The organism is Streptomyces sp. NPDC014006 (assembly GCF_043088925.1).
Classification (GTDB): Bacteria; Actinomycetota; Actinomycetes; order Streptomycetales; family Streptomycetaceae; genus Streptomyces.
Map to the genome: position 1 here is coordinate 337,060 of NZ_JBICAJ010000008.1, position 90,889 is coordinate 427,948.

Consider the following 90,889-nt stretch of genomic DNA (forward strand, 5'->3'; position numbering starts at 1 on the left):
CTGGATCTGGGGCGAGACCTGGGCGGCGTCGTCGGGCATCTCGACGAGGTCGCCGCCGCGGGCGTCGCCGGGCATCTCCATGATCCAGCCGGGCCGGATGAGACTGGCCTCGGACAGCCGGGAGCCGTCGGGCTGGATCCGGTCCTTGTTCAGCTCGTAGATCTCCTTGTACCGGCGGCCGTCACCGAGGTGGCGCTGGGCGATCTCCCACAGGGAGTCGTGGTGGCGGCCCTCCGGCGGCTGGATCCGGTAGTACTTCGTGTCCCCGTGCTTGGCCTGGCTGTCGGCACGCGCGTGTGAGGCCTGCTCGGCGATCGCTGAGGCCGCGTCGGCGGTCTGCTCCTGCGTCTGCGCGAACAGTCCCGGCGTCTGCTGGGCGGCGGCGACGGCCGGCTTCTGGTTCCCCTCCAGGCTGTGCCCCAGCTGCGACAGCCCCGGGGTGAGGCTGGCGGCGGTGGCGCCGACGAGCAGCAGCGCGGCGACGAGCTGCCGCGCGAGCAGCTGGCTCGGCCCGGCACCGGGCACCCGCCCCGGCACACCGACCCCCGACACCGCGGCCTTGACCTCGACGAGCACACACGCGGTGAACTGCGCCCACGCGATCCAGACGACGACGGTGAGGATGTGCAGGAACGTCTGGACGGTGATCTCCTGCTGCAGCCAGTCCAGGCTGGGCACACCGCTGGGCAGCGGCCAGCCGACCTGTGAGGCCAGCGCGAGGGGAACCCCGACGACGAGCGCGACGAGGGCGACAAAGGCGAAGAACGCCTTCACGAAGTCCCCGAAAGAGCGCCGCCGCACCCGCACCGGCTGCGGAGTCCGGTTCCGCGGGCCCGTCGAATTGCCCGAGCTTCCCGTCGAGCTGGAAGTCCTGCGTCGCGCCATGGCGGATGTCCTGGGGTCGAGTGTGGAGGGGTGGTCTGGTGCGTGGGGGGTCTTGCGCGTGAGGGTGGGACGGTCTGGTGCGTGAGGTGGGTGCTTTGAGCCTACAGAGATCTTATGGACTGGGACTGACAGCGCGGAGAGGCCGGGACGGAACCGGAACACACCCGGGGGACTGCCCGGAGGATTGCTCACCGCTTGCCGCAGAAGCCGGAGTTGTCCGCCCCACGGCCCTCACGCCTGCCTCAGCACGGCCAGCGCGAAGGCCAGCCGCCGGTCCAGCCAGACCGCCTTGGGCAGATACGCCCGAACGTGGCCCAACTGCTCGGAGGTCAGGGCCACTTCGTCGTCCGCCCGCCAGGTGACCGGCTTGGGGGTGTGCGGCCGTCCGGCACTGTCGTCCTCCGCGCCGAAACTGAGCAAGGAGTCCACCACGCCCTCCACGACAGCGCCCGCCCCGCGCACCACGTTCACCTTGCCCCGCTCCACCACGTCCCGGGCGCTGCCGCGGGCCCAGTGGTAGCGGGCGACGACATCGGGGTGGCCGGGCTGGCGGAGCCACCAGTTGTGCTGCACGGCCCGTTTGGCGGCGGGGGTGCGGTGCACGAGTCCCAGCTCCTCCCCCTGCGCGCCGGTGACCCGGTAACGGGCTCCGCCCTTCTCCGGCATGAGGACGCACACCGTCACCGCGGGCTGCGTGGCGTCCTGCAGCCGGTACGAGGGTGTCTCGTCCGCGGAGGCGGTGACGAGCGCCGCCGGCGCGTGGTAGCGGATCCCGTCCTGCGTCGAGGGCACGCGCACCGCGAGCGGACCGGTCAGGTCCTTGCGGCGGAGCGATCCGTGCCGTGCCACCGTGCCGACGGTGAACCACTCCGGCCCGTTCCAGGGCACCGGCGCGACCGTCGGTTCAGTCCTGTTACGGCCGAACACTCCACACCTCCCTGACCTCAGACACCGGCCGACCCCGCACCACCCGCAGCCCCATCGCGTCCTGTTGCTCCACGTCGCTGTCGGTGGCCACATGCAGGGGTACGGCGACGACGGCCCAGCCGAAGCCCCACAGCCACCGCCCGACGAGGCGGGCGGGCCCGGCGCGGCCACCGTCCGCAGCCCGCACCACCCGCAGTCCGGCGGCCAGCTTGCCGAGGCTCGCCCGGGTCGCCCAGGTGAGCAGGACGTGGTTGGCGAAGGAGACGGCGAGCGACGCGGCGAGCGCGACTGCCCCGGCCCTCGGCGTCAGGGGCACCGCCGACGGGCCTTCGCCGGTGCGCACGCCGGTGACGACCGCGGCCGCAAGACCGACGGCCACAGCCAGAACGGCGTCGAGGGACACCGCCGTGAGCCGTCGGCCTTCGCCGGGCGTGGTCGTCGCGAGCGGCGTGCTGGTCATCGGCTCACCGGGCGCCCACGGCGCCGCCCAGGGCCGTCAGGAACGCCGTGCGGTCGCGGGTGGCGATGGTCAGGACCTCGCCGCGGCGGGTGGTGAGGACCACGCTGTCCATTCCCATGGGGACGCTCCAACCGCCGCCGACCAGTCGGGCCTGGACCGGTGCGTTGGTGTTCAGCGACGTCGCGTAGCGCTGCGGGGCCGTCGGCACCGTCTGCTGGGACGCCGCGTACACGCCGGCGGGGTCGAGGTCCGCAAGGGCGATGCGCTCCCGGCCGACGCGCAGGGTCTGCGCGCCGATCCGGATGCGGTTGAAGAAGTACTTCGACAGCGGCACGGCGTTGAACGGCACCCAGATCAGCACCAGGAACATCGCCGACAGGCCGAGCCACAGGCCGAAGTCGTCGGGCAGGCTGCCCGCGCCCATGGCGGCGACACCGACCAGGTAGAGCACGGTGGTGATCGCCAGCCAGGTCTTGGGGATCTTCTCTTCGTACAGCATGGTTCCTTCCGGCCCCGCTCGCTCAGCGGTTCACGGACTGGATCTCGCGCACGGTCACGTTCTGCGTGGCACCGAAGGTGCCTTCCGGCAGAGGGCCACCCGGCTCGGTCGTGCTGGTCCAGCTGATCTGCCAGGTGACCGTGGCCTTGAGGGCGTAGGAGCCGTTCGCACCGGTCGAGCGGAGGTAGCGGACACCGCAGGGCGGGCTCTGGTTCGCCTTGCCCTTCGCGTACGGCTCGCCGATGGAGCCGCCGGTGAACGTGCAGTCGCCGGAGGCCGGGAAGGTCTCGGCGTCGCTCGTACCCGGGTCGATGTGCAGGGAGACCGGTTTCGCCGTCGTGGTCGCGGACAGGCCGGTGCCGGGCAGGCTGGCGGTGACGGAGACCTCATGGAAATCGGCCTTGTTCAGCCATATCCAGGTCGGCAGGTTCACCGTGGAGGTCCCGGCCGGGGCCATCTCGACCTTGGTCTCGGGAATGGGCAGCTCATCGTAGGCGTACTCGGCGAGGACCTTCGGGCTGACGGCCAGAGGTTCCGGCGGAGTCGTGCCGTTGGGGACCCAGAAGGGGAGCTTGTTGCAGGCGTTGGCCTCCGGGTCGTCCTTGCGGTTCGGGTTCTTCACCGCCGCCCAGAACATGCCCTTGCCCTGCTGGTCCAGGTTGTAGTCCTTGTAGGGATCGCCGTCCTTGTAGTACCCGTCGAGCATGTCGCCGACCGCCTGGCCGATGCCACCGAAGAAGGGCAGTCCGTCGATGCTCCGGAACGCCTTGACCGTCGACTCGATCTCCTTGGGCGAGAACGAGGGCTCGTACCAGCAAGCGGGCGGGGTCCAGGTGCTGTTGCTGGGCGTGAGGGTCCCCGTCTTGGCGGAGTGGGAACCGCCGCCGTTCACCGTCGTGGTGACCTTCGTCTGTGCCCGGATGACACCGTCCTGCGACGAGCCGCTGGCGCTGCCCTCATGGGTTCCGCCACCGCCGATGCCGCCGCCGGCGAAAGCCTGGGACGGCATCGCGGTCAGCGCGGCCGCCATCGCCGGGACGAACAGCAGCCGAGCCCACGCCTTGCTCCGCATCACATGCACCTCTTCGCCGCTTCCGTGGAGGACACGCTCGTGGTCTGCCAGACACCCTGGGCGCTGCGCTCCAGCCGGGTGTTGTAGAAGACGTAATCGCTGGCCGAGCCCTTCACGGACCGGTCCACCTTGCCCGTCTTGCGGTCCTTGGGAAAGGTCTGCGTACCGTCCTCGCAGTACGTCACCGCAGCGACGCCGTCCGAGAGGATCTTCACCTCGCGGTCGTAGTAGCGCGCCTTGCCCGCGTAGCTGCGGTTCTTGTCGTAGAACGCCTTGATGAAGGACGCGGCCGACAGGAGAGCGCCGTCCTTGGAGTAGAACTTCAGGGCCGGGTGCTCCTTCGCGTCCACAGTGATCGCCTCGGTGATCGAGTTGATCCGCCGCTCGTTGTCCGCCAGGACGGCATCCTTCTTCGGGTCACCCGTCGTCCCCCCTTCGAAGACGTTCTGGATGTCGCTCGGCAGCTTGATCTCCGGCCGCTTGATCCCGTCCGCGCTCGCCGAAGGCGACGGTGACGCGCTCGCCGACGCCCCCGTGTCCGCGCCCGCGATCTTGTCGTTGCCGGCGGAATCCGAGCCGCCGCCGCAGGCGGACAGCAGCAGGACCGCCGTCGTCGTCAGGGCAGCCGCCGCTGCCGTCGTCGTGCGTGTGCGCATCGGGTCGTAACCTCCGAGGGGGGATCGTTCACAAAGGGACAGCAGGGAGGGCACGTCAGCCCACCTCGTTCTCCGCCACCGCCCGGCCGTGGACCACCACGTCGCCGCCGTAGAACATGCCGGTGAAGACCGGGCTGTACGTCAGCTGGACCTCGACCTCGACCTGCCGGGTGTCGGCGGCCACGCAGTGGGTCGCGGCGATGTCCGCGCCGGTCATGTCCATCTCGCGGGCGAATGCCTTCACGCGGGCGTCGCAGTTCTGGTAGTTGATCGGTGCCGGGCCGCCTACGTTGTCGTAGAGGGCTTCCTTGTCGATGTCCTGCGCGGCGTACCGCGCCGCCTGTTCCGCGATGTCGGCCGCCCGCTCCCGCTTGGAGATGGACAGGCCACCGTCGATGACGAACGCCGACAGCGCCAGGAAGACCAGCGCGAAGATGATCACCGCGCCCGCGCCGGAGCCCCGGTCGTCGAGGCGGGAGAGACGCCCCTGCCACCCCTGCTTCACGCCGACCTCCGGAACGGGTCCAGCGGGGAGCTGAAGGACGCCGACAGGGTCGTCGGGACGTCGAGGCCGAGCATCGCCAGGCCCCGCACCTGACAGCTGACCTCGACCGTGAAGATGGTGTCGGGTGCGAAGCCGGGGCTGGTCTGTACGACCGACACCGGGCCGGAGCAGACGTCCGCCAGGTCCGCCTCGGCGGCCTTGCGCGCCTCCGCCATGGCCGTGCCGTGGTCCTTCTGGATGGAACCCGCGCGCGCCGCGTCCCGCGCCGCGCCGTCGAGTGCCCCGCGCCCCTCGACCAGCTGCCCGAAGGCCACCAGCACCAGGATGAAGAGGATCATCACCGGGGCCAGGATCACGACCTCGACCGTGGACAGGCCCCGGTCGTCGCGCCGCAGATGTTCTCTCAGGGAGCGCATCTACCTCTCCCCCTCCCGCACGAACCGCTCCACCGGCCCCGCCGACTGCGCGTGCACGGTGAGGTCCAGCCCCGGGAACACCGTCGGAATGCGTGCCGAGATCTCCACGCCGACCGTGTTCTGTTCCGGCTGGAGCATCTTGACGTCCGGCGACAGCACCAGCTGCGGGCCGAGCTGGCGGATGTAGTCGTCGACCACGTCACGCGCCTTGCCCCGCCACGCGCCCGGCTCCTCGTGCGCCGTCGCACGCGCCTTGCGGGCGCCGGCCTGGGCGGCCGCCTGGGCCACGTGGTCGGCGAAGAAGTACAGCGCGAACTGCACCGTGGCGAAGATCATGAAGAACAGGACGGGGGTGAGCAGCACGAACTCGATCGCCGTCATACCCGAGTCGCCGCGGCCGGCCGTCGCCGTACGCGCGGCCGACACTCTGCGGCGCACCCATCTGCCCACGCCCACGTGCAACCCCGTCACCCCGTTGTGTCCGTACGACCCGTCCTGTCCGTACGACAGATCAGCAGGTCTTGCCCGCGTCCGCACCCTTGATGCAGTCGCCGACCTTGTTGGCGCCCTCGCTCAGCGCGGCGTTGATGATCGCGGCCACCACGCCGACGATCGCCACGACGACCGCGGAGATGATGACCCACTCGACCGCGGAGGCACCGCGGTCCAGCTCGCCGGAGCGGGCGCGCTCGACGCGGCCGCGCAGGAAGGTGACCAGGAAGTCCACGGCGGGGATGCCGGTGGAGAAGTTCCGTCCGTTCATGGTGAGTTGTCCTCTCGAAGTCCTGCCGAAGGCTGGCAAACGGTTGGCTGAAGGCTGTGTGCAGAGGTGAGACGTGTCAGACCTGGAACACCCGCATCGCCGCCGGGAAGATCAGGAACACCAAAAAGCCCGCGCACAGCAGCAGCTGGGCGACGAGCATCGACTGCGACTTCTCGCCCGCGCTGCCCTCGATCTCGGAGAGCTCGCGGTGGCGCATGGTCTCGGCGCGGGAGGCGAGCGACTCGCGGACCTTGGCGCCGTCGTCGGCGACCAGGGCCAGGGAGGCCGAGAGGTCCTTCAGCTCCTCCACGCCCAGTTCCTCACCGAGCGCTCCGAGCGCCTGCCACTGGCTGACACCCGTGATGCGGGCGTCGGCCAGGGCGTGCTTGATGCGCTGGTTGGCCCAGCCGTCGGAGATCTCCGCCGCCGCCATCAGCGCCTCCGGCAGACCCCGGCCGCCGGCCAGGCTCATCGACACCAGGTCGAGATACGCCCCGATGACGCGCCTGAGGTCACGCCGCTTGTCGGCGGCGTCGCGCCGTACCTCCAGATCGGGCAGGAAGAAGAACACCGCGCCGCACATCAGCGCCAGCCACACCGGGATGATCGGGCTGTGGCTGAACCCCAGCGTCCAGACCACCGCGAACAGGAACGGGCCGAAGAACAGGCCCGCCACCCCGAGCAGCGCCTTGGTCGCCAGGAACTTCTCCCAGCTGCGGTCCAGCACCGCCAGGTCCGCGCGCAGCGAGCGCTGCTCCCAGCCCTGCTGAAGGTAGAACTCCGAGACCCGCGCGCCGACTTGGGCCCGCAGCGACCCGAGTCGCCCGGTCGTCTCCTGGGCCCGCGTCTGCGTCTCGTACGCCGAGCCGCGCGCCCGCATCGCGTCGATCCGCGCGACCTGCTGCAGCGCGCTGCGCCTGCTCGGCATCAGGGCGCGGACGAGGGCGTAGACACCCAGGCCGAGGACCACGCCGACCAGGATCGGCATCGTGAGGTTCACCGGCGTACCCCTTCCTCCTGCTGCTGCACGGGCGTGCGGGGACGGACGAACTGCACCGACGACTCGTCGCGCACCAGGAAGCGCTCGGGCGTGTCGATGGTGGACAGCTTGCGCAGCCACCAGAAGCCGAGCGCGAACAGACCGCACACGCAGGCGAGGACGAGCTGGCCGACCGGTGAGCCGTAGGGGGAGACGAAGTCCCGGTTGAAGATGGCCAGGCCCAGGACGAAGGCGACGGACACCGCTACGACGATCTGGACCGAGCGGCGGGTCGAGGAGCGCTGCGCCATCACGCGCTGGCGCATGTCGACCTCCTCGCGGGCCGACTTGGCGAGCGCGCCGAGCACTTGGCGCAGTCCGGGGCCGCGCAGCCGGGCGTTGAGGATGAGGGCCGCGACGATGATGTCGGCGGAGGCGTCGTCGATCTCGTCGGCGAGCAGCTGCAGCGCGTCCGGCAGCGGGGTGCGGGAGCGCAGCCGGTCGACGAGGGCGTCCAGGTGGGGCCGCAGGGCGGGGGCGGCGGCGCGTGCGGACGCCGGGATGGCCTGTTCCAGGCCGACCGCGCCGGCGATGGTGTCGCGCAGCGACTCCGTCCAGGAGGCGAGGGCCTCCACCCGGCGCATGGCGGCACGTTCCTCCGCCGCGCCGCCGAAGAGGCGGTCCCAGAAGAAGACGAGGACGGCCGCGGCGGCGCCGGCCACGACCCAGCGGGTCAGCAGCAGCACGGCCAGGCCGACGATGACGGCGAGCGAACCGCGCTGCCCGGCGAACCGGATCAGCTCGTTCGCGCGCTCGCTCGCTTGTCGCTTCTCGTGCTCTGGCTTCGCGGGCAGACCGCGGATCGCCAGCATGAGCAGCGCCAGTCCGCCGCCGACGGCGACGCCGCAGCCGAGGGCGTACAGGACGGTCGTGGAGAACAGCCCGCCCATCGCGCCGAGCGAACCGAGGGCCATGGTGGTCGTCATGCCGCTCACCCCCACGTTCCGTGCGGCTGGTAGCCGTGTGCGATCAGGTCCTCCAGGCAGGCGATGGGCGCATGCGGTACGACGCGGGCGTCGGGGGCCTCGGCGAACACCTCGCTGGACAGCACGCGCCCGTCGACGCCGTTGACCTCGCGCACGGAGGTGACCATGCGCTGCAGGCGGCCGCCCGACTGGTAGTTGTTGCGCCGCTGGATGAAGACGACGAAGTTCACCGCGCCCGCGATGAGCATCTGGCTGGCCTCGATGGGCAGCCGCTCGTTGGCCTGCAGGGCGTAGGTGGAGATGCGGTTGAACACCTCGTGCGAGCTGTTGGCGTGGATCGTGGACAGCGAGCCGTCGTTGCCCTGCGACATCGCGTTCAGCATGGTGACGATCTCGTCGCCGAGGACCTCGCCGACGATGACCCGGGAGGGGTTCATACGCAGTGAGCGGCGGACGAGTTCTGCCATGGAGATGGCGCCCTGCCCCTCGGAGTTGGGCAGCCGCTCCTCGAACGCGACGACGTTGGGGTGGAGTTCGGGGAAGGTGTCCAGGCCCAGCTCCAGCGCGCGCTCCACGGTGATGAGGCGCTCGTGGGGCGGGATCTCGTTGGCGAGGGCGCGCAGCAGCGTCGTCTTGCCGGCGTTGGTCGCGCCCGCGATCATGATGTTCTTGCGGGCGCGGACCGCACACGCCAGGAAGTGCCCGAGCTCCGGGGTGAGGGTGCCGTTGCCGACCAGGTCGGAGATGAACACCTTGCCCATGCGGGCGCGCCGGATGGACAGCGCGGGCCGCCGGGCGACGTCCATGACGGCCGACAGACGCGAGCCGTCCGGCAGCCGCAGGTCGAGCTGCGGGTTCGCGGAGTCGAAGGGACGCGAGGACAGACCGGAGTACGCGCCGAGCACCTGGATCAGCTCGATGAGTTCCTCGTCGGTCTCGGCGACCGGCTCGCCCTTGGCCTCGCGGCCGTCGGCGTAGCCGATGAACACCTGGTCGCAGCCGTTGATGTCGATGTTCTCGACCTGCGGGTCGTCCAGCAGCGGCTGGAGCCGGCCGACGCCGAACAGCGCGGCGTGCACGGCCGCCGCGTACTGCTCCTCGGTCTCCGCGTCCAGCGGAGTACGGCCCGCGTTGATCTCCGCGCGGGCGTACTCCTCGAGTATCTGGGCGATGACGGCGCGGGCGTACTGCCGCTCGTCCTCACTGGACATCGGTGTGACGCCGCTCGCCTGGTCCAGGCGCCGCTGCTCGGCGATGCGGTCACCGGCGTCCTGCCGGAACCGCTTGACCAACTGGTGGTCGACAGCGGTCATCGCCCGGCCCCCGCGTGCCCGTTCATCTGGCCGTTCGCGGGTACGGACCAGGCGGCGCCGTAACTCTGGTAGAGGTCGGCGGTGACCTTGCGGGCCGAGCGGATCAGCAGCGACTTGTCGAGACGGCCGCGCCGGCGGCCGGCGAGCTGCTCGGCGCCGGCCGGGTCGTCGGCGATGGTGCCGACCACCCGGGCGCCGGTCTGCGCGTGGACGAGCATGTCGTTGACCTGATTGACCAGCTTGCCCGCGTTGCCCGGGTCGGCGACCAGGACGACGCCGATCACCGGGTTCGCCAGGCTCGCGGCACCGCGCGGCCCGCCGTGCAGCTTGGCGGCGAGGGCCGCGGCCCGGTCCCGGACGCGGGCCAGGGACTCGGCCTCGGTCCGGGCAATCAGCAGCACCAGCGCGGCGTGCGGGAACAGTTCGACGGCCGGGGTGTCCCCGCTGATGCGGCCGCAGTCGGCGATGACGTCGGCGGGGGCGTGCGGGGAGTCGGCGAGCGAGGCGAAGGCGTGCCCGAGGGTCGGCCACAGGCCGGTCAGGCCGGCGGCCTGCTCGGCGACACCGAGGCCGACGAGCACCTCCAGGCCGCCACTGAGCGGCTGGACGTGGTCCCACAGCTGGTCGGGGACGAGGCCGCGGCGCGCGGTCGCGGCGATCGACAGCATGCCGAGGTTCGGGTTGAGCGGTCCGCCGTGCGCGGCGGCACTGCGGTAGACGAGGTCACCGCCGGCCGGGTCGGACTCGGCCAGCAGCACGCGCCGCGGCCAGACCGCGGCGAGCGCGACGGCCGCGGTGGTGACGCCGGGGGAACCCTTGTCGGCGGCGAGGGCGATGAGGGCCATGGGTCGGGTGCCGCCTTCTAGTTGCCGGGAACGCGCACGATGGCGACCGCGTTCGCCGAGGCGGCACGCGCCACGGCAGCGGCGTCCGCCTGGTCGACGAGGAGCGTCAGCGAGAGGTTGCCGGTGCTGACGGTGGCGTCGCTGCTGTCCTTGACGTTGTTGACGAGCGCGTTCGGCACGAGCGGGCCGCCGCCGGAGGACGACGAGGAGGAACCGGTGCCGGTCTTGCCGGAGGAGGTGGAGCCGGAGGCGTCGACGTTGTAGACGGCCACGTGGTCGCCGGACTTGATGTCGGAGGGGTACTGGCCCTCCTTCAGCGCGACACCCACGGAGGCCTTGCCGGCGGGAAGCTCGGCCGTGGCGGCGAACATGTCACCGACGACGACCGTGCCCGCGTAGATCGTGGTCTTGGCCTTGAGCTTCTTCAGGGAGTCCAGCTGCGTCCACTTGACGTAGTGGATGCTGTCGTCGTCGGCGACCATCACGGAGGTGGTGTTGTCGCTGCTGACGGACTCACCGGGCTGGATGTCCTTGGTCACCTTGACGACCTCGATCCGGTCGCCGGCGCGCAGCACGAGCATCGTCGCCCCCAGCGCGCCCACCAGGATCAGCAGCACGGCCAGCGCCGCGAGCGCCGGCTTGCGCTCCCGCGGCGGCGTGGGAAGCCGGTTACCGACCGACGGCTGAGCCGGAGCCGCGGAACGTCCCGCGCCCGCCCCCGTACGCTCCTGGATCTTCACGCAACCGCTCCCCGTACACCCAAGCTGTTGTCGGCCAACTGCTTTGAATTCATTGCAATCCGGACATTTCGCCAGAGACCCACGCGATCTACGGAGATCCCACGAGACCTACCGAGATCGACCGAGACCCACCGAGACCGCGCGTTTAACCGGCGCGAGGGCGAGTGTCAAGCGATCGCACGGTATCAGCCGGGCATATGGCTCTCAAGGCGAGCCCAACCCCCTGTAACACAGCAACACCTGCTTGTGCTTCCGCAACCACAGCCGCGTGACCGGCCGATGAACATGAGGCCACGCCCACCCCACCCCCTGTGCGGCCGCGAATCCGCGAGGGAGACAAGCGATCCGACGCCCGCGGCCATGGGCGGCTCTTTGTTACCGGCCGCGCATCATTCCTGCACGGTTCACTCACAGGGGGACGGATCGGGCATGCCATGATCTGATGCCCATGACGAAGAAGCGAGCCGCGCTGACCACCGCCGCCCTCTCCGCCTTCTGCCTGACGGCCCTCACCGCCTGCTCCGGCGGCGACTCGGACGCGCCCGACAAGCCCAGCGCCTCGACCTCGCCGACCCGGCAGGCCGACCCGGCGACGCGGCTGACGCAGCTGATGGTGACGCCGGCCGAGGTCGGCGGCCACCCGGTCAAGGTGGTCAGTGACGACTTCCTCTTCGCCGCATCTCCCAGTGAGGTCACCCTCGACAAGGCCGCCTGCGCGCCCCTGGCGTACGCGATGAACCAACTCCCGTTGGGCAAGCCGCTGGCCAACCTCACGCGGGTCGTCTCGACCGGGAGGACGAACGACGCGGCCACCTACATCACCCTCGCGACGTACGCCCCCGGCGGTTCCGCGTCGCCCCTGACGGACCTGGCCAAGGCGGCCACCACCTGCCACGGTGGCTTCACAGCCAAGGCGAAGAACAGCAGCAGCACCTACACCTCCGTCGCCGCCGAACAGCCCACGGCCCCGGCGGGGGACCAGACGGTCGCCTTCAAGTCCACGATTGCCGTCGGCGGCGTCACCCACACCCTGCATACCGAGGCGGTACGCGCCGGAGACGTCGTGGCGGTGTACTTCTCGGTGAACGGCATGGCCATTGCCAACGGGAGGCCGAGTGACGCAAAGCTGACGCCGGCGGTGGTGAACGCTCAGAACGCCAGAATTCGATGAGCGCGACCGTCGAGAGTTACGAGCTGGACTACCGGCAGACCCCGCCCGCCGTGGTCCGCCGCACCGTCCCGGACGGCGGGGACCGTACGGCCCTGTGGCTGCACCACCTGCCCGGCCCGCCGTCCGGACCGCATCCGCACCGCTCCTCCCGCGAGTTCCAGCTCACCGCCGACAACGGGGCGTCGGTCGCGCGCGTGGTCACCGAACAGCCGCTGGGCTCGCGCCTGACCGGCCGCCCCGGCGTCTACCGGGTAGAGGACTCCTACGGCGCGCCCCTCGCCCGCATCACCGTCCTCCGTCGCCGGGTGGGCCGACTGCGCTGGAAGGTCGAACCAGTCAACGGACCCGTCCTGCAGGGCTACAAGGGCCGCGTGGCGTGGTGGGCCGTGTGGTGACCACTGGGCCTGCCGCTGAGCCTGCTGTTCCTCGTCACGACCCTGCTGGGCGACGGCGACGGCGGCTTCCGCGCACCCCGCCGCGTCACCTGGCGCGACGCCTCGAGGCGGGCACACATCGTGTTCCGCGGATTCTCCGACGAGTACGCGGTCCGGGCACCCGGCTGGGACCCCCGTCTGATCGCCGCCCTCGCGGCCCTGCACCAGTCCTTCGACCCGGCGGACGCGGCGGGCGCCTTGGGCTGGTATGCGGGGTAGGCGGTGACAGGGCTGCGGTGCAGGACGGACACCGAGACGGACGGCACTGTGCGCTGACCGGGCCGGTGGGCCCCGACGCCACGCAAGTCCCGCTTCGTCCCGGTACGCAGGAAACATCGCTCTGGCGAAACCAGCAACCACGCCGATACCGTCTGTGCTCTTGACGGAACATCTGTCTCACGGGGAGTTCACTGTGAAGCGCCGCACTTTGCCCGTTGCTGCCGCGCTCGCCGCGACCGCAGCCATGCTGCTGACGGCCTGCGGCGGCGACGGGAAGTCCAAGGTCAACGACAAGATCGCCGGGGCGGACACCGGTGACGCCTCGGCGTCAGCAACACCGAGCGAGACCGCGGGCGGTCCGGCCGACCGACCGACGTTCACCTTCCCCACGGGGGCCGAGAACCAGTTCGAGAACTGGAAGACCGGCGACCCCGCCAAGGATGCGGTGCTCTCCGACGTGAGCCAGACGGTGAACGCGGTCGACGACGCGATCTTCAAGGGTGACGCGAACTCCGCCGGGGTCGCCTATTACCGTCAGGGCAAGGCGCTTGTCAGTGCGCAGAAGTGGATTCAGGCATGGCTGGACCAGGACCTCACGTGGACGGGGGTCACTCGCTACTACCAGCCGAACGTGAAGGTGGCCGACCAGGACACCGCCGCTGTGGTCTACTGCGCGAACGACAGCAAGGCCTTCAACAAGAATCGCAAGACAGGGAAGGTCGACAGGTCGCCCTCGGGTGAGAGTCCGTACATCACCTACAGCACGCGGCTGAAGAAGAACAGCAAGGGTGTCTGGCAGACGACGGACGTGATCTCGAAGAGGGGGGACAGGACATGCGCGCCCTGACCCGCAGTGCGGTCGTCATAGGTGCGGCGGCGGTCGCCTTCGCCGTACTCACCGGAACCGCCGAAGCCAGCAAGGGCCCCGGTGCCTCCGAGACCGAGATCGACAGCGGTGGCGGCAGATCTGGCAACACCCTCACGTCCAGGATCACGTACTCCGGCTCCACCGCGGGCGGTGGCGGCGGGAGCAGAACCTCGCAGGTCACTCCCGTGGGCAATTGGACCCCGCCCGCCTGCTGGTACGAGCCGCGAAGTGCCGACGAGTTCTCCAAGTACGTGGAGGACATGTACAACGACACCATCAACACGCCCGGCCAGCACAGCTATGCCAAGGCGTCCGTCGGCATGTTCCGGAACGAGTACAAGGACGGCAAGTACAAGAACTACAACCTCGACAAGAAGGACGAGGGCAATTGGTGGGTCGCGGTCGTCGACCAGGACCGGTGGATGGAGCCGGAAGCCCAGCTCTGCGACGAGCAGCCCTTCTGGGTGGAGAACGGCGACACACCGCCCGTCCAGAACGCCGTGAGCCCGAAGGTGCTCGCCGAACTCGCCTACAACCGCATCAAGTTGCCGACTACGAACGTCTCACTGGCGCCGGCAGAGATCACCAAGGTCAACCTCCCCACCTGGGCCTGGCTCGATCAGGCCGCGTTCAAGCCGGTCTCGGTCACCGCGGCCCTCGACGTGGGCGGTCTCCACATCCAGGCGACGACCACCGCCAAGCCGGTCTCACTCAAACTCGAACCCGGAACACCTGACGCGGAGACCTACCCGGCCTCCGGCGAGTGCACCTTCGACGGTGGTTCGATCGGAGAGCCGTACGCCAAGGGGAAGGCGAACAAGACACCGCCCTGCGGCATCAAGTACCTGCGCTCCTCAGGCAACGGCAGCTACCAGCTCCGCGCCACGGTGACCTGGGAGATCACCTGGACGGGCACAGGCAACCCGACGCCGACCCGACTGCCCGACGGAACCTTCGGCAACGCCCAGGCCGTGACGGTGCAGGAAGTGCAGTCGATCAACAGGTAAGGGCACTGACGAACACATGGGCAAGGCGGCCAAGCAGGGCGACCCCTGCTTCACTGCGGTACGAGCGCAGCCTCAAGGGGCGGGATGCCGCCGGCAAGACGGAGACGAAGTACCGGAGCGTCTTCGGCTGTCTGATCTTCCTCGGCTTCGCGGGTGCCATCGCCCTGTTTGCGGTCCTGGATCGCTTCTTGGGCGACGGCACTTACCGGTGGGCCGCCGCCCACTGGCCCGGAGGCGCGTCGTGGGCCCCGGCCTCGCCGTAAGCGCGTGGTACTGCCTCTACACCATGGGCTGGCAGTCCTCGAAAGAGCACATGGCTCGCACCCCCTCAAACGCCCGCCCGGCGGTGAGCTCACCCCCACCCAACGCACCCTCAACCGCGCCCTCGCCCAAGCACGAGCCCCCGTCGAACGCGGCATAGCACGACTGAAGCCCTGGCAGATCTTCCGCAGGGCTCGCATCAGCCCCAACCGCATGACCGTCATCGCCAAAGCCGTCCTCACCCTGGAGAGAGGCAACGCTGAAAACGCTCAGTCGGCCAGCGGGATACGCAGGATCGGTCTGCCGTCGGCTGCCTGAAGTCGACCACACCGCACCGCTCCGCGGACGGCGCCTTCATCCCGGCGGAGCCATCGGGAGGCGGCACGGAAACCGCGCATGCCACGCCGCCTTCGCCTACGGGATACCGGCGTTCTCTCCGACTCCGGTCCCGGACGACCAGGGTGCGGCCGTCTCCGTGGATACGGGCATGACGCACGCGGTCGACGGCGTAGAAGGGCGCAGCGTGGCCGGGTGGCATGCGCCGAGGTATGGGCGGTGCCGGAAGCGGCGACCAGTTGATCGCCTTTCCCGTTCAGGTCGAAGACTTCCTCCGCCTGACCCAAGCCCTTCACATGCCCTTACGGCTCTTCCCTTTGCCCTTCTTGCGTAGTCTGCGCATCCGTTCTCTTTCCTGTGCCCGGCGTCGCTCGGTGCGGGTCGTGTGGACGCGGTACGTCGCCCAGCCCGCCAGTGCCACCGTCGCGACGCACACGGACAGGGCCGGGCCGGAGCCGGGGATGTACTCGCATCCCTCGCGAAACGAGGGGCAGTTGCGGCCGGGAAGGGCCGCCAGCAGGTACATCACCGGGCAGAAGGCGAGCGCGGTGCACACCGACACGCCGATCAGGCGCGCCGACCGCCGCAGTGGCGGTCCGCCCGAAGCCCTCTCGGAAAGCTTCCAGGCGGCAAGGGCGGCAGCCATCACGACCGCGCCGGAGACGATCCCGAAACCGACTGATGTGCCCAGACCGTCGAGCACGTCCGGTGCCGTCGTGCGGGCGAACCACTTCCCTGTCCGCAGGGCCAGGACGATCCCCGCGCCGACGCCGAGCACTGCAGCGGCTGTTGCCGCGACGGCCCCGGCCTTGAGGACTTCACGCATGTCGGTCAGGCCCAGTGCAGCGTTTCCGCGACCATGTCGAACAGCTGCACCATCTGGTCGGCGAGCGGGTCCACGGGCGTGGAGAAGTTCAGCATCAGCCAGCGTGCGGTGGCCGGGATCGGGACGTAGTAGGTGAGAGTCGTCGTGGGCATGGTGTTACCCAACTGGCTCACGGGGTCCGCCGCTTCCCTGCGGCGGACGCGGACGGCCTGGCCGGCAGCCGGGAGCGGGACCACGTCCACTTCGCCGCCCTTGGCATGACCGCCGCCCGCCAGGTGCTCGGCGAGTTCCTCCGCGTCGGAGGTGCGCGGCCACTCGTCCGGCGCCGGGACACTGACCAGCAGGGAGGAGGCGAGCGGCACCGGGCCCACGGTGAGCGTGGAGAGGTACAGCTCGGTTCCGCCGACGCGGTAAGCGTCCTTCGCCCTCCGCTGGAGGTCTTGCATGAACTCCTTCTTGAGGTGCGGCGCGTTGTCCACACCCCGGAAGGTCAGGTCACCGAGCGCCACGATGGAGCGGTCGCGCTCGTCCGGCGGATCGAGCGGGACCTGGAACCAGCCATCCGGCACGATGACGCGGTAGTCCGAGGGGGGCGAGGTGAACTGCTCCGCCGTCTTCATGCGGTCCCTCCGTCGGCCGGAGCGGTGCGGCCCCCGCTGGGGAGCAGATTGATCCGCATGGTCCGCACGGCCTCGTCGGCCAGTTCCGTGATCTCTTCGGTGAGAGCGATTTTCTCCCACGTCACCGTGACGACGATGAGCGTCTCCATCCCGGGCGGGAAGACGGCGTAGCGGACGAATTCCGTCAGCTTCCGGCCGAGCCCCAGCATGCGCTTGACCTTCAGCAGCGACTGCACCCGCACCGCCGGTCCGGCGGGCAGTTCGAGCCGGGTGATCTGCGGTTCCCCGGTGGATTCGCCGTTCGCCCATTGCAGCAGCTGCGGGGTGACCTCCTCGGCACTGGGCCGGGGCACGCCCTCGTCACCGTAACCGTCGACCATGAGGTTGGAGAGCGCCTCACCCGCCTCCGTGTAGTACGCCGCCGCCAGGACCGGGACGTCTTCATTGAGGTCGACTGCCCGCTCGACCATGTCGTCGAAGACCGCGCTCTTCTCGATTTCCAGACCGAGCGGATTGAGGCGATTCACCACCTCCGTGGCCAGCGCCTTGGCCTCCGCCTTGGTGCCGTCCTGAAGCGTCAGGTCGACCCAGCCGGGCTGGAACTCGAAGACACACTCGTAGATCTCGGCCAGCGGGGCGCCCTCGTTCGGTGGGGTCACGTCTCTTTCCTTTCAGCGGGGCGTGGTCGTCGGCCGCTCAGCCGAGGAGCGGGTCGAGGTTTCCGTCCAGGCCCAGCCCGCCCAGCGTAATGCCGGCTCCCACCACCGACATGCGGCTGGCCGTCTTGGAGATCTTGTTCAAGGCATTGGCGTCGAACTGTCCGCCGAGCGCGGCCGTTCCCAATTTGACCGACTTGAGGTCGGAGGCCACTCCCGGATCGGCCATGGAGAACGACTTGGGAAGGCCCTTGAGCAGGCTGCCGCCTCCTCGTCCGCGCAGTTCGTTCCAGGCCTGGTTGTAGTTCCCGCTGCCGGGCTTCAGGGCTTTGAGGTTCTGGCTCCAGGCACCCTTGGAGAAAGGCTCGGTGAAAGGCTCCTTCAGCGACTTCCACACATCGCCCTTGGCCAGCTTGTTGCCCTTTCCGGACAGTCGCCGGAGGTTCTTGTTGGCGCGGGTGACCTGGCGTGCCGTGCGTGCGACGCCTGCCTTGCCCAGCTTGCCGAGCGCTCCCTTGGCGAACTTTCCGGCGATCTTGGAGAAGCCCTTGCCGACGCCCATCATCAAAAAGCCGAGCGCGGCCATTCCCAGGTCCATCCACTCCGCGTTGCCCTGCAGCACCTGGACGAAGGTGGCCACGAAGTTGATGATGGTCGCAATCATGGCGATGGCGCCCAGGACACCGGCCAGCGCTTGTCCGATCACCGGGATCCAGCCGACGATCAGGGACAGGATTCCGCAGACCGTGGCGATCCATGACGTGATGTCCGCGATGTCCTTGACCAATTTGTCCCAGAAGCCGTCCTTCAGGGAGTCGTGGTTGATGATCGCGTCGATGGAGTCCGCGGCGCGTTTGGCCGCTTCGTCGCGGATCTTCTTGGCCTCGTTGATCTTCTGGCGGGCGGCCTCGATCTCGTCCTTGGCGGCGTCCCGCTTTGCCTCCAGGTCCTTGCGGTCCTTGTCGGCGTCCTCTTTCTTGCGCCCCTTGTCGGACAGGCCGTCGATGCTCTTCTGCGCGGCGCCCTTGCGTCCCTCGGCGTCCTGGGCGTCCTTCAGCGCGGCGTCCGCGATCTCTTGGGCGCGGTTGAGGTCGGAGGCGTAGTCGCGGTGCGCGGCGTGCACCTTGTCCGCGTACGTGCCGCCCACTTCGACGACCGCGTTGCCGATGGCCGTCGCCGCGGTGTCGTACCGCTTGAAGGCGGCCTCCAGCTTCTTGACGTTGCCCTTCGCCTTTTCGCGGAACTCCTTGCCCGCCTTGCTGTCCCAGGCGTCGACTTCGCAGACGGCCTTCAGATTCTTGATCTGGCGTTCGAGTTCGTCGGCGGTCTTGCGTAGGGTCTTACCCAACGACGCGATGCGGTCCGGGTCTCCGGGGATCGGATCGCTGTCCGCCACCGGGTGCCAGTCGCGTGGCCTTCCTCCCACGGCTACTTCCCCTTGACCTTCGGACCGACCTTGGGACCCTTGGGATCCTGAGCGCCCCGGATGGCCTCGGCCAACTGGTGGTCGACGTCGTTGTACGCCTTCGCGGCCGCCTTCGCGATCTGCGCCAGCGCGTCCACCTCCCCCGTCAGCTTCTCCCTGCTGATCTCCCAGTTGTCCGCGAAGTCGCTGAACCGATCGGCCAGATGGTCGCTGCCGAAATCGTGGGAGTAGCCACCGAGTTTGTCGATTCCGTCGAACGCCTTCTTGATGCTGCTCAATCCCTTGCCCATACTCTCGATCACGTCGAGATCGAGCCGTTGGTAATCGCTTCCGTCACCCACAACGCCCCCATGATGTCGATCCGCCGGCTCGAGGCCGACCGCACGAAACCAGCGCGGTGCGGCGGGACGAGGGTCCCGCCGCACCGATGGACCGCTCGCCGGTCCGGTCAGCCCTTGGCACCCTGAGACAGCTGGTGGTCCAGGTCCTCGTACGCCTTCTTCGCGTCCGTCAGGAACTTGGACAGGCCGTGCAGACCCTGGATGGTCTTCGCGGCACCCTTGGTGAAGTCCTTGATGGAGTCCTCGTAGGCGCCGGAGGCCTTCTGGGTCGTGAAGCCGTTCTGGACGAGCTCCTCCACACCCTTCTCGATGCCCTTCAGCTCGCCTTCCATGTGGTGCATCGACTTGATGAGATCACCGGCCTTCTTCTCCATCTCGGCGTAAGTAAGATTCGCGTCTCCCTTGCCGGCCATGACGGCTCCCTCCCGTTCTGATACGCCGCAGGGCCATCCCCCGTGGCTGACGTCAAGCGTTCCTCCGGCGCACCGCCGGAGCGTCCGCACGAGCAAAGATCCTACGGGTGGAGCCGGTGCGGCCACAGGCCGGTTGTGCGAGAGGTTCGTGAACCCGTGCGCATCCCGTTGTCGCCCCGAACGTCAAGGCGGTTAAGGTCGCTGCGACTGTGTTGAGCGTTCCGGGGGCGGCTTGGGCCCTGCGAGGAGGACGAACGTGCGCCTGAGTCTGACCGTCGTCGACCCCGTTGTCGGCGCCAGTGCCGACGTGGTGCTCGACGCCGATCCGGAGTCGTCGGTCGGCGACATCGCTCGGGAACTGGCGCGACAGGTCGGCGCGGGGGACGGTGCGCAGATCATCCCCATCGGAGGTCAGCGGTCCCCCGGGGGCGCACCCGCCGCCTTCGTCGACGGTTACCCGCTGGATCCGTCCGCGACCGTCGTCGGCTCACCACTGCGCGAGGGCGTCGTCGTCAGCCTTCACGACCCGGCCGGATGCGTGTTCGGAGAGCCGACCGGTGTCGTGGAGTTCCGCGTCGTCGGCGGCCCGGCAGCCGGCGCCGTGCACCGGCTCGGGGTGGGCCGGTACGACATCGGCAGCGGACCGGCCGCACAGTTGCACGTCGACGACCCCGAACTCGCCGACCGGGCCGCGACCCTGTCGATCTCCATCGACGGCACCTGCACGCTCGCCGTCCACCAGGACAAGGACGAGGCCCGTCTCGACGGTGAGCCGTTCGACGGCGGCGATTGGCCTCGCGGAACCCAACTCGCTGTGGGCAACAGTCTGTTCGAGCTCGTTCTGTACATGCCGCCGGACGCGGCGCTGAAGTGGTCGGACGACGGCATCGGCCTGGACTACAACCGGCCGCCGCGGCTGCGCCCACCGGAGCGCAAGACCCACTTCCGGCTGCCCACGCCGGTCAAGGAGTTCGAGGCGCGGCCACTGCCCTGGCTGATGGCGCTGATGCCGCTGGTGGGGGCCGTCGTCTCCGTCATGGTCTTCAAGCGCTGGTACTACCTGATCATGGCCGTGATGAGCCCGATCATGCTCTTCGCGAACTACTACGTGGACAAGAAGCACGGCCGCAAGTCCCACGCCAAGCAGCTCAAGGAGTACAAGGAGCACAAGGACCGGATCGAGGAGGACGCCCAGGAGGCGCTGCGCACCGAGCGCTCCGACCGCCGCAGCGCCATCCCCGACCCGGCCGCCGTGCTCGCCTGTGGCACCGGGCCACGCACCCGCCTGTGGGAACGCCGCCGCACCGACGCCGACCACCTGCTGGTGCGCGTCGGCACCGGACGTGTCCGCTCGGAGGTCGTGCTCGACGACCCGGAGCAGGACGAGCACAAGCGTCAGGTGAGCTGGTACATCGAGGACGCACCGGTCGCGCTGCCGCTGAAGGACCTCGGCGTCATAGGCATCGCAGGCCCCGGCGACTCCGCGCAGGCCCTCGGACGGTGGGCGGTCGCCCAGTGCGCCGTCCTGCACAGCCCGATGGACGTGCAGTTCTACGTCCTCACCGAGAACGAGGCGCACACCCGCTGGGACTGGGTGCGCTGGCTGCCGCACACCCACCCGGCCGGCGGGCAGGACGTCAACGTGCTCATCGGCACCGACTCGGAGACCGTCGGCGCGCGCGTCGGCGAGCTCACCCAGCTGCTCGACGCCCGGCAGAAGACGCTGAAGGAGTCCGGCAACCGGGGTGACGGACCGGCCTTCTCCGACCCCGACGTCGTCGTCGTCTGGGACGGCTCCCGGCGGCTGCGCTCCCTCCCCGGCGTCGTACGGCTGCTGCGCGAGGGCCCGGCCGTCTCCATCTACGCCATCTGCCTCGACGAGGAGGAACGGTTCCTGCCCGGGGAGTGCCAAGGCGTCGTCGTCGCCGAGCCCCGGCGCACCGGCGACCCGGCCGCCCCGGCGATCCCCGCCACCGGGCAGCCCGCGGCCGGTCAGCCCGCGGCCGGCGGTTTCCCGTCCTTCCAGGCCTGGCACCAGGCCGCCGAGCAGGCCTCCTACCAGGAGCAGGGACAAGCCCCGCAGCTGCGGCTGCGTGTGCAGCAAAGCGGCGCCCGCCGGATGACCGACGTACGGCCGGACTTCGTCTCGGCCGCCTGGTGCGCCCGGTTGTCCCGCTCGCTGTCCCCGCTGCGCGACATCAGCGGCGAGAGCGAGGACTCCGCGCTGCCTTCCGCCAGCCGCCTGCTGGACGTGCTGCAACTGGAACCGCCGACGAGCGACGCGATCGCGACTCGATGGCGAATGGGCGGGCAGTCGACGATGGCGGTCATCGGCGAGTCGTACGACGGCCCGTTCGGCATCGACATGCGGCGGGACGGCCCGCACGGTCTGATCGCCGGTACCACCGGTTCGGGCAAGTCGGAGCTGCTGCAGACCATCGTGGCGTCACTGGCGGTGGCCAACACGCCCGAGAACATGACGTTCGTGCTCGTCGACTACAAGGGTGGTTCGGCGTTCAAGGACTGTGTGAAGCTGCCGCACACCGTAGGTATGGTCACCGACCTCGACGCGCACCTCGTCGAGCGGGCACTGGAGTCGCTGGGCGCCGAGCTGAAGCGGCGTGAGCACATCCTGGCCGCCGCCGACGCCAAGGACATCGAGGACTACCAGGACCTGGTGCGCCGCGAGCCCTCCCACCCGCCAGTGCCCCGACTGCTCATCGTCATCGACGAGTTCGCGTCCATGGTGCGTGACCTGCCCGACTTCGTCACCGGCCTGGTCAACATCGCCCAGCGTGGCCGTTCGCTCGGCATCCACCTGCTACTGGCCACCCAGCGGCCGAGCGGCGTGGTCTCCCCCGAGATCCGCGCCAACACCAACCTGCGCATCGCGCTGCGGGTGACCGACGCCGGTGAGTCGACGGACGTCATCGACGCGCCCGACGCCGGGCACATCAGCAAGTCCACGCCCGGTCGCGCGTACGTCCGGCTCGGCCACGCCTCGCTGATCCCCTTCCAGTCCGGCCGTGTCGGTGGCCGCCGCCCGGGCGCCGCCGACCCGCAGACGCTGGCGCCGTGGGCCGGGCAGCTGACCTGGCAGGACCTGGGCCGGGCCGCGCTGGCCAAGCCGAAGTCAGAGGCGCGCCAGGACGACGAGATCACCGACCTCAAGGTGCTGGTGGACGCCGTACGGGAGGCCAACCAGGCCCTCGGTATCCCCGCCCAGCACTCCCCGTGGCTGCCCGCCCTGGAGAACACGCTGCTGCTGGACGCCATCCCGGCGGTTCGCGGTGAAGGTGCGCTGCCCGCCTCGCCCTACGGTGTGGCGGACCTGCCCGCCGACCAGACCCGCCGGCCGGTGGTCGTGGACTTCGCCACGTTCGGGCATCTGCTCGTCGCGGGCGCGCCACGCAGCGGCCGCTCCCAAGTGCTGCGCACCATCGCCGGTTCGCTGGCCCGCACGCTGTCCTGCGCGGACGTCCACCTGTACGGCATCGACTGCGGCAACGGCGCCCTGAACGCGCTGACCCGGTTGCCGCACTGCGGGGCGGTCGTGGGCCGCAACCAACTGGAGCGGATCGTCCGCCTGTTCAACCGGCTCACCGGCGAACTCACCCGCCGTCAGGATCTGCTGGCGGAGAAGGGCTTCGCAGACATCGGGGAACAGCGGGCAGCCGTCGCTGAGGACGAGCGCCTGCCGCACATCGTCGTCCTGCTCGACCGCTGGGAGGGCTGGCTGCCCACACTCGGCGAGTACAACCACGGCGACCTCACCGACCAGCTGTTCGCGATGATGCGCGAAGGCGCGAGCGTCGGCATCCACATGGTGATCACCGGTGACCGCCAGCTGCTCACGGGCCGCATCTCCTCCCTGACGGAGGACAAGTACGGTCTGCGGCTCGCCGACCGCAGCGACTTCTCGATGCTCGACATCAACGCCCGCAAGGTCCCCGAGGAGATCCCTCCGGGCCGCGCGTTCCGCGGCGAGACGGCCACGGAGACGCAGTTCGCGCTGCTCTCCGAGGACACCACCGGTCAGGGCCAGGCCGCCGCGCTGGTCGAGATCGGCGAGGCCGCGGCGTCCCGGGACGCCGCCGTACCCCGCTCCAGCCGCCCCTTCCGGGTCGACGTGCTGCCGAGCCGTATCTCCTTCGCGGACGCGTGGGCGATGCGCGACCCGGCCACGAGCGCGTCGCCGCTGTGGGCCCTGGTCGGTGTCGGCGGCGACGAGCTCACCGCGTTCGGACCCGATCTCGCGCAGGGCATCCCGGCGTTCGTGATCGGCGGCCCCGCCAAGTCCGGACGCAGCACGGTCCTGCTGACCATGGCTCGCTCCCTCCTGGCCCAGGGCGTACGGCTGGTCCTGGCCGCCCCGCGCCCGTCGCCGCTACGCGATCTGGAAGGCCAGGACGGCGTCCTGAAGCTCTTCACGGACCGCGACATCGACGAGGACGAGCTGGAGGAGGTCATCGGCTCGGCCAGCCGCGCGCAGCCGATCGTCGTCCTGGCCGACGACGCGGAGGTGTACGACGACTGCGACGCCGAGGACGTCTTCAAGCGGATCGTCGCGCGCGGCGCCGACGAGGGCCTGGCCGTCGTCATCGCCGGTGACGAGGAGGAGATCTGCGACGGCTTCTCCGGCTGGCAGGTCGACATGAAGAAGGCCCGCCGCGGCATCCTGCTGTCACCACAGGACAGCTCCGCCGGCGAGCTGATCGGCATCCGCACCAACCGCAGCATGGTGGGCGCCGCGATCACGCCGGGCAAGGGCATGTTGCACTTGGGCAGTGGGGAGCACCTGACGGTCACCACACCGGTGTGACATCCACCGGAGGCCCACCTACCCGACCCGCGACAGCCGCGCCTGCGGTCTGCCCTCCTCGTCGCTCTCCGAGGTGTACGTCAGGTCGTCGCCGGCGGGGGTGAGGCGCACGGTGTGTGCGGCCGGGTTGCAGCCCTCGTGGTTGCCCTTCGCCCCCGTCGACGTGGCCACCAGTTCCTTCCGCGTCACCCGGCGCAGCGTCAGGATGTCGTCGCAGTGGCCGCCGAGCTGGTCCGTCTGCCGCAGTGTGCCCAACTCCTCGCCCACCCCGGCCCGGTGGACGGTCAGCCGGAACGTGCCGAGCGGCAGCGTGCCGTCGAGCGCGGTGGCCTGCCCCTCCCAGGTGCCGACATAGCGCACCGGCACCGTCCTCGGCGACGCCGGGGAGGTGTCGGCCGGGGCGGAACCGTGCCCGGCGGAGGGCGCGCTGCCGGCGCCGCCGCCACCCCTGCCCGGCACCAGGTCGAACACGAACGCCGATCCCACGGTCACCACGGCCAACGCCCCCGCCACCGCCAGCGCCACCGAGCAACTCAGCCGCCGGCCCCGCCCGCCCTCCCCCGGAACGGCCGCCGCGGCGACGGTGAGGGACAGCTTGCCGGCGGGCGACGGGGCGGCCGTCCCGGTCCCGGTCTCCGGGGCGAGGGCCGACCGCGCCGCCTCACCGGGCTCCGGCTGCTCCCCCGTCGGCCGTACGGCGTCCACGGCCGGCGCCGGTGACGGGATCGCGTCGGGCCGCTGCTCGGGAGGCGTCTCCTCCACCCCCGGTACCGGCATGACCGGCGGCGGGCCGAACCGTCCCACGACCGCCGGGCTGCTGAAGCCGACGGGACCGGAGTTCGCCGACACCGCGCCCTCCACCATCAGCACCGAGCCGCCCGCCGACGCGACGTCCGGAACCCCGCTGCCCTCCCCCGCCTCCGTGTCAAGGTTCAGCAGCCGCACCGCACTCCGGCTCACCTGCTCCACCAGCGCGCCCGGCAGCCAGCCCCCGGAGACGAGGGCGGCCGCGCCGCCGGGAGCGAGCAGGCCGGCGATGCGGGAAGGGGCCGGGCGGGCGTCCGGCTGCTTGGAGAGGCAGGCGGCGACCACATCACGCAGGTCACCGGAGAGGCCGTCGAGGTGGGGCTCCTCGTGCACGACCTGGTACAGCAGCACCGCCGAGGAGTCCCCGGCGAAGGGCGGCTCCCCGGTCGCGGCGTACGCCAGGAGCGCGCCGAGGGAGAACACGTCCGCCGCGCCGGTGACGGCCTTGCCGAGGATCTGCTCGGGGGCCATGTAGCCGGGTGAGCCGACGGACACGCCCGTCGAGGTGAGGGAGGCCGTACCGTCGGTGGCGCGGGCGATGCCGAAGTCGATCAGGAGTGGGCCGTCGAGGGTCAGCAGCACGTTGGACGGCTTGACGTCCCGGTGGATCAGACTGAGCGCGTGCACGGCCGTCAGCGCCTCGGCGAGGCCCGCGCCGAGCGCGCGGACCGTGGCGGGCGGCAGCGGGCCGGACTCCGCGACGGCCGCGGCGAGGGACGGCCCCGCGGCGTACGCGGTGACGGCCCAGGGCACGGCGGCTTCCGGATCGGCGTCCAGGACGGGGGCCGTCCAGGCGCCGCCGACCCGGCGCGCGGCCTCCACCTCGCGGCGGAAGCGAGCGCGGAACTGTTCGTCCAGCGCGAAGTGCGGGTGCACGATCTTCACGGCGACGGTACGGCCGCCGGTGCTGCGGCCGAGGTAGACCCGGCCCATCCCGCCGGAGCCGAGCCGGCCGAGGAGCCGGTAGGGGCCTACGGCGGTGGGCTCGTCGGGCCCGAGCGGCTGTAGGGCGTTCACCATTCGCCTCTCCCCCCGTGGGCGCGTGTACGGCTCCATCGGCAGCGTAGCTGCCTGCCGGCGGCTTGCGTCGAAGGTGTGGTTGCTCGCCTTTGCCTGCGGCGGCCTGCGCGGGTTGCGTTGTGGCTGGGCGCCTTTGCCTGCGGCGGCCTGCGCCGGTTGCGTTGTGGCTGGACGCCTTTGCCTGCGGCGGCCTGCGCTGGTTGCGTTGTGGTTGCTCGCGCAGTTCCCCGCGCCCCTTTGTGCCTGCGGCGGCCCGTTCCCGTCCGGTGGCCGGTTGCGGTAGCGCCTGCGGTGCGTTGTGGGTCGGGGCCGGGGTGGGGGGTGTCCGTCCTCGGTTCGGCCACCCGTCCCCGACGACGGCGCCCTTGCCCGGTGCGGCCGCTGCGGGCGGACACCCCCCACCCCGTCCCCTCCCCGCCGTACGCGGGTGCAGCAACGCCGTGGCGCGCGTGGCTGCGGGGGACTACGCGCCCAGCAGCTGCACCCTCACGTCCGCCGGGAAGCCCGTCGTCGGGCCTACTCGGCGGGCGAACTCCCTGACCGCCTCGAGTTGCCCGGGGCCGAAGCTGAAGTCGAGGGTGGTGAAGTACTGGGCGAGGGTCTGCTCGTCGAAGGCCTCCCAGCGGGCGGCCTGTTCGGCGACCTTGGTGACCTCCTCCAGGGACAGGTTGCGGGAGGCCAGGAAGGCCTCGTGGACCTGGCGGGTGATCGCCGGTTCGCGGGCGGCGTAGTCGCGGCGGGCCGCCCAGACGGCGAAGACGAAGGGCAGGCCGGTCCACTCCTTCCACAGCTGGCCGAGGTCGTGGACCTCGAGGCCGTAGCGCGGGCCGTCGATCAGGTTGGCGCGCAGGGCCGCGTCGCCGATCAGGACCGCGGCCTCCGCCTCCTGCATCATCAGGCTGAGGTCGGGCGGGCAGGTGTAGTAGGAGGGCTCTACGCCGAACCGTTCCGCCAGGAGGAGCTGGGCGAGGCGGACGGACGTGCGTGAGGTGGAGCCGAGGGCGACGCGGGCGCCGTCCAGCCGGTCGAGGGGGACCTGCGAGACGATCACGCAGGACATGACGGGGCCGTCGCAGCCGACCGCGATGTCGGGGAAGGCGACCAGGTCGTCGGCGTTGCGCAGGAACTCGACGAGCGTGACGGGCCCGATGTCGAGGTCGCCGCGGATCAGCCGCTCGCTGAGCTTCTCGGGCGTGTCCTTGGTCAGCTCGAAGTCGAGGAGCGTGCCCGTTCTCGCGAGCCCCCAGTACAGGGGCAGGCAGTTGAGGAACTGGATGTGGCCGACACGCGGCCGGGTGCGAGAAATGTCCACATCGCGAGACTAGACCTCATCGGCCATCCCGCCACCGGCGACCCCGGCCGCGCGTTGCATCAACCAGCCGAACGCCTTTCAAACTTTCGAGTGAAGTGATCTTGACCTCTATTGCTTCCGGGCCTCATCGTGCTAGGCTCGCCGCAAGTTGCAGTTTGGTTTCCCTTGCAGTACAGAGCCTGCGGAGCATGTGACCGCGGGCTCTAGTCGTTTTCAGAAGAATGCAGTTGTGCGGCATGACTTTGTTTTCACACTTGCAGGTTCTGGAGCAGGGCAACCCTTTGGGCCCAAGGAGGGCTTATGGCTACCGGAACCGTTAAGTGGTTCAACGCCGAAAAGGGCTTTGGCTTCATCGCCCAGGAAGGCGGCGGCCCCGACGTCTTCGTTCACTACTCCGCGATCAACGCCTCTGGCTTCCGCTCTCTCGAGGAGAACCAGCAGGTGAGCTTCGACGTGACCCAGGGCCCGAAGGGCCCGCAGGCGGAGAACGTCACTCCGGTCTGATCGCGTCCTAGCGCAGTACCCAAGGAGCCCCGCGCATCCAGCGTCGGGGCTCCTGCCCTTTTCCGCCCGAATCTCCTCAGACGTGGTGCATGATCAGGACGAACGTCGTCCCCGGCTCCAGCGCCTCGTACGTGTGCGGCACGTCTCCCCGATACGACATGTAGTCGCCCGGGCCCAGTTGCACCGCCTCCCCCCGCGGCCCCGCCTGTACGCGCCCGGCGCTGACGACGATGTGCTCCACCGTCCCCGGAATGTGCGGTTCCGAGTCGCGTACCGTGCCCGGCTCCAGGGTCACCGCGTAGATGTCACGCCGCGCGCCCGGCGGGCTCGCCGACAGCAGGGTGGCCAGATAGCTGGACTGCTCGGAGTGCACGGTGGGCCCCTCGCCCGCGCGGATCACGCGCACGGCCGACGCCGGCGGCTCCACCAGCGCGCTGAACGGCACCCCCAGCGCCACCGCCAGCGCCCAGATCGTCTCCATGCTCGGATTGCCGCTCGCCGCCTCCAGCTGAGACAGCGTCGACTTGGCGATCCCGGCCCGCTTGGCCAGCTCCGACAGGGACAGACCGACCCGGTTGCGCTCACGCCGCAGGCTCGCGGCGATCCAGTCCAGAGGCAGGCGGGGCGGGGTCGAGGCGCCGTCGGCAGTCATGATCTTGTTCGCTCCATCATTACGATCGTTCGCCTTGACGAACGCCCGTCGGGCCGTTCATCGTAGAAAACATGCGTTCGCTGCTCCGAACACCAACCTCCATCCTGACACCTCTCACCCGCGACGCCTCCCTCGTGTGGGTGGCCAGTGGAGTCGTCGGCGTGTCCTTCGGCGCCGTCTGCGTCGCGGGCGGGCTGCCGATGTGGGTGCCGGTGGTGATGTCCCTGGTGGTGTACGCCGGGTCGGCCCAGTTCAGCGCGGTCGGCATCCTGCTCGCCGGGGGCGGGCCGCTCGCCGCCGCGGCGACCGGGCTGCTGCTGAACACCCGCACGGCCGCCTTCAGTCTCGCCGTGGCCGACGTGATCGGCACCGGCCGGCTGGCCCGGTTCCTCGGCGCGCACCTGGTCACCGACGAGACCGTGGCCTTCGCCCTGGCCCAGGCCGACCCGGCGCGCCGCCGGGCGGCGTTCTGGATCTCCGGCATCGGCCTGTTCGCCGTCTGGAACCTCGGCGTGCTGTGCGGCGCCCTCGCCGGTACGGCGCTCGGCGACACTGCGACCTACGGTCTCGACGCCGCCTTCCCGGCCGTGCTCGTCGCCCTGGTGCTGCCCGCCCTGCGCACCGACTCCGCCGTACGGCGCAGCGCACTGCTCGGCGCCGCGCTCGCCGTGGCGGCGACCCCGCTCGTGCCGGCCGGCGTGCCGGTCCTGCTGGCACTCGCCGGGCTGGCCGCCCCGAAGGGGGTACGGCGATGAACGCGACGGCCGCCATGATCCTGGCGCTGGCCGCGGGAACGTATGCGTTCCGGCTGGTCGGCCCGGTGCTGCACGGACGCGTCACGGTCCCGCCCCGGCTCCAGGAACTGCTGTCCACCGGCGCGGTCGTCCTCCTCGTCGCCCTGCTCGCCACCGGTGCGCTGACCGAGGCCGGGGGCTTCGCGGGCTGGGCCAGACCGGCCGGTGTCCTGGCGGGCGGCATCCTCGCGTGGCGCCGGGCCCCGTTCGCAGTGATCGTCTTGGGCGCGGCGGCGACAACGGCGCTGCTGCGAGTGGCGGGAGTGTCCTGACCCAGGCCCCCGGCGCCCGCGCACCCGCCGACGGCGGGAAGGGGACGGGGTGGGGGGTGTCCGCCCGCAGCGTCCGGGACCGGCCAAGAGCAAGCCCGTCGGAAACGGCCGGCCGGACCGAGGACAGAACGTTCCCCCTGCTGGGGCGACTCGGGTCGGGCGGCATGGGCCGCGTGTACCTCGGCGTGCACGACGACGGCTACGCCGCCGTCAAGCAGGTCCTGCCCTCCGTGGCCGGCGAGGACCAGGACTTCCTGCGCCGCTTCGGGCACGAACTGGACAACCTCGCCCGGCTCCCCGCACACGCCACCGCCCGCCTTCTCGCCAGCGACCGCACGGCCCGCCCGCCGTGGTTCGCCACCGCGTACGTCCCTGGCCTGACCCTGCGCGAGGCCGTCGACCTGCACGGCGGCCCGCTCCCGGCCGACGCCCTGTGGCTGCTGCTCCACGAGTCGGCGAAGCGTCTCGCCGCGGTGCACGACCTCGGCATGGTGCACCGTGACGTCAAACCGTCCAACGTGATGCTCACCGTGGACGGCCTCACCCTCATCGACTTCGGCGTCGCCCGGGCCGCGGAGCAGAGCCAGCTGACCCGGACCGGCATGGTGGTCGGCACGCCCGCCTACATGTCCCCGGAGCAGGCCTCGGGCGCCCGGCGGCTGACCGGTGCCGTCGACGTGTTCGCGCTGGGCTCGGTCGTCGCTTATGCGGGCTGCGGTCGGCCGCCGTTCGGCGACGAGTCGGGGCACGCCGTGCTGTACCGGATCGTGCACGAGGAACCCGGCCTGGAGCCGCTGCGCGCCGTCGATGCCGACCTGGCCTCCGTGGTGGCGTCCTGCCTGGGCAAGGACCCCAAGGGCCGCCCCACCGCCGCGGAACTGCTCGGCCTGACCACCGCGCACGCCCCGCAGCCCCCGGCCTGGCCCGGCACGGTCACCGAACGCCTCGCCCAGCGGGCGGCCTTCGCGGCGACGGCTCCGCCGACCCCGACGGCGACAGCGACGGCGCCGGGCCCCGCCCCCGCCCCCGAGGTGCCGCCCGCCCCGCCCGGCCCCGACCAGTCCCAACCCCCCGTCGTCGCCACCCGGGGCACACAGGACCGCGAACGACGCGGCCGCCGCACGTTCCTGGCCGTCGTACCGGTCGTGGTCGTCGCGGCCACCACCACGGTCGTCCTGCAACTGCTGCCGTACGCCTCCTCGCCGTCCCACGGCGACGAGGCGCGACCGACCGCGTCCGCAGCGGTGGCGTCGTCGGGGTCCCCGGCCGCCTCGGCGAGCGCCTCGGCCACGGCATCGACGACGACCCGTCCCTCCGGCGACCGGACCTCCCCCTCCCCTGCCGACCCGAAAGCCCCGTCGGCCTCCGCAGGCGGCACCGCACAGGGCGGCCGGGCAGCCACCGGCACCACGGGCTCGACGAGTTCCGGGGGACGCACCGGCTCCGGAGGCACCGGCGCATCCACCACCGGCGGCTCGGGCTCAGGCTCCACCTCGACCGGAACAGGAACCGGCACGGGCACGGGAACAGGCACCGGCACCGGCAGCACCACCGGAGGCGAAGGCACCGCCTCCCGGCCCCCCACCACCGCCCACCTCCGCAACGCGGAGAACGGACGATGCGTGACCCAGGTCTACGGATCCACCGGCCTCGGCGCCTGCTCCGGCTCCGCCGCCTCCTGGGCCTTCCGCAGCGCCGGCGACGGCACCGTGAAGGTCGTCAACCAGTCCAGCGGCTCCTGCCTGAGTGCCAACTTCACCGGCCAGTCCGTCGTCGTCGGCGACTGCTCCCAGGGCAGCAGCCCCCTGCTGTGGCGCACCGGCTCCGGCGACACCTTGATCAGTGCGTTCAACGGCGGCTGCCTGGACCTCGCCTTCGGCGGCGGTGTGACGACGCAGGCGTGCCGCAGCGGCGCGGCGTCCCAGCAGTGGGCGAGGTCGTGAACAGCGGGTATCGGCGCCGCCGATGACCCCATCGGCAGGACGCCCCACTGGTCCGTGGACCGGGCCCGCGGCGCGCTCGTAGCGTCGCTGACATGACCTCATCGCAACGGGGCACGGCCCAGCTGACGACCGCGATGGTGCTCTCCGGCACCCTCGGCGTCTTCGTCGTCGAGTCGGGCGCCTCGCCCTTCAACGTCGTCTTCTTCCGCGTCCTGTTCGGCGCCCTCGCCCTCGGCGGCTACGTCACCGCCCGCGGCTGGCTGCGCGACCACGGCTTCACCCCGCGCACGTTCGGACTCGCCGTCCTCGGCGGGGTGTTCATCGTCTTCAACTGGGTGTTCCTGTTCGAGTCGTACGAGAACACCTCGATCTCGGTCGCCACGGTCGTCTACCACACCCAGCCCTTCTACGTGGTGCTGCTCGGCGCCCTCCTCTTCCGCGAGCGGCTCACCGCCGCCAAGGTCGGCTGGGTCGCTCTCGCCTTCGCCGGGCTGGTCCTCGTCTCGGGCGTCACCCCGGCCGACTTCGCGAGCGGCGGGACGTACGTCGTCGGCGTCGGACAGGCACTGCTCGCCGCGCTGCTGTACGCGCTGTCGACGCTGGTCACCAAGCGCATCACCGGGGTGCGGCCGCATCTGATCGCCCTCGTCCAGGTCCTCGTCGGCATCCCGCTGCTGCTGCCCTTCGCCGACTTCGGCGCGATGTCCGGCACCGGCCGGGACTGGGGCTGGCTGGTCGGACTCGGCTTCGTCCACACCGGCGTGATGTACGTCCTCATGTACGCCGCCTACGCCCAGCTGCCCACCGCGAAGATCGCGGTACTGGCCTTCGTCTACCCGGTGGTGGCGATGGTGGCGGACTGGGGGGTGTACGGCCACCACATCGGCCGGGTCCAGGCCCTCGGCGTCCCGCTGATCGTCCTGGCGAGCCTGAAGGTCACCCTGGCCCGCAAGCCGCAGGCCACCATCCGGCCCCCGCAGCCCCACGCCACCCCGGCCCACGCCCCGAAGGCCGCCCCCGCCGGGACGCCCGGCGTCACCCCTCCTCGGACACCAGACGCCGCGCCCGCTCCACGAACAGCCGGGCGTGCGCCGGCAGCCGCTTCCCGGCCCGCCACGCCAGCTGCGTCCGAAGCGTGAACGGCGGCTGCCAGTCCAGTCGTACCAGCAAGCCCTCCGCGAGTTCGGCGGCGACCGTCACCTCGGGCAGCAGACAGATCCCGAGGCCGGCCGCCGCCGCGCGTTTGGTGGCCTCGATCGTGCCGAACTCCCGGAACTCCACGGCCGCCACGGCGGTCAGCTCCCGCTCGAACAGATCCCGGTAGGCGCAGCCGGGCTCGGTGGCCAGCAGCGGCTCGCGCACCAGATCGGCGGCCGTGACGTCGCGTCCGTACAGCCGGTGTCCGGGCGCCGCGACCAGGGCCAGCGGCTCGACTGCCAGCACCTCGCTCTCCAGGCCCGGGTGCTCTGTCTCCTCCTCCATCAGGAAGCCCAGGTCGTACGTGCCCTGCCGCAGCGCCTGCCGGGTCTCGTCGCCGAGGGTGGGGCGCAGGGTGAGGCGGACCTTGGGGTAGCGGTGGTGGAGGAACTCCAGCAGGGGCGGCAGGCGGTAGTTGGTCAGCGACTCCATCGTGCCGACGGCGAGCGTGCCGGAGGGTTCCTCGGTGCCGGCGACCGCCGCGCGGGCCTCCTCGGTCAGCTCGATGATCTGCCGGGCGTAGGGCAGCAGCCGCTCGCCGGCCTCGGTGAGCCGGATGCGGCTGCCGAGCCGGTCGAAGAGCTGGCTGCCGAGCGCGTCCTCCAGGGCGCGGATCTGGGAGGTCACGCTGGACTGGGCGTAGTTCAGCTCGGCCGCCGCCCGCGTGAAGCTCAGGACGGTGGCGACCTTCTCGAAGGTGACGAGCAGCCGCAGTTCCATCAGTCAGACCGCCCTGAACTCAGTCCGCCGCGGGGTCCTCGCCGCGCTCCTTGCGGCGCAGTTCGTCCTCACGGCGGCGCAGGTCGGCCTCCCACTCCTTGAGCAGGGACTCGTCCTTCTTGTTCTCTTCCTTCAGCGACTTGAGGAACTCGGGGTTGTCGTCGGGGGCGACCCATTCGGTGCGGTGCCCGCGGTGCCATTCCGAGGGGGTGGAGCCGCCCGGCGGCCGCGGCCCCCGCTGCTTCCCGGCCACCAGCCAGGCGATCGGGCCGACGAGCACCTCGCCGAAGAGCAGGATGACGAGCACCCACACCACCTTCGGCAGCCCCCGCACCTCCTCCTCGGGCGTGTTCAGGCAGTCGATGAACGCGTAGATCCACAGCGCCAGCACCAGCAGGAACGGCAGATACCTGAGCATGGACGGGAGATCCCCCAGCAGACGGCGAGGGGGCACGACGGGCCCCGGTGACGGGCTCAGAGTAGCCCGTGCCGGATACTGGGACGCATGGCTTACGACGATCTTCGCTCCCTGCTCAGGGCGCTGGAGCGCGAGGGCGACCTCAAGCGCATCAAGGCCGAGGTGGACCCGTACCTGGAGGTCGGGGAGATCGTCGACCGGGTGAACAAGGCCGGTGGCCCCGCCCTCCTCTTCGAGAACGTGAAGGGGTCCTCCATGCCCCTGGCGATGAACGTCTTCGGCACCGACCGCCGGCTGCTGAAGGCGCTCGGCCTGAAGTCGTACGCGGAGATCTCGGAGCGGATCGGCGGCCTGCTGAAGCCCGAGCTGCCGCACGGGTTCGTCGGCGTGCGCGAGGCGTTCGGCAAGCTCGGCGCGATGACGCACGTCCCGCCGAAGAAGGTGAAGTCCGACCACGCCCCGGTCCAGGAGGTCGTCCTCACCGGCGACGACGTGGACCTGGAGCAGCTGCCCGCGCTGTTCACCTGGCCCAAGGACGGCGGCTCCTTCTTCAACCTGGGTCTGACCCACACCAAGGACCCCGAGTCGGGTGTCCGCAACCTCGGTCTGTACCGCCTGCAGCGGCACGACCGGCGGACCATCGGCATGCACTGGCAGATCCACAAGGATAGCCGCAACCACTACCAGGTGGCCGCCCGGCGCGGCGAGCGGCTGCCCGTCGCGATCGCCTTCGGCTGTCCGCCGGCCGTGACGTACGCCTCCACGGCCCCGCTCCCCGGTGACATCGACGAGTACCTCTTCGCCGGGTTCGTCGCGGGCAAGCGGATCGAGATGGTGGACTGCAAGACGGTCCCGCTCCAGGTGCCGGCGCAGGCCGAGGTGGTGCTGGAGGGCTGGCTGGAGCCGGGCGAGATGCTCCCGGAGGGCCCCTTCGGCGACCACACCGGCTTCTACACGCCGCAGGAGCCCTTCCCCGCCCTGACGATCGACTGCGTGACGATGCGCAGGCGCCCGCTGCTCCAGTCGATCGTCGTCGGGCGTCCGCCGACGGAGGACGGTCCGCTGGGCAGGGCCACGGAGCGGTTCTTCCTGCCCCTGCTGAAGATCATCGTCCCGGACATCGTGGACTACCACCTGCCCGAGGCCGGCGGCTTCCACAACTGCGCGATCGTCTCGATCGACAAGAAGTACCCCAAGCACGCGCAGAAGGTGATGCACGCGATCTGGGGGGCGCACATGATGTCCCTGACCAAGCTGATCGTCGTCGTCGACGCCGACTGCGACGTGCACGACCTGCACGAGGTCGCCTGGCGCGCCCTCGGCAACACCGACTACGCCCGTGACCTCACGGTCGTGGAAGGTCCCGTCGACCACCTCGACCACGCCTCCTACCAGCAGTTCTGGGGAGGCAAGGCAGGCATCGACGCCACGAGGAAGTGGCCCGAGGAGGGCTACACGCGCGACGGCGGCTGGCCGGACATGGTCGAGTCCGACCCCGCGACGGCGGCTCTGGTGGACCGCCGCTGGAAGGAGTACGGCCTGTGAGCAGCGCGTCCGCCGCGATCCCTCAGCCGGGACGCACGAAAGCGTTCCTGCGCCTGGTGATGATCGAGCACTCGGTCTTCGCCCTGCCGTTCGCCTACATCGCGTCCCTGACGGCGATGTACGAGTGGGACCGGAACATCCACTGGGGCCGGCTGCTGCTGGTCACCGTCTGCATGATCGGCCTGCGCACCTTCGCGATGGCCGTCAACCGGATCATCGACCGTGAGATCGACGCGCGGAACCCGCGCACGGCGCACCGCGAACTGGTCACGGGCGCGATGTCCGTCCGCCACGCGTGGACCGGCGCGCTGGTCGCCCTGGTGGTCTTCCTGGGCGCGGCCGCGCTGCTGAACCCGCTGTGCCTGGCGCTGGCGCCCGTCGCGGTGATCCCGATGGTGGTCTACCCCTATGGCAAGCGGTTCACGAACTTCCCGCAGGCCATCCTGGGTCTGGCCCAGGCGATGGGCCCGATCGGCGGCTGGCTGGCGATCAGCGGCGAGTGGTCGTGGACGGCGGTCATCCTCGGTCTCGCGGTCGGTGTCTGGATCGGCGGCTTCGACCTGATCTACGCCTGCCAGGACGTCGAGACGGACCGTGAGATCGGCGTGATGTCGGTCCCGGCCCGCTTCGGCATCCCGGGAGCCATCTGGGGCGCGCGGGCCTGTCACACCGTGACCACCGCCCTCTTCGCCTGGTACGCGGTGGTCACGCACGCGGGTGCCTTCTTCTGGCTGGGCCTGCTGATCGTGGCCGCCGCCTTCGTCTACGAGCACACGATCGTCCGCCCCCATGACCTCACCCGCCTGAACAGGGCGTTCTTCCAGGTGAACGGCTTCATCGGCATCGCGCTGTTCGTGTGCGCACTGCTCGACCTGCTCGTGCGGGGGCTCACCGTCTAGCACGATCGGTACCGGTCCGGAACATCGCTCCGTTCACCGGTACGCTCAAGATGTGAACGCAGGGAAATCGCAGCGCGCGCCTTGGATCGTGGGGGTGTCCGGGGCATCCGGGACGCCGTACGCGGCTGCCGTGCTGCGGGCGCTGATCGCCGCCGGGGAGAGCGTCGACCTGGTGGTCAGCCGGGCCTCGCGGCTCACGCTGCTCGACGAGACCGGCATCTCCTTCCGGGACGCGCACTGGCGGGACGACCTCACGCAGTGGCTGGCGCGGGGCGCCGACGGCAAGCCGGACAGCTTCGCCGTGGACGTCTCGGACGTGCGGTACTGGAGCGCCGGCGACCTGGCCGCGGGGCCGTCGTCGGGGTCGTATCCCGTCAAGGGCATGCTGATCGTGCCGGCCTCCACCGCCTGTGTCGCCGGTGTGGCGCTCGGGCTGTCGAAGGATCTGCTCCAGCGGGCGGCGAGCGTCACACTGAAGGAGCGCCGGACGCTGGTCGTGGCCGTACGGGAGACCCCCTTGAACGGTCAGACGCTGCGGCACCTGGTGGCTCTGGACGACGCGGGCGCGAGCGTGGTGCCCGCCTCGCCGGCGTTCTATGCGGGGGCGACACACATCCAGGACCTGGTGGACTTCGTCGCCGGGCGCGTCCTCGACGCCGCGGGCGTCCCCCACGATCTCTACCGCCGCTGGAAGGGCGAACTCCGCGGCGGGACCGGCTGACCGGCACGAGCCACTTGCACTCACTCCCAGAACTCTTCAGCGGAAGGCTTTCAATCGCATGGACGCGGTGGACAGGCAGCTCATCCAGGCCCTGAGGGAGAACGGCCGGGCCTCCTACGCGGAGCTGGGGCGCCTCGTCGGCCTGTCGGGCCCCAGCGTCACGGACCGCATCAACCGGCTGGAGGCGGCCGGTGTGATCACCGGTTACCGGGCCACCGTCGACGCGGCCTCGCTCGGTCTCGGGGTCACGGCGCTGATCGGCATCTCGCTGTCCGACGCCGCCGACCACGAGGACGTGGCGCGCCGGCTGAAGGACCTGCCGGAGATCGAGGACTGCTGGTTCATCGCCGGCGACGACTCCTACATGCTCAAGGCGCGCGCGACCGACGTCGACGGCCTGGAGAAGATCATCCGGCGGCTGTCCGGGACCAGGGGCGTCTCCCGCACCCGTACCACCATCGTGCTGTCCACGAAGTGGGAGAACCGGGTCGGGGAGCTTCCCGAAGAGGTCTAGGGATACCGTTGGCGGTGCTGTCGGAGAAAGGTGTTGGCATGGACGTCGGGCTCAAGCGCGAGCTGGAGGAGAAGGTCCGCTCCGGTGAGCGGCTGACCCGCGAGGACGGCATCGCGCTGTACGAGTCGGACGACCTGGCCTGGCTGGGCGGTCTGGCGCACGAGGTGCGGACGCGGAAGAACGGTGACGTCGTCCACTTCAACGTCAACCGGCACCTGAACATGACCAACGTGTGCACGGCCTCGTGTGCGTACTGCTCGTTCCAGCGCAAGCCGGGCGAGAAGGACGCGTACACGATGCGCATCGAGGAGGCCGTCAAGCTCGCCAAGGCGATGGAGTCGGAGAACCTCACCGAGCTGCACATCGTCAACGGGCTGCACCCCAACCTGCCGTGGCGCTACTACCCGCGCTCGCTGCGGGAGCTGAAGGCCGCGCTGCCGAACGTGTCGCTGAAGGCGTTCACGGCCACGGAGATCCATCACTTCGAGACGATCTCGGGGCTGAGCGCCTCCGAGATCCTCGACGAGCTGATCGACGCCGGGCTCGAGTCCCTCACCGGTGGTGGCGCCGAGATCTTCGACTGGGAGGTCCGGCAGCACATCGTGGACCACAGGACCCACTGGGAGGACTGGTCCCGCATCCACCGGCTGGCGCACGAGAAGGGTCTGAAGACCCCGTGCACCATGCTGTACGGCCACATCGAGGAGCCGCGGCACCGTGTGGACCATGTGCTGCGGCTGCGTGAGCTGCAGGACGAGACCGGCGGTTTCCAGGTCTTCATCCCGCTGCGTTACCAGCACGACTTCGTGGACATGAAGGACGGCAAGGTCCGCAACCGGCTCCAGGCGCGGACGCAGATGGCGACCGGGGCCGAGGCGCTGAAGACGTTCGCCGTCTCGCGGCTGCTGTTCGACAACGTGCCGCACGTCAAGGTGTTCTGGGTGATGCACGGTGTGCAGACGGCCCAGCTGGCGCTTCAGCACGGTGCGGACGACATGGACGGATCGGTCGTCGAGTACAAGATCACGCACGATGCGGACAACTTCGGTACGCCGAACAAGCTGACGCGTGAGGATCTGCTGGAGCTGATCCGGGACGCGGGATTCCGGCCGGTGGAGCGGAACACTCGGTACGAGGTCCTGCGGGAGTACGAGGGGCCCGATGCCGCGCGTCGGGAGTCGCCTCAGCCGATGAGGGTTTGATCGGTTCGCTCTTCGGTGCGGGTGGTGGGGGCTGATCGCGCCCGCGCGGCGGAGCCGCCTATGGAAAGGGTCCCGCGCCCCTGGGTGGGTACTCGGGGCGCATGCCCACGAAGGCACCCGAAGACCAGTACGACGCCGCTCCCTTCGTTCCCGAGCGCGGCGGACTCCCGGCCCTGCGCAAAGCCGCCGCCGGCTGCCGGGGCTGTCCGCTGCACCGGGATGCCACCCAGACCGTCTTCGGCGCCGGGGATGCGCACGCGCGCGTGATGCTTGTCGGGGAGCAGCCCGGGGATCAGGAGGACCGGCAGGGGAAGCCGTTCGTCGGGCCGGCCGGGAAGTTGCTGGACCGAGCCCTCGCGGAGGCCGGGATCGATCCGGCGGAGGCGTACGTCACCAACGCCGTCAAGCACTTCAAGTTCACCCAGGCCGAACCGCGCAAGCGGCGGATCCACAAGGCGCCGAACCTCAAGGAGATGACGGCGTGCGGGCCGTGGCTCGCCGCCGAGCTGGCGGTCGTGGAGCCGGAGCTGATCGTGGTGCTGGGGGCCACCGCGGGCAAGGCGCTGCTCGGGTCGTCGTTCCGGGTCACCGAGGTGCGCGGAACGGTGCTGGAGCGGGAGATCCACGGGCGCGGCGAGCGGCTGGTGCCGACCGTGCATCCGTCGTCGGTGCTGCGCGCGGACGACCGGGAGTCGGCGTACCAGGGGCTCGTCTCGGATCTCAAGACGGCGGCTCGCGTCCTGTCGTAATAGATACGATGACGCAATGCCCCTTACTTTCACCTTGGACCCCTCCGTCGACGCCGGTCTGCGCGACGGCATCCTCGATCTGTGGACGGACGTCTCCAACGCCGGCGGGGCCGTCGGCTTCGTGGCGCCGGTGACGCGGGAGACCATCCGGCCGGAGCTGGTGCGGCACTTCGTGGGCATGGCCGAGGGGCGGACCCGGCTGCTGACCGGGCACGACGAGCAGGGGCGGGTGGCCGCGACCGCGTTCTTCTCCTTCAACAGCCACCGGCTGATGACGCACTGGGTGTGGCTGTACACGGTGATGGTGCACCCGCGCCACCAGGGCCGGGGTTACGGCCGTGACCTGCTGGCGGCCGCGGCGGACGCGGCACGCGGCTTCGAGGGCATCGAGGCGATCCGGCTGACCTGCCGGGGCGGCCTCGGTCTGGAGCGGTTCTACGCCTCCTGCGGGTACAAGGAGGTCGGCCGGGCGCCCGGGGCGATCCGGGTGGCGCCGGGGGACGACCGGGACGACATCACCATGCTGCTGCCGCTGCTCTGAGGCGCGGCCCCACCCCCTTCCGTGATCGGTACGGGGGCGTGCTTCACTGGAGACTGCCCTGTTTGGATTCGGAAGAGTGGATTGAGATGCTCCGCTACACGCTGATGCGCCTCGGGATCTTCGTGGGCTGCCTCGTGGTCGTCTGGGGTCTCGTCTACTCCGGCGTCGTGCCGCGCGGCCTCGGCTCGTCCAACGGCATGTGGGTCGTCCTGCTCGCGCTGGTGATCTCCGCGCCTATCAGCTTCGTCGTGCTGCGCGGGGAGCGGGACCGGGCGGCGCGGAAGATCGCTCCCAAGGTCGACCGCATGCGCGCGAACATGCAGGCGAACCTCAAGGCGAACCAGAGCCAGGAGGACGTCGCCGACGACGCCGCCCGCGCGCAGGGCCAGCCGTCGTAAAGCCTCCAGCGCCCAGAGCGCCCCGGTGACCTCGGTCGCCGGGGCGCTTTGCGTTGTATGGGTGGATGTGGTGTCCGGCCTCTCAAAGCAAGGCTTTGAGCTTCCCAAAGTTCAAGTGTTAACGTCTTAGGGTGAAGTCAGCAGCCGCGTCTCCTCAGTTCCCGAGCCTTCTGCTCGTGGCGCGCCTGCACGTGGATCTCTGCCGGTGCGCGTCCGGGATCTGTCGCCCCTGACGTCTCGCGACCCCGTCTCGCGACCCCCCGTCCACGTCAGCCCCTACGCGTCACAACGGAGCATGTCCGTGTCCTCGCACACGAAGTCCTTCAAGCTGCCCTTCTGGGCCCAGATAGTCGCCGGCCTCGTCCTGGGCGTCCTGCTCGGCTGGATCGCCCGCAGCCAGGACGTGTCCTGGCTGGTGACCACCCTGGAGAAGATCGGCGACACCTTCATCGGCCTGCTGAAGCTCGCCGTCGCCCCGCTCGTCTTCTTCGCCATCCTCGTCTCGATCACCAACCTGCGGAAGGTGAACAACGCGGCGCGCCTGGCGTCCCGCACCCTTCTGTGGTTCATGATCACCTCGCTGATCGCGGTGAGCATCGGCCTGGCCATCGGCCTGCTCACCCACCCCGGCGCCGGCACGGGTCTCACCCCGGCGGACGGCGGCAAGCCCAAGCACACCGGCTCCTGGCTGGACTTCCTCACCGGCATCATCCCGACCGACGTGATCACGCCGTTCACCGAGCTGAACGTGCTGCAGATCGTCTTCATGGCGGCCGTCGCCGGTATCGCCGCGCTCCAGCTCGGTGAGAAGGCCCAGCCGATCCTCACCCTCAGCGAGTCCGTGCTGGAGCTGCTGCAGAAGGCGCTGTGGTGGGTCATCCGGCTCGCCCCGCTCGGCACCGTCGGCCTCATCGGCAACGCCATCGCCACCTACGGCTGGGACCTGATCGGCAAGTACGCCACCTTCACCGCCGACATCTACGTCGGCTGCGCGATCGTCCTCTTCGTCGTCTACCCGACGCTGCTGGCGACCGTCGCCAAGGCCAACCCGCTGCAGTTCTTCAAGGGCGCCTGGCCCGCGATCCAGCTGGCGTTCGTCTCCCGCTCCTCGGTCGGCACCATGCCGGTGACGCAGAAGGTGACCGAGCGGCTCGGCGTGCCGAAGGAGTACGCCTCCTTCGCGGTGCCGTTCGGCGCGACCACCAAGATGGACGGCTGCGCCGCGATCTACCCGGCGATCGCCGCGATCTTCGTCGCGCAGATCTTCGGCATCCAGCTCAACGTGGGCGACTATCTGCTGATCGCGTTCGTCTCCGTGGTGGGCTCCGCCGCCACCGCGGGCCTCACCGGTGCGACGGTCATGCTGACGCTGACCCTGTCCACGCTGGGCCTGCCGATGGAGGGCGTCGGCCTGCTCCTGGCGATCGACCCGATCCTGGACATGATGCGCACCGCCACCAACGTGGCCGGCCAGGCCCTGGTCCCGGTCATCGTCGCGGCCCGGGAGAACCTCCTGGACCGCACGGCCTACGACGCGGTGGGCGGCGCCTCCCCGGTGGACGAGCCGGAGCACCGGCCGGAGCCGGTGACCGCGGCGGCCTGACGCGGCAACACCCCGGGCACAGAGGGCGGCGGGACGATTCCCGCCGCCCCTCGGTATGCCCGGCCCGTACGCTGGTGTGCATGGATTCGGGTGCGGTGAAGACCAAGCGGATGCCCCGGGCGGTCCGTGAGCGGCAGATGCTGGACGCGGCCGTGCGCATCTTCGGCCGGCGCGGCTACATGGCCGCTTCCATGGACGACATCGCCGAACTCGCCGGTGTCTCCAAGCCGTTGGTGTACCTGTACCTGCACTCCAAGGAGGACCTCTTCACGGCTGTCATCCGCCGTGAGGCCGCCGCGCTCACCGAGGCCGTCCGCGCCGCCGTCGACCCGGCCTCGCCCGTCGACCGCCAACTGTGGGACGGGCTGCTGGCGTTCTTCACGCACACCGCGCAACACCCGGAGGCGTGGGCGGTGCTGCATCTCCAGGCCCGCACGCACGGCGAGCCGTTCGCCGCCGAGGTCGCCGCGCTGCGTGCGGAACTCGTCGCCTTCGTGACCCGGCTGATCCTGGTCGCCGCCCGGGACGCCCACCACAATCCCGACCTGGCCGAGCGTGAGGTCGCCGGGCTGGCCGAGGCCCTGGTCGGCGCCGCCGAGTCCCTCGCCGCCTGGGGCAACGCCACCGACGGCGTCTCGGCCCGGCAGTCGGCGGCGACCCTGATGAACTTCGCCTGGTCGGGCCTCGGCAACCTCATGGCGGGACGCCGCTGGTCACCCCCGCCGGCGTGAACCGGGGCCCGGTCACATCCGCGTGAGTCGCGGCGTCACTCCCGCCCGCGTGAGCCGAGCGGGACGGCGAGCCCCGTCAGATGCACCTTCTCGCCGCCGCGCAGCGCGAACCGTCCCTCGCCGTCCTGCGCGTAGCGCACCGTGCCCGGCAGCAGTACCGGCGCCCGGAACTCCGCCCGGACGAAGGCCGCTTCGGGCACACCGTGCGCGGCCAGGCAGCGCGCCACGCTCCACATGCCGTGCGCGATGGCCCGCGGGAAGCCGAACAGCCGGGCGGTGAGCGGATGCAGGTGGATGGGGTTGCGGTCGCCGGAGACGGCACCGTAGCGGCGGCCGAGGTCCGAGCCGAGGCGCCACTCGTCGACCACGGGCGGCTCGTCGGCCACGGGCGGCTCCGAGGTGTCCGCGGTCCTCCCGGCGGCGGCCGCCGTCGTCCGGTGCCGCGCCAGATACCAGCTCGTCGACTCCCATACGACGGCCTCGCCGTCCCGCAGTTCGGTGACCACGACCGCCTCGGTGCCGCGCCGGTGCGGTGCGAGCCGCTCGACGCGCACCCCCACGTCGTACGTCCCCGTGGCGGCGAGTGCCGTGGGCCGGGTGATCTCGATCGACGTGTGGATTAGGCCCGGCAGCGGCAGCGGGAAGTCAAGGGCGCTCATCAGGCGCAGGGCGAGGGGGAAGCCGAGGAGGTGCGGATAGGTGATCGGCAGGGCGTCCGCGCCGGCGAAGCCGCACACCCGCTCGTAGGCGGTCAGGCGCGCGAGGTCGACGCGCAGGCCGGGCAGGAGCAGCCGGCCGGCGGGGACGGCCGCGTCCGGGTGCGGCCGCTTCAGCGGGGACAGCAGCGCGCCGCGCGCCAGCAGGGGCGCGAGGGCCGGCGTCCGGGTGAGGGTCTTCTCGCGCATCACGCCCCCAGCAGGCTCTGTCCGCCGCACACCCGCACGACCTGCCCGTTGACGGCGCCGGAGGCCGGGTGGGCGAGCCAGGCGGTGGTCTCGGCGACGTCGACGGGCAGCCCGCCCTGGGCGAGGGAGTTCCTACGGCGCCCCGCCTCGCGGATGAACAGCGGGATCGCGGCCGTCATCGCCGTCTCGAAGCGCCGGGCGCGGTGGCGGTGAGGCTCAGACAGCGGTCGGCCATGGGGAGACGTCTCCTCGTCCAAGTTCTTACTCTGAAGTAAGGTTACTGGCGGTAAGTCTATGTCACGCGGGAGGATCCCATCGAGACGAGCCCCTGACGCGCCACCGGATCCGGCGCCACCACCGGGCACCCCTGCCTGGCCGCAGACGCGCCAACGGCCGTGTGACCTGGGCTACGTGAGCCCCTCTCACACGGTTCCCGACGCTGCACAGCCCCGGCCCCGGACCCCCTCCGAACCCGCACAAGCCCCCCACAGGGGCCCCGTACGATTCCCCTGCCCAACCGCCGGTGACCGTCCGCCGACGACGCCGCCGCCGGTGAACGCCCCGCCGGGCGAGGCACGTACGTCTTGCAGCAGCAGTGCCGCTGCTGCACGCACCAGGAGCCGCCCGTGTCCACGCCGTACCCCACCTCCGCCGACTACGCCGCTCCCCGGGGCCCCGTCCTGGTCGCGCCGGAGACAAAGCGGCTGGGCGGTGCGGTGCGTGAGGCGTACGTCCCCGCCCTCGCCCAGCCCGTCCGCCACGGCTCGCTCGCCGACCTGCCCTTCGACAACGCCGACGCCGCGCCCGACGCGGTGGTGCTCAGCCGCCGCACCCCCTCCGGCCACTGGACGGACGTGACGGCGGCCGCCTTCGCCGCCGAGGTGCAGGCCGTGGCGAAGGGGCTGCTCGCCGAAGGCCTGATGCCGGGCGACCGCATCGCGATCATGGCGCGCACGACGTACGAGTGGACCCTGCTCGACTTCGCCGCCTGGGCGGCCGGCCTGGTCACCGTTCCGGTCTACCCCACTTCCTCGCCCTTCCAGACCCGCTGGATCCTTCAGGACTCCGGCGCGGTCACCCTGGTCACCGAGACCGTCGCGCAGGCCGCGGCGATCGGCCCCGAGCGGGACCGGCTGCCGGACCTGCGGCATGTGTGGGTCATGGAGAAGGGCCATGTGGAGCAGCTCGCCGAGGTCGGCGCCGCGCACGTGCCCGACCAGGAGGTGGACGTACGGCGCGGCATGCTCGGGCCGGACACCCTCGCCACCCTCATCTACACCTCCGGCACCACCGGCCGCCCCAAGGGCTGCGCGCTCAGCCACGGCAACTTCTTCGCCGAGGTCGACAACGCGATCGAACTGCTCTACCCGGTCTTCCGGGCGAAGAGCGAGGACGAGCCGTCGGTGCTGCTGTTCCTGCCGATGTCGCACGTCTTCGGCCGCATGGTGGCGATCGCCTGCATACGCGCCCGGGTCCGCCTCGGCCACACCCCCAGCCTGAAGCCGGACGAACTGCTGCCCGACCTGGCGGCCTTCAGGCCCACCTGTCTGCTGACCATCCCCTACATGTTGGAGAAGGTCTTCAACTCCGCCCGCGCCAAGGCCGAGTCGGGCGGCAAGCTGTCCGCCTTCGACCGGGCGGTGGCGGTGGCCCGGCGCTACGGCGAGGCGGTCGAGGACCGTCAGACGGGCAACGGCAGCGGCCCGACGACGGCGCTGAAGGCGGGGCGCGCGCTGTACGACCCGCTGGTCTACCGCAAGATCCGGCAGGCGATGGGCGGCCGGGTGCGGTACGCGATCTGCGGCGGCTCCCCGCTCGGGCAGCGCCTCGCCGCCTTCTACGCGGGCGCCGGCATCGAGATCTTCGAGGGCTACGGACTGACCGAGACGACCGGCGCGACGACGGTGACGCCGCCGCTCAAGCCGCGCCTGGGCACGGTCGGCTGGCCCCTGCCGGGCACCCGCGTCCGGATCGCCGCCGACGGCGAGATCCTGGTCGCCGGCGACCATGTGCTGCGCGGCTACTGGGACCCGGCGGCCGGTGGCGTGGTCCCGGCCGCACAGGACGGCTGGCTGGCCACCGGCGACCTCGGGGAACTGGACGACGAGGGGTACCTGACGATCACCGGCCGCAAGAAGGAGCTGCTGATCACGGCCGGCGGCAAGAGCGTGGCCCCGGCGCCCCTGGAGAACTGGCTGCGCGCCCACCCGCTGATCTCCCAGGTCATGCTGGTCGGCGACGGCCGCCCCTACGTCTCGGCGCTGATCACCCTCGACATGGACGGCGTCAGCCACTGGCGCCGGATGAACGGCAAGCACCCCGTCCCGGCCGAGCTCCTCATCGGCGACGGCGAGCTGTACGCCCTGCTGCAACGCGCGCTCGACGAGGCCAACCGGATGGTCTCCCGCCCCGAGTCCATCCGCCGCTTCGCCGTCCTGCCGGTGGACTTCACCGAGGAGGCCGGCCACCTCACCCCGTCGATGAAACTGCGCCGCGAGACGATCCTGAGCGAGTTCGCGGACGTCGTGGAGGACCTGTACGCCGAGCGCGGGTGAGCGGCTTTCCGGGCGGCCGGGACCCTTGCCCGCCCCCGCCCGTCCCCGCACAGTGATCCCATGGACCAGGCACAGGCGCGGCAGTGGCTCGCCACCGCCGTCGAGGAGGCGCGGGCCGGGCTCGCCGAGGGCGGCGTCCCGATCGGGGCCGCGCTCTACGGCCCGGACGGCACCCTGCTCGGCCGCGGACACAACCGGCGCGTGCAGGACGGCGACCCCTCGCTGCACGCGGAGACGGCGGCGTTCCGGGCCGCGGGACGGCAGCGGTCGTATCGCGGGACGACGATGGTGACGACCCTCTCCCCCTGCTGGTACTGCTCGGGGCTGGTCCGGCAGTTCTCCATCCCGCGGGTGGTGATCGGCGAGGCGACCACCTTCCACGGCGGCCACGACTGGCTCGCCGAGCACGGGGTGGAGATCGTCGTCCTGGACGATCCCGGGTGCGTCGCGCTGATGCGGGACTTCGTCCGGGACCACCCCGCGCTGTGGAACGAGGACATCGGCGCCTGAGCCGGGTCAGTTCCCGCTCTCCGCCCAGGCCGCCAGCCGCTCGAAGCGGTCGCGCCAGCGTCGTTCCGAGTCCTGCTCGCCCTCGAACTCGTGGGTGAAGCGGACGGTGCAGGCCGCCTCGCCGTCGCGCTCCAGATGGAAGCGCAGCCGGCCGCCGTCCTGAAGGGTGTACTCGGCGACCCGGTCCACGTCCCATGCGGTGACCTGCCCGCTGCCCAGGTCCCGCAGGGCGACCGCGCCGCCGAGCCGGGGTTCGAGGACGTCGGCGGGGGTGTACCAGATGGCGAGCCCCTCGGGGGTGGCCACCGCCGGCCAGACGTCCTCCATACGTTTGGGGAGCCGCACGAGGAAGTGGAGTATGTGCGTGTTCCCGTGGGTCTGACTGGTGCCCTGTGCGATGGAACCGCTCATGACACCAGTGTCCGCGACCGGCGGCGGTGGAGGCGAGTGAAGGCTCAGACGCCGGCGTAGGAGTGCTTGCCGGTGACGAAGAGGTTCACGCCGTAGTAGTTGAACAGCCAGCAAGCGAAGGCGAGCAGCGCCAGGTAGGCGGCCTTGCGGCCCTTCCAGCCGGCGGTGGCGCGGGCGTGCAGGTAGCAGGCGTAGGCGACCCAGGTGATGAAGGACCAGGTCTCCTTCGGGTCCCAGCCCCAGTAGCGGCCCCAGGCGTCACCGGCCCAGATGGCTCCCGCGATGATCGTGAACGTCCACAGCGGGAACACGGCCGCGTTGATCCGGTAGGAGAACTTGTCCAGCGAGGCCGACGACGGCATGCGCTCCAGTACCGAGCGGGCGAAGGCGCCGGGCTTGCCGCCGGTCGCGAGCTTGCTCTCGTAGGAGTCCTTGAACAGGTACATGATCGTCGCGACCGCGCCGACGTAGAAGGTCGCACCGCAGAAGATCGCGGTGGAGACGTGGATGTAGAGCCAGTACGAGTGCAGCGCGGGCACCAGCTGGTCGCTCGCCGTGTACAGCACGGTGACGGCCAGACCCAGGTCGAGCAGGACCGTGGTGATCAGGAACAGGCCGAGCCAGCGGACGTTCTTCTTCAGCGCCAGCAGGCCGAGGTACACGCCGACCGCGACGGTGGAGAAGGTGATGTTGAACTCGTACATGTTGCCCCACGGCGCCCGCTGCACCGACAGCGCGCGCGTGAGGACCCCGGCGAACTCCACCAGGAAGGCGAGCACGGTCAGGGAGATCGCGATCCGGCCGTACAGGTCGCCCTGCGCGTCCCCGCCGTGCGCGCCGGGCCCGTCGGGGACGTCGCGGGAGCCCGCGGCGGACCGCACGGTGACCTTGGGGCGCTCCAGTACGGCGGTGCCGCCGGCCGTCTTGACGGTGACGGCCGGGGCCGTCGCCGCCTTCGGCTCGGCGGTGAGCGCGGCCGCCGTGCGGGCGACCTTGCTGCGGCTGCCGAAGAGCCACTCGGCGATGTAGGCGAAGAAGGCCAGGGTGTAGACGGCCATCGCGGAGTAGACCAGCACATTGCTGATGTTCGCGAGGTGTTCGTTGGTGGCGGCGGCGAGGGTCACTTCTTCTCAGCCCCTTCGGCGGGTACGGAGACTTCTGAGGGGTCGGCTGCGGGGCCGGATTCGGGCTCGGGGGCGCCCGGTGCCTGGTCGTAGAGGATTCCGGCGAGCCGGCCGAGTTCCTCGGGCACCTTCGCGGACTCGCTGCGGCCGAGCCCGGCCATCTCGACGACCGTGACGCCGTCGGCGCCCTCGACCGCACGCACCCACACGCGGCGGCGCTGGATGAACAGGGACGCGGCCAGGCCGAAGATCGCGGCGATGGCACCGCCGAGGGCCCAGCCGCTCGCGGGCTGCCGGGTGACCTGGAAGCCCGCCCACTCCTTGACGCCGTCGAAGGTGATCGAGCCCGCGCCGTTCGGGAGCTGCATGGTCTGCCCCACCTTCAGGCGCTCGGCGAGCGGGTCGCCGTTCGCCTTCTTGAACTGCTTCAGGTGCTCGCTGTCAAGCTGGTACACGCTCTGCGGGATGCCCGCGTCGACACCGAGGTCGCCGTGGTAGGCGTTCAGCGCCAGCCGGGGGTTCAGCAGCGCCGGGAACTGGGAGAGCATCGTGCCCTGGCCCTCACCGGCGAAGGTCGGGATGAAGACGGCCTGGAAACCGAGCTGGTCCTTCTGTCCCCGCGCGTTGCGGTAGCCGTCCATCACCTTGATCGCACCGGAGGACGTGACGTTGCCGTCCTGCGGCAGCAGCGGCACCGCGTCCTTCATGACGACGTTGCCCTTGCCGTCGCGAACGGTGACGACGGGCGCGTACCCGTGGCTGACGAGGTAGACCTTGGAGTCGCCGATCCGAAGCGGCTCGTTCACCTTGACGGTGGTCTTCTTGTCCTTGCCGTAGGCGCCGACGCTGTAGGTGAGGTGCGCCTCGTAGGTGCGCGGCGTGCCCCGGTTGGGCCCGGTGACCTCGTACGTCCCCCTGAAGTCCTGCAGCTTGAAGCTGAACGGGTCCAGGTCGTCCGGCGTGAAGAGGCTGCCGGACTTGAAGTCGTCGTACTGGGTGAGCGTGTTGGAGAAGCCGCCGCCCTCGATGATGAGCTTGTCGCCCTCGGACTTGAACAGCTGGCCCGCGGCGAACGCCACCAGCATCACGATCAGCGCGATGTGGAAGGCCAGGTTGCCCACCTCGCGCAGATAGCCCTTCTCGGCGGCTACGGCGTCCCCGGCGACGTGGGCGCGGAAGCGGTGCTTCTTCAGCAGCGCCAGCGCGGCCTCACGGACCTGCTCGGGGGTGGCTCCGGTGCGCCAGGTGGTGTGCGCGGGCAGCCGGGTCAGCCGCTTGGGCGCGGCCGGCGGGCGGCCGCGCAGCTGGCCGACGAACTGCCAGGTGCGCGGGACGATGCAGCCGATGAGGGAGACGAACAGCAGGATGTAGATCGCGGAGAACCACACCGAGCTGTAGACGTGGAACAGGCCGAGCTTGTCGTAGACCGGCGCCAGCGTGGAGTGGTTGCGGCGGAACAGCTCGACCTTGGTGGCGTCGATGCCGGTCTGTGGGATGAGGGAGCCGGGGATGGCGCCCAGCGACAGCAGCAGGAGCAGCAGCAGCGCGACCCGCATGGAGGTGAGCTGGCGCCAGAACCAGCGGGCCCAGCCGATGACGCCGAGCGCCGGACCGCCGGACGGTTCCTCGCGGGGTGCGGTGGAGAGCTGGGAGCCGGCCGCTCCCAGCTCCTCGGCGTCGGACGGGGTCGGGTCGGACCCGTACTTCGAGGTAGTGCTCATCGAGTCAGATCCCCACAGTGAAGCCGTCGGACCAGGTCTGCATGTCCTGCACGATGCGGTCCCAGGCGCCGGTCAGCAGCAGCAGACCGGTCGCGATCATCATGGTGCCGCCGATGCGCATCACCCAGACATAGTGGCGCTTGATCCAGCCGAAGGCGCCGAGCGCCTTGCGGAAGGCGACCGCGGTGAGCACGAACGGCACACCGAGGCCGAGGCAGTAGGCGACGGCCAGCAGGGCGCCGCGGCCCGCGCTCGCCTGGTCCATGGCCAGTCCCTGCACGGCGGCGAGCGTCGGGCCGATGCACGGGGTCCAGCCGATGCCGAACAGCGCGCCCAGTACGGGCGCGCCGATCAGTCCGGCCACCGGCCGGGTGTGGAAGCGGAACTCGCGCTGGGTCAGCCAGGGCATCAGGCCCATGAAGAAGCCGCCCATGAGGATCATGACGACGCCGAGCACCTTGCTCAGGACGTCCTTGTGCTCCTGGACGTTCTGGCCGAAGTAGCCGAAGAAGGCGCCGGTGGAGACGTAGACGGCGGTGAAGCCGAGGACGAACAGGGAGGCGCCGGCGACCATCCGGCCGCGCCGGGCGTCGGCCAGGTCGGTGCCGCTGACCCCGGTGACATAGGACAGGTAGCCGGGGACGAGCGGCAGGACGCAGGGCGAGAAGAAGGAGACGAGCCCGCCGAGCAGGGCGATGGGCAGGGCCACCAGCAGGGCTCCGTTGAGCACCGTGCCGTTGGGGTCGGCGACCGTCGCGGCGGCGAGGGCGGTGACTTCGCTCACGTCACTTCTCCGCCAGAACCGGCTTGATCATCGACCGCAGCTTGTCCTCCGACAGGGGCTGCAGCGTGCGGGCCGCGATCTTCCCCTTGCGGTCGATGACGAGCGTGGACGGAATGGACTGCGGGTTGAGGGTGCCCTTCTTGAAGCGGAGCATCAGCTTGCCCGTCGGGTCGTACAGGCTCGGGTAGCTGATGCCGAACTCCTTGTCGAAGGCCTGGGCCGGGCCGGTGGAGGTGTCGCGCGTGTTGATGCCGACGAACTGCACGCCCTGGCCCTTGAGCTCCTGGTACACCTTCTCGAAGCCGGGCGCCTCGGCGCGGCAGGGCGGGCACCAGGAGCCCCACACGTTGATGACGACGACCTTGCCCCGGTAGGCGGCGACGTCGAGCTGCTTGCCGTCGACGGTCTCGCCGGACAGGTCGGGGGCGTCGGCCCGCTTGCCCTCATCGGCGGTGGCGATGCCGTTCTTGCCCATGACGAAGTTGGTGTCGCCACCCCCGCCGGAGGTGCCGCCGGAGCTGCAGGCGGACAGGGTCAGCGCGGCCGCCGCGGCGAACACGGCGGCGCGGCTACGGGCGGCCCGGGTGCGGGACGAGCGCTGGGGGGCGCGGCTGGCGGCACTCATGTGAAAAGTTTCGCATGTCCGTTGCGGGGATCTTGGGCACCCCCCTTGCGGGCGGAAACCCGCATTTCAGGCGGTGTTTCGCGGGCCGCTCAGGCGGCCGTGAACTGCTTCCAGCCGCCGGCCGGGCGCTGCCCGACCTCGAGGGTGCGCAGCTTGGCGAGCACCTCGGGCTTCTGTACGTCCATCCAGTCCACGAACTGCTTGAAGGAGACCATGCGCACATCGGCGCCCTTCTCCTTCTCCCGGGCGATGTGCTTGAACGCCTCCTCGACGGCGTCCATGTAGATGCCGCCGTTCCAGTGCTCGAAGTGGTTGCCTATGAAGAACGGCGCCCGGTTTGTCTCGTATGCCCGCTGGAAGCCTGATATGTACGCCTGGGCGGACTGCTGCCGCCAGCCCGGGTAGTTGTGGGGCGGGGCCTTCGTGGAGTTGACGGACTGGTTGGCCAGCATGTTGTAGTCCATCGACAGCACCTCGAAGCGGCGGCCGGGGAAAGGTATCTGCTGGAGCGGAAGATCCCAGATGCCCTGCTTCTTGTCCGGCCACATCTGGCGCCCGCCCGGCGAGGAGGCGTCGTAGCGCCAGCCCAGCGCCCGCGCGGTCGGCAGCAGGTTGCTCTGGCCCAGCAGACAGGGCGTACGTCCGCCGACCAGCTCCTTGTCGTAGTCGAACGGCAGCGGCGGCAGGTCGCTCCAGCCGGTGTTGGTCTTCCACTGCTTCACGAACGACTTCGCCTGGTCGATCTCGCTGCGCCACTGCTGCGGCGTCCAGTTCGCGACGGTGCCGTGCCCCGAGCAGAAGTGGCCGTTGAAGTGGGTGCCTATCTCATGGCCCTCGAGCCAGGCGCGGCGGACGTTCTCCAGCGTGGAGCGGATGTGCGCGTCGGTGAGGTAACCGATGTCGGACGCGCCGCGCCGGTTGTTCGGCGGGTCGTACAGGCGCTTCTTCGACTCGGGCAGCAGATACAGCCCCGACAGGAAGAAGGTCATGCTCGCCCCGTGCTCCTTGGCGAGGTCCAGGAAGCGCGGGAAGAGGCCGTTGCCGACCTCGCCGGCCCCGTCCCAGGAGAAGATGACGAACTGCGGCGGCTCCTGCCCCGGCTCCAGCGGCTGCGGCGCGTCAGGCTGGTGCGGCTGCTTGCCGCTGTACGCCGTCGAGCCGTCCCCTATCGGGCGGGCGGCGGTCGTGGGGGTGCCGGAAGGGCCCTTCCCGGAACCGTCGCCGCCGCCCGACCCGCCCGACGAGGTGCCGCAGCCCGCGAGTGAGGCGGCCGCCGCGGCGCCCGCGCCCAGGCCGAGCATTCCCCTGCGGGAGAAGGTGCGCATGAGTTCCCCGATTCGTCACGTCCTTGGGTGGTCACCCAGTCAGAGGGCGCGACGAACCGGGGGGTTCCGCGAGCACGTATGCGTTACGCCACGAACGTAACAAAACTGCGCCAAGTGACTGGCCGTCAGGTGCGGGGCGGTGTCCTGAGCCGGCTGCCCTGACGGCGCCGTGTCACGCTCCGAAGGCCTTGCCCTGGCCCTTCACCGGCTTGGCGCCGGCCAGCAGATGGGCCGGGACCAGGTCGCGGGCCGGCTCGGTGTAGCCGACGGAGACGATCCGGTCGCCCTGGTACGTGAACGTCGTCAGCGAGGCGAGCGTGCACTGCCGCTTGCGCGGGTCGTGCCACAGCCGGCGCCGCTCGACGTAACTGCGCACGATCCAGATCGGCAGCTGATGGCTGACGAGCACCGCCTCGTGCCCGCGCGCGGCGTCCTTCGCGGAGTTCAGCGCGCCCATCATCCGCACCACCTGGTCGACGTACGGCTCGCCCCAGGACGGCCGGAACGGGTTGAACAGGTGCTTCCAGTTGTCCGGCTTGCGCAGCGCGCCGTCGCCCACGCCGAACGTCTTGCCCTGGAAGACGTTCTCGGCCTCGATCAGCCGCTCGTCGGTGGCGAGGTCCAGCCCGTGCGCCTTGGCGATCGGCGTGGCCGTCTCCTGCGCCCGCTCCAGCGGCGACGCGCACACGTGGGTGACGTCCCGGGAGGAGAGGTGGTCGGCGACCCGCTCGGCCATCTTCCGGCCCAGCTCGGACAGGTGGTACCCGGGCAGCCGGCCGTAGAGGATGCCGTCCGGGTTGGCGACCTCGCCGTGCCGCATCAGATGGACGACGGTGATGTCCTTGCTGCTGTCGCTCACGCGGTGGCCTCCGCCGCGGCTCGGGCCGCCGCCGGAAGGGCGTCGGCGATCTTCTGGATGGCGCGCTCGTCGTGCGCGGTGGACACGAACCACGACTCGAAGGACGACGGCGGCAGGTACACGCCGTTCTCCAGCAGGGCGTGGAAGAAGGCGGTGAAGCGGAACGACTCCTGCTTCTTCGCCTCCTCGTAGTTCCGGACCTCCCGGTCCGTGAAGAACACGGAGAACATGTTGGAGGCGGTCTGCAGCCGGTGCGCGACGCCCTCCTTGGCCAGCGCCTCGGTGACGAGGGTCCGGATCTGCTCCGACACGGCGTTCACCCGGTCGTAGGCGGCGTCGTCGAGGAGGCGCAGCTGGGCGAGTCCGGCGGCGGTGGCGACGGGGTTCCCGGAGAGGGTGCCGGCCTGGTAGACGGGACCGGCCGGGGCGAGGTGGGCCATGACGTCGGCGCGCCCGCCGAACGCGGCGGCCGGGAAGCCACCGCCCATGACCTTGCCGAACGTCATGAGGTCGGGGCGGACCCCGTCGATGCCGTACCAGCCGGCGCGGCTGGTACGGAAGCCGGTCATGACCTCGTCGGAGATGTACAGCGCGCCGTTCTTCCGGCACGCGTCCTTCAGCCCCTGGTTGAACCCGGGCTGCGGCGGCACGACACCCATGTTGCCGGGCGACGCCTCGGTGATCACGCAGGCGATCTCGCCGGGGTGCCGGTGGAAGGCCTCCTGCACGGCCTCCAGGTCGTTGTACGGCAGCACGATCGTGTCCGCCGCCTGCGCACCGGTGACACCCGGGGTGTCCGGCAGCGCGAAGGTCGCCACACCGGAGCCGGCGGAGGCCAGGAGGGAGTCGACGTGCCCGTGGTAGCACCCGGCGAACTTGATCACCTTGGAGCGCTGGGTGAACCCGCGCGCGAGCCGGATGGCCGACATCGTCGCCTCGGTGCCGCTGGAGACGAGCCGCACCTGCTCGACGGGCTCGACCCGGGCGACGATCTCCTCGGCGAGCGCGACCTCGCCCTCACCGGGCGTACCGAAGGACGTACCGCGGGCGACGGCCTCCTGCACGGCGGCGAGCACCTCGGGGTGCGCGTGCCCGAGGATCATGGGCCCCCAGGAACAGACCAGGTCGACGTACTCGCGTCCGTCGGCGTCGGTGAGGTACGGGCCCTTGCCGGACACCATGAACCGGGGCGTGCCGCCGACGGCGCGGAAGGCCCGCACCGGCGAGTTCACGCCACCCGGCGTGACGACCGCCGCACGGTCGAACAGTGCCTGGGAGGCAGGCGCTTCGTAGGGATAGGGCAGTTCGCTCATGACGTGCGGCTTCTCCGACCTCTTCCGGGACCAGCTCCGGCTGTGCTGCCGGGTGACCTCCTCAGGGTAGGCCGACCCCGCCGATACGAGAGATCCGCACCCCGCCATCTGAGAAACTGGTCCTCGCATACGTATGGACATGGCGAAGGGGCGTGCCGGGGCTTTTCGACAAAACCTGCGGACAGCTGTTCCAGCGCACGTTTCGGCGTGTGACCGTGGGGGAGGTCACTGACACGATGATCGGGTTGCGCGGCCCCGGGCACGCAGCCTAGAAAAGCAGTCGGGTGGAGATATGCATCGCGGTGGCGGACTGGGCGAGGGGACCGATGACCTGGGTCCTCGACGTGCCCGGCGGGGAAGGCACCGGCGCGACGCGGAGGCAGCGAACGACGCACGTCAGCAGGCACATGGTGAACTGAACGAGCCCGAGCGGCCGGTCGGCCCGGAGCGGCTGGACCGGCTGGACCCACTGAACCGGGTGAGCCGGGTGGACCGCCTCGGGGCGGGGAGCAGGAATGGTGGTCGGGTGGGGGTGACATACAAGTACTTCGGCGCGCCGGACGGTGCGACGGCGGCCCGCGTCCCGATCTCGATGCGCCCCGAGGAACTCGGCGGCGACGAGCTCGGCATGAACGGCATGTTCACCAAGATCAAGCCGGAGACGATGGCCGCGATGGTCCTGACGGGCATCGAAGGCGTCCCCCTGCACAAGGTGCCCCCCCTGGAACTGGTCGTCCTGCATCCCGACTACGCGGTCGTGAAACTCCCCATGACGGCCGTCGACCCCCTCCGCGACATCGGCGAGGAAGCGGTCGGCGCGGCGGCGTTCATCTGGTCCACGGTCCCGGACCGCGGCGGCCCGCGGGACGCGTTCAATGTGTACCAGCTGCTGCACGAGTGGCAGGACTTCAGCCATCGGTTGCATGAGGCGGGGCACCAGCCGTACTGCCTGGTGTGGCCCTGACCCGGGACTTCTCTGGTAGCGGGCGAGGTTTTCGAACCCCCCTCTTCATGTGCCGGGAGGGGCTTTCAGGCGGCCAGGGCACATTGGTTTCGCCGAGGCACTGATGTGCCCTGGCCTTGCGGTGCCGGGCCCTCGGTGAAGGCGTCGTCGATCGCCTTGCGGGTCCCTTGGCTCAGCCGACAACCAATGGCCAGCCCCGGTTGGAACGGAATGGGCGCCTCTCGTTCGAGGCGAGTACAGCCGGGTGCCCATCGCGTTCACAGCATCGCGCACTGGATGAATTCCTCCCGGCGGAGCCGTCGGGTGTCTGAGGCGCCTTCGCCGCTCACCAACCGGCAGGGAACGATCTCGGCAACCAGACCGGAGCCCTTCCCGCTGACGCGGGAGGCGCTCACCGCCACCGGGCAGCCCTGTGACCGGTCCCCCGTACCGGTCACGGCCCCGCTGGTGTGGAGGTCGGTCATGGGTCTGTTCAGCAGCAGCCGCCCGCAGCGGCAGGCTCCTTTGCGTCCGTGGCAGCCGGGTCGGTGCAGCAGCTGCTGCCTTGCTGCTTGGTGAGGGTGTCAGCGTCGGCCTTGACGACGTACACCTCCCAGGGCTCCTGGCCGGGGCCGTGGACCCAGACCTTGTCCTGCAGGGCGTAGCAGCAGGTGGTGTCTGCTTCCTCTGTGGTGGTCAGGCCTGCCTCGCTCAGGCGGGTGGTGGCGGCGTGGACGGACTCGGTCGATTCGACCTCGACGCCAAGGTGGTCCAGGCGGGTGGTGTCTTCTGCGGTGCCTTCGATCAGGACGAGCTTGAGCGGGGGCTCGGTGATGGCGAAGTTGGCGTAGCCGTCGCGGAGTTTGGCGGGCTTGGTGCCGAAGAGCTTGCTGTAGAAGGCGACCGATGCGTCGAGGTCCGGGACGCGAAGGGCGAGCTGTACGCGGGACATGGCGTATCTCCTTGGGTGGATGAGGACTTCAGCAGCCGCCGGAAGTGGCGGTCTCCGCGCTGACGCCGATCTGGAGGGTGGATGGGGCGCCGCAGCAGCCGCCGCCTTCGCCACCCTGGGCGGCCGCGCCGGGGGCGTCGTAGAGGCCGGCGCCGCCGCACACGCCGGTCTCCGGGAGGGTCAGCTCGACGCGCTCGGCGGCGTGGCGGTCGCCGGCGATCGCGGCGGCGATGGAGCGGACCTGCTCGTAGCCGGTCAGCGCGAGGAACGTGGGCGCTCGGCCGTAGGACTTCATGCCGACCAGGTAGACGTCCTGCTCGGGGTGGGCGAGCTCGTTGACGCCGTGCGGGTAGACGGTGCCGCAGGAATGGACGTTCGGGTCGATCAGCGGGGCCAGCGCGGTCGGGGCCTGGAGACGTTCGTCGAAGCCGAGGCGGAGCTCGGAGAGGAAGGACAGGTCGGGGCGGAAGCCGGTCAGCACGATGATCTCGTCGACCGGGTCGAGGCGGCGGCCGTCCTCGGCGACCAGGACCGGCCGGTCACCGTCACGTTCCACGGCCTGTGTGCGGAAGCCGGTCACCGCGCTCGCGTGGCCGTCCTCGACGGCGGCCTTGGCGCGCAGGCCCAGGGCGCCTCGGGCGGGGAGCTGGTCGGCCTCGCCGCCACCGAAGGTGTTCGCACCGATGCCGCGCCGCAGGACCCATACCGCGTGTGTGCCGGGCTCCTCCTTGGCCAGGTCGCCGAGGTAGGCCAGCGTGGTGAAGGCGGAGGCTCCGGAGCCGATGACAGCGGTGCGCTTGCCCGCGTAGCGGGCGCGAACTCCTGGGTCCCGCAGGTCGGGGACGCGGTAGGAGATGCGGTCGGCCGCCGCCTTCTCGCCGAGGGCGGGCAGGCCGTCGGCGCCCATCGGCCTGGGGATGGACCAGGTGCCGGAGGCGTCGATGACGGCTCGCGCGCTGATCCGGTCTTCACGGCCGTCGGCCAGCTCGACGTGCACGGTGAAGGGCTGCTCGTCCCGGTCGGCGTCGACGATGCGGTCGCGGCCGGCGCGGGCGACGCCGGTCACGGTGGCGCCGTAGCGGACCTTGTCTCCGAGGACGTCGGCCAGCGGCTGCAGGTACTGCTCGGCCCAGTCACCACCGGTGGGATAGGTGCCGCCGTCGGGGCGGACCCAGCCGGTTGGGGCGAGAAGCTTCTCGGCGGCCGGGTCGGTGACCTCGGCCCACGGGGAGAACAGCCGCACGTGCGCCCAGTCGCGCACGGCGGTGCCCGCGGAGGGGCCCGCCTCCAGGACCAGCGGTTCGAGGCCACGCTCGACGAGGTGGGCAGCGGCAGCGAGGCCGACGGGGCCGGCGCCGATGACGACGACAGGCAGCTGCTCAGTGGCGGGCGCGTTCACGGTTTCCCCCTTTGCTTCGACATTCGTCGATGGCTTGTGCGGCCAGCATGGCACTTGATTCGACAAGCGTCAACATAGACATTCATCGAAGTACGCTGGCGCCGCCCCTCTCGCTCGTTGACTGAGGCCCTTCGCCCCGGCTGGTTCGACATGTGTCAACATAGATGCATGTCGAACACCGAGGTGCTGCCGCTGGTCGAGCCCGACTCCGACGCCGTGGCGCCGTGCTGCCCGCCGCTCACCGAGCGCCCTTTCACGGCGGACGAGGCCGAGACGGCCGCGCGGATGTTCAAGGCGCTGGGCGACCCGGTGCGGCTGCGGCTCTTCTCCGCGGTGGCCTCGCACGAGGGCGGCGAGGCGTGCGTGTGCGACATCTCCGACGTGGGCGTCTCCCAGCCGACCGTCTCCCACCACCTGAAGAAGCTCAAGGAGGCCGGTCTGCTGACCTCCGAGCGGCGCGGAACCTGGGTGTACTACCGGGTCGAGCCCTCCGTGCTGGCCGCGATGGGCAAGCTGCTGACCATCGCGCCGACAGCGTTCTGACCTCGACCACGGCCCCCTGGGAGCACACCACCGTGAGCAACCCGACCGGTATGACCGTCGCGCCGATGGCCACCGCGCATGCCGACGAGGTCCTGGCGATCTACCAGGCCGGAATCGACGAGGGCAACGCCACCTTCGAAACGGCCGCCCCGACCTGGCAGGCGTTCGACGCAGCGAAGCTGCCCGGGCACCGCTTCGTCGCGCTGGACGAGCGTGAGGCAGTGCTCGGCTGGGTGGCCGCCACGAAAGTCTCCGACCGCTGCGCCTACGCCGGTGTCGTCGAGCACTCCGTGTACGTCCATCCCGACGCCCGCGGCCGCGGAGTGGCCTCCACCCTGCTCAAGGCACTGATCGACTCCACCGAGGCGGCCGGGATCTGGACCATCCAGTCCGGCATCTTCCCCGAGAACACCGCCAGCATCTCCCTGCACCAACGGGCCGGCTTCCGCGTCATCGGCACCCGCGTGCGCATCGGGCGCCACCACGGCCGCTGGCGCGACGTGGTCCTCGTCGAGCGCCGTAGCCCGGTCATCGACTGATGAGTCGGCAGCCGGTCGAGTTGTCAGTGGTGTGCGGCACGATGGCCCCATGGGCATCGACATCCCCTGGGCTCGCGTCGGGCGGCCCAGCGAGCGGACGCCGCTCTACGGCGCGACGCCGAGGTCCGCGCCCGACTCGGCGACGAGGCTCCCCGACTGAGCGCCGCAGCCTGAGCGAGACGAAGCTCTTCCAAAGCGCCGCCTCGCTGAACCCACCGAAGGGCGACGAGCCCCGCCTGCGCCTCATGGATGCTGACAGCAGCGAGACCTTCCGGAGCGTCCACGGTGGCGCCATGACCTTCGCAGAGGGCTGTTACGCCGGCATACGCAACCCCAACAGCCATGAAGATGGCCTCCCCGAGCTGCCCGAGCACGAGGCACTGGAACAGTTGGCGGCGTTCTCCCTCCTCGCCCGCTGGGTGGAGGCTGCGACAGTGCACACGGCCTAGGCAGGGACGGGCCGGTCTCAGTGGAGCAGTGCCACTATCTCCTTCGCAGCCTCCCGCGCCGGACGGCCCACCCCGATGAGGGTGGCGGACGCCGGTCCCGTCCAGTCGCCGTAGCCCAGCAGGTGCAGGCGCGGCTCAACCACCGCCCGCGTGCCGGAAGTGGCGATGTGGCCGCGCCGGCCCCGCAGCCGGAGCGGTGCCAGGTGGGACAGCGCCGGCCGGAAGCCGGTGCACCAGATGATCGCGTCCGCCTCGGCGCGCGTGCCGTCGGCCCATTCAACCCCAGCGGGGGTGAGCCGCGTGAACATCGGTGTCGACCTGAGCAGGCCCTGGTCGCGGGCTGCCCGGACGGCCGGTACGGCGACGATGTCCCCGAGCGAGGCGACGCCGCCCGTGTCCGTGCGTCCTTCGTCGAGGGCACGGCGGCGGGCGGTGGCCACGTCGAACAGAGCGCGGCCGTCAATGTCGTCGGGCAGGAAACGGGGTGGGCGCTGCGTGACCCAGGTCAGCTCGGTGGCGTGGGCGAGGTCGGCGGCGATCTGGGCGCCGGAATTGCCGCCGCCGACCACGATCACGCGGCGGCCTGCGAAGTCCTGCGGCCGCCGGTACTCGACGGTGTGCAGCTGACGGCCGCCGAAGTCCCCGCGGCCCGCGATCGCAGGCAGGAAGGGCCGCCACCAGGTGCCGGTGGCACTGATCACCGCGGCCGCCCGCCAGGTGCCGGAGTCGGTCTCCACCCGCAGGAGTCGGCCGTCCCGGTGGACGCCGAGAACGCGCACGGGCCGCTCGACGGGCAACTCGTACCGCTTCTCGTAGTCGGCGAGGTACTCCACCACATGCTGTGCGTCGGGGTAGGTCGCGCCGATCTGCGGTGGCATGAGACGGCCGGGCAGGGACGAGTACGCGGCCGGGGAGAACAGGCGAAGGGAGTCCCAGGTGTGCTGCCAGGCACCTCCCGGAGTGGTCTCGGCGTCGAGGATGACGAAGTCGACACCCAGACGGCGAAGGTGATAGCCGGCGGCAAGCCCGGACTGGCCGCCACCGATCACCACGACCGGAGCTGTCCGCGTCATTCGGCGACTTCCCGGCCGGGCATGAAGACGAGCGCCACCAGAGCCAGTCCGACCACGGCTCCGACGAGCTGCATGCCGATGAACCCGGCGACGGAGGCGGGCGCGATGCCGGCGAAGGTGTCGGTGAAGGCGCGGCCGATGGTCACCGCCGGGTTCGCGAAGGACGTGGACGAGGTGAACCAGTACGCGGCGCCGATGTACGAAGCCACGGCCACGGGCGCGAAGCGCAGGCGGTCGGTGCGGGCCAGGCCGAAGATCAGCAGGATCAGGCCGGCGGTCGCGACGGCCTCGCCCAGCAGCAGATGGCCGGCCGATCGGTCGTGGGTGGACCACTTGACCAGCGGTTCGCCGAACATAGCGTCGGCCAGGACCGAGCCCGCGATCGCACCGACGATCTGAGCAGGGACGTATACCGCCGCCTCGCGCAGCGCGACGCCGGGGCCGCCGCGCCGGGCCGTCCACCACTCGGCCAGGGTGACGGCCGGGTTGAAGTGGGCGCCGGAGACCGGACCGAGCAGGGTGATCAGGACGCCGAGCCCGAAGACGGTGGCCGTGGAGTTGGCCAGCAGCTGCAGCCCCACGTCCTTGGTGAGCTCGGTGGCCTGGATGCCGGAGCCGACCACGATCGCGACGAGCGCCGCCGTGCCGACCAGTTCGGCGGCGGCCTTGGCGAGCAGCGGAGGCCGCCGGGGCGGAGTCGCGCCCGGAGCGGGCTGCGGCTCGGCGGCGGGGGCTTCGGGGGATTCCCCTGTTCTGCCGTGCTGGGTGGCCTCGGTGGCGGTCAACAGGAACTCCTCGGTGCAGGTCGGTCGCCGTCAAGGCGGGGGATCAGGGGCAGGACCGCTTCACGTTGTCCGCGGCGGTGGCACGCGCGGTCTCCGCGAGATCGGCGAACTGACCGGCAAGCGAGGCGATGACGTCGGGCTTGAGCCGGTAGTAGGTGAACCGGCCGCACGGTTCCGTCTCCACGACCCCCGCCTCGCGCAGCACCTTCAGATGGTTGGAGAGGTTGGTCTGCTTGGCCCCCGTCTCCTCGATCAGGTGCGTCGTGCAGAGCGTCTCCTTGGCGAGCAGGGTGACGATCTGGAGGCGGAGCGGGTCCGCCAGAACCCGCAACAGATCAGTGTCGACTGACGTCAGCATGGACTGATACTTTCACATCACTCCTGGCTGATACCAGCCTGGGCTGATCCACTGACGAAGGAAGAACCGATGCCCTCCAGCCCGCTCGCCTCCGTGCTGTTTGTCTGCATCCACAACGCCGGGCGTTCGCAGATGGCCGCCGGCTTCCTCTCCCACCTCGCGGGCGACCGGATCGAGGTCCGCTCCGCCGGCTCCGTACCCGCAGACAAGGTCAACCCGGCCGCGGTCGAGGCGATGAGGGAGATCGGCATCGACATCGCCGACCAGCAGCCCAAGGTCCTCACGGCCGAGGCCGTCCAGGCGTCCGACTACGTCATCACCATGGGCTGCGGCGACGCCTGCCCGATCTTCCCCGGCAAGAAGTACCTCGACTGGACCCTGGAGGACCCCGCCGGCAAGGGCGTCGAGGCCGTCCGCCCGATCCGTGACGAGATCAGGAAGCGGATCGAGGCACTGATCTCCGAGATCGACGCCCAGCGGAAGGTGTGACCTCGGTGACGGACAACGCCTGGAACGCCCTGGGTGTGGCCGTCGACCACCTCCACTGCTTCCGCTCCACGTTCGCGGACGATGTGCAGGAAAACTCGGTGTCGATCACGGCCGGCGAGAACAACAAAGCAACTGGGTCGACACCGTCGAGAACGTGGTCGGAGTCGTGGAAGCTCTGGCTTCCTCCCTCTTCCGCACGGCCGTGGCGAACGCGGACAGCCTCCTGAACGGTAAGGGCGCCATCTTCCAGCGTCTCGACCACATGGCCGACCTGATCGTCACTGCAGGCTTCTCCGACCTGCGGACCACCCTTGGCCGGCAAACGTGGCAGCGCCTCCTCGAAACGTGGGCCGCCCGACACGTCTTCACCCATAACGACGGTCTTGTGGACGAGAGGTACCTGACCAAGGTGCCTGGTTCATCCCCGCAGGTCGGGCAGCGCCTCGTACTCACCGAAGCCATGTGCCGACGCGCTCTGGAAGATGCAAAGGCCTTGTGCGAAGCCCTCGTGGCCGTGCTGCGCTGGAGGGCGGCGAGGGCACATTCGAGGGCACCCAGCGCCTTGAACGGGTGCGCTCCGGCTTCGTACGCGCAGGCCATCCCTTCACCTCATTCGTCCTAGGGTGGAGATCGCCACGGCAACGGATGGGGGAACGATGCATTCACCGGACAGGGCGCTCGTGCTCGGCCCTGGCGGGCCCGTCGGTACCGCCTGGACGGGCGGACTTGCCCACGGCTTGCGCGGCCTGGGCGTCGACCTGGGCGCGGCGGATCTGGTCGTCGGCACCTCGGCCGGCGCGATCGTGGGCGCCGCGCTGGCCACCGGCCAGGACCTCGCGCGCTTCGCCGACCCCGCGGGCAGCGGCGGCGGCGGTCCCCGGCCGCCGCAGGCCGATCCGCAGCGCATGGGCGAGGTCTTCGCGGTCCTCGGTGCCGGCCTGCCACCGCAGGAGGCCCGTCAGCGGGTCGGGCGGATCGCCCTCGACGCCGTCGATCCGGAGGCCGAAGGGGCCTTGGTCGCGGTGCGACGTCGGCTCGTCGGCACGGACGCCTGGCCGACTGAGCGTCGCCTGCTCATCCCCGCCGTGGAGGCGGGAAGCGGCGAGCCGGTGGTCTGGGATCGCGACAGCGGCATCCCGCTGGCGGCTGCTGTCGCGGCCTCCAGCGCATTCCCGGGCGCGGCGCCTCCCGTCTCGATCGGCGGACGCCATTACATCGACGGCGCGCTGCGGGCAGGCACCAACGTGGACCTCGCGGCCGGTGCACGTACGGTGGTCATCGTGGAGCCGATGGCGCGTCAGGCTCCCGGGCAAGAAGCGCCGGCCGCGCTGGGCGCGGAGACAGTGGTGTCGCTGTTCCCGGACGAGGCATCGGCGGCGGCGCTCGGCACGGACCCGTCGGACCCGTCGGCGTGGGTGCCCGCGTTCCAGGCGGGGCAGCTGCAAGCCGCTGCCGCGCGGAAGCAGCTGGCCGGCTTCTGGGCGCCGGTCAGGCGCGAAAGCTGGGCATGAACGGACTTCAGCCATCGGCCGCATGAGGCGGGGCACCAGCCGTACTCCTTGTGTGCCGTGAGCTGCGCTTTCTCAGGCTCTGCCGGTGCGCGGGAGGGGCGAGGACCGGGACGTGAGGGAGGGCCCGCTGCTCCGTCGGCGTCCCGACGCCGGCGCGGGATGACGGGGCCGCCGCTCCTGGCCTCCTCGTAGCGGCCGGCTTCGCCGGCGGCGGCGTACCGTTGAAGTACCGAGGGCATCGCGCACTTCGGCCGCCGAGCCGAGTCGTCCCCGGCGAGAGACGAACCCCGGGCCGCCACAGCGGTCGGCGCGGAGGCGGGTCGGCATCATGTGCGTCGCGGTCGAAGGAACCTCACACACGCTCGTCATGGCCGTACCGTGTGCCCGTGCCGGCCTGCGCCCCTGTCGGGGGGAGGCGGCGTGATGACCCTGTCCCGGCTGGACATCCACCGGCGCGACCAAGGAGAGGGCGCGTTCGTCACGCTCGCCGGTGAGATCGGCCCGGCCACGGCGCCGCTGCTGCGTGCCGCCTTGGAGCAGTGTCTGCGCGACGGCGTCACCCTCATCGACGTCGACCTGATCACGGTCGGCTCTTGTGATGCCAAGGGCCTGGATGTCTTCTTGTCGGCGTCGCGGCGCGCCAGCCGGGTACACGCCACCCTGCGCCTGCACCACCCCTGCGCGCAGCTCACCCGGCTTCTCGCCGCCACCGGATCCGCCTCTTCGGGCCTCGGCCTTCTCGAACCGGTCTCCCCGGCGCCGTCGAGGGGCACGGCGAGAACGCCCGCGGAGTCTGCTCATGGGCCGGCTCTCGAGGGAATCCGGCTGCGCCGGCTGACTCGTTGGCAGGCCGAGGGGATGGCGCAGGACATCGCTGACCTGGCCACGGCGTCCGTCGCGGGCACCGCAGGCGAGGCGTACCACGAACGGCGCGACCTCCTGCGCCGTCTGGCCGTCAGCGCCCGGCGCCCCGGTTTCGCGCTGCTGGTCGCCGAGACCACGGTGCTGGTCGGCTGCGCCTATGGCTTCCCGGTGCGTGCGGGCGAGCCGGGGCGACAAGAAGGCGACGGAGCGCTGCCTCAGTACATCGAGCGGCTCACATCCTGCGCCGAGTTCGTCGTCCTCACTCAGTTCGTGGCGCATCCGCACCCTCAGCGCCGTGACATCGCCCGCCGTCTGCAGCGGCATCTGCTCACCGACCGGCACTCCTCGCTCGGAGTCGCCCTGCTCCACCCGGCCGACCTGGCCGGACAAGCCACCTTCGCCTCCTGGGGCTGGCACAACATGGGAGAGATCGTCGGGCTGCCGGGGCCGATCGCCCCCTGCGTGATGACCCTGCCTCGGGAGGAACCGGTCCCGGCAGGCCGGTGACCGGGACATCTGCCGCCCCGGATGCCGCGCAGGGGCCGTGGTCCGCACGTCACCGGAGCAGGCCGTACGGGGGATTTCCCGAGGTCCTCGTCTCCGCCGCCCACCACGGCTGGGAGTACGCTGACATGTATCGAGAGCGTGGGCGCACGATCAGGGCGGCGCCGTTCCCGGTGAGTGACAGACGCGGGCAGCCGCAGGCCGTCCGGGACGGGACGGGATCGCACGATGGACGCCATCACAGGGCCCGGCGAAGCCACGTCACCCGGTGACGCCGACACCTACCGGATGCCCCTGCCCCGGTTGAGTGTCACGCCGGACGTCAGCCACGGCCCGTTGGACGGAGCCTGGTGGCCGCGCTGCAATGCGCTGGAACTGGAGCTGCCCGCGCTCGTCGGCTCACTGGACCCGGCCGTCGGCACCGTCATCCGGGTCACCGTGGACACCGCTTCCTGGCCCGATGCCCCGCAGATGGTGATGGCGCCCGGTCATGTGATCGAGGTGGTCCGGACCGACCTCGCTGCCGAAGCGCATGCCATCACCCTGGACTGCGGCACGGTGGGCCGTTGGGAACTGCTGGTGATCCCGCCCGACGAACCGGCCGGAGCGGCCACCCGGCTGCTCATCGACGCCGCGGACCCCGAGAACCGGCTGTCGGCCCCCCGCATCCTGGCACTCGCCGAGAACCGCCTCGGCGCCGAGGCCGCAAGGGAGCCGGAGGGAGGTCGCGGACCCGAGTGAGGGCCTGACGTCTTCGGGCCCAGGTGACCGGCCGGCCGCTCCGGTCGTAGACGCCCCCGGTGGAGCCATGGCACGAGCAGTCTCTTCATCGTCCCCCGCCGGAACCGCCGCGTGCGAACCATGGAGGGCGGGACGGTGACGCACGGACGGCCCGGGGACCGCTCGGAGAGCTTCGGGGAAGCGCTGCTGGGCGCGGTCCTCGACCGCGCGCACGAGCTGCCTCCCCATCTGGTCGGGCCGCTGGTCGCCGACGTGGTGGAGCGGTTGGGAGGCCGCAGTCCGCAGGTACTGCTGCAGGACTACGGCCAGCTGCTGCTCGTGCCTCTGCCCGGCGACGGCCTCGCGGGCGGGGAGTCGCAGGTGATCGACGACTCCGCCGCGGGCCGCTGCTTCCTCGACGCGGTCCCCGTCGAGGTGCCCGAGGACGACGGTGTACGGATCCATCTGCCGCTGCTGGACGGCGGTGACCAGGTAGGGGTCATGGCGGTGACGCTGGACGGCGTCGACGACCACGACCGCCGTCTGCTGCACCGGATCTCCGGCCTGGTGGCCGACCTGCTGGTGACCAAGCACGGCTACTCCGACCTGTTCTTCCGGGTCCGGCGCGACGAGGCGATGACCGTCGCCGCGGAGATCCAGTGGTCCCTGCTGCCACCGCTGGCGATGATCATGCCCCGGGTCGCCGTGGCCGGGATTCTGGAGCCCGCCTACCACGTGGCCGGCGACAGCTTCGACTACGCGCTCAACGACGACATCCTCCACGTGGTCATGATCGACGCGATGGGCCACGGACTGAACGCGGCCACGATGGCCACCGTGGCCATCGGCGCCTATCGCCACGCCCGCCGTCAGGACATCGGGCTGTCGGAGATCTACGACTTCATGGACCGGGCCGTGGCCAGACAGTTCGGTCCAGAGCACTTCGTCACCGCGCAGATGATGCAGCTGGACACGACGACGGGGCGGGTGCAGTGGGTCAACGCCGGGCATCCGCCGCCCATCCTGGTCCGCGACCACCGCGTCGCGCAGCGCCTGGTCGCCCCGACGACGCTCCCCGTCGGCCTCGGTGGTTCGGTGCCCCGGATCGGTGAGCTGGGGCTGGCGCGCGGGGACCGCGTCCTCTGCTTCACCGACGGACTGGTCGAGGAGCACAACAGCCGTGGGGAGGAGTTCGGGGAGGACCAGCTGATCGACTGTGTGAACCATCTGGAGCGGACCGGCCGCGGCATCCGGGCGGTGACGCGTGCCCTGTCCCACACGCTCAAGCGGGCGCGGGGCGGGCGGACCAGCGACGACGCGACGCTGCTCATGGTGGAATGGCGCCGCTGACCTCCCCCCGCGCCGCCTGACCTCCCCCGCGCCGCCCGGCACCGTTGTGCCGGTTGTGCCCGGCGGCGCCTGTCAGCCCGACGGGCCCTGCCCGCTCCCGGTATCGATGAGGATCTGTTCCGCCTGGCTGGCGTTGTCCGCCCGGGCCGCCTGGGCCATCGCGGCGCGGGCGGCGTCCGGTGCCGCGTTCGGCGGGACCACCAGCAGCGAGAAGATGTCCCGGTCGCCCCGGGTGATCAGGACCGTGTCGTCACCGTCCGGGAAGGAATCGATGTGCACCACCTGGTCGTCCACGGCGATACGCGTCGGGAGACCTTCCCAGGCTGTGGTGTCCAGTCCCACGCGGGTCACGGGGCCGACATGTGCGACGAGTGCGCTCAGCAGCGCGGGCAGCTCGGCACCGATATTGCGCGAGCGCGGCCACCACGCACCATCGAGGACACCTTCACGTGATGCGGTCGTCTCCAGCCGGAGAAGCGCACACCCCGGCCCCACGGCCTCGTGGACACCGCTGGGCAGACGTCGGGGAACCGGTGGTGAATCCGAGCCGCTCATGAAGACCACCCGTCCTGTGAGCAGGTGCGACAACGGGACCGCTTCGCACCTGCCACGCTACTCCTGATGCCACGCGCGACAGCGCCTGAACGGGCGCCCTCCGCCCTCGCCCCGGTGCCCGCCGGCTGCGGTGCTCGGGCCCGTGCCCGCCCCGGTGCCGAACAGCCGCCGCCCTCACACCCGGCCGGGCTCCAGCAGCTCCAGTGCTTCCTCCCAGCGAAAGGCGAAGACGCCTCCCCCGGCCTCGGATCCCCGGGGCGGCTCGTGGCCGCCGATGCGGACGCCCATCTCCCGTAGCCGTTCCAGGTTCTGCCGGTAGGCGGGGTGGGCGGCCTGGGCCGCGTTCAGGCAGGGCAGGACGGCGATGGGTGTGCCCATGCCGTACGCCTCGCACAGGATGCCCAGGGCGAGGGTGTCGGAGATGCCCGCGGCCCACTTGTTGATCGTGTTGAAGGTCGCCGGGGCGACGGCGATAGCGTCCGCCGGAGGCAGCGGGCGGGGATCACCCGGGCGACGCCAGGCCGAACGGATCGGGTAACCGGTCTGCGCCTCGACCGCTTCGGCGTCGATGAAACCGAGGCCCTGCGGGGTGGCGACCACACCGACCTCCCAGCCCTGCCCCTGCGCCGCCGTGATCAGCTTGCCGACGTCACCGGCGACCCCGGCCGCGCAGACGACGACGTACAGGAACGGCTGTTTCTCAGGGGTGGTCACGCGGGCTCTCCCAGGGGTCGGCTGACGTGGTGCGGTCCCGGCAGCGTACGGGGGCCGAACGGTCCCGGGACACGGTGGGCTGCGGGGTGGCGAACGTCCCGCCTCCGGCGCCTCGTTGTGCCGCGTCTACGATCGGCCGGCATGGACTGGCTGGAGCGTGTCGCGACGTTGAGGCAGTGGAGCAAGAACGGCACCCGGGCTCCGCACAAGCCGTTGCTGCTGCTGTACGCCCTCGGCCGGTTCCAGGAGGACGCGGGCAGCGAACTGCCGTACACCGCCGTGGAGCAGGACCTGCAGCGGCTGCTGACCGAGTACGGGCCGCCGAACAGGACGACACCCGCCTACCCCTTCCACCATCTCGCCAACGACGACGTGTGGGAGGTGCGCACCGACCGCGGGCCGGGCAGTCCCGGGAGCAGGGTGCGCGAGCTGCGGGCGACGGGTGCCACCGGGCGGCTCGCGCCGGAGCTGCGGGCGGCACTGCGGCGCGAGCCGTCGCTGCTCGGCCGGATCGCGCGGCTGCTGCTCGATCTGCACTTCCCGCCCTCTCTGCACGGTGAGTTGTGTGAAGCCGTCGGCCTGGAACTGGAACCCGCCGAGACGGCCCGCCTGGTCCCGGCCCGCCGGCCGCGCGACCCGCGGATGCGCGACCTGGTGCTGACGGCCTACGAGTACCGGTGCACTTTCTGCGGATACGACGGCCGGATCGGCGCGGTGCCGGTCGGTCTCGAGGCCGCGCACGTGCGCTGGTGGGCGTTCGGCGGTCCCGACGAGGTCGAAAACGGGCTATGCCTGTGCTCCTTGCACCACAAGCTGTTCGACAAGGGCGTCCTCGGCGTCGGAGACGGCCATCGCGTACTGGTCTCCCAGCGCTTCGTCGGTCACAGCCCGGCCGCCCGCGAACACGTCGTGGCCCTCGCGGGCCGCCCGCTGCTCGGCCCGCAGCCCGGCACCCGCCCCGTCGCACCGACACACCGCGACTGGCACCTGCGTCAGGTCTTCCGAGACGAGCCGCGCCCCGCGGCGGTCTGCTGACCCTGCGGCGGCTCCTCGGCGCGGTGCGTTCCGTGGACGGTTGGCGGCACCCCGGTGTGAGTTCATGTATCTGAACAAAAATCATGAACACGTCCATTGACGTGTCCACAGCATCGCCTTACGTTCCTGAAAGCGCTTTCCCAATCGCAGGCAGTTCATTCATCTGACCCCCTGTGGAGGCGACCCATGCAACTCCGCCCTGTTGCACGACCTGTTCTCAGACCTGCCCTCGCCACCATCGGCTTGCTGGCCGGCACGTTGGTCGCGCTGTCCGGGCCCTCCGCCGAGGCCGCCTCCGCGCGGTACGAGGCCGAGTCCTCGCCGGCGGTGTGCACCGGCACGATCGACTCCGACCGGAGCGGCTACTCCGGCAGCGGTTTCTGCAACGGCACCAACGCGACCGGCGCCTACGCCCAGTTCACCGTGAACGCCGCGAGCGCGGGTCAGGCGACGCTGAGCATCCGCTTCGCCAACGGGACGGCCAGCGCGCGGCCCGCCTCACTGATCGTCAACGGCACCACCGTGCAGACGCCGTCCTTCGAGGGCACCGGCGCCTGGACGACCTGGGTCACCGAGACGGTGACCGTGCCACTCGCCGCGGGCGCCAACACGGTGCGGCTGAGCCCGACCACCTCCGCCGGTCTGCCCAACCTCGACTACCTGGACGTCACGACCGCCGACAGCACCCCGCAGCCGACGGGGGCGGTGCTGTACGTGGCGCCGAACGGCACCGACGGCGCCGCCGGGACACAGTCCGCGCCGACGACGCTCCCCTCGGCGATCAGCCGCATCACCCCCGGCGGCACGATCTACCTGCGCGGCGGGACGTACGGCTACACAACCACCGTCACGATCCCGCAGGGCAGCGGCGGCACCTCGGCCGCCCGGACCACCCTGTCCGCCTACCCGGGCGAGACACCGGTGCTGAACTTCGCGGCGCAGACGGAGGATCCGGCCCACCGCGGGCTGCAGCTGTTCGGCTCCTACTGGCGCCTGTACGGCCTGGTCGTGGAGCACGCCGGGGACAACGGCATCTACGTCGGCGGCAGCCACAACGTCGTCGAGCGCACGGTGACCCGCTTCAACCGCGACACCGGGCTGCAGCTCGGCCGGATCGCGTCCACCACGCCCAAGGACCAGTGGCCGTCCGACAACCTGATCCTGAGCGCCGAGTCGCACGACAACGCCGACTCCGACGGCGAGGACGCCGACGGTTTCGCCGCGAAGCTGACCACCGGCACCGGGAACGTCTTCCGCTACGCCGTGTCCCACAACAACATCGACGACGGCTGGGACCTCTACACGAAGACGGACACGGGCGCCATCGGCCCGGTGACCATCGAGTACTCGCTGTCGTACAACAACGGCACCCTCTCCGACGGCACCGTCAACTCCAACGGCGACCGCAACGGTTACAAGCTCGGCGGTGACGACATCGCCGTCGACCACGTCGTCCGGCACAGCATCGCCTACAAGAACGGCAAGCACGGGTTCACCTACAACTCCAACCCCGGCTCGATGACCGTCTCGAGCAACGTCGGCGTCGACAACGCCCAGCGCAACTTCTCCTGGGACACGGGGACATCGGTGTTCCGCGACAACACCTCGTGCCGCTTCACCGTCAGCGGCTCGAACGACAAGACCGTCGGTGACGCGGACGTCTCCAACCAGTTCTGGACCGGCGCCAACGGCTCCCGCTGCTCCGCCTACAGCGGCGCGCTGGGGTGGTCCTTCGCGTCGGACGGCCACCTGGTGGTGACGTTCGGGGGCAAGGTGGTGACGCCGTAACCGATCGCCCCGGGCGGGCCGGCGGCGCGCCGGCCCGCCGCGCGCGGCGTCAGTCCACGACGAGCCGCTCGGCCAGCCCGGCCTCGGCGAAGGCCTTGACCACGTCCTCGCGGCCCTCCGTGAAGTGGGTCCAGCTGTCGCAGTGCACGGGAACCACCCGGCGGGCACCGAGCAGGCGGGCGGCCTCGGCGGCACCGGCGCCGTCCAGGACGAGCAGCGCGCCGTCGAAGAGGGGGGTGCGCGGCGCACCGGCGAACAGCACCGCCGTGTCGACCGGTCCGAACCGGTCGGCGATCTCCCGGACGGCGTCCAGGGAGGCGTTGTCGCCGCTGACGTAGACCGTGGGCAGACCCTCACCGGTCAGGACGAACCCGGTGACCTGGCCGGCGACGGGTTCGACCTGCTCCTTGGTGCCGGGGCCGTGCACGGCGGGTACGCCGGTGACGGTCAGCGTGCCGCCGCCGGGCCGGTCCAGCTCGACCGACTCCCAGTCCGCGAGGCCCTGGGCCCCCGCGCCGAGCCGCCGCGCACCACCGGTCGTGGTGAGCGTGAGCGGTACGCCGGCGAGCAGGGCGCGGCCGGAGTGGTCGAGGTTGTCAGGGTGCTCGTCGTGCGAGAGCAGGACGACGTCGACGCGGCCGAGGGCGGCCGGGGTGGTGCGGGACGGGGCGGTCTTGGTGAGGGCGCGCCCGCCGCCGATCAGGTAGTCGCCGGGCTCGTCGAAGGTGGGGTCGGTGAGGAAGCGCAGGCCGCCGTACTCGATGAGGGCGGTGGGGCCGCCGTAGGTGTGCACGGGGAGGTCGGAAGAGGACACGTCGAAGCACCTCACAGAGGGATGTCACGGATGACACGATGCCTATCCGTGAGAAGGAACGGTAGTCGCGTCTCACGGATGAGCGCAAGCCGTACCATGAGGAACATGACGCAGACCGCGCCCGCCGAGCCCCTGGAACCAGCCGCCCCGCCCGCGCCGGGCGCCGAGCAGTACCTGGCGCTCGACCTCGCCAACAGCGCGATGGCCGTGCCCGGCGGGCACACCCTCGACCTGCTGTCGGGCCCGGCGGACGCCACCCGCTGGCTGGCCGAACGCGGCCTCGCCCCGGCCGACGCCGGCCTGCGGGAGATGTGCGCGGCGCAACTGCGCTCGCTGCGGGAGCAGATCCGCGCGCTGATCGCCTCCCGCGTCGACGGGCAGCCGGCGCCGGCCGGCGCCCTGGCAGCGGTCAACGACGCGATGACGAAGGCCCCGGCCACCGCACTGCTGCACTGGGACACCACACGCGGACTGCACCGCGCCGCCGCCCACCCCACCACCCAGATCCTCGAACACGCCCTCGCGGCCCTCGCCGCCGACGCCGCCGACCTGCTCACCGGCCCCGACGCCGACCGCCTCACCGCCTGCGGCTCACCGCCGTGCACCCGCTATCTGCTGCGGCACGGCCGCCGCCAGTGGTGCTCCACGCGCTGCGGCGACCGCGCCCGAGCGGCCCGCGCGTACGCCCGCCGCACGGGCCGGGCACTTCAGGACTGACGCCGGGCCGGGCTCGCTCGACCAGGGCGCCCGTCCGTACGGGCCTGCACGGCCCGGACGACCTGTGCCTCGTCCTGCACCGCGACCGGCCACGACGTCATGATCGGCCGTGGCCTCCGTCACCGTCAGCCGCCGTCTTCCTCCCGCCGCGCCGGTGCCCCCGCCACCGTGAAGCCGATCACCGAGCCGCCGCCCTCGCGGTGCTGCGCGAACGGCGCTCCGCCGTGAACCAGGGCGACCTCCCGCACGATGGACAGGCCGAGGCCCGAACCGGGCAGGGAGCGCGCGTCGGCGGCGCGGTAGAAGCGGTCGAAGACGCGCAGCAGGTCGGTGTCGGTGATGCCGGGCCCGCGGTCGAGGACCTCGACGCGGACCGTGCCGGGGCGGGCCGGGCCGGCGACGTTGATCTCGATGGGGGAGATGCCGTCCCGGTCGAACTTGGTGGCGTTCTCCACCAGGTTGGACACAGCACGCTGGAGCATGCCCGGCCGGCCGTACGTCGTCGTGTCGCCGCTCGCGCGCAGCACGATCTCGCGGCCGGTACGGCGGCGGGCAAGACCCGCGACGTCCTCGGCGATGTCGGAGAGGTCCACCCGCTGCGGCGGCTCGCTGTCGGACTGGCCGGCGGCGAGGTCGACGAGCTCGTTGACCAGGTCGGTCAGCTCGCGGGCCTCCTGCCCGAGGTCGGCGACCAGCTCCTCGCGGGAGCCGGGCGGCAGTTCGTCGATCCGCTTCAGCAGGGAGATGTTGGTCCGCAGCGAGGTCAGCGGCGTGCGCAGCTCGTGCCCGGCGTCCTGGACCAGGCGGCGCTGGTCCTCCTCGGACTGGGCGAGCCGGCCCAGCATCCGGTCGAAGGCGCGGCCGAGGCGGCCCACCTCGTCGTAGCCGGTGACGGGCACCTGGATGCCGAGCCGGCGGGTGCGGGCCACGTCCTCGGCGGCGGCGGTCAGCACGATCAGCCGGCGGGTGATGCGCCGGGCCAGCCACCAGCCGAACAGCCCGGCCGCGACCACGACCGCCGCCATCAGGATCAGCGTGCGCTGCTGCAGCGCCCGCAGCAGGTCCTCGGTGTCGCTGAACTCCTGGGCCACCTGCACCGCGCCGCGCTTCCCGCCGAGGGAGACCGTGGCGACGCGGTACACGTCGCTGCCGACGTCCACGTCCTTGTGCAGCACCATGCGCCCGGCGCTGCCCGCGGCCACGACGGTCCGGTCGGCCTCGGTGACCGGCAGCGCGGGGCTCCCGCTGTCGGACACCGCGCCGTCCGCGCCGAGCACCTGCACATTGGTGCGGGCCGGACGGACGACGTCGTGACCGGGAGCGGAGGAGGAGAAGTCCTCCGGGGACATCCGGTGCTGGCGCACCTCGCTGCGCACGTCCTGCACGACCTCGTCGAACACCGACTGCTGGTCGACGCGCACCAGCCGGGCGGCGGCGTTGTAGGACAGGATGCCGACCAGGACGGTGACGGCGGCGGTGACGGCCGCGAAGGACACCGCGAAGGTGGTGCGCAGGGAGACGAGTCCGGGGCGCCGCCCGGACACCAGGCGGCGCAGACGGCCGCGCCCCATGTCAGTCCTCCCGCAGCACGTAACCCACGCCGCGCACCGTGTGGATCAGCTGCGGGGCGCCGGGCTCGTCGAGCTTGCGGCGCAGGTAGCCGACGTACACGGCGAGGTTCTTGGAGCCGGGGCCGAAGTCGTAGCCCCAGATCCGGTCGTAGATCGTGGCGTGGTCGAGCACGATGCCCGCGTTGCGCACGAGCAGTTCCAGCAGCTCGAACTCGGTGCGGGTGAGTTCCAGCTCGCGCCCGCCGCGCCAGGCCCGGCGGGCCTGGGGGTCCATGCGGATGCCGGCGGCCTCGATGTGCCGTTCGGGCAGCTGCGGCTCCTCGCGGGTCACCGCGGGGGCGGGGGCGTCGGGGCTGGTGCGGCGCAGCAGGGCACGCAGCCGGGCGAAGACCTCCTCGATGTCGAACGGCTTGACGACGTAGTCGTCGGCGCCGGCGTCGAGCCCGGCGATCCGGTCGGCGGTCTCCACCAGCGCGGTCAGCATGAGGATGGGCGTGCGGTCGCCCTCGGCGCGCAGCACGCGGCAGACCTGCAGTCCGTCGATGCCGGGCATCATCACATCCAGGACGAGCACGTCCGGCGGCGACTTGTGGGCGTGCGCGAGCGCCTCCACGCCGTCGGCGACCGCGGTCACCTGGTAGCCCTCCAGGGTGAGGGCGCGTTCCAGGGCGTGGCGGATGGCGCGGTCGTCTTCGGCGAGGAGCACTGTCTGGGGCACCCGACCAGTCTGCCAAGGCCAGGGGCGGTGCGGTCGGGCGAGTGGTGCGACGATCACCCTTCTTACTCGGATCTCACCGTCACGGGGTCCCTGACCGGGGCGCCCCCCCCCGATGGGAGCTCTGCCCGAGCCGCCGGCGGTCGGCCCCGCCGACCGCCGACCCTGCCGGCCGTGGACCGGGGGGCAGCGGGGGCAGCGGGGGCTCGGGGCGGAGCCCTCGCTGCCCGGTCAGGCCGTCGGCCGCAGCGCGGCCAGCCGCTGCTCGAAGGGGACGACGTCGAAGGCGTCCCGCAGAGCCGGCGGCCGGGCCGTGGACAGCCCGGCCGTCAGCGCGGCCAGCTCGCCCGCAGCCCGTTCGATCCGCTCCGGGAGGCCTTCCGCGCCCCAGTCCTCGGAGGCGGCGTAGACGCCGGTCGGGACGACGACGGCCCGCAGGTAGGCGAACAGCGGCCGCAGGGCGTGGTCCAGCACCAAGGAGTGCCGTGCGGTGCCGCCGGTCGCGGCGATCAGCACCGGCTTGCCCGCGAGCGCGTCCTGGTCGTGGGCGCCGAGCGCGTCGAAGAAGGACTTGAACAGTCCGCTGTACGACGCCGAGAAGACCGGCGTGACGACGATCAGCCCGTCCGCCGCGCTCACCGCGTCGAACGCGTCCGACAGCTCCGTGCCCGGGAAGCCGCTGGTGAAGGTGTGCGCGATCGCCACGGCGAGGTCACGCAGCTCGATGACCCGCACCTCGGCCCCGGTGCGCTCGGCGGTGGCGGCGGCCAGCCGGTCGCCGAGCAGCCGCGTGGAGGAGGGCACGCTCAGCCCGGCGGAGACGACGACGAGTTTCATACGGTGGCCTCCTTACGGGCGGTGGCGAGCAGTGAGGCGTGGGTCGGCGCCTGGGGCACGCCGGCCGGGCGGCCGACGGCGAACTCCTTGCGCAGCACCGGCACGACCTCCTCGCCGAGCAGGTCGATCTGCTCCAGCACGGTCTTCAGCGGCAGCCCGGCGTGGTCCATCAGGAACAGCTGGCGCTGGTAGTCGCCGGCGTACTCGCGGAAGGACAGCGTCTTGTCGATGACCTGCTGCGGGGAGCCGACGGTCAGCGGTGTGTCCCGGGTGAACTCCTCCAGGGAGGGCCCGTGGCCGTAGACCGGCGCGTTGTCGAAGTAGGGCCGGAACTCGCGCACCGCGTCCTGGGAGTTCTTGCGCATGAACACCTGCCCGCCGAGGCCGACGATCGCCTGCTCGGGCGTGCCGTGGCCGTAGTGGGCGTACCGGTTGCGGTACAGCTCGATCATCCGCTTGGTGTGGTCGGCCGGCCAGAAGATGTTGTTGTGGAAGAACCCGTCGCCGTAGTACGCGGCCTGCTCGGCGATCTCCGGGGAGCGGATGGAGCCGTGCCAGACGAACGGCGCCACGCCGTCCAGCGGCCGCGGGGTGGAGGTGAAGCCCTGCAGCGGGGTGCGGAACTTTCCTTCCCAGTTCACGACGTCCTCGCGCCACAGGCGGTGCAGCAGGGCGTAGTTCTCGATGGCGAGGTTGATGCCCTGCCGGATGTCCTGCCCGAACCAGGGATAGACCGGACCGGTGTTGCCGCGGCCCATCATCAGGTCCACGCGCCCGTCGGCCAGGTGCTGGAGCATCGCGAAGTCCTCGGCGATCTTCACCGGGTCGTTGGTGGTGATCAGCGTGGTGGACGTGGAGAGGATGAGCCTCTCGGTCTGCGCGGCGATGTAACCGAGCATGGTCGTCGGGGACGAGGGCACGAACGGCGGGTTGTGGTGCTCCCCGGTGGCGAACACGTCGAGCCCGGCCTCCTCGGCCTTCAGCGCGATGGCGACCATGGCCTTGATGCGCTCGCGCTCGGTCGGCGTCCGGCCGGTGGTGGGGTCCGGCGTGACGTCGCCCACGCTGAAGATACCGAACTGCATGGTCGCTCACCCTCCAGTTAGTTGATTGTTGAACTATACCGCCCAACCACCACCCCGCCCCCCGTATTCCACCGACCGCCGGCAGGCCCGGCCCTGCTCGGGGGCCGACTGTCACAGCCTCGTCCTACGATCCCGGCATGGCCGCTCCTCGCCGTGACACCCGGGGCATCGTCGACGCCGCCGCCCTCTTCGCGCACGTGGACTTCCGCCGCCGCATGCCGGCCGAGCCGCTGCGCCCCTACCTGGAGCACTACTGGCTGATCGACTGGGACCTGTCCCAGCCGTACGCGAGCCACGTGGTCCCGCACCCCTCGGTGAACATCGTCTTCCAGTGGTACGCGGGACAGGAGCCGTTCGCCGAGGTCTCCGGCGTCGGCCTGGAGCTGTCCGCGCACAAACTGGAGGGCCGGGGCCGGGTGTGCGGCATCCAGTTCCGCCCCGGCGGCTTCCGGCCCTTCCGACCGGGGCGCCCGGTGTCGCACTGGACGGGCAGACGCCTCCCGCTGACGGACGTGGACGCGGCTGCCGTCCTCACCCCCGACGACGAGGACGCCCGCGTCGCCGCACTCGACGCCTTCCTGCTCGCCCTCGGCCCACACCCCGATCCTCAGGCGGACCTCGCGATGAGCCTGGTCGACCGGGTCCGCACCGACCGCACGATCCGCCGGGTCACCGAGCTGGCCCGCTCCGAGGGCCTGTCGGTACGGCTCCTGCAACGCCTCTTCGCCGCCTACGTCGGCGTAGGCCCCAAGTGGGTCATCCTGCGCTACCGCATCCACGAGGCCCTCGAGCACGCCGAAAGCGGCACCGGCGTCGACTGGGCCACCCTCGCCACCACCCTCGGCTACGCCGACCAGGCCCACCTGATCCGCGACTTCACATCGACGGTCGGGGTGCCGCCGACGGCGTACGCGAGGGCGGTCCACTGACCGCTGCCCCGCATAACTCCTTGACGCCACGCCCCGACCTCTGGATATTTATCTGCGTGACGCAGATATTGCATGACACAGATTCAAAGAACCCACCGCTCCCCGCCCGCGCCCGCTGGGCCGTCCTCGGTGTGGTGCTCGCCGCCGACGTCCTCGACCTCCTCGACGCGACGATCACCAACATCGCCGCCCCGACCATCACCGCCGACCTCGGCGGCGGGGCCGCCCTCGTGAAGTGGCTCGGCGCCGCCTACGCCCTCGCGCTCGGCGTGCTGCTCGTGCCCGGCGGCCGGCTCGGCGACCGGTACGGCCGCCGCCGGACCTTCCTGATCGGCCTCGCCGGGTTCGTCGCTGCCTCCCTGGCCTGCGGACTCGCGCCCACCCCGGCCACCCTCGTCGCCGCCCGGCTCGTCCAGGGCGCCTTCGGGGCGCTGCTCATCCCGCAGGGCTTCGGCATCCTCGGCGCCACCTGGCCGCGCGAGGAGATCGGCAAGGCGTTCAGCCTGTTCGGGCCGGTGATGGGCCTGTCCGCCGTCGGCGGCCCGGTCCTCGCCGCCTTCCTCGTCGACGCCGACCTCGCAGGACTCGGCTGGCGCTCCATGTTCCTGATCAACCTGCTCCTCGGCGGCGCCGCCCTGCTCGCCGCCCACCGCCTGCTCCCCCGCGACCGCGGCACCCCCGGCACGGTCGTCGACACCCCGGGCGCCCTGCTGCTCGCCGGTGCGATGCTCGGCCTGCTCGGCGGCCTGATCGACGGCTCGGACCACGGCTGGAACACCCGGCCGCTCCTCGCGCTGCTCGCCGGGCTCGCCCTGTTCGCCGGCTTCGCCCGCCGCCAGGCCACCGCACCCGAGCCGCTGATCCGCCCGAGCCTGCTGCGCCACCGCGGCTTCACCTCGGGCCTGCTGCTCGGTGTCGTCGCCTTCGCGGCCGTCGCCGGCCTGCTCTACGCCGTCTCCCTCTACCTCCAGCGCGGCCTCGGCCGCACCCCCACCGGCACCGCGCTCGCCCTGATCCCGCTGTGCGCCGGGATCGTCGTCGCCTCGATCGCCTGCCACCGGCTGCTCGCGACCCACGGCCGCCGGCTCGTCGTCACGGGCCTGCTGCTGCTCCTCGCCGGCTGCGGCTGCCTGCTGGCCGCCGTCTCCCAGGGGGCGACGGGCAGTTGGGCGCTGATCGCACCCCTGCTGCTCGTCGGTCTCGGCATGGGCACCTGCTTCGGCACCGTCTACGACGTCACCATCGGCGACATAGCCCCCGACGAGGCGGGCAGCGCGAGCGGCTCGCTCAACGCCGTTCAGCAACTGGCCAACGCACTCGGCGCCGCCGCGGTGACCACGGTGTACTTCGCCGCCGTGCCCGACGGTGGTGAGGGCCACGCCCTGACCGTGACCCTCACCGTGGTCGCCGCCTCCGTCGCCGCCTGCCTGCCCCTCGTACGCCTCCTGCCGCGCACGGCAGCCGAGGGCCACGGGCACTGAGCCGGTCCCGCTACGGCACCAGCACCAGACGTCCGCGCACCCCGCCCTCCGCGAGCCGGGCGTGCGCCTTGGCCGCGTCGTCCAGCGCGAACGTCTCGGCCACCCGCGGGGTCAGCACCCTCTCGTCCACCAGCCGCACCAGTTCCGCCAGCCGTGCCCCGTCGGCGCTCACCTCGACCGCCGCGGTGCGCACCCCGCGCACGGAGGCGGGCTGGGCCTGCGGAATCACCCCGGTGTACGCGCCGCCGTCCCGCACCCACGCCAGCGCCGTCTCGCCGAGCACCGCCGCGTCCAGCACCGCGTCGAAGGCACCGGCCTCAACCGAGGTGACATGCGCGGCGCCCAGCGAGCGCACCAGTTCCGCGTCGCCCTCCCGGGCCAGTCCCGTCACCGTCACCCCCCGGTGGGCGGCGAGCTGCACGGCGTACCCGCCGACCGCCCCGGCCGCGCCCGTCACCAGCAGCGACTGCCCCGGCGTCAACTCCAGCAGATCAAGGGCCTGCACGGCGGTCAGCGCGTTCAGCGGCAGCGTCGCGGCGTGCACCGCGTCGACCGTGGCCGGCGCCTCGGCCACCGCGTCGGTGTCGACGACGACGTACTCGGCGTGCGCACCGAGCGGCTCGACCATGCCGTAGTCCAGCGCCACGACCTCGTCGCCAACACTCCAGGCCGTGGCGACACCGGTCGCGTCGACCGTCCCGGCGATGTCCCATCCCAGCCCGATCTGCTTGCCGGCGCCCCCGAACACCCCGGCACGCACCCCCGCGTCGACGGGGTTCAGCGCGCTCGCGGCGACCCTGATCCGCACCTGCCGCGCGCCCGGCTCCGGCCGCTCCGTCTCCACGACCTCCACGGCCTCGGGCCCACCGAAGGTCCTCACCACTGCAGCACGCATGTCAACTCTCCCTGTTCTCCGAGCACTTTCCTGTGCCCCTGACGGCGAGAACAACCGTAAAGAGAGCTACTATCCATAGGGAAGTAGTTACCTGGAGGTGCCTACCGCACCGGGAGGAGAGCCATGGCGACCACCACCGCGGCCCAGCGCCGCGAACAGGCCCGCATCGAGTACGACGCCTTCCTGCGCGAATGCCCCACCAACCAGCTCCTCGGCCGGCTCAGCGACAAGTGGGTCAGCCTCGTCGTCGCCGCCCTGTCCGCCGGACCCATGCGCTACAGCGACCTCAGCCGCAAGATCGCCGGTGTGAGCCCCAAGATGCTCACCCAGACCGTGCGCACCCTCGAACGCGACGGCATCGTCACCCGTGCCGTCACCCCGTCCGTCCCGGTCCGCGTCGACTACGCGCTCACCCCGCTCGGCAGCAGCCTCGCCGCGCTGCTTACCGCCGTGAAGGACTGGGCGGAGACCCACTTCGACGAGGTGCACGCGGCCCGCGAGCGCTACGACGCGGAAAACGGCGGGAGGCCGGAGAAGTAGCCCGGGAAGCGGCCCGAGAGGCAGCCCGAGAGGCGGCCGGAGGAGAGCGCCGTCGCCCCCGTTACGCAGTGGTGACGGTTCTCGCACCGATCAAGGTCATGTGATCAGCAGACTTGAGGCATCGCACAGCGCAGGGCCGAACCGGGGGGCCGGACGGAGGACCGCGCGGGGCGATCTCCTTGTCTTCACCACTCGTGCCGTCCCTGGGGGGATCACCATGTCTGCTGTGTTCTCGCGCCACCGCGTCGTACTCCGCGCCGCCATCGCCACCGCCGCACTCGCCGGCGCCCTGCTCACGCCGGCCGTCGCCTTCGCCGCCGACGGCCAGGGCAGCACCGACGCGCACTGCACGGCGACGCAGACCATCCCCTCCGCGTTCGGCGGCTGGACGGTCGACCTCACCAACAGCCTCTCGGCGGGCCCGAAGGCCGTGCTGAAGGACGACAAGGGCAAGGCGGTGTCCACCGTGGACCGCGCCCACCCCGAGGACCTCACCAACGGCCTCAAGATCAAGAACGCGGACACCACCAGCCCGCTCTTCCTCGACCGCTCCCAGGGCGACCCGATGCCGTGGCGCGAGACGCCCTTCCCGGCACTGCCGAAGGACTGCGTGCAGACGGGGACGGGCTCCGGGACGGGGACCGGTTCGGGTACGGGGACCGGCACCGGCACCGGCACCGGCACCGGCACCGGCGAGGTCACCGTCATCGGCAAGTGCACCGTGATGCAGACCATCCCCTCCCGCTTCGGCGGCTGGACGGTCGACCTCACCAACAGCCTCCGCACCGGCCCCAAGGCCGTGCTGAAGGACGACAAGGGCAAGGCGGTGTCCACCGTGGACCGCAACCGCCTCGAGGACACCGTCAACGGTCTGAAGATCAAGAACGCCTACAGCACCGCCCCGCTCTTCCTCGACAACAACCAGGGCGGCGACGCCCCGTGGCGCGAGACGCCCTTCCCCAAGCTCCCCAAGGGCTGCCTGAACATGGGCACCGGCACCGGCACGGGTACGGGTACCTCGAAGCACACCGGCACCGGCACCACGCAGACCGCCCCGACCGCTCCGGCCAAGACCACCCAGACCAAGGTCGTCCCGGCCGGCGGTGTGGCCGCGGGTGCCGAGGGCACCGGCGGTGAGCACGACACCGCGATGCTGGCGGGCGGCGCCGCCGTGGCCGCGGCCGGCGTGATCGGCCTCGGTTACGTGGTCCGTCGCCGCCGCACCGGCGCGGGCGTCTGACCCCCCGGTCACCATTGCACCCTGGGCGGGCCGCCGGTCGTCACCGGCGGCCCGCCTTCCACGTCTCCCCCAGCGCATCCGAAAAGCCCGAGGAACCCCGATGAACGCGCCCTCCACCCAGGACGCCCCGCCCCCGCCCCACCGCAGCCGCCTGCGCTGGATCGCGGTGCCGGCAGCGGCCGCGCTGGCCGTCGGCACCTGGATGACGCTCACCGCCGTACGCGCCGACACCAGCGCACCGGCCGCACACGGTCCGGCCGCGAACATCACCGCCTCCACCCCGGCGCCGCCGGCCGCGCCCAGCCCGGTCGCGTCCACCTCCCCACCGGCGCCGCTGCCCGCCGCCAAGCCCGTGCGGGTCCGCATCCCGGCCGCCGGCGTCGACACCTCCCCCGTCCTCGAGCTCGGCCTGGCCGCCGACGGAACCGTCCAGGTACCGTCCGTCGCCCAGGCGGACCGCATCGGCTGGTACCGGGAAGGCGTCACCCCCGGCCAAACCGGACCGGCCGTGCTGATCGGCCACTTCGACACCGCCGAGGGTCCCGCGGTCCTGCGCGCCGTGGCCCGGGTGCGTCCCGGCGACACCATCACCGTCGACCGCGCCGACGGCTCCACCGCCGTCTTCACCGTCCGCGCCCTGCAGCAGGTGGACAAGAAACACTTCCCCACCCAGCGGGTGTACGGCGACACCCCCCGCCCCGAACTGCGCGTCATCACCTGCGGCGGCGACCTGCGCGCAGGCCACCGCCCGGACAACATCATCCTGTACGCCGACCTGTCCCGGACCTCCGGAAGCTGAGCCTGTCGTCGGCCCTGGGCCTGATCCCGACGACAGGCCCTACACGTCCCCCGCCCGCAGCCGCGCCACCTGCTCCGCGCCGAACCGCGTCGTCCGGCGCATGTGGTCGACGATGACGCCGAGCTGGGACTCGTCCAGGTCGTCGAAGAGGGCGTACCAGCCGCCGCCGAGCCGGTCCCACATGCGGCCGAACTCGGCGATGCGCTCCGGCACGGTCACCACCAGCACCTTGCGCCGGTCCGCCGCGTCCCGCTCCCGGCGCACATAGCCGGCCTTCTCCAGCCGGTCCACCAGACGCGTCGCCGACCCGGTCGTCAGCCCCGTCAGCTCCGCGATCCGGCCCGTGGTCACGGGCCCCTCCTCCAGCGTGAGCAGGTTCAGGCACTGCACATCCGTGGGATGCAGCCGCAGGTGGTCGGCGACGGCCTGGTTGAACAAGGCGTACGACGCCATGTACCGCCGGGACACACCCGACAGCTCCTCCAGCAGCCGCGCCCGCCCGTCCCGCGCCATCCGCCGCATCCCTTCGCTTGCGTGATGCAGAAAGCGTACGACGCAGGGACAGCCCTCCGTGCCGGCGGCGCGGAGGCCCGGGCCGGAGCCGTCAGAAGGGGTACGCGTCCCCGGTGTCCAGCACGAGCACCTGGTAGCGGTCGTTCGCCCGGTTGTGGTCCGGGACGCCGCCGCGCCACACCGTGCCGATCTGCAGCCGCACCTCCTCGGGCCGGCCGCGCAGCCGCAGGTCGAGATCGATCCGCTCGCCCACCTCGCCCGCGGTGAGCGCGCCCGTACGGCACACCACGTCCCGCGCGCCGGTGCGCACGCACCCGTCCGGCAGCCGCTGCCCGCCGTCGGCGAGCGGCACCGACCAGCGCAGCCGCACGGCCGCCTCCGGCACCGCCGCCGGCCCGTGGTTGTGCGGCGTCAGCTCCACCCGGACCCGGCCCCGGCTGAGCACCGCCGACCCGTGGTACGCAAGGTCCGCCTCCCGCACCACCTGCCCGGCGCCCGGCCCGGCCACCGCGACGGCGGCACCCGCCGGCCCGCCCACCGTGACCGCACCGAGCGCCGCCAGCGCCGTACCCCACATCGCAAGCCTTCGCACGCCACCCACTCCTCACCGACCGTCCGGCACATCGCTGCCATGTATCCCCCACCGGCCCCGTCCCAGGCGCCGTCCATCAGGTGACACCACCCACCGCCCGCGCCCCCTTCCCGGCCCCGTGCCGCCGTCCCGGTCCCGGCCGACCCCCACGGGCCGTGTGCCAAGCTGCCCGCATGCCCATCCTGAAGTCGGCCGCCCTCTTCGTTCTCGCCGCGATCCTGGAGATCGGTGGCGCCTGGCTGGTCTGGCAGGGCGTGCGCGAGCACCGCGGCTCGCTGTGGGCCGTCGGCGGCGTCCTCGCCCTCGGCGCGTACGGCTTCGTCGCCACCTTCCAGCCCGACGCCCACTTCGGCCGCGTCCTCGCCGCCTACGGCGGGATCTTCGTCGCCGGGTCCCTGCTGTGGGGCGCCGTCGCCGACGGCTACCGGCCCGACCGCTGGGACCTGGCCGGCGCCCTCGTCTGCCTGGCCGGCATGGCGCTGATCATGTGGGCGCCGCGCGGCAACGGCTGACCGGCCCCGGCCGCACGGCGGCGCCGCCGCCTATCCTGGGGCGAGCCAGCGCACAGACGTCCGAGGAGCAGCCCATGGCCACCGCCGCACCGTCCGCCGCCGCCCGCATCGCCGTCGTCACCGGCGCGAGCAGCGGCATCGGCGCCGCCACGGCCCGCCGGCTGGCCGCCGCCGGCTACCGCGTCGTCCTCACCGCCCGCCGCAAGGACCGCATCGAGGCGATCGCCGAGGAGATCAACTCCGCCGGGCACTCCGCGACGGCATACCCGCTGGACGTCACCGACCGCGCCGCCGTCGACGAGTTCGCGACCGCGTTCAAGACGATCGGCGTGCTGGTGAACAACGCCGGCGGTGCCCTCGGCGCCGACCCGGTCGCCACCGGCGACCCGGACGACTGGCGCGCGATGTACGAGACGAACGTCATCGGCACGCTCAACCTCACCCAGGCCCTGCTGCCCAAGCTGGAGGCGAGCGGCGACGGCACGGTCGTCGTCGTGTCGTCGACCGCCGGCCTCAGCACCTACGAGGGCGGTGCCGGTTACGTCGCCGCCAAGCACGGCGAGCACGTCCTCGCCGAGACGCTGCGCCTGGAGATCGTCGGCAAGCCGGTCCGCGTCGTCGAGATCGCGCCCGGCATGGTCAAGACGGACGAGTTCGCCCTCACCCGCTTCGGCGGCGACCGGGAGCGGGCGGAGAAGGTCTACGAGGGCGTCGCCGAGCCGCTGACCGCCGACGACGTCGCCGAGACCATCACCTGGACCGTCACCCGCCCCAGCCACGTCAACATCGACCTGCTGGTGGTCCGGCCGCGCGCCCAGGCGTCCAACACCAAGGTCCACCGGGAACACTGATGGCCGACGACGAGCCCGAACTGTCGCCGGAGCAGCGCCGCCTGGCCCAGGAGACGAAGGACGAACGCCAGGTGTGGATCTTCCTGGCGTACTTCCTCTTCGGCATCCACATCGTGGCGTTCGTGATGATCTACGCCGTCCGGCACGCCAAGTAGGGCTGAATAGGCGGGTGGACCGACACATACCCTTCGACGCCCTGCGCAACTTCCGCGACCTGGGCGGCTATCCGACCCCCGACGGCACCCGCCGGGTCCGCCCCGGCCGTCTCTACCGCTCCGACTCCCTCGGCAAGATCAGCGAGGGCACGGCGGACTGGGACCGCTTCCTGTCCCTCGGTGTCGGCACGGTCATCGACCTGCGCCACCCGTGGGAGATCGAGCGCACCGGCCGCGTCCCCGAGCACGCCTCGCTCACGTACCACCACCTGAGCATCGAGCACCGCCCGTACAACCAGGCGGCGTTGACCGCCGACGTCGACCCGGGCCCCTACCTGGCCGAACGCTTCATGGAGGTGGCGGAGGACGGCGTGAAGGAGATCCGCGAGGCCCTGGAGACCATCGCGGACTCGGCCCGGCGCGGCACCCCCGTCGTCTTCCACTGCGCCTCCGGCAAGGACCGCACCGGCGAGATCGCCGCCCTCGTCCTCGCCCTCCTCGGCATCGACGAGGCGACGATCATCGAGGACTTCAGCCTCACGGAACTGGCCACCGGGGCCCTGCTCGCCGACTGGCGCACCCGCAACGGCGGCGCGTCCCCCACCTGGCCCGGCTTCGGCCGCGCCCCCGCCGCGATCATGCGTCTGTTCCTGGACGCCCTGAAGGAGCGGTACGGCAGCGTCGAGGCGTACGTCACCGACGCCCTCGGCATGGACGCGACCAGCCTCGCGGCCACCCTGCGCGAGGCCCTTCTGGAGCCCCGCCCCACGGCCCACCCGGCCCTGACCTACCGCAAGGCCGCGGAGGCCGACGCCCCGCTCCTGGTCCGCCTGCGCGACACCGCGGCCCTGTGGCAGCTGGCCCGGGGCATCGACCAGTGGAAACCGGGCGAGAAGGACGAGGCCCACTTCGTCCGCCGTATGCGCGAGGGCGAGGTCTGGCTCGCGTACGCCGGGAACACCCTGACCGGCGCCTGGGAGCTGTGGTGGACCGACGAGGCGGCCTGGGGCCCCCGCCCCGCCGACGCCGGCTACATCCACCGTCTGATGACCACCCCGCACACGGCCCCACCCGGCACGGGCCGGGCGATGCTGGCCCAGGCCGAGTCCCGCATCACGGCAACAGGCCGCCCCCACGCCCGCCTGGACTGCCTCTCGACCAACCCCCGCCTGCGCGCCTACTACGAGTCGGCGGGCTACCGGGTGGTGGGAGAACAGCAGGCCAAGACGGACGGCGGAGGCAGCCCGTACGCGGTGACTCTGCTGGAGAAGCGGCTCAGCCCTTGACGCAGACGACCTGCTTCAGCTTCGCCACGACCTCGACGAGGTCCCGCTGCTGGTCGATGACCTGATCGATCGGCTTGTAGGCGCCCGGGATCTCGTCGACGACGCCGGAGTCCTTGCGGCACTCCACGCCCTGGGTCTGCTCCTCCAGGTCCCGGGTCGTGAAGCGCCGCTTGGCCGCGTTGCGGCTCATGCGGCGGCCCGCGCCGTGCGAGGCGGAGTTGAAGGACTTGTCGTTGCCGAGGCCCTTCACGATGTACGAGCCGGTGCCCATGGAGCCGGGGATGATCCCGTAGTCGCCCGAGCCGGCCCGGATCGCGCCCTTGCGGGTGACGAGCAGGTCCATGCCGTCGTAGCGCTCGCGGCTGACGTAGTTGTGGTGGCAGCTCACCTCGGGCTCGAAGGTCACCTTGGCCTTCTTGAACTCCTTGCGGATCACATCCTTGAGGAGCGCCATCATGATCGATCTGTTGTGCTTGGCGTACTCCTGCGCCCAGTAGAGATCGTGCTCGTACGCCGCCATCTGCGGGGTGTCCGCGACGAAGACCGCCAGGTCACGGTCGACCAGGCCCTGGTTGTGCGGGAGCTTCTGGGCCACGCCGATGTGGTGCTCGGCGAGCTCCTTGCCGATGTTGCGGGAGCCGGAGTGCAGCATCAGCCAGACAGCGCCGGCCGTATCCGTGCAAACCTCAACGAAATGATTTCCGGATCCGAGCGTCCCCATCTGCTTCGTCGCCCGTTCCTGACGGAATTTGACCGCCTCGGCGACGCCCCCGAACCGCCCCCAGAAGTCGTCCCACCCGGCCGTGGCCAGCCCGTGGAACCGCCCCGGGTCGACCGGGGCGTCGTGCATCCCCCGCCCCACCGGAATCGCCTGCTCGATCTTCGAGCGCAGGCGTGACAGGTCGCCCGGCAGGTCGTTCGCCGTCAGTGACGTCTTCACCGCCGACATCCCGCAGCCGATGTCCACGCCGACCGCCGCCGGGCACACCGCGCCCTGCATCGCGATGACCGAGCCGACCGTCGCGCCCTTGCCGTAGTGGACGTCGGGCATGACGGCCAGGCCCTTGATCCACGGCAGGGTCGCCACGTTCCGCAGCTGCTGCAGCGCCCCGTCCTCGACCGTCGCCGGATCCGTCCACATACGGATCGGCACCTTGGCACCCGGCAGCTCCACGTACGACATCTCAGTTTCCTCATTCCCCCGGAAAACAGAACAAAAGTCTTGGATCGCAAAAACCGGCGCCAAGGTCGATGAAAAGGACAACGGACCGGCGTCCACGGTCGTGCGTGCGATACACATGGTGCACAGGGGGCGCCCCCGTGCGGCAAGCGAATAACCAGCGCGGACACCGACCGCCCGCGCACCGTCGAGAGGAGCCTCACCCGTGCAGCGCAAGGCGTACGTACCCGGCACCGTCGCCCTTCTCGCGGCGCTGCTGGCCGCCTGCACCAGCGGCTCCGACGAGGGCGGCCGTACCGACAACTCCAACCCCGGGCAGCCCGGCACGGCCACCGCGGTCGCCGAGCCCGGCAAGTACCGCACGCTGCCCCAGCCGTGCGGCGTGGTCGGCCACGACACCCTCGACGCGCTGCTGCCCGGCATCCGGCAGATCACCGACGAGGAGCAGCGGCAGAAGGCCTACCAGGGCGAGGCGGAGCTGACGTACAACACCGACCGCAAGGTCGGCTGCCGTTGGAAGGTGGAGTCCGCAGCCGCCACCGACCATCTCTCCGTGGACTTCGAGCGGGTCGTCTCCTACGACAGCGCCGTCAGCGACGACACCCAGGCCGAGCAGCTCTTCGCGCGCCTGGAGACGGCGGCCGACCTGCCGGCGCCGCGCACCTCGGCCACCGCGGACTTCGACACGGCGAGCCCGTCCGGGACGCCGTCCAAGACGGCACCCTCCACCGCGCCCTCCGTGTCGTCGTCCGGTGCGCCGTCCGGGTCCGCTTCCGGCTCCGCCTCCCCGTCGCCGTCGGCCTCGGCCACCACCGACCTCCAGCCGCGCACCCTGGACGACGTCGGCGACGAGGCGTTCCTCGACGACCAGCTGGGCGGCCCGGGTTCGACGGCCAAGCAGCGCACGGTGACTGTGGCGTTCCGCACGTCGAACGTCATCGTGACCATCCGGTACGAGGAGCAGCCGACGACCGTCACCGCGGTCCCGGACAGCAAGGAAATGCAGGACAGGGCCCGGAAACTGGCGGCGCAGCTGGACGATTCGCTGTCCGGCTGACCCGCCCGGCGCTCCCCGCCGCCCCCGTCCGGAGAGCGGACGAAGCCCGACCGCGTGGCTGCGGCACCGCGTACCGTGGCCCCTCGGACCCGTTCCGACCGCAGGAACCACGAGCCACATGAGTGAAGGAACCATGCAGCGACGAGCCCAGCGTGACGACCAGCGTGAGATGCGTACGAAGCGCCCGCAGCGCGCAGCGCGGCTGAACCGCGTCCTTGTCTGCGCGGCCGCCGTCCCCGTGATGCTGGTGGCCGCCGGTTGCTCCTCCTCGGACTCCGGCTCCGGTGACCAGGCCAAGGCCGGCTCCAGCGCAGGCGCGAGCAGTTCGTCGTCGGCGGCGGCGAGCGCGTCGCCGACCGTGCAGGCGGCGGCGTACGCCAAGTTGCCGCAGGCGTGCGGGGTGCTGTCGAAGAAGACGCTGGACGACCTGGTGCCCAAGGGCCCCAAGGGCAAGGAGGGCAGCTCCGGCGACATCGCCACGCGGGCCAGCTGCTCCTGGAACAGCCTGGACAACAAGGGTGTGAAGGGCTCGCAGTTCCGCTGGCTGAACGTCTCCCTGCTGCGCTTCGCGTCGGACGCCTCGCGTGGCTCCGGCAACGAGCAGGCGCACGCGTACTTCCTGAAGCAGGTGCAGGAGGCGAAGTCGACGGCGGGTGCGAAGAACACCACGTCGCAGCCGGTCGCCGGGGCGGGCGACGAGGCGACGACGGTGCGCTACGACCTGAAGAAGAAGGAGGGCGACTTCAAGCAGCAGACGGTCGTCGCCCGGGTCGAGAACGTCGTCGTCACCCTGGACTACAACGGCGCCGGCCTGGCCGGCGACAAGGCGCCCGACGCCGGTGAGCTGACGAAGGCCGCGGAGCAGGCGGTGAAGGAGGCGGTGGCCTCGGTGTCGTCCGCGAACGGCGACGGCGGCGGCTCGGGCGGGACCAGCGGCACGGACGGCGGCAAGGCCCCCGCGTCGCCGTCGGCCTCCGCGTCGAAGTCCGCGTCCCCGTCGGCCTCCGCGTCGAAGCCCGCCTCCCCGTCCGCTTCCGCGGCGAAGAAGGGCTGACGCCCCCGTAGGACGTCAACAGGCCCCGGTCTGGGCCTGTTTGCCGGAACCCGGCCCTCCGCGGGGCCGGGCTCCGGCCGTACCGGCACGACGTTCGCCGTACACATGTGCCACCCTGTTGCGCGCAACAGCATGCAAGGGGAGGGGAGTACGAGTGGCCGCGCCACTGAAGCTGACTCGGATGCACCGCGTTCTCATCGGTGTGGTCGTGTCGGGCGCCCTGATCATCGCGGGGATCGGCTTCGCCGGTTCCTACGCCGCCGTGCGGGAACTGGCGCTCAAGAAGGGCTTCGGCAACTTCTCCTACGTCTTCCCGATCGGCATCGACGCCGGCATCTGTGTCCTGCTCTCCCTGGACCTGCTGCTGACCTGGAT

General features: G+C 71.2%; 100 protein-coding genes and 2 pseudogenes (1 of these 102 cut by a window edge). 50 read left to right on the plus strand and 52 right to left on the minus strand.

Translation table 11 applies throughout. The features are described from left to right. The 15 genes from ACF1GV_RS27440 to ACF1GV_RS27510 all read right to left on the minus strand — a co-directional run. Window positions 1-885: the 5' portion of a BTAD domain-containing putative transcriptional regulator gene (locus tag ACF1GV_RS27440; RefSeq protein ID WP_391685590.1), read on the minus strand. 2,112 nt of this gene lie to the left of the window's left edge; only the first 885 of its 2,997 coding nucleotides appear in the window; it begins with the start codon at window positions 883-885; its stop codon lies beyond the left edge, outside the window. 231 nt (window positions 886-1,116) lie between these two features. Continuing rightward, entirely contained in the window at window positions 1,117-1,773 is a 657-nt protein-coding gene (locus ACF1GV_RS27445) for a hypothetical protein (protein WP_391685592.1), read from the minus strand. 25 nt (window positions 1,774-1,798) lie between these two features. Then, window positions 1,799-2,272, minus strand: a complete 474-nt coding sequence (locus ACF1GV_RS27450; protein WP_391685594.1) for an RDD family protein — start codon at window positions 2,270-2,272, stop codon at window positions 1,799-1,801. Window positions 2,273-2,276: 4 nt separating this feature from the next. Beyond that, window positions 2,277-2,771 (minus strand): hypothetical protein, encoded by a 495-nt coding sequence (locus tag ACF1GV_RS27455; RefSeq protein WP_391685596.1) that lies wholly within the window; start codon window positions 2,769-2,771, stop codon window positions 2,277-2,279. A gap of 22 nt (window positions 2,772-2,793) precedes the next feature. After that, a complete protein-coding gene (locus ACF1GV_RS27460; RefSeq protein ID WP_391685598.1) occupies window positions 2,794-3,843 on the minus strand; it encodes a hypothetical protein in 1,050 nt (349 codons plus the stop codon). Further along, window positions 3,843-4,499, minus strand: a complete 657-nt coding sequence (locus ACF1GV_RS27465; protein ID WP_391685600.1) for a hypothetical protein — start codon at window positions 4,497-4,499, stop codon at window positions 3,843-3,845. The genes ACF1GV_RS27460 and ACF1GV_RS27465 overlap by 1 nt, the downstream gene beginning before the upstream one ends. Window positions 4,500-4,554: 55 nt before the next feature. Beyond that, a complete protein-coding gene (locus tag ACF1GV_RS27470) occupies window positions 4,555-5,004 on the minus strand; it encodes a TadE/TadG family type IV pilus assembly protein (RefSeq protein ID WP_391685602.1) in 450 nt (149 codons plus the stop codon). Further along, window positions 5,001-5,420, minus strand: coding sequence for a TadE/TadG family type IV pilus assembly protein (locus tag ACF1GV_RS27475; RefSeq protein WP_391685604.1), 420 nt, complete (start codon window positions 5,418-5,420; stop codon window positions 5,001-5,003). The genes ACF1GV_RS27470 and ACF1GV_RS27475 overlap by 4 nt, the downstream gene beginning before the upstream one ends. Further along, the gene (locus tag ACF1GV_RS27480; RefSeq protein ID WP_391685778.1) at window positions 5,421-5,801 is read right to left on the minus strand and encodes a TadE family protein; all 381 of its coding nucleotides are present in this window, start codon (window positions 5,799-5,801) and stop codon (window positions 5,421-5,423) included. Window positions 5,802-5,931: 130 nt separating this feature from the next. Next, entirely contained in the window at window positions 5,932-6,183 is a 252-nt protein-coding gene (locus ACF1GV_RS27485; RefSeq protein ID WP_103780267.1) for a hypothetical protein, read from the minus strand. 76 nt (window positions 6,184-6,259) lie between these two features. Continuing rightward, complete coding sequence (locus tag ACF1GV_RS27490; protein WP_391685606.1) at window positions 6,260-7,183, minus strand: type II secretion system F family protein; 924 nt, start codon at window positions 7,181-7,183, stop codon at window positions 6,260-6,262. Further along, window positions 7,180-8,112 carry a type II secretion system F family protein gene (locus ACF1GV_RS27495; RefSeq protein ID WP_391685780.1) on the minus strand — a complete coding sequence of 311 codons (933 nt, stop codon included), beginning with the start codon at window positions 8,110-8,112 and terminating at the stop codon, window positions 7,180-7,182. Before ACF1GV_RS27495 ends, ACF1GV_RS27490 begins: the two co-directional genes overlap by 4 nt. A gap of 41 nt (window positions 8,113-8,153) precedes the next feature. Next, the gene (locus ACF1GV_RS27500) at window positions 8,154-9,461 is read right to left on the minus strand and encodes a CpaF family protein (protein WP_391685608.1); all 1,308 of its coding nucleotides are present in this window, start codon (window positions 9,459-9,461) and stop codon (window positions 8,154-8,156) included. Next, window positions 9,458-10,306 carry a hypothetical protein gene (locus ACF1GV_RS27505; protein WP_391685610.1) on the minus strand — a complete coding sequence of 283 codons (849 nt, stop codon included), beginning with the start codon at window positions 10,304-10,306 and terminating at the stop codon, window positions 9,458-9,460. Before ACF1GV_RS27505 ends, ACF1GV_RS27500 begins: the two co-directional genes overlap by 4 nt. 17 nt (window positions 10,307-10,323) lie before the next feature. Continuing rightward, window positions 10,324-11,046, minus strand: coding sequence for a hypothetical protein (locus ACF1GV_RS27510; protein WP_391685612.1), 723 nt, complete (start codon window positions 11,044-11,046; stop codon window positions 10,324-10,326). Window positions 11,047-11,494: 448 nt separating this feature from the next. On the opposite strand from ACF1GV_RS27510, the gene ACF1GV_RS27515 reads away from it, so the two are divergent. The 6 genes and pseudogenes from ACF1GV_RS27515 to ACF1GV_RS27540 form a co-directional block, all read left to right on the plus strand. Then, window positions 11,495-12,217 carry a hypothetical protein gene (locus ACF1GV_RS27515; RefSeq protein WP_391685614.1) on the plus strand — a complete coding sequence of 241 codons (723 nt, stop codon included), beginning with the start codon at window positions 11,495-11,497 and terminating at the stop codon, window positions 12,215-12,217. Beyond that, on the plus strand, window positions 12,214-12,612 hold the full coding sequence (locus ACF1GV_RS27520) for a hypothetical protein (protein ID WP_391685616.1): 399 nt from the start codon (window positions 12,214-12,216) through the stop codon (window positions 12,610-12,612). Before ACF1GV_RS27515 ends, ACF1GV_RS27520 begins: the two co-directional genes overlap by 4 nt. A gap of 120 nt (window positions 12,613-12,732) precedes the next feature. Further along, window positions 12,733-12,870 (plus strand): hypothetical protein, encoded by a 138-nt coding sequence (locus ACF1GV_RS27525; protein WP_391685618.1) that lies wholly within the window; start codon window positions 12,733-12,735, stop codon window positions 12,868-12,870. A gap of 160 nt (window positions 12,871-13,030) precedes the next feature. Then, window positions 13,031-13,717 (plus strand): hypothetical protein, encoded by a 687-nt coding sequence (locus ACF1GV_RS27530; protein WP_391685620.1) that lies wholly within the window; start codon window positions 13,031-13,033, stop codon window positions 13,715-13,717. Further along, entirely contained in the window at window positions 13,705-14,745 is a 1,041-nt protein-coding gene (locus ACF1GV_RS27535) for a hypothetical protein (protein WP_391685622.1), read from the plus strand. The genes ACF1GV_RS27530 and ACF1GV_RS27535 overlap by 13 nt, the downstream gene beginning before the upstream one ends. A 327-nt stretch (window positions 14,746-15,072) precedes the next feature. After that, window positions 15,073-15,258 (plus strand): annotated as a pseudogene (locus ACF1GV_RS27540) (transposase family protein); the annotation flags it as partial. 376 nt (window positions 15,259-15,634) lie between these two features. On the opposite strand, the gene ACF1GV_RS27545 reads toward ACF1GV_RS27540, so the two are convergent. The 6 genes from ACF1GV_RS27545 to ACF1GV_RS27570 all read right to left on the minus strand — a co-directional run bounded on the left by ACF1GV_RS27545 (window position 15,635) and on the right by ACF1GV_RS27570 (window position 19,624). Beyond that, window positions 15,635-16,168 (minus strand): hypothetical protein, encoded by a 534-nt coding sequence (locus tag ACF1GV_RS27545; RefSeq protein ID WP_391685624.1) that lies wholly within the window; start codon window positions 16,166-16,168, stop codon window positions 15,635-15,637. A 5-nt stretch (window positions 16,169-16,173) separates the two neighbouring features. Further along, window positions 16,174-16,788, minus strand: a complete 615-nt coding sequence (locus tag ACF1GV_RS27550; protein ID WP_391685626.1) for a hypothetical protein — start codon at window positions 16,786-16,788, stop codon at window positions 16,174-16,176. Beyond that, window positions 16,785-17,447, minus strand: a complete 663-nt coding sequence (locus ACF1GV_RS27555; RefSeq protein WP_391685628.1) for a hypothetical protein — start codon at window positions 17,445-17,447, stop codon at window positions 16,785-16,787. Before ACF1GV_RS27555 ends, ACF1GV_RS27550 begins: the two co-directional genes overlap by 4 nt. Before the next feature lie 37 nt (window positions 17,448-17,484). Further along, the gene (locus tag ACF1GV_RS27560; protein WP_391685630.1) at window positions 17,485-18,870 is read right to left on the minus strand and encodes a putative T7SS-secreted protein; all 1,386 of its coding nucleotides are present in this window, start codon (window positions 18,868-18,870) and stop codon (window positions 17,485-17,487) included. A gap of 2 nt (window positions 18,871-18,872) precedes the next feature. After that, window positions 18,873-19,172 (minus strand): hypothetical protein, encoded by a 300-nt coding sequence (locus ACF1GV_RS27565; RefSeq protein WP_391685632.1) that lies wholly within the window; start codon window positions 19,170-19,172, stop codon window positions 18,873-18,875. A 146-nt stretch (window positions 19,173-19,318) separates the two neighbouring features. Further along, window positions 19,319-19,624 carry a WXG100 family type VII secretion target gene (locus ACF1GV_RS27570; RefSeq protein WP_391685634.1) on the minus strand — a complete coding sequence of 102 codons (306 nt, stop codon included), beginning with the start codon at window positions 19,622-19,624 and terminating at the stop codon, window positions 19,319-19,321. Between the two features lie 256 nt (window positions 19,625-19,880). On the opposite strand from ACF1GV_RS27570, the gene ACF1GV_RS27575 reads away from it, so the two are divergent. After that, window positions 19,881-24,446, plus strand: a complete 4,566-nt coding sequence (locus ACF1GV_RS27575) for an FtsK/SpoIIIE domain-containing protein (protein ID WP_391685636.1) — start codon at window positions 19,881-19,883, stop codon at window positions 24,444-24,446. Between the two features lie 18 nt (window positions 24,447-24,464). Here ACF1GV_RS27575 and ACF1GV_RS27580 read toward each other — a convergent pair whose 3' ends face one another. Together ACF1GV_RS27580 and ACF1GV_RS27585 are read right to left on the minus strand one after the other, a co-directional pair. Beyond that, window positions 24,465-26,273, minus strand: coding sequence for a serine/threonine-protein kinase (locus ACF1GV_RS27580; RefSeq protein WP_391685638.1), 1,809 nt, complete (start codon window positions 26,271-26,273; stop codon window positions 24,465-24,467). A gap of 463 nt (window positions 26,274-26,736) precedes the next feature. Then, on the minus strand, window positions 26,737-27,585 hold the full coding sequence (locus tag ACF1GV_RS27585) for a menaquinone biosynthetic enzyme MqnA/MqnD family protein (RefSeq protein WP_391685640.1): 849 nt from the start codon (window positions 27,583-27,585) through the stop codon (window positions 26,737-26,739). A 300-nt stretch (window positions 27,586-27,885) separates the two neighbouring features. Here ACF1GV_RS27585 and ACF1GV_RS27590 point away from each other — a divergent pair, with 300 nt between their 5' ends. After that, entirely contained in the window at window positions 27,886-28,089 is a 204-nt protein-coding gene (locus ACF1GV_RS27590) for a cold-shock protein (RefSeq protein WP_003992177.1), read from the plus strand. A 76-nt stretch (window positions 28,090-28,165) separates the two neighbouring features. Here the strand turns inward: ACF1GV_RS27590 and ACF1GV_RS27595 are convergent, their stop codons facing one another. Beyond that, window positions 28,166-28,741 carry an XRE family transcriptional regulator gene (locus ACF1GV_RS27595; protein WP_363268935.1) on the minus strand — a complete coding sequence of 192 codons (576 nt, stop codon included), beginning with the start codon at window positions 28,739-28,741 and terminating at the stop codon, window positions 28,166-28,168. 71 nt (window positions 28,742-28,812) lie between these two features. On the opposite strand from ACF1GV_RS27595, the gene ACF1GV_RS27600 reads away from it, so the two are divergent. The 4 genes from ACF1GV_RS27600 (at window position 28,813) to ACF1GV_RS27615 (ending at window position 32,889) form a co-directional block, all read left to right on the plus strand. Continuing rightward, on the plus strand, window positions 28,813-29,496 hold the full coding sequence (locus ACF1GV_RS27600; RefSeq protein WP_391685642.1) for an AzlC family ABC transporter permease: 684 nt from the start codon (window positions 28,813-28,815) through the stop codon (window positions 29,494-29,496). Then, window positions 29,493-29,807, plus strand: a complete 315-nt coding sequence (locus ACF1GV_RS27605) for an AzlD domain-containing protein (RefSeq protein ID WP_391685644.1) — start codon at window positions 29,493-29,495, stop codon at window positions 29,805-29,807. Before ACF1GV_RS27600 ends, ACF1GV_RS27605 begins: the two co-directional genes overlap by 4 nt. A gap of 56 nt (window positions 29,808-29,863) precedes the next feature. After that, entirely contained in the window at window positions 29,864-31,750 is a 1,887-nt protein-coding gene (locus tag ACF1GV_RS27610) for a protein kinase (protein WP_391685646.1), read from the plus strand. Window positions 31,751-31,842: 92 nt separating this feature from the next. Next, on the plus strand, window positions 31,843-32,889 hold the full coding sequence (locus ACF1GV_RS27615; RefSeq protein WP_391685648.1) for a DMT family transporter: 1,047 nt from the start codon (window positions 31,843-31,845) through the stop codon (window positions 32,887-32,889). Here the strand turns inward: ACF1GV_RS27615 and ACF1GV_RS27620 are convergent. Beyond that, entirely contained in the window at window positions 32,786-33,667 is an 882-nt protein-coding gene (locus tag ACF1GV_RS27620; RefSeq protein ID WP_391685650.1) for a LysR family transcriptional regulator, read from the minus strand. The genes ACF1GV_RS27615 and ACF1GV_RS27620 overlap by 104 nt on opposite strands. A 19-nt stretch (window positions 33,668-33,686) precedes the next feature. Beyond that, complete coding sequence (locus ACF1GV_RS27625; protein WP_391685652.1) at window positions 33,687-34,085, minus strand: PLD nuclease N-terminal domain-containing protein; 399 nt, start codon at window positions 34,083-34,085, stop codon at window positions 33,687-33,689. Between the two features lie 87 nt (window positions 34,086-34,172). Here ACF1GV_RS27625 and ACF1GV_RS27630 point away from each other — a divergent pair, with 87 nt between their 5' ends. From ACF1GV_RS27630 to ACF1GV_RS27680, 11 genes are all read left to right on the plus strand, one after another. Next, entirely contained in the window at window positions 34,173-35,630 is a 1,458-nt protein-coding gene (locus ACF1GV_RS27630; protein WP_391685654.1) for a menaquinone biosynthesis decarboxylase, read from the plus strand. Then, a complete protein-coding gene (gene mqnP / locus ACF1GV_RS27635; protein ID WP_391685656.1) occupies window positions 35,627-36,529 on the plus strand; it encodes a menaquinone biosynthesis prenyltransferase MqnP in 903 nt (300 codons plus the stop codon). The genes ACF1GV_RS27630 and mqnP overlap by 4 nt, the downstream gene beginning before the upstream one ends. A gap of 52 nt (window positions 36,530-36,581) precedes the next feature. After that, the gene (locus ACF1GV_RS27640; protein ID WP_363268925.1) at window positions 36,582-37,250 is read left to right on the plus strand and encodes a UbiX family flavin prenyltransferase; all 669 of its coding nucleotides are present in this window, start codon (window positions 36,582-36,584) and stop codon (window positions 37,248-37,250) included. 58 nt (window positions 37,251-37,308) lie between these two features. Further along, window positions 37,309-37,764 (plus strand): Lrp/AsnC family transcriptional regulator, encoded by a 456-nt coding sequence (locus tag ACF1GV_RS27645; protein ID WP_363268924.1) that lies wholly within the window; start codon window positions 37,309-37,311, stop codon window positions 37,762-37,764. A gap of 38 nt (window positions 37,765-37,802) precedes the next feature. Then, complete coding sequence (gene mqnE / locus ACF1GV_RS27650) at window positions 37,803-38,966, plus strand: aminofutalosine synthase MqnE (protein WP_391685659.1); 1,164 nt, start codon at window positions 37,803-37,805, stop codon at window positions 38,964-38,966. A 101-nt stretch (window positions 38,967-39,067) separates the two neighbouring features. Beyond that, window positions 39,068-39,715, plus strand: a complete 648-nt coding sequence (locus tag ACF1GV_RS27655; protein ID WP_391685661.1) for a UdgX family uracil-DNA binding protein — start codon at window positions 39,068-39,070, stop codon at window positions 39,713-39,715. 16 nt (window positions 39,716-39,731) lie between these two features. Further along, the gene (locus ACF1GV_RS27660; protein ID WP_391685663.1) at window positions 39,732-40,256 is read left to right on the plus strand and encodes a GNAT family N-acetyltransferase; all 525 of its coding nucleotides are present in this window, start codon (window positions 39,732-39,734) and stop codon (window positions 40,254-40,256) included. A gap of 86 nt (window positions 40,257-40,342) precedes the next feature. After that, window positions 40,343-40,654, plus strand: coding sequence for a DUF4229 domain-containing protein (locus tag ACF1GV_RS27665; RefSeq protein ID WP_391685665.1), 312 nt, complete (start codon window positions 40,343-40,345; stop codon window positions 40,652-40,654). Window positions 40,655-40,785: 131 nt separating this feature from the next. After that, window positions 40,786-40,887: a putative leader peptide gene (locus ACF1GV_RS27670; RefSeq protein WP_363268919.1), complete on the plus strand. Its 102-nt coding sequence runs from the start codon at window positions 40,786-40,788 to the stop codon at window positions 40,885-40,887. Between the two features lie 62 nt (window positions 40,888-40,949). Beyond that, window positions 40,950-42,257 carry a dicarboxylate/amino acid:cation symporter gene (locus ACF1GV_RS27675; protein WP_391685668.1) on the plus strand — a complete coding sequence of 436 codons (1,308 nt, stop codon included), beginning with the start codon at window positions 40,950-40,952 and terminating at the stop codon, window positions 42,255-42,257. An 80-nt stretch (window positions 42,258-42,337) separates the two neighbouring features. Further along, window positions 42,338-42,988, plus strand: coding sequence for a TetR/AcrR family transcriptional regulator (locus ACF1GV_RS27680; RefSeq protein ID WP_391685670.1), 651 nt, complete (start codon window positions 42,338-42,340; stop codon window positions 42,986-42,988). Window positions 42,989-43,023: 35 nt separating this feature from the next. Here ACF1GV_RS27680 and ACF1GV_RS27685 read toward each other — a convergent pair whose 3' ends face one another. Both ACF1GV_RS27685 and ACF1GV_RS27690 read right to left on the minus strand, forming a co-directional pair. After that, window positions 43,024-43,893, minus strand: coding sequence for a MaoC family dehydratase (locus ACF1GV_RS27685; RefSeq protein WP_391685672.1), 870 nt, complete (start codon window positions 43,891-43,893; stop codon window positions 43,024-43,026). Further along, window positions 43,893-44,101: pseudogene (locus ACF1GV_RS27690) on the minus strand (SDR family oxidoreductase); the annotation flags it as partial. The pseudogene ACF1GV_RS27690 and the gene ACF1GV_RS27685, both read right to left, overlap by 1 nt. 418 nt (window positions 44,102-44,519) lie before the next feature. Here ACF1GV_RS27690 and ACF1GV_RS27695 point away from each other — a divergent pair. Next, entirely contained in the window at window positions 44,520-46,448 is a 1,929-nt protein-coding gene (locus ACF1GV_RS27695; protein WP_391685674.1) for an AMP-dependent synthetase/ligase, read from the plus strand. 60 nt (window positions 46,449-46,508) lie between these two features. Further along, window positions 46,509-46,958: a nucleoside deaminase gene (locus tag ACF1GV_RS27700; protein ID WP_391685676.1), complete on the plus strand. Its 450-nt coding sequence runs from the start codon at window positions 46,509-46,511 to the stop codon at window positions 46,956-46,958. Window positions 46,959-46,964: 6 nt separating this feature from the next. On the opposite strand, the gene ACF1GV_RS27705 is transcribed toward ACF1GV_RS27700, so the two are convergent. The 8 genes from ACF1GV_RS27705 to hemL all read right to left on the minus strand — a co-directional run bounded on the left by ACF1GV_RS27705 (window position 46,965) and on the right by hemL (window position 55,120). Continuing rightward, entirely contained in the window at window positions 46,965-47,369 is a 405-nt protein-coding gene (locus tag ACF1GV_RS27705; protein ID WP_391685678.1) for a hypothetical protein, read from the minus strand. 44 nt (window positions 47,370-47,413) lie between these two features. Then, entirely contained in the window at window positions 47,414-48,493 is a 1,080-nt protein-coding gene (gene ccsB / locus ACF1GV_RS27710; protein WP_391685680.1) for a c-type cytochrome biogenesis protein CcsB, read from the minus strand. Further along, on the minus strand, window positions 48,490-50,214 hold the full coding sequence (locus tag ACF1GV_RS27715) for a cytochrome c biogenesis protein ResB (RefSeq protein ID WP_391685682.1): 1,725 nt from the start codon (window positions 50,212-50,214) through the stop codon (window positions 48,490-48,492). Before ACF1GV_RS27715 ends, ccsB begins: the two co-directional genes overlap by 4 nt. Window positions 50,215-50,218: 4 nt before the next feature. Next, on the minus strand, window positions 50,219-50,998 hold the full coding sequence (locus ACF1GV_RS27720; protein ID WP_391685684.1) for a cytochrome c biogenesis CcdA family protein: 780 nt from the start codon (window positions 50,996-50,998) through the stop codon (window positions 50,219-50,221). A 1-nt stretch (window position 50,999) separates the two neighbouring features. Continuing rightward, on the minus strand, window positions 51,000-51,623 hold the full coding sequence (locus ACF1GV_RS27725) for a TlpA family protein disulfide reductase (RefSeq protein WP_391685686.1): 624 nt from the start codon (window positions 51,621-51,623) through the stop codon (window positions 51,000-51,002). Between the two features lie 89 nt (window positions 51,624-51,712). Further along, the gene (locus tag ACF1GV_RS27730) at window positions 51,713-52,948 is read right to left on the minus strand and encodes a hypothetical protein (protein ID WP_391685687.1); all 1,236 of its coding nucleotides are present in this window, start codon (window positions 52,946-52,948) and stop codon (window positions 51,713-51,715) included. 172 nt (window positions 52,949-53,120) lie between these two features. Continuing rightward, window positions 53,121-53,768, minus strand: a complete 648-nt coding sequence (locus ACF1GV_RS27735) for a histidine phosphatase family protein (protein ID WP_391685782.1) — start codon at window positions 53,766-53,768, stop codon at window positions 53,121-53,123. A gap of 35 nt (window positions 53,769-53,803) precedes the next feature. Then, window positions 53,804-55,120 carry a glutamate-1-semialdehyde 2,1-aminomutase gene (gene hemL, locus ACF1GV_RS27740; RefSeq protein ID WP_391685689.1) on the minus strand — a complete coding sequence of 439 codons (1,317 nt, stop codon included), beginning with the start codon at window positions 55,118-55,120 and terminating at the stop codon, window positions 53,804-53,806. Between the two features lie 526 nt (window positions 55,121-55,646). Between hemL and ACF1GV_RS27745 the strand changes: the two genes are divergently transcribed. Beyond that, window positions 55,647-56,084, plus strand: coding sequence for a hypothetical protein (locus ACF1GV_RS27745; protein WP_363268938.1), 438 nt, complete (start codon window positions 55,647-55,649; stop codon window positions 56,082-56,084). A gap of 472 nt (window positions 56,085-56,556) precedes the next feature. On the opposite strand, the gene ACF1GV_RS27750 is transcribed toward ACF1GV_RS27745, so the two are convergent. Both ACF1GV_RS27750 and ACF1GV_RS27755 read right to left on the minus strand, forming a co-directional pair. Next, window positions 56,557-57,015, minus strand: a complete 459-nt coding sequence (locus ACF1GV_RS27750; protein ID WP_391685691.1) for an ArsI/CadI family heavy metal resistance metalloenzyme — start codon at window positions 57,013-57,015, stop codon at window positions 56,557-56,559. A 28-nt stretch (window positions 57,016-57,043) separates the two neighbouring features. Then, window positions 57,044-58,414, minus strand: coding sequence for an FAD-dependent oxidoreductase (locus ACF1GV_RS27755; protein ID WP_391685693.1), 1,371 nt, complete (start codon window positions 58,412-58,414; stop codon window positions 57,044-57,046). Between the two features lie 168 nt (window positions 58,415-58,582). Between ACF1GV_RS27755 and ACF1GV_RS27760 the strand changes: the two genes are divergently transcribed. From ACF1GV_RS27760 to ACF1GV_RS27770, 3 genes are all read left to right on the plus strand, one after another. Further along, entirely contained in the window at window positions 58,583-58,957 is a 375-nt protein-coding gene (locus ACF1GV_RS27760; RefSeq protein ID WP_391685695.1) for an ArsR/SmtB family transcription factor, read from the plus strand. 50 nt (window positions 58,958-59,007) lie between these two features. Beyond that, a complete protein-coding gene (locus ACF1GV_RS27765; RefSeq protein WP_391685784.1) occupies window positions 59,008-59,496 on the plus strand; it encodes a GNAT family N-acetyltransferase in 489 nt (162 codons plus the stop codon). Window positions 59,497-59,666: 170 nt separating this feature from the next. Continuing rightward, the gene (locus ACF1GV_RS27770) at window positions 59,667-59,945 is read left to right on the plus strand and encodes a TIGR02391 family protein (protein WP_391685786.1); all 279 of its coding nucleotides are present in this window, start codon (window positions 59,667-59,669) and stop codon (window positions 59,943-59,945) included. A gap of 17 nt (window positions 59,946-59,962) precedes the next feature. Here ACF1GV_RS27770 and ACF1GV_RS27775 read toward each other — a convergent pair whose 3' ends face one another. Genes ACF1GV_RS27775 through ACF1GV_RS27785 form a run of 3 tightly spaced genes read right to left on the minus strand, consistent with a single transcriptional unit; the run spans window position 59,963 to window position 62,161 of the window. Beyond that, entirely contained in the window at window positions 59,963-61,018 is a 1,056-nt protein-coding gene (locus ACF1GV_RS27775; RefSeq protein WP_391685697.1) for an ArsO family NAD(P)H-dependent flavin-containing monooxygenase, read from the minus strand. Next, on the minus strand, window positions 61,015-61,803 hold the full coding sequence (locus ACF1GV_RS27780; RefSeq protein WP_391685699.1) for an aquaporin: 789 nt from the start codon (window positions 61,801-61,803) through the stop codon (window positions 61,015-61,017). Before ACF1GV_RS27780 ends, ACF1GV_RS27775 begins: the two co-directional genes overlap by 4 nt. 43 nt (window positions 61,804-61,846) lie before the next feature. After that, window positions 61,847-62,161, minus strand: coding sequence for an ArsR/SmtB family transcription factor (locus tag ACF1GV_RS27785; protein WP_391685701.1), 315 nt, complete (start codon window positions 62,159-62,161; stop codon window positions 61,847-61,849). A 69-nt stretch (window positions 62,162-62,230) separates the two neighbouring features. Between ACF1GV_RS27785 and ACF1GV_RS27790 the strand changes: the two genes are divergently transcribed. The 6 genes from ACF1GV_RS27790 to ACF1GV_RS27815 all read left to right on the plus strand — a co-directional run bounded on the left by ACF1GV_RS27790 (window position 62,231) and on the right by ACF1GV_RS27815 (window position 67,599). Then, window positions 62,231-62,650 carry an arsenate reductase ArsC gene (locus ACF1GV_RS27790; RefSeq protein ID WP_391685703.1) on the plus strand — a complete coding sequence of 140 codons (420 nt, stop codon included), beginning with the start codon at window positions 62,231-62,233 and terminating at the stop codon, window positions 62,648-62,650. Window positions 62,651-62,804: 154 nt separating this feature from the next. Continuing rightward, window positions 62,805-63,272, plus strand: a complete 468-nt coding sequence (locus ACF1GV_RS27795) for a hypothetical protein (RefSeq protein ID WP_391685705.1) — start codon at window positions 62,805-62,807, stop codon at window positions 63,270-63,272. 1 nt (window position 63,273) lies between these two features. Beyond that, window positions 63,274-64,161, plus strand: coding sequence for a patatin-like phospholipase family protein (locus ACF1GV_RS27800; RefSeq protein ID WP_391685707.1), 888 nt, complete (start codon window positions 63,274-63,276; stop codon window positions 64,159-64,161). A gap of 423 nt (window positions 64,162-64,584) precedes the next feature. Further along, window positions 64,585-65,532, plus strand: coding sequence for an STAS domain-containing protein (locus ACF1GV_RS27805; RefSeq protein WP_391685709.1), 948 nt, complete (start codon window positions 64,585-64,587; stop codon window positions 65,530-65,532). A gap of 225 nt (window positions 65,533-65,757) precedes the next feature. Further along, window positions 65,758-66,270: a DUF5994 family protein gene (locus ACF1GV_RS27810; protein ID WP_391685711.1), complete on the plus strand. Its 513-nt coding sequence runs from the start codon at window positions 65,758-65,760 to the stop codon at window positions 66,268-66,270. Window positions 66,271-66,390: 120 nt separating this feature from the next. Further along, the gene (locus ACF1GV_RS27815) at window positions 66,391-67,599 is read left to right on the plus strand and encodes a PP2C family protein-serine/threonine phosphatase (RefSeq protein ID WP_391685788.1); all 1,209 of its coding nucleotides are present in this window, start codon (window positions 66,391-66,393) and stop codon (window positions 67,597-67,599) included. A 72-nt stretch (window positions 67,600-67,671) separates the two neighbouring features. On the opposite strand, the gene ACF1GV_RS27820 is transcribed toward ACF1GV_RS27815, so the two are convergent. Both ACF1GV_RS27820 and ACF1GV_RS27825 read right to left on the minus strand, forming a co-directional pair. Beyond that, a complete protein-coding gene (locus ACF1GV_RS27820) occupies window positions 67,672-68,154 on the minus strand; it encodes a DUF5994 family protein (RefSeq protein WP_391685713.1) in 483 nt (160 codons plus the stop codon). Window positions 68,155-68,328: 174 nt separating this feature from the next. Continuing rightward, entirely contained in the window at window positions 68,329-68,868 is a 540-nt protein-coding gene (locus ACF1GV_RS27825) for a flavoprotein (protein ID WP_391685715.1), read from the minus strand. A 141-nt stretch (window positions 68,869-69,009) separates the two neighbouring features. On the opposite strand from ACF1GV_RS27825, the gene ACF1GV_RS27830 reads away from it, so the two are divergent. Continuing rightward, window positions 69,010-69,903 (plus strand): phosphorothioated DNA-binding restriction endonuclease, encoded by an 894-nt coding sequence (locus tag ACF1GV_RS27830; protein WP_391685717.1) that lies wholly within the window; start codon window positions 69,010-69,012, stop codon window positions 69,901-69,903. 186 nt (window positions 69,904-70,089) lie between these two features. Beyond that, complete coding sequence (locus ACF1GV_RS27835) at window positions 70,090-71,691, plus strand: carbohydrate-binding protein (protein WP_391685719.1); 1,602 nt, start codon at window positions 70,090-70,092, stop codon at window positions 71,689-71,691. Window positions 71,692-71,740: 49 nt separating this feature from the next. On the opposite strand, the gene ACF1GV_RS27840 is transcribed toward ACF1GV_RS27835, so the two are convergent. Beyond that, a complete protein-coding gene (locus ACF1GV_RS27840; RefSeq protein WP_391685721.1) occupies window positions 71,741-72,505 on the minus strand; it encodes an MBL fold metallo-hydrolase in 765 nt (254 codons plus the stop codon). A 96-nt stretch (window positions 72,506-72,601) separates the two neighbouring features. Here ACF1GV_RS27840 and ACF1GV_RS27845 point away from each other — a divergent pair, with 96 nt between their 5' ends. Next, a complete protein-coding gene (locus ACF1GV_RS27845) occupies window positions 72,602-73,222 on the plus strand; it encodes a CGNR zinc finger domain-containing protein (RefSeq protein WP_391685790.1) in 621 nt (206 codons plus the stop codon). A 125-nt stretch (window positions 73,223-73,347) separates the two neighbouring features. Here the strand turns inward: ACF1GV_RS27845 and ACF1GV_RS27850 are convergent, their stop codons facing one another. The 4 genes from ACF1GV_RS27850 to ACF1GV_RS27865 form a co-directional block, all read right to left on the minus strand. Then, window positions 73,348-74,793 (minus strand): ATP-binding protein, encoded by a 1,446-nt coding sequence (locus ACF1GV_RS27850; protein WP_391685723.1) that lies wholly within the window; start codon window positions 74,791-74,793, stop codon window positions 73,348-73,350. 1 nt (window position 74,794) lies between these two features. After that, on the minus strand, window positions 74,795-75,499 hold the full coding sequence (locus ACF1GV_RS27855) for a response regulator transcription factor (RefSeq protein ID WP_391685792.1): 705 nt from the start codon (window positions 75,497-75,499) through the stop codon (window positions 74,795-74,797). 240 nt (window positions 75,500-75,739) lie between these two features. Next, entirely contained in the window at window positions 75,740-76,345 is a 606-nt protein-coding gene (locus ACF1GV_RS27860; protein ID WP_391685725.1) for an FMN reductase, read from the minus strand. Next, window positions 76,342-77,430 carry an LLM class flavin-dependent oxidoreductase gene (locus ACF1GV_RS27865; RefSeq protein ID WP_391685727.1) on the minus strand — a complete coding sequence of 363 codons (1,089 nt, stop codon included), beginning with the start codon at window positions 77,428-77,430 and terminating at the stop codon, window positions 76,342-76,344. Before ACF1GV_RS27865 ends, ACF1GV_RS27860 begins: the two co-directional genes overlap by 4 nt. 137 nt (window positions 77,431-77,567) lie before the next feature. On the opposite strand from ACF1GV_RS27865, the gene ACF1GV_RS27870 reads away from it, so the two are divergent. After that, complete coding sequence (locus ACF1GV_RS27870; RefSeq protein ID WP_391685729.1) at window positions 77,568-78,359, plus strand: DUF6597 domain-containing transcriptional factor; 792 nt, start codon at window positions 77,568-77,570, stop codon at window positions 78,357-78,359. A 56-nt stretch (window positions 78,360-78,415) separates the two neighbouring features. After that, entirely contained in the window at window positions 78,416-79,840 is a 1,425-nt protein-coding gene (locus ACF1GV_RS27875) for an MFS transporter (RefSeq protein ID WP_391685731.1), read from the plus strand. Between the two features lie 10 nt (window positions 79,841-79,850). Here ACF1GV_RS27875 and ACF1GV_RS27880 read toward each other — a convergent pair whose 3' ends face one another. Then, the gene (locus tag ACF1GV_RS27880; RefSeq protein WP_391685733.1) at window positions 79,851-80,735 is read right to left on the minus strand and encodes an NADP-dependent oxidoreductase; all 885 of its coding nucleotides are present in this window, start codon (window positions 80,733-80,735) and stop codon (window positions 79,851-79,853) included. 123 nt (window positions 80,736-80,858) lie between these two features. On the opposite strand from ACF1GV_RS27880, the gene ACF1GV_RS27885 reads away from it, so the two are divergent. The 3 genes from ACF1GV_RS27885 to ACF1GV_RS27895 all read left to right on the plus strand — a co-directional run bounded on the left by ACF1GV_RS27885 (window position 80,859) and on the right by ACF1GV_RS27895 (window position 83,314). Continuing rightward, window positions 80,859-81,275 carry a winged helix-turn-helix transcriptional regulator gene (locus tag ACF1GV_RS27885; protein WP_391685735.1) on the plus strand — a complete coding sequence of 139 codons (417 nt, stop codon included), beginning with the start codon at window positions 80,859-80,861 and terminating at the stop codon, window positions 81,273-81,275. A 217-nt stretch (window positions 81,276-81,492) separates the two neighbouring features. Further along, a complete protein-coding gene (locus ACF1GV_RS27890; RefSeq protein ID WP_391685737.1) occupies window positions 81,493-82,515 on the plus strand; it encodes a hypothetical protein in 1,023 nt (340 codons plus the stop codon). Between the two features lie 100 nt (window positions 82,516-82,615). Next, window positions 82,616-83,314 carry a class F sortase gene (locus tag ACF1GV_RS27895; protein ID WP_391685739.1) on the plus strand — a complete coding sequence of 233 codons (699 nt, stop codon included), beginning with the start codon at window positions 82,616-82,618 and terminating at the stop codon, window positions 83,312-83,314. A 39-nt stretch (window positions 83,315-83,353) separates the two neighbouring features. On the opposite strand, the gene ACF1GV_RS27900 is transcribed toward ACF1GV_RS27895, so the two are convergent. Together ACF1GV_RS27900 and ACF1GV_RS27905 are read right to left on the minus strand one after the other, a co-directional pair. After that, complete coding sequence (locus tag ACF1GV_RS27900; RefSeq protein ID WP_363268886.1) at window positions 83,354-83,827, minus strand: MarR family transcriptional regulator; 474 nt, start codon at window positions 83,825-83,827, stop codon at window positions 83,354-83,356. A 91-nt stretch (window positions 83,828-83,918) separates the two neighbouring features. Further along, window positions 83,919-84,419, minus strand: coding sequence for a hypothetical protein (locus ACF1GV_RS27905; protein WP_391685741.1), 501 nt, complete (start codon window positions 84,417-84,419; stop codon window positions 83,919-83,921). A gap of 173 nt (window positions 84,420-84,592) precedes the next feature. Between ACF1GV_RS27905 and ACF1GV_RS27910 the strand changes: the two genes are divergently transcribed. From ACF1GV_RS27910 to ACF1GV_RS27925, 4 genes are all read left to right on the plus strand, one after another. Continuing rightward, window positions 84,593-84,931, plus strand: coding sequence for a YnfA family protein (locus ACF1GV_RS27910; protein ID WP_391685743.1), 339 nt, complete (start codon window positions 84,593-84,595; stop codon window positions 84,929-84,931). 74 nt (window positions 84,932-85,005) lie between these two features. Next, entirely contained in the window at window positions 85,006-85,782 is a 777-nt protein-coding gene (locus tag ACF1GV_RS27915; protein WP_391685745.1) for an SDR family NAD(P)-dependent oxidoreductase, read from the plus strand. Continuing rightward, window positions 85,782-85,937, plus strand: coding sequence for a hypothetical protein (locus ACF1GV_RS27920; RefSeq protein ID WP_363268881.1), 156 nt, complete (start codon window positions 85,782-85,784; stop codon window positions 85,935-85,937). Before ACF1GV_RS27915 ends, ACF1GV_RS27920 begins: the two co-directional genes overlap by 1 nt. A 14-nt stretch (window positions 85,938-85,951) precedes the next feature. Next, window positions 85,952-87,223, plus strand: coding sequence for a GNAT family N-acetyltransferase (locus ACF1GV_RS27925; protein ID WP_391685747.1), 1,272 nt, complete (start codon window positions 85,952-85,954; stop codon window positions 87,221-87,223). Here ACF1GV_RS27925 and ACF1GV_RS27930 read toward each other — a convergent pair. Continuing rightward, complete coding sequence (locus ACF1GV_RS27930) at window positions 87,213-88,406, minus strand: RtcB family protein (protein ID WP_391685749.1); 1,194 nt, start codon at window positions 88,404-88,406, stop codon at window positions 87,213-87,215. The two genes, ACF1GV_RS27925 and ACF1GV_RS27930, sit on opposite strands and share 11 nt — an antisense overlap. Before the next feature lie 202 nt (window positions 88,407-88,608). Here ACF1GV_RS27930 and ACF1GV_RS27935 point away from each other — a divergent pair, with 202 nt between their 5' ends. The 3 genes from ACF1GV_RS27935 to ACF1GV_RS27945 all read left to right on the plus strand — a co-directional run. Continuing rightward, the gene (locus ACF1GV_RS27935; RefSeq protein ID WP_391685751.1) at window positions 88,609-89,460 is read left to right on the plus strand and encodes a DUF3558 domain-containing protein; all 852 of its coding nucleotides are present in this window, start codon (window positions 88,609-88,611) and stop codon (window positions 89,458-89,460) included. 118 nt (window positions 89,461-89,578) lie between these two features. Beyond that, entirely contained in the window at window positions 89,579-90,514 is a 936-nt protein-coding gene (locus ACF1GV_RS27940; RefSeq protein WP_391685753.1) for a DUF3558 family protein, read from the plus strand. A 154-nt stretch (window positions 90,515-90,668) separates the two neighbouring features. Then, the coding region (locus ACF1GV_RS27945) for a DUF2637 domain-containing protein (protein WP_391685755.1) at window positions 90,669-90,889 on the plus strand (221 nt) is incomplete at its 3' end.

What these genes read in the sequence shown, in the direction of transcription:
- ACF1GV_RS27450 (WP_391685594.1), bottom strand. Translation starts at nt 2,272, where the DNA reads ATGACCAGCACGCCGCTCGCGACGACCACGCCCGGCGAAGGCCGACGG.
- ACF1GV_RS27455 (WP_391685596.1), bottom strand. Translation starts at nt 2,771, where the DNA reads ATGCTGTACGAAGAGAAGATCCCCAAGACCTGGCTGGCGATCACCACC.
- ACF1GV_RS27460 (WP_391685598.1), bottom strand. Translation starts at nt 3,843, where the DNA reads ATGCGGAGCAAGGCGTGGGCTCGGCTGCTGTTCGTCCCGGCGATGGCG.
- ACF1GV_RS27465 (WP_391685600.1), bottom strand. Translation starts at nt 4,499, where the DNA reads ATGCGCACACGCACGACGACGGCAGCGGCGGCTGCCCTGACGACGACG.
- ACF1GV_RS27475 (WP_391685604.1), bottom strand. Translation starts at nt 5,420, where the DNA reads ATGCGCTCCCTGAGAGAACATCTGCGGCGCGACGACCGGGGCCTGTCC.
- ACF1GV_RS27480 (WP_391685778.1), bottom strand. Translation starts at nt 5,801, where the DNA reads ATGACGGCGATCGAGTTCGTGCTGCTCACCCCCGTCCTGTTCTTCATG.
- ACF1GV_RS27485 (WP_103780267.1), bottom strand. Translation starts at nt 6,183, where the DNA reads ATGAACGGACGGAACTTCTCCACCGGCATCCCCGCCGTGGACTTCCTG.
- ACF1GV_RS27495 (WP_391685780.1), bottom strand. Translation starts at nt 8,112, where the DNA reads ATGGGCGGGCTGTTCTCCACGACCGTCCTGTACGCCCTCGGCTGCGGC.
- ACF1GV_RS27500 (WP_391685608.1), bottom strand. Translation starts at nt 9,461, where the DNA reads ATGACCGCTGTCGACCACCAGTTGGTCAAGCGGTTCCGGCAGGACGCC.
- ACF1GV_RS27505 (WP_391685610.1), bottom strand. Translation starts at nt 10,306, where the DNA reads ATGGCCCTCATCGCCCTCGCCGCCGACAAGGGTTCCCCCGGCGTCACC.
- ACF1GV_RS27515 (WP_391685614.1), top strand. Translation starts at nt 11,495, where the DNA reads ATGACGAAGAAGCGAGCCGCGCTGACCACCGCCGCCCTCTCCGCCTTC.
- ACF1GV_RS27520 (WP_391685616.1), top strand. Translation starts at nt 12,214, where the DNA reads ATGAGCGCGACCGTCGAGAGTTACGAGCTGGACTACCGGCAGACCCCG.
- ACF1GV_RS27535 (WP_391685622.1), top strand. Translation starts at nt 13,705, where the DNA reads ATGCGCGCCCTGACCCGCAGTGCGGTCGTCATAGGTGCGGCGGCGGTC.
- ACF1GV_RS27545 (WP_391685624.1), bottom strand. Translation starts at nt 16,168, where the DNA reads ATGCGTGAAGTCCTCAAGGCCGGGGCCGTCGCGGCAACAGCCGCTGCA.
- ACF1GV_RS27550 (WP_391685626.1), bottom strand. Translation starts at nt 16,788, where the DNA reads ATGAAGACGGCGGAGCAGTTCACCTCGCCCCCCTCGGACTACCGCGTC.
- ACF1GV_RS27570 (WP_391685634.1), bottom strand. Translation starts at nt 19,624, where the DNA reads ATGGCCGGCAAGGGAGACGCGAATCTTACTTACGCCGAGATGGAGAAG.
- ACF1GV_RS27580 (WP_391685638.1), bottom strand. Translation starts at nt 26,273, where the DNA reads ATGGTGAACGCCCTACAGCCGCTCGGGCCCGACGAGCCCACCGCCGTA.
- ACF1GV_RS27590 (WP_003992177.1), top strand. Translation starts at nt 27,886, where the DNA reads ATGGCTACCGGAACCGTTAAGTGGTTCAACGCCGAAAAGGGCTTTGGC.
- ACF1GV_RS27595 (WP_363268935.1), bottom strand. Translation starts at nt 28,741, where the DNA reads ATGACTGCCGACGGCGCCTCGACCCCGCCCCGCCTGCCTCTGGACTGG.
- ACF1GV_RS27600 (WP_391685642.1), top strand. Translation starts at nt 28,813, where the DNA reads ATGCGTTCGCTGCTCCGAACACCAACCTCCATCCTGACACCTCTCACC.
- ACF1GV_RS27605 (WP_391685644.1), top strand. Translation starts at nt 29,493, where the DNA reads ATGAACGCGACGGCCGCCATGATCCTGGCGCTGGCCGCGGGAACGTAT.
- ACF1GV_RS27615 (WP_391685648.1), top strand. Translation starts at nt 31,843, where the DNA reads ATGACCTCATCGCAACGGGGCACGGCCCAGCTGACGACCGCGATGGTG.
- ACF1GV_RS27620 (WP_391685650.1), bottom strand. Translation starts at nt 33,667, where the DNA reads ATGGAACTGCGGCTGCTCGTCACCTTCGAGAAGGTCGCCACCGTCCTG.
- ACF1GV_RS27625 (WP_391685652.1), bottom strand. Translation starts at nt 34,085, where the DNA reads ATGCTCAGGTATCTGCCGTTCCTGCTGGTGCTGGCGCTGTGGATCTAC.
- ACF1GV_RS27630 (WP_391685654.1), top strand. Translation starts at nt 34,173, where the DNA reads ATGGCTTACGACGATCTTCGCTCCCTGCTCAGGGCGCTGGAGCGCGAG.
- ACF1GV_RS27645 (WP_363268924.1), top strand. Translation starts at nt 37,309, where the DNA reads ATGGACGCGGTGGACAGGCAGCTCATCCAGGCCCTGAGGGAGAACGGC.
- mqnE (WP_391685659.1), top strand. Translation starts at nt 37,803, where the DNA reads ATGGACGTCGGGCTCAAGCGCGAGCTGGAGGAGAAGGTCCGCTCCGGT.
- ACF1GV_RS27655 (WP_391685661.1), top strand. Translation starts at nt 39,068, where the DNA reads ATGCCCACGAAGGCACCCGAAGACCAGTACGACGCCGCTCCCTTCGTT.
- ACF1GV_RS27660 (WP_391685663.1), top strand. Translation starts at nt 39,732, where the DNA reads ATGCCCCTTACTTTCACCTTGGACCCCTCCGTCGACGCCGGTCTGCGC.
- ACF1GV_RS27665 (WP_391685665.1), top strand. Translation starts at nt 40,343, where the DNA reads ATGCTCCGCTACACGCTGATGCGCCTCGGGATCTTCGTGGGCTGCCTC.
- ACF1GV_RS27675 (WP_391685668.1), top strand. Translation starts at nt 40,950, where the DNA reads ATGTCCGTGTCCTCGCACACGAAGTCCTTCAAGCTGCCCTTCTGGGCC.
- ACF1GV_RS27680 (WP_391685670.1), top strand. Translation starts at nt 42,338, where the DNA reads ATGGATTCGGGTGCGGTGAAGACCAAGCGGATGCCCCGGGCGGTCCGT.
- ACF1GV_RS27685 (WP_391685672.1), bottom strand. Translation starts at nt 43,893, where the DNA reads ATGCGCGAGAAGACCCTCACCCGGACGCCGGCCCTCGCGCCCCTGCTG.
- ACF1GV_RS27700 (WP_391685676.1), top strand. Translation starts at nt 46,509, where the DNA reads ATGGACCAGGCACAGGCGCGGCAGTGGCTCGCCACCGCCGTCGAGGAG.
- ACF1GV_RS27705 (WP_391685678.1), bottom strand. Translation starts at nt 47,369, where the DNA reads ATGAGCGGTTCCATCGCACAGGGCACCAGTCAGACCCACGGGAACACG.
- ACF1GV_RS27715 (WP_391685682.1), bottom strand. Translation starts at nt 50,214, where the DNA reads ATGAGCACTACCTCGAAGTACGGGTCCGACCCGACCCCGTCCGACGCC.
- ACF1GV_RS27725 (WP_391685686.1), bottom strand. Translation starts at nt 51,623, where the DNA reads ATGAGTGCCGCCAGCCGCGCCCCCCAGCGCTCGTCCCGCACCCGGGCC.
- ACF1GV_RS27730 (WP_391685687.1), bottom strand. Translation starts at nt 52,948, where the DNA reads ATGCGCACCTTCTCCCGCAGGGGAATGCTCGGCCTGGGCGCGGGCGCC.
- ACF1GV_RS27735 (WP_391685782.1), bottom strand. Translation starts at nt 53,768, where the DNA reads ATGCGGCACGGCGAGGTCGCCAACCCGGACGGCATCCTCTACGGCCGG.
- hemL (WP_391685689.1), bottom strand. Translation starts at nt 55,120, where the DNA reads ATGAGCGAACTGCCCTATCCCTACGAAGCGCCTGCCTCCCAGGCACTG.
- ACF1GV_RS27750 (WP_391685691.1), bottom strand. Translation starts at nt 57,015, where the DNA reads ATGTCCCGCGTACAGCTCGCCCTTCGCGTCCCGGACCTCGACGCATCG.
- ACF1GV_RS27760 (WP_391685695.1), top strand. Translation starts at nt 58,583, where the DNA reads ATGTCGAACACCGAGGTGCTGCCGCTGGTCGAGCCCGACTCCGACGCC.
- ACF1GV_RS27765 (WP_391685784.1), top strand. Translation starts at nt 59,008, where the DNA reads ATGACCGTCGCGCCGATGGCCACCGCGCATGCCGACGAGGTCCTGGCG.
- ACF1GV_RS27775 (WP_391685697.1), bottom strand. Translation starts at nt 61,018, where the DNA reads ATGACGCGGACAGCTCCGGTCGTGGTGATCGGTGGCGGCCAGTCCGGG.
- ACF1GV_RS27785 (WP_391685701.1), bottom strand. Translation starts at nt 62,161, where the DNA reads ATGCTGACGTCAGTCGACACTGATCTGTTGCGGGTTCTGGCGGACCCG.
- ACF1GV_RS27790 (WP_391685703.1), top strand. Translation starts at nt 62,231, where the DNA reads ATGCCCTCCAGCCCGCTCGCCTCCGTGCTGTTTGTCTGCATCCACAAC.
- ACF1GV_RS27805 (WP_391685709.1), top strand. Translation starts at nt 64,585, where the DNA reads ATGACCCTGTCCCGGCTGGACATCCACCGGCGCGACCAAGGAGAGGGC.
- ACF1GV_RS27810 (WP_391685711.1), top strand. Translation starts at nt 65,758, where the DNA reads ATGGACGCCATCACAGGGCCCGGCGAAGCCACGTCACCCGGTGACGCC.
- ACF1GV_RS27815 (WP_391685788.1), top strand. Translation starts at nt 66,391, where the DNA reads ATGGAGGGCGGGACGGTGACGCACGGACGGCCCGGGGACCGCTCGGAG.
- ACF1GV_RS27820 (WP_391685713.1), bottom strand. Translation starts at nt 68,154, where the DNA reads ATGAGCGGCTCGGATTCACCACCGGTTCCCCGACGTCTGCCCAGCGGT.
- ACF1GV_RS27830 (WP_391685717.1), top strand. Translation starts at nt 69,010, where the DNA reads ATGGACTGGCTGGAGCGTGTCGCGACGTTGAGGCAGTGGAGCAAGAAC.
- ACF1GV_RS27835 (WP_391685719.1), top strand. Translation starts at nt 70,090, where the DNA reads ATGCAACTCCGCCCTGTTGCACGACCTGTTCTCAGACCTGCCCTCGCC.
- ACF1GV_RS27845 (WP_391685790.1), top strand. Translation starts at nt 72,602, where the DNA reads ATGAGGAACATGACGCAGACCGCGCCCGCCGAGCCCCTGGAACCAGCC.
- ACF1GV_RS27850 (WP_391685723.1), bottom strand. Translation starts at nt 74,793, where the DNA reads ATGGGGCGCGGCCGTCTGCGCCGCCTGGTGTCCGGGCGGCGCCCCGGA.
- ACF1GV_RS27860 (WP_391685725.1), bottom strand. Translation starts at nt 76,345, where the DNA reads ATGAAACTCGTCGTCGTCTCCGCCGGGCTGAGCGTGCCCTCCTCCACG.
- ACF1GV_RS27865 (WP_391685727.1), bottom strand. Translation starts at nt 77,430, where the DNA reads ATGCAGTTCGGTATCTTCAGCGTGGGCGACGTCACGCCGGACCCCACC.
- ACF1GV_RS27870 (WP_391685729.1), top strand. Translation starts at nt 77,568, where the DNA reads ATGGCCGCTCCTCGCCGTGACACCCGGGGCATCGTCGACGCCGCCGCC.
- ACF1GV_RS27880 (WP_391685733.1), bottom strand. Translation starts at nt 80,735, where the DNA reads ATGCGTGCTGCAGTGGTGAGGACCTTCGGTGGGCCCGAGGCCGTGGAG.
- ACF1GV_RS27885 (WP_391685735.1), top strand. Translation starts at nt 80,859, where the DNA reads ATGGCGACCACCACCGCGGCCCAGCGCCGCGAACAGGCCCGCATCGAG.
- ACF1GV_RS27890 (WP_391685737.1), top strand. Translation starts at nt 81,493, where the DNA reads ATGTCTGCTGTGTTCTCGCGCCACCGCGTCGTACTCCGCGCCGCCATC.
- ACF1GV_RS27895 (WP_391685739.1), top strand. Translation starts at nt 82,616, where the DNA reads ATGAACGCGCCCTCCACCCAGGACGCCCCGCCCCCGCCCCACCGCAGC.
- ACF1GV_RS27900 (WP_363268886.1), bottom strand. Translation starts at nt 83,827, where the DNA reads ATGGCGCGGGACGGGCGGGCGCGGCTGCTGGAGGAGCTGTCGGGTGTG.
- ACF1GV_RS27910 (WP_391685743.1), top strand. Translation starts at nt 84,593, where the DNA reads ATGCCCATCCTGAAGTCGGCCGCCCTCTTCGTTCTCGCCGCGATCCTG.
- ACF1GV_RS27915 (WP_391685745.1), top strand. Translation starts at nt 85,006, where the DNA reads ATGGCCACCGCCGCACCGTCCGCCGCCGCCCGCATCGCCGTCGTCACC.
- ACF1GV_RS27920 (WP_363268881.1), top strand. Translation starts at nt 85,782, where the DNA reads ATGGCCGACGACGAGCCCGAACTGTCGCCGGAGCAGCGCCGCCTGGCC.
- ACF1GV_RS27930 (WP_391685749.1), bottom strand. Translation starts at nt 88,406, where the DNA reads ATGTCGTACGTGGAGCTGCCGGGTGCCAAGGTGCCGATCCGTATGTGG.
- ACF1GV_RS27940 (WP_391685753.1), top strand. Translation starts at nt 89,579, where the DNA reads ATGAGTGAAGGAACCATGCAGCGACGAGCCCAGCGTGACGACCAGCGT.